This window comes from Streptomyces griseus (genome assembly GCF_900460065.1).
Classification (GTDB): Bacteria; Actinomycetota; Actinomycetes; order Streptomycetales; family Streptomycetaceae; genus Streptomyces; species Streptomyces griseus.
The window spans coordinates 285,869-401,211 of record NZ_UAVD01000025.1; the positions used below are offsets into that span (position 1 = coordinate 285,869).

Here is a 115,343-nt window from a genome sequence, read left to right on the forward strand (position 1 = left end):
GAGCCGGTGTACTTGTTCTGCACGCCGATCTTCGGGCTGCCGGGCACGTCACGGTAGATGAAGAACCGCTGGAGGTCGTCCTCCGCACAGGTGGCCGTCATCAGGACCGCCCGCTCGGTGGCCGCGTTCGGCGCGGCGATGGTCGCGCACCCTCCGTTGCCCCAGTTCCACAGGGTCGCCTCGATGACCCCGTCGGTCTCCGTCACGTTGCACAGGCGCCAGTGGTCCAGATGGGCGCTGAAGATCGTCGAGGGCCGCAGGCGGACCCCGTCGCTCGCCAGGACGGGTGCGCCCCAGGACAGGGGCTTTCCGGGCACGGCGATCTTGTACACCTGGGTCTGGCAGTCGAGAGCGGCCCGCGCACCGCCGGCGGTGGCCCGGGGCGGCTCGGCGGGCGCGCCGCTCACGAGGGCCGGGGGCGCTCCGGCAGCCGTGCCGCCGGTGGGGGCCGCGGGCCGGGCGGGGCGGCCCTGCTCCTGCTTCGCCGTCGCCGCCACCGCACCCGCCGGGCGCTCGGCCTCCGCGGCGGGCGAGCCGCAGTCGAGGAGGCTCTGCGCCTTGGCCATGATGCTGCCCGCGGGCACCGTGTCCTGGCAGCGCACGGCGCCTTCCTCCAGGGTGGTGTAGGTGGTGAAGCTGCCGTTTCCGGGCCCCTCGGCCCACTTCAGCGCCCAGCTTCCGTCGCTCTGCCGGGAGCGGTTGCAGTTGAGGCTTCCGTAGGTGCCGGTGACCTTCTTGGTGCCCTTGTAGACGCCGTAGTAGCCGGGCTGCTCGAAGCTCCACGCGACCGTGTTCGACTCGCTGCTGGTGGAGGAGTACGTGACCTTCAGGTTCAGACCGAGCTTCGCACTGGCCGCTTCGAGGGTCGCGACGGCGAAGCTCGCGTCCAGGCCGCCGGAGAGGTCGACGGAGACCGTGACGACCGTCTCGGTGCTGGTGACGACGGTGTGGTTGCCGGTGGTGCCCTCGGTGACGTACCAGCCCTTGAAGTGGGTGATCGTCGGGGACACTTCGGTGTTCTTGATGTACGGGTGGCGAGTGCCGAGGTCGGCCACGGTACAGGCGCCGCCGAGCTGGGGTGCCGCGGCGGCGGCAGCGGGCGAGGCGGTGGCGGCGGGCGCGGCGGCGGCAGCGGGCGAGGCGGTGGCGGCGGGCGCGGCGGCGAAGCCCATGGCGGTGACCGCCACGGCGACCGCGGGGGCGGTCACCGCCATGAAGGATCTACCGGTACGGCTCCTGGATTTCCTGGGACGCATGGCTGTCTGTTTCCCCCTGGTCGATTCCGTCCGGCCCGGACCGGACCGGACAGAGGTGAATGTAGCGGCCATGGAGGGTGCCGGAGTGAGGCCCGAACGAGCCAGGAATTCACGGGGAGGGGCTTATTCCTCCCCCGTCGCAGCCGTTTGCCGAGGGGCGGACAGAGCCGCGGCGACCACCGGACGGGGCCGGGCGCGGCCGGCCGTCCGGGCCGGGCCCAGGCTCCGGTTGCAGGCGCCCGGCCACAGGAGATTCATTCCGCTTCCGACTCACGGCTGGCCGGTGGGAGTTGCTTCAGATCCTGGTCCAGTTCCGCCGGGAGGCCGGCGTTGTCCTCGCACTTCAGCTTCTCGGCAACGGCCAAGGACGCGGCATGCACGACACGGAGGTTGTCCATCGCGTTCGCCAGGGCGTCCCCTCGGTCGTGGGCCTTACTCAGTCCTCCGTAGATCCGCGCAGGCCGGTTCTTCGATCCATCGAGCCTCTCGCTGACGCATTCGAAGTAGATCCCCGCCGAGCGGACGTTGGCCACCGCCTCCTTCCCCAGGGAGAAGCGCCGTTGCCCTTCGGGACTCCCCGGGTAATTGACGTCCTGCGGTGCGTATATACGGAATCGCAAGGTGGTCTCGTCGACGCTGCGGCTTCCCTTTGCAGCCATATCGCAGAGTTCGCCGCCCTGGGACCAATTACGGCCGGAGGCATACTCCTTCTCGATCTTCCCGATCAGCCGACCCACGTCGCCGTCCGATCGCCGCTTGAAGGATGTCGCGCCCGTCACGGCCTCCACCGTCTTCTCCAGGCCCCCCGCGAACAGCCCGTCACACACCTCCGCCGCCTTCACATAGGGCGACTGAGGCTCCGGGTCCGATCCGCATGCCGTAGCGCAGACGGCCACGACCAGACCAGCGATCAGCGTCTTTCCGTTCCGGTTCACACCCATACCTTTCACGGCAGCCCGGGGGCAGCCTCAGCCCGTCTCCGGGTTCACACCCTGCTGGTTCTCCCGGTCGTTGCCGACCCCGTAACCCAGGAGCATCGCTTGCTTCAGGTCTTCTCGGAGCTTCGTGTCCTCCGCGGTCGCATGAAGCGCGAGGAAATTCTCCATCGGAGCCTCCGCCATGGATTCGCCGGAGCGGTAGATCCTGTCCCACTCCTCGTCGGTGAGCTGCTCCGCCTTCTCCTTGCTCTTGTCGACGGAGTTGTCCGAGACATCCCCGACGACCTGGCCGACGACCTGTTCCGCGAGACCGCCGGCCGTGTCGGTCGCCAGCGGGATCAGCACCGCGGCCGCACCCACCGCCGCCGTCGCCGGCAGGAACGCGACGCCGGCCGCGATTCCCACCCCCGCACCGAACTCCACCCAGCCCGCGCGCTCGGCCACCGCCTTCTCGTAGTCCTCGTGCGTCTTCATGTTCTCCGCCTGGACCTGGTCGGCCCTGGACTGGTCGAGCATGCCCTGCATCTCGGCGCCGACCCGAACGGTCGTGCGTGCGGCGTCCGCGTCAATGGTCCCGTCAGGGCTGACCTGCGTTTCCAGAACGCTTCTGGTGTACGCCTGCTCCGCCGTCGACAGGGTGGCGTAGGCATCCGGATGCTGACCGAGCGCGCTGAGGAACTGGCGCACGGTCGACCGCCCCTCCTCCCCGTCGGCTCCGAAGGGAATGTGCCCTGCGATGTTCTTGTCGGGGGCGAAGACGCTGTTGCTGTCGCCCTTGTCCAGGGCCCAGTTGATGTCGTCGATGTATCCCGCACCCATGACGCCCATGCTGTCCGCCAGGCCCTCCTGGTGCTTGAGCAGCCCCGCGTCCGCGCCGTACTTCTCCATGACCTGCTGCATGACCGCCGCGTTGTCGGCGTCCCGTTTCACGCTCGCGTCCGGGTCGCCCGCCGGGTAGCCGAGAGTCGCCGCCTCCAGGGCGTGGCCCAGCGCGTCCGGCATGTGCTGGAGGGTGGGCTTCAGTTTGTCCGGGTCGGTGGAGTTGGAGTCCGGGAACGACTCCCACTTCTCGTTGCCGAAGAAGTCGAGGTAGTTGTCGATCGCCGCGTCGTCCTTCTTCCCGAGGTCGGCCGTGGCACCGTGGTTGACCGTGCCGTCCTCGTTGTAGGCCGTCGGCTCGTCGGTGAAGAACTTCTTCGCCGCGTCCGGGCTGTTCCCCAGCGCCTCCAGCATGGCCGTGGTCGGGTCGTAGCCGGCCCCGTTCTTCCCCGAGGGGTTGTACGGGTTCTCCAGGAAGCCGTTCACCTGCTTGTTGCCGGCGAACCGGTAGGGATCCTGCTGGTGCAGCTGCGCCACGTGTTCGGCGATCGGGTTGAGGAACTTCGCGTCGTAGTTGCCGTACCGCATGATGCCGCCGAGCAGCTGGTAGCCGTACGGTCCGCCGCTGTTGTCGTACTTGGACAGCGGGATCTGCTGGGTCCCCAGCTTGCGTAGCTCCGGCCCCCACTCCGCCGAGAACGCCTGGTCGTGGGAGGCGGTGGCCAGGTTCAGGCCGAGATTGCGCTGGAGTTCCTGCACGTCCGCCAGGCGGGTCTTGTCGACCTTGGCGTAGTCGTGCGTGTCCGTGGACAACTGGCCGAAGAAGGCGAGGGACTTCTCCGGGCCCAGCTTCTCGTAGAAGGCCTTCGCGAACTCCGGCGACTTTCCGTTGTCGCGCAGCAGTTCGTTCAGCGACTGGAGTTCGGTGTGGGTGAGGTCGCGGCCCTTGGCGGCCAGCGCGGCGGCCCGGTCGGCCTCCTCCTGGTCGAACTTCGTGTACTTCGGGGCGCTGAAGTCCTTGCGGTCGGTGACGTTGGCCTCAAGGGAGTTCTTGAAGGTCACATCGGTGTCGTTGCAGTTGTCGACGATGAGGTCGATCCTCTTCTGCCACGACGCGATGTTCTCCCTCTCCTGCTGGAGGTACCTGCCGAAGTCGGGATCGTGGCGCGCGGTGTTGTCCTCGGATATCGGGGAACGCGCCGTCACCTTTCCCCTGCCGTCCACCCGGATGCCGGCCGCGGGCCCTTCGTGGTCCCGGATGTTGACCAGGTCGTCCTTGGCCTTCTTGAAGGCCGTGTAGCCCTCTTCCAGCAGCGTCTTGACGCCCTTGGCCTCGGCGGCGGCGTCCGTGAACTCCTTGGCGGTCTTGCCGATGAACTCCCTGGTGACCCCGGCGTTGAGGCCCTCCCAGCTCGCCTTGTTCGCCTTCGCCTTCATCCCGTCGGAGGCCTGGGTGGCGAGCCTGTCGAGATTGGCCGCCATTTCCGACCAGTCGTCGGCCGCGGCCTTCAGCTTTCCCAACGGGGCTTCGACGATGTCCTCGTAATTCAGCATTGTGCGTGCTCCCCCGAGCCCTACTTCATGTATTCCGAAAGCACGGAGACCGATGTCAGGTCCCCGCCGATCTTCACGTCGTCCTTGGCGTGCTGGGCCTTCGTGTAGTCCAGGTGGTTCGAGATGTGCGCACAGGAATCCAGCAGCGTCTTGAGATGGGTCTGCCAGAAGTCGTGCACCTTGAGCACCGCCGAACCGCTCGCGAAGTTCCCGTTGGTGAGCGCGATCGCCGCCTCGAAGGTGGCGGGACGGGCGTGGTCACCGTCCTTCGAGAGCTTCGTCCTGAGCTCGTAGGCGTCATTTCCGATAGCGCCCAGATCATCCCGGTTCACCACCAGATCCGAACCACCACCGCCCCCCGCGGCCGGAGCACTGTTGAGCTGCGTGGCGCCTCGCTCCGCCGCAGCTGTGCGCAGTTCGGCCCATTCCTTCTCGAACGTCACGAATTCCCCAAGTCCGCTTGCGTAGACCGCTTCACAGGAAGAATGCGGCCACCGGCCCGCTCACCGTATCGGGTTCGCTTTCACCCGGGGTGGGCAAAGGGTGAAGACCCTTTCACTTGGGCGTCGCCACCGCCGCCTGCGGCCTGATCGGCAGACGGTTCACCGGGCGGCCCGTCGCCGAGCGGACCGCCGAGGCGACCGCGGCCGGGGCCGTGACGACCGGGACGGCCGAGGCCGGCTTCGCGCCGAAGGGGGCCACCACGTCGCGTTCCTCGACCAGCTTCACGATGCGGATGTCCGGGGCGTCCAGGGACGTCGGGAGCGCGTAGCCGGTGAGGTCCGGGTGGCGGATGAGGCCTCTCGCGGTGCGGAGGTTCTCCATGAGGGCCGCGCCGATGCCCTGGGTGATGCCCGCCTCGATGCGGATCGCCAGCTGGGCGGGGTTGAGGACGCGGCCCACGTCCTGGGCGACCGCCATCTCGACCACGCGGATCGAGCCGAGCTCGATGTCGACGTCCACCACCGCCCGTACCGCGCAGAACGCGAGGCCGACGAACGCGTCGCCCTGGCCGGACTCGTCCAGCGGTTCCGTGGGGTGGGGGCGGCACTGGGCGGTGGCCCACAGCTCCTTGCCGTCCAGCTCCTCGGTGACCGTCGTGGACAGCACCCCGTCGTACGAGGTGATCTTGCCGTCGGCGATCTGGAGCAGCTCCGTCGACATCCCGAACTTGTGGGCCAGCGGCTGGAGGAGCTGGGTGCGGACCATCTTGGCCGCGCGCTCCACCGCCCCGCCCGACACCCAGGTGTGGCGGCCGTGCGTCGCCGGACCGGCCGGGGGCTGGTCGGTGTCGACGGCGGCCACGTGGACCTCTTCGATGCCCAGGGTCTCCTGGACGATCTGGCGGGCCAGCGTGGTGAAGCCCTGGCCCGTCTCCACGGCCGCGCAGATCACCGTGGCGACGCCGTCGTGGACCCGGACCGTGGCCGTGGAGACCTCGTCCGCGCCCTCGGCCCCCAGCATGTGGACCATGCCCACGCCGTAGCCCACGCCCCGGCGCACCGCCCCGGGCTCCCCCGCGCCCTCAGGGCCGCCCGGCAGCAGCCAGTCGTCCTCCGGGGCGTCCTTGGGGAGCGCGGGGAGGGGGAAGTCCCGTACGGCCCGCAGCAGTTCGGCCACGGGGGCCGGGCAGGTCACCGTCTGGCCCGTGGGCAGGATGTCGCCCGTGGAGAGGGTGTTGCGCAGGCGCAGCTCGGCCGGGTCGATGCCCAGCTTCGCGGCCAGCTTGTCCATCTGGCCCTCGTACGCCGCGCAGACCTGCATGGCGCCCTCGCCGCGCACATGGCCCGACGGCGGGTTGTTCGTCCGGACCGCCCAGCCCTCGATGAAGGCGTGCGGGACGACGTAGGGACCGCAGGCGAAGGCCACCGCGGCGGCCAGGGACTCCGAGGAGGCGTCGGCGTACGCGCCCGCGTCCAGCAGGATCTGGGCCTCCACCTTGACCAGCCGGCCCTCCGCGTCCGCGTGGTGGCGGTAGCGCAGGAGCGTGGGGTGGCGGTGGGTGTGGCCGAGGAAGGACTCCTCGCGGCTCGCCGCCAGCTTCACCGGGCAGCCGGTGCGCAGCGCCAGCAGGCCCAGCGGGATCTGGAAGCCCGGGTCCTCCCGGTCGCCGGTCGCCCCCGGCACCCCGGTCACGACGACCTTGACCCGGTCCGGTTCCAGGCCGAAGCAGGCGGCGATCAGGTCGCGGTCGGTGTGCGGGTCGGTGGAGGCGGTGTAGATCTCCACGCCGCCGTCCGGGCGGGGCACGGCGAGCCCGGCCTCCGCGCCGATCGGGGCCGGGTCCTGGCGGCCGATGCGGTACAGGCCCTCGACGACGACCTCGCCGGCCGCCTCCGCGTCCCCGTAGCGCAGCGGGATGTGGCGGATCAGGTTGCCGTCGGGGTGCAGCGGCTCCGCCTCGAACGCCTTCTCCGGGTCCGTGACCGGCTCCAGCACCTCGTACCGTACGGCGATGGCGGCGGCGGCCAGCCGGGCCGTGTCCGGGTGGTCGGCGGCGACGGCGGCGATCGGCTCGCCGTGGTGGCGGACCAGGTCGGAGGCGAACACCGGGCGGTCCACCACGTGGCGGCCGTAGTTGCTCTCCCCCGGCACGTCCTCGTGGGTGACGACCGCGCGCACCCCGGGCATCTCCTCGGCCCCCGAGGTGTCGATGGACAGGATCCGCGCGTGCGGGTGCGGGGAGCGCAGCACGGCCGCCCACAGCAGGCCCTCGGCCCAGAGGTCCGCGGCGTACGGGAAGGTCCCCTCGGTCTTCGCGCGGGAGTCGGCGGCGGGGAGCGACGCCCCCAGGCCCATCCGGGGCAGCTCCTGGTCCGGTCCGCCTCCGGGTCCGCCGCTCAGCGCGTCGATCCTGGGCAGGCTGGTGCTGGTCGCGTTGGCCGCGGTGGCCGCGTCGCCGCTCACGCCGCCTCCTTGTCGATCACGTGGTCCTGCTGGTGTCGCGTGTGCCGCTGCTCTGCGGCGGTGCCGCGGGCGTGCCTCACAGCGCCCCTCCCTCGTGCGGGTGGGGTCCCTGCTGCACACCGCCGGCGCCCGGCTCTGCCTGGTGCGGGATGCGGGCCTCTTCCGGGGCCGCCGTGGCCTCGGCGTTCGCCTCGCGGGCGGCGACGACGTCCGCCACCGCGTCGAGCACGCCCCGGTAGCCGGAGCAGCGGCAGAGGTTGCCGCAGAGCGCCGCGCGGGTCTCCAGCTCGGTGGGGGCGTGGTTGCCCTCCAGCAGGTCGTGGACGGTCATCGCCATGCCGGGGATGCAGAAGCCGCACTGGACGGCTCCGCAGGCGGACAGGGCGCGCTGGACGTCGGACGGTTCGCCGTCCACGGCGAGGCCCTCGACCGTACGCACCTCGCTGCCGGCCGCCGTCGCCGCGGGGACCAGGCAGGAGGCGACCAGCCGGCCGTCGACCTGGACGTTGCAGGCGCCGCACTCGCCCTGGGAGCAGCCGTCCTTGGCCCCGGCCAGGCCGAGGCGCTCGCGGAGCACGTAGAGCAGGGACTCGCCGATCCAGGCGTCGCTGACCGGGCGGTCCACACCGTTCACGTGGAGCAGGTAGGACGTGGCCGGGTGCTCGCTCGGCGCGTCGGGGAGGGCAGGGGCGGGAGGGGCCGCGAGGTCGGCTTCCGGGCCGCTTTCCGGCTCGGTCTCCTCAGTCGCGTCGGGGGCCGCTTCCGGGGCTCCGTCTGGGACCGTGCCCGGCGCCGCTTCCGGGTCCGTGCCCGGCGCCGCGTCCGCCTCGGGAGCGGGCGTCGGCTCGGCGTCCTCGGCGGGGGCCCCGACGGCGACGGGCTCGGCGTCCGCCGCTCGGGCCGCCTCTTCCGCCGGTTCGCCGTGCACCGGTCCGTCCTGCGCTGGTTCGTTCCGTACCGGCTCGTTCTGTGCCGGTTCGTCGTGCGCCGGCCCCGCTTCCGGGGTCTGCTCCGCCGCGGGTACGGGGTCGGCCGCCGGCTCCGGCTGCGGTGTGGCCCAGGGAGCGGGGGCGCCGCCGGGGAGCGTCGCCGGGCGGGAACTCTCCGCGTACCACTGCGGCGTGTGCGCGGAGGCCGGGAACTCGCCCGATTCGTCCGGGAGATCCCCGTCCGCGACCGGAATCGTCCACTGACCGGTGTGGCCGGTGTGGCCGGCGAGGTCCTCCTGACCGGTGTGGTCGGCACGGCCCGTCCGCTCGGAGTGGTCCGCCTGACCGGGGTGGCCCGTCTGCTCGGGGTGGCCGGGGTGCCAGGCCTCCGGGTTCACCCCCGGGTCCGGGGCCGCCTCCGTGGGGCCGAGGGCCTCGGTGAAGTTCCACTGGGCCGTGGCGTGCGACGTGTCCTGGTACGGGCCCTGGTAGCCGCCCTGCCCGTCCTGCTGGTTCGGGTCCGGCCAGTGGACCGCGCCGGACTCCCGGGCGGCGGCGGCCTCCTGGGCGCGCTGCTCGGCCTGGGCCTGCTGGGTCTGCGTCTGGAGCACCCAGCTGCCCGTCGCCGCCGGGTCCAGACCGGCCGCCGGGGTCAGCGGCAGGATCATCGGGGGGACGTACCCGTGGCCGGGAGCGGCCAGCGGAATGTTCGCCAGGTCCTCCGGCGGGAGGTGGACGAACGCGGTGGCGTCGGCCGCCGCGGCGTCGGCGTCGAACCCGTCGCCCTGCGGCGTCGGCTCCCAACCGCCGTAACGGGGGTCAGGGCCCTCGGAGTGGCCCCGCCGTCCCTGCTGGTCGGGGAATTCCTCATTGCTCACGACAGTGCCCTCCCCAGCGCGCGTCGGGCGAGCGCGGCGACGGTGCGCCGCAGGTGCAGGACGGCCGGGGACAGCGGCGGGGCCTCTGTGCCGTCGGCCGGTGGTGCGTGGTCGGGGATGCAGGCCGCGGCGACGTACTCGCCGAAGGCGGCCAGCGCGTCCGGGGCCAGGCCCCGCTCGCCGTCCCAGTCGATCAGCGAGGCGATCCAGCGCTCGGCCTCCAGCGGGCGCAGCGGCATCGGGGCGATCGCACCGACCGCGCAGCGCACCCCGCGCCGGGCCGGGTCGAGCACGATGGCGACCGAGGCGGTGGCGCGGCCGGGGCCGGTGCGGCCGGTGGCCTTCAGGAACACCTGGGGGGCGTGCAGCAGCGGTACGCGGACGAAGCCGATCAGCTCCGCGGGCTCCAGCAGTTCACGGCCGGCCAGCAGGTGGGAGACGGGGATCTCGCGGCGGGCGCCGCCGGGGCCCGCGATGACCACCTCGGCCTCCAGCGCGGCCAGCACCGGCAGGGCGTCGCCGGTGGGCGCGGAGGTGACGATGTTGCCGCCGAGCGTACCGGCGTTGCGGATCTGCGGCGGCCCCGCGGCGCGGGCCGAGGCGGCGAGGGCGGGGATCAGCGCGGCGAAGTCCGGGCGCCCCATGCGGGCGTGGGTGAGGCCGGCGCCCAGGAGCGCGTGCCCGTCCTGGTAGTGCCAGCCGCGCAGCTCGCTGATCCGGCCGAGGCCGACCAGTCCCGAGGGGCGCAGGAGCCCCTTGTTGACGGCCGCCATCAGGTCCGTGCCCCCCGCGACCGGAACGGCTGCGGGCATGGCGCCGAGTGCCGCCACGGCCTCGTCCAACGAGGCCGGCAGCGTCACCGACTGCATCGCCTGCGGTGCGTGCGTGGTCAACCCAGCTGCCCCTTCCCGGTCTCCCGGCTGTCCCGCCTGTTCCGCCGTACGGTACGTGTTCACAGCCCGGACGTGGCAACTCTGGCACATCTTCCGAGCGGACCGTCGCGAGGGTCCGCGAAGGGTGGATCCGTCCCTGACCTGCGAGATGGCCGGGTTTCGCACTTCTTCGGCGGGGAGGGTGAATTGCCACTCTTCAGCGAGGCTTGTACGACTTCTTGCGATTCGTGTCCTCGCTCCGGCGAGGGCCGCCGGGTCCTGCGGCGCGCGCCGTCGGGCTGTTGGGCCCGGACGCGCGCCGGCCGCGGCGGTCCCGGAGGACGGCCGCGGCCGGGCGGTGCGGTGCGGGGTCACACCACGGGCGGCGCGCCCTCGCGCGGGAAGCCGAGGACGCCGGGACGCTGCTGCCGGGGGTAGGGGCCGCCCGGCGGGCGGTAGTCCACGCCGAGGGCGTCCAGCCGGGCGTAGTGGGGCGTCATCCGGGCCTCGAACGCGGCGAAGTCCCGGTCGTCCGGGGCGGGCAGGGCGGACCAGGCGACCTCGGCGAAGGCGGCGAGTCGCGGGAAGACCTGGTAGTCGACGCGGGCCCGGTTCTGCATGACCTCGGTCCAGACGTTGGCCTGGGTGCCCAGGATGTGCCGGGCCGCCCGCTCGCTCAGGCCCGGCGGGACGGGCTCGAAGCGGTAGACGTCCTCCAGGGTCCGGACGTACCCGATGGGCATCGGCTCGTCGGGGCCGCCGTCCTGACGGTGGTCCAGGTAGACCTGCTGCTCGGGGCACATGACGACGTCGTGCCCGGCCTCGGCCGCCGCGACGCCTCCCGCGTAGCCGCGCCAGGAGGAGACCGCGGCTCCCTCGGCGAGGCCCCCTTCGAGGATCTCGTCCCAGCCGATGAGGCGGCGGCCCCGCTCGGTGAGCCAGGCGTCGAAGTGCCGGATGAACCAGGACTGGAGCCCGTCCTCGTCGCCGACGCCGAGTTCGGCGATCCGGGCCTGGGCGAGCGGGGACTCCTTCCACTGGTCCTTGGGGCACTCGTCGCCGCCCATGTGGACGAAGGGCGAGGTCTCGGCGGGGAAGAGTTCGAGCACCTCCTCCAGGACGCCTTCGAAGAAGCGCAGGGTGTCCTCGGTGGGGGCGAGTACGTTCGGGCTGACGCCCCAGTTGTCCCAGACGGAGAGGGTGGTGGTGTCGACGACGTCGGTGTTGCCCAGCTCGGGGTAGGCGGTGATGGTCGCCTGCGAGTGGCCGGGGATGTCGATCTCGGGGACCACCCGGATGTGCCGCTCGGCGGCGTAGGCGACGATCTCGCGGATGTCGTCCTGGGTGTAGAAACCGCCGTAGGGGGTCTCGTCCCAGAGCTCGGAGGCCCGGTGGCCGTACTTGGTGCGCGAGCGCCAGGAGCCGACCTCGGTCAGGCGCGGGTAGCGCTTGATCTCGATGCGCCAGCCCTGGTCGTCGGTGAGGTGGAAGTGGAAGACGTTCAGCTTGTGCGCGGCCAGCAGGTCCAGGTAGCGCAGGACGTCTTCCTTGGGCAGGAAGTGCCGCGAGACGTCGAGCATCATGCCGCGCCAGCCGAAGCGGGGCTCGTCCTCGACGACGACCGGCGGGACCTCCCAGGTGCGGCCCGGGGCGAGGGGAGCGCGCCGGAAGGCGTCCGGGCCGAGGAGCTGCCGGAGCGTCTGCGCGCCCCGGAAGACGCCGGCCGCGGTGCCGCCGGTGATGCGCACGGCGGTCGCCCCGACCTCCAGGCGGTACGCCTCCGGGGCGAGCGACTCGTCCAGGGCCAGCACGATGCCCTGCCCGTTCGAGCCGGTTCCCGAGCCGTCGCCCGCGCCCGTGCCGGTGCCGTCGCCCGCGGGCAGGGGCAGTCCGGTGGCCGGGCCGAGCGTGGAGCGCAGCCAGCGGGCGACGCCCTCGGTTCCCGGGCCCGCCGTCAGCGGGGTGGCGTAGCCGAGCGGGTAGGGCCCGGCGGCGGCGGCCGTCAGGGTGCGCGGGGCCGGGATCAGACCGAGGGCCGCGGGGTCCACGGCGCCCGGGGAGACGGAGTTCGCGGGTGTCATGACGTCAGTCCTTTACCGCTCCGCCCAGTCCGGAGACGAGGCGTCGCTGTACGAGTACGAAGAAGACCAGTACGGGGATGGTCATCACCGTCGAGGCTGCCATGATCCCTCCCCAGTCGTTCTCGTCCGGTTTGAAGAAGACCAGCAGCGCCATGGGCAGCGTCGACTGGGAGGTGTCGCTGATGATGAACGACTTCGCGAACAGGAAGTCGTTCCAGGTGGTGATGAAGGAGAAGACGCTGGTCGCCACGAGCCCCGGGAAGACCAGCGGGAAGAGGATCTGCCACAGGAAGCGGGTGCGGCTGGCCCCGTCGATGTAGGCGGCCTCCTCCAGCGCCTCGGGGACGGCCTTGACGAAGCCGCGCAGCATCCAGATGGCGAACGGCAGGGAGAAGGCGAGGTGCGGCAGGATCAGCGAGCCGAGCGTGTTGAGCTGGCCGAAGTCCCGCATCAGGAAGAACAGCGGGATCGTCAGCGCCTCCACCGGCACCATCTGGGCGACCAGGAACATGATCAGCAGCGTGGTGCGGAACTTGAAGCGGAAGCGGGTCACGGCGGTGGCGGCGAGGAACGCGACCAGCGCCGAGAGCACGACGACGGTGCCCGCCACCAGCAGGCTGTTGAGGAAGTAGCGGCCGAAGTCCTGCTGTTCGAAGACCCGGCGGAACGAGTCGAGCGAGGGCGACAGCGTCCAGGGGCGGGCGTCGGTGGACTGGATCTCCCCGGCCGGTTTGAAGGCGGAGAGCACCATCCAGTAGAGGGGGAAGGCGACCGCGACGGCGATCAGCAGGGCGGCGGCCTCCGCGGCCAGCCTGCCGGGCCGTTTGACGCGCAGGAGCCTGGCGATGCCGCCGCCGCGCGTCGCGCCGCTCGCGGGACTGCCGGTGGTCGCGCTCACAGTTCCTCCCCCTGGCGCCGCATCAGGCGCAGATAGACCAGCGTGACGGCCAGCAGGATCACCAGCATCACGACGCCGATCGCGGATCCGAGGCTGTACTGCGAGGACGCGAACGCCTTCTGGTACGCGTACACGTTGAGCACCAGGTTCTGGCCGGCGATGCCGCCGCCGTTGGTCATGACGTAGATCTGGGTGAAGACCTTGAAGTCCCAGATGATCGACTGGATGGTGACGACGATCAGGATGGGCTTGAGCATCGGCGCCATGATGGTGCGCCAGATCCGCCACTGGGACGCGCCGTCCAGCGAGGCGGCCTCCAGCACCTCGGTCGGGATGGCCCGGATGCCCGCGTACACGGTGACCATCACGAACGGGAACGAGCACCACAGGACGGCGAAGAGGACCACGGCGAAGGCGCTGTAGCGCCCGTACATCCAGGAGAAGTCGCCGAGCCCCAGCATCTTGTTGACCGGTCCGAAGTCGGGGTCGAAGAGGAAGACCCAGACGGTGGAGCCGGTGATCGCGGGGGTGGCCCAGGCGCCGAGCGCGGCCATCATCAGCGCGAGCCGGGGCACGGCGCGGACGCGGGTGAGCAGGACGGCCAGCGCGCAGCCGACGATCAGGGTGGACACCACGCAGGCCGCGGCGAAGACCACGGTGGCGAGGAGGACCTGCCAGAACTGGCTGTCGTTGAAGAGGGTGGTGTAGTTGCCGAAGCCCTGGAAGGTGGTGGGTTCGCCGCCGCTGACCTGGGCCTGGGTGTACTCCAGGAACGAGATCAGACCGAGTTGGTAGATCGGGTAGACCAGCAGTCCGGCGAGCAGGACGAGCGCCGGCAGGAGGTAGAGCCACGGGGTCCAGCCGGAGCGGTTGGCGGGCGAGCCGGACCGGCCGCGCCGGGGCGGGCGGGCGGCCGGGGTGCGACCGCCCTTCCCGGCCGCGGGCGGCACCTTGAGCGAGGTGGTGGGCGTGGTCATCGTCAGCCCGCGTCGGTGAAGGCGGTGTCCATCTTCTTCGCCGCGTCGTCCGACGCCTGCTTGACGTCCTTACGGCCGGAGACGATCTCCTGGAACATCGTCGGCAGGACCAGCGAGGCGTCGATCTGGCCCCAGGCGGGCGAGGCGGGGACGAACTTGGCGCCCGCGCCCAGGGTCTGGACGAACGGGGCGACGAAGGGCTCCTTCTTCGCCGCGTTGTCCAGGACGTCGGTGTAGGTGGGCAGGAAGCCCATCGCGTCGAACATCTCGGCCTGGGCCTTCTTGCCGCTGAGCGACTTCATCAGGTCGACGGCGAGGGTGCGGTGCGAGCTGCTCTTGAGGACGCCGAGGTTGTTGCCTCCGGCGAAGGCGGGGGCGATGGAGTTCTTGGCGACGCCGGGCAGCGGGACGACGGCGTACTTGCCCTTGACCGCGCCCGCCTCGACGGCCGCGTGGCTGAAGTCGCCGCCGATGGCCATGGCGGCCTTGCCGGAGGCGAAGGCGGTCACGGTGGCGTTGCCGCCCATGGAGGCGCACTTGGCGGCCGGGCAGTTGTCGTCGCCGAAGAGGGAGGTGTAGGCCTCGATGCCCTTGCGGGACTTCTCGCTGTTGATGCCCGACCTGTACGTCCCGCCGGTCTCGCCGGCGAGTTCGCCGCCGTTGGCCCAGATGAAGGGCATCGCGCCGTAGGTGTACGCGCCGCCGACCGCGAGGCCGTAGAGGTCGGGCTTGGCCTTGCGGATCTTCTTGGCGGTGGAGATCAGCTCGGCCTGCGACTTGGGGGCCTCGATGCCGAGTTCCTCGAAGACGTCGGTGCGGTAGTAGAGGGCCCGGACGCCGACGAAGAAGGGCGCGCCGTAGACCTTGTCGCCGACGGTGACGGACTGCTTGGCGATCGGGTCGGTGTCCTTGGCCTCGTCCCAGGCGCCGAACTCCTCGGTGATGTCCGCGAGTCCGCCGTCCTTGACGTATCCGGCGGTGTCGGAGTTGCCGTACTCGATGAGGTCCGGGGCGCTCTTGGGGTCGTTGAACGCGGCCTTGATCCGCTGTGCGCGGGTGTCGACCGGTATGTACTCGACCTCGACCTCGGTGCCCTTGTGGGCCTTCTCGAACGCGGCGACGGCCGTGTCGACGACCTTCTCCTTGGGCTTGTTGCCGACCTCCTGGAAGAGCCAGACACGGAGCGTGCCGCTCTTGTCGTCACCCTTCGCACTGGTGTCGGAGGTCTGCGGCGCACAGGCGGTGGCGGTGAGGCCGGCCAGCACAAGCGCCGCAGCCGGGGCGGCAATTCGGGCAGAAAGCTTCATCCGGAACCCCTACCGGTCATTCGTTGCATCATGTGCAACGTGCGTTTCGTTCTGCACAACTGGCAGGAGAGTAGATCCGCGTTCCGAAGACGACAAGTGGTCTCGACCACTCTGTGACCAGCGAATGCAGCCCGTGCAACGCGACGGAATCGTGACTCAGGGTGACCGGGCAAGCGGAAGGCCCCCGGGACACGCGGTGACGCGTGTCCCGGGGGCCTGACGGCAGGTGCGGTCCGGACCTACTTCTTGTCCTTGCCGCCCTTGCCCTTGTCCTTGTCGCCGCCGGCGCCCATGGACTCGTAGATCTCCTTGCACATGGGGCAGACCGGGTACTTCTTGGGATCGCGCCCCGGCACCCAGACCTTCCCGCACAGCGCGACCACGGGAGTGCCCTCCAGGGCACTCGCCATGATCTTGTCCTTCTGGACGTAATGGGCGTAGCGCTCGTGGTCGCCGTCACCCCTCGACACCTGCGGCGTCGGCTCGACGAGGGTCCCCGTACCTGCCCCGCGATCGGGCTCAAGAGTGCTCATAACCGCCAAGGGTACTGAAAGAGGCGGCCTCCGGTTGAGTGAAGGGCCACCCCCGGTCGAGCGGAGGTTCGTCCCGCAGGTGAACGAAGGGCCGCACCTCGGCCGAGAGACGGTTCGTCGCTCAGTTGAGCGAAGGGTCGTCCGGATACGTGGCGATCATCGCGAGCTCGCTGCGCTGGCGGCGGAGCACCGCGCGCCAGAGCCGCTCGGGGCACGGGGAGGAGACGTCGCCGGGCTCCGACTCGACCACGTACCACGCGCCCTCGTTCAGCTCGCCCTCCAGCTGGCCGGGGCCCCAGCCCGCGTACCCGGCGAAGATCCGCAGCGAGCCGAGGGCGGGGCCGAGCAGCTCGGGCGGGGTCTCCAGATCGACCAGGCCGATCGCCCCGTGCACCCGCCGCCAGCCGAGCGGGCCCTCGTCGCCGGGGATCACCGCCACCCCGAGCGCGGAGTCGAGCGAGACCGGGCCGCCCTGGAAGACGACGTCCGGCTCACCGGTCAGGCCGGCCCAGGACGCGAGGATGTCGCCGACGCCCACCGGGGTCGGGCGATTGAGGATCACACCGAGGGAGCCCTCCTCGTCGTGGTCGAGGAGCAGCACCACCGCCCGGTCGAAATTCGGGTCCGTGAGGGCGGGCGCGGCCACGAGCAGCCGCCCTGTGAGCGAGGACACCTCCGTCATGGCAGGAATGATCCCGCATCTTCACCCTCCACGGGGGTCGAGTGACAGTGATGCCGCCCTCAGGAGAGCGAGCGCAGCTCAGGGCGCACGGAGGCACGGGGAGCGCACCGGCGGGCGGCGTCGCGGTGGTCCATCCGGACGGTAACCCTCCGCAAGATCGGGTGCGCGGAGGGTGTTGTGGCGGATTCATGACGTTCGTACACCCCCCTTCGTCTTACTGAACGGGGGTAGGAGGCCATTACCCTTTTCGTTGGCCCCCTGCCCGACCACTCCGGAACGCGAGATACATGACCGGCACAGACGATGTCCTGCTTGTCCACGGCGGAACCCCGCTGGAGGGCGAGATCCGCGTCCGAGGCGCCAAGAACCTGGTGCCGAAGGCCATGGTCGCCGCGCTGCTCGGCAGCGGGCCCAGCCGCCTCCGCAACGTTCCCGACATCCGTGACGTACGGGTGGTCCGGGGGCTCCTCCAGCTCCACGGCGTCACCGTCCGCCCCGGCGACGAGCCGGGCGAACTGATCCTCGACCCCTCGCACGTCGAGTCGGCCAACGTCGCCGACATCGATGCCCACGCGGGTTCGTCGCGCATCCCGATCCTGTTCTGCGGCCCGCTGCTGCACCGCCTCGGCCACGCCTTCATCCCGGGCCTGGGCGGCTGCGACATCGGCGGCCGGCCGATCGACTTCCACTTCGAGGTGCTGCGCCAGTTCGGCGCGACCATCGAGAAGCGGGCGGACGGCCAGTACCTGGAGGCCCCGCAGCGGCTGCGCGGCACCAAGATCCGGCTGCCGTACCCCTCGGTGGGCTCCACCGAGCAGGTGCTGCTCACCGCCGTCCTGGCCGAGGGCGTCACCGAGCTGTCCAACGCGGCCGTCGAGCCGGAGATCGAGGACCTCATCTGCGTTCTGCAGAAGATGGGCGCGATCATCTCCATGGACACCGACCGGACCATCCGGATCACCGGTGTCGACAAGCTCGACGGCTACACGCACCGCGCGCTCCCGGACCGGCTGGAAGCGGCTTCCTGGGCGTCGGCGGCGCTGGCGACCGAGGGCAACATCTATGTGCGCGGCGCCCAGCAGCGCTCGATGATGACCTTCCTGAACACCTACCGCAAGGTCGGCGGCGCCTTCGAGATCGACGACGAGGGCATCCGCTTCTGGCACCCGGGCGGCGCGCTCAACGCCATCGCCCTGGAGACGGACGTGCACCCCGGCTTCCAGACGGACTGGCAGCAGCCCCTGGTGGTCGCGCTGACGCAGGCGGCCGGCCTGTCGATCGTCCACGAGACGGTGTACGAGTCGCGGCTCGGCTTCACCTCCGCGCTCAACCAGATGGGCGCGCACATCCAGCTGTACCGCGAGTGCCTCGGCGGCTCGGACTGCCGCTTCGGCCAGCGCAACTTCCTGCACTCGGCGGTCGTCTCCGGACCGACCAGGCTCCAGGGCGCCGACCTGGTCATCCCGGACCTCCGGGGCGGCTTCTCCTACCTGATCGCGGCCCTGGCGGCGCAGGGCACCTCCCGGGTGCACGGCATCGACCTGATCAACCGCGGCTACGAGAACTTCATGGAGAAGCTGGAGAAGCTCGGCGCCAAGGTCGAGCTGCCGGGCGGTTCGCTCGTCTGACCGTCCCGTGCGCCGTGAAGGCCGCACAGTGCTGCCGCACACAGCACTGCGCACCCGCGCAGTTCCCGCGTGAGCGCCCCGCCGCCCCGGCTCCGTACTCGGAGCCGGGGCGGCGGGCTGTCGGGCCTCAGAAGGGCCCCTGAAGGCCGTACGAGCGGGCATGGCGGGCATAGCGGCCCGGGGTGGTGCCCGCGATCCGCCTGAAGTGGCGGGTGAGGTGGGACTGGTCGTGGAAGCCGACGGCGGCGGCCGCCTCGCCGGGCGGCATCCCGTCGAGCAGCAGCCGGCGGGCCCGGTCGACGCGGCGGGACGTCACGTACTGGTGCGGCGCGATGGCGTACGCCGCGCTGAAGGCCCGTACGAGATGGGTGGGGTGCGCGTGGAGCAGCCGGGCGGCCTCGGCCAGGGTGACGCCCTCGCACAGCCGCTCGTCGAGGAGCTCGCGCAGATCCGGTGCGACGCCCCGGGGACCTCCCGGCGGGCCCGCCGGGAGGTCCCCGGGGCGCAGGTGCGCCCGCAGCCGCTCGCCGATGAACGCCAGGCGGCTCTCCGCCTCGAACGCGTCGCCCGGGTCCGCGAGGGCGGTGTGCAGCCGCCCGACGCGGGTGCGCAGCAGCGGGTCGGCGAGGTCGGGGGTGTCCACGGCGGGTCCGACGAGGGCCGCGTCGAGGTGCGTCATGTCCAGGTAGAGCACCCGCTTGCGGAAGCCGCCGGTGGTCGCGGGCGAGCCGTTGTGCGGGACGCCGGGCGGCAGCAGGCTCACCGTGCCGTCCGGGGTGCCCCGCTCGTGGCGGTCCAGGTCGTAGCGGACGGCGCCGTCATCGACGATCAGGAGCGTCCAGGCGTCGTGGACGTGCATGGGGTAGGCGTGCTCGGTGAACCGGGCGTGGAAGACCTCCACGACGCCGGCGACGGCCGGTCGCCAGGCCGCGACGTCCTGGATCCCCTGCCGTGCCGCCACGCCAAGAACGTACAAGACCGCGTCCGGGTCCACCGGCCAGTCTCGAACCATGAGAAACACGCAGGAGACCGAGAGCGGGGCGCCGGTCCCCGGGACCGCCCCCGTCCGCTTCGACACGAAGGTCGCGGTGCTGCTCCGGGACGACCTGGCGACCTGGCAGCGGCTGAACGTGACCGCCTTCCTGGTCAGCGGGCTGGGGACGGCGGCGCCCGAGGTGATCGGCGAGCCCTACGAGGACGCCGACGCCACGGCGTACCTGCCGATGCTGCGGCAGCCCGTACTGGTCTTCGAGGGGGCGGGGGAGACGGTGGCCGCCGCGCACGCCAGGGCGCTGTCCCGGTCGCTGACGACGGCCGTGTTCACCACCGACCTCTTCGGCACGGGCAACGACCGGGACAACCGGGCGGCCGTACGGGCGGTGGGGCGGGACGCGCTGGATCTGGTGGGTCTCGCCGTGTACGGGCCGCGCAACGCCGTGGACAAGGTCCTCAAGGGGGCGCGGATGCACCCCTGAGCCCTCCCGTGCCCGCGACTGCCCCGGGCATGGTGCGGGGGCTCCTGCGGGGCGCATGTGCCCCTGGCATGCGCGAGGGCGGCCACTCCTGGTCGGGAGTGGCCGCCCTCTGTTGCGCCGTTGGGGGTTACTTGCCCTTGGCGGCTTCCTTGAGCTTCGAGCCCGCGGAGACCTTCACGCTGTAGCCGGCCGGGATGTTGATCGGGTCGCCGGTCTGCGGGTTACGAGCGGTGCGAGCGGCACGGTGGGTGCGCTCGAAGGTCAGGAAGCCGGGGATGGTGACCTTCTCGTCGCCCTTGGCGACGATCTCACCGACGGTCTCGGCGAGCGCGGCCAGCACGGCGTCGGCGTCCTTGCGAGTCACCTCGGCGCGGTCGGCCAGGGCGGCCACCAGCTCACTGCGGTTCATGTTGTTACTCCCGTGTTCTTCTTGCCTGTGAGGCGTGAGATCGAAGCCGATGCTGCCAGGGCCCTCTGACAGTCCCCGGACCCGGGTCTGATGTCAGACCCTCTCGCCCGATTACGCATCCTGCCCCCACCAGCGGCGGGAAAGCGAATCCGGAACCCTTCGGGGTCAATGAAAAGCGCCACGGTCTGCTCGTGGTGACGCTCCGTCGACTTGGCCGAGCGGTCCGCAGCGGATGCCGGGGCCCCGCGGGGCCCGCTGCCCGCCCACCCTAAAGGGGCGTTTGGGGCGCCGCGACCCGCGACGCGCCGTACGGCACGGGCGGGTGCGGCCCGGGGTGTCCCGCGCGTACCCCGTGAGGAGCCCCCGAAACAGTGGGGTCAGACGGATGCGGAGGGGGCCGTTCCGGTGCCCGCGGCGCCCTTCGCGGCGGCCCGGACGGCTCCGGCGACCGCGCCCGCCACCTTGTCGTTGAAGACGGAGGGAATGATGTAGTTCGCGTTGACCTCGTCCTCGGCGACCACGTCGGCCAGCGCGCCGGCCGCCGCGAGCATCATCTCCGTGTTGACGGTGCGGGACTGGGCGTCCAGCAGACCGCGGAAGACACCCGGGAAGACCAGCACGTTGTTGATCTGGTTGGGGAAGTCCGAGCGGCCGGTGGCGACGACCGCGGCCGTCTGACGGGCGACCGCGGGGTCGACCTCGGGGTCCGGGTTCGCGAGCGCGAACACGATCGCGCCGTCCGCCATCGCGGCGACGTCGTCGCCGTTCAGCACGTTCGGGGCGGAGACGCCGATGAAGACGTCGGCGCCGACGACGGCCTCCTTGAGGGTGCCGGTGACGCCCTCCGGGTTGGTGTTGTCGGCGATCCAGCGCAGCGGGGAGTCGGGGTCGGCGCCGACCAGGTCCTCGCGTCCGGCGTGCACCACACCGTGGATGTCGGCGACGACGGCGTGCTTGACGCCGGCGGCGATGAGCAGCTTGAGGATGGCCGTACCGGCCGCTCCCGCACCGGACATGACGACCCGTACGTCCCCGACGTTCTTGCCCACCACGCGCAGGGCGTTGGTGAGGGCGGCCAGCACGACGATCGCGGTGCCGTGCTGGTCGTCGTGGAAGACGGGGATGTCGAGGGCCTCGCGCAGCCGGGCCTCGATCTCGAAGCAGCGCGGCGCGGAGATGTCCTCCAGGTTGATGCCGGCGAAGCCGGGGGCGATGGCCTTGACGATGGCGACGATCTCGTCGGTGTCCTGGGTGTCCAGGCAGATCGGCCAGGCGTCGATGCCGGCGAAGCGCTTGAAGAGGGCCGCCTTGCCCTCCATGACGGGCAGCGAGGCCATCGGGCCGATGTTGCCGAGGCCGAGCACCGCGGAACCGTCCGTCACAACTGCGACGGAGTTGCGCTTGATGGTGAGGCGGCGCGCGTCCTCGGGGTTCTCGGCGATGGCCATGCAGACCCGGGCGACGCCGGGGGTGTAGACCATCGACAGGTCGTCACGGTTGCGGATGGGGTGCTTGGACGCCATCTCGATCTTGCCGCCGAGGTGCATGAGGAACGTACGGTCGGAGACCTTCCCCAGCGTGACGCCCTCGATGCCGCGCAGACCTTCGACGATCTCGTCCGCGTGCGAGGTGGAGGTCGCGGCGATGGTGACGTCGATCCGCAGCTTCTCGTGGCCCGAGGCGGTGACGTCGAGGCCGGTGACCGAGCCCCCGGAGGACTCCACGGCCGTGGTGAGCTGGGAGACCGCGGTGCCGCTCGCGGGCACCTCCAGCCTGACCGTCATCGAGTACGAGACGCTGGGCGCCGTTGCCATGGCCGAGTCCTTCGCTTTCCTTAGCTTCATTGCCGCACATCCGGAACCCGCGTTCCGGACACGCTTCCCGATCGTCGCACCTACCGGTGAGTAGCCGGTAATGACTGCCGTCTTTCGGAAAGTGGTTTCCACCATACGAGAAACTACCCGTTCGGCGGAACCCCCAACAGGTCCCGAACCGGCGGGGCGGTGCGGGGAACGGGACAGGGTCCGTGGCGAACGGAGGAGCGCGGAGCCCGTGAAACAAGAACAGACCCGCGCCACCAACAGGTGACGCGGGTCTGTCCTTCTCGTGTCAGGTGGCACCGACCCGCCATGCTCGCCTCGCGGCAAGTGGTCGCTCGAAGCGACGAAGGTTGGGCCCGGGGGCTTGGATCGGGCCGGTGCCACTACCAAGGTAACAAAGACCCCCGAGAAGTGATTCCCGTGCGCCGGGTTGACTCTTCGAGCCCCTTCGGCGTCAGTCCCTCAGCAGGTCCGGCACCCCGTCCTCGTCCGGCATGTCCCGCTCCCCCGAGACCACCGTGAGCTGCTGCGTCGCCCGGGTCAGCGCCACGTACAGCACCCGCAGACCGGCCGGGGACTCGTCCGCGATCTCCGCGGGCGAGACGACCACCGTGGCGTCGTACTCCAGCCCCTTGGCCTCCAGGCTGCCCAGCGCCACCGCCCGCTCCCCCAGCTCGGCGAGCCACTCACGCGCCTGGGCGCGCCGGTTCATCGCGACGACCACGCCGACCGTGCCGTCCACCTCCGCGAGCAGCCTGGCGGCCTCCTCACGGACCGTGGCGGCCAGGCCCCCGCCGCGCACCGGCTCGAAGCGCGGCACCACGCCGGTCGAGCGGACCGCCGCCGGGGACTCCATGCCGGGCATCGCCAGCGCCAGCACCTTGGCGGCCAGCTCCGCGATCTCCGCCGGGTTGCGGTAGTTGACGGTGAGGGTGAAGCGGCGGCGCGGCCGGGAGCCGAGCGCCTCGTCCCGGGCCGCGGCGGCCTCGTCCGGGTCGGACCAGGAGGACTGGGCCGGGTCGCCGACGATCGTCCAGGTGGCGTGCCGGCCCCGGCGGCCGACCATGCGCCACTGCATCGGGGTGAGGTCCTGCGCCTCGTCGACGATGACGTGGGCGTACTCGGTGCGCTCGGCCGCGAGCCGCTCGGCCCGCTCCCACTGGGTCTCCTCGCGCTGCGGCATCAGCTCCTCCAGACCGGTGAGCTGGTCCAGCGGGTCCGCCTCGCGCTTGCGCCTGGGCCGGTTCGGGGTGCCCAGGAGCGCCTGGAGCTCGTCCAGGAGCGCCACGTCGTGGACGGAGAGCGGACCGCCGCCGTCCGCGTCCAGCCGCTTCAGGGAGCGGGCCAGGCGGCGCGTCTCGCCCTGGTTGAGAATGCGCCGCGACCAGCGGGCCAGCCTGCGCTCGTCGGCCATCGCGGCCAGCACGCGGCGCGGTGTCAGCTCCGGCCACCAGGCGTCGAGGAACTCCAGGAACGGGGTCTCGGTGGAGACGTCCTCGTCGAACGAGGAGCGCAGCTCCGCGACCAGCTGGGGGTCGGTGTACCGGCCGCGTCCGGAGGACTTGCTCCACAGGGCGTCCAGCAGCAGTTTGCGGGCGCGCGGGCGCAGCAGGTTGACCGGGGCGGTGCCGCCCAGCGCGTTGTGGCGGACGCGCTGGAGTTCGTCGGCCTCCAGCTCGACCCGGGCCCCGAAGGCGACGACGCGCAGCCGGGTCGGGGGCGTCGCGGCACTCCCCTGCCCGGGCTCCTCGCCGAAGGCGAGCTGGCCGGCCTCCTCCCGCGGGGCCGTGGGCCGCCCCTGCTCCAGCGCGCCCCGGGCGGCCTTGCGCAGCACGTGGAGCATCCGGGAGGAGCCCTTGATCCGGGCCACGGCGGGCTCGTCGTAGGCGGTGGCTCCCTCCGGGCCCGCCGCGTCGTCGGAGAGCGAGCCGATCGCGCGGATCGCGACCTGGCCCTCCTCGCCGAGGGAGGGCAGCACCCCTTCCGTGTACGCGACCAGGAGCGGGGTGGGCGAGACGATCAGGATGCCGCCCGCGTACCGCCGCCGGTCCTGGTAGAGGAGGTAGGCCGCCCGGTGCAGGGCGACGGCGGTCTTGCCGGTGCCGGGGCCGCCGGTGACCTCGGTGACGGAGGCGGCGGGGGCCCGGATGACCAGGTCCTGTTCGGCCTGGATGGAGGAGACGATGTCCCGCATGGTGTGGCTGCGGGCCTGGCCGAGCGCCGCCATCAGCGCGCCGTCCCCGATCACCGGCAGCTTCTCGCCGTCCAGGAACGCCGTCAGCTCCGGGCGCATCAGGTCGTCCTCGACCCCGAGGACCTTGCGGCCCTTGGAGCGGATGACCCGGCGGCGTACGACGCGGCCCGGTTCCTTCGGGGTGGAGCGGTAGAACGGGGCGGCGGCCGGGGCCCGCCAGTCGATCACCAGCGGGGCGTAGTCGGAGTCCAGGACCCCGATCCGGCCGATGTGGAGCGTCTCCGCGATGTCGGCGGTGGCGTCCTCCCGCACGGTGTCGTCGGCCGGCTCCACGGAGGTGTACGCGCCGTCCGGGCCGCGCTCCCCGTCCTTGCCGAGCAGCAGGTCGATCCTCCCGAAGAGGAAGTCCTCGAACTCGCTGTTCAGCCGGTTGAGGTGGATCCCCGCCCGGAACACCTGGGCGTCCCGCTCCGCGAGCGCGCCGGGGGTCCCGACCTGGCCGCGCTTGACGGCGTCGTCCATAAGAAATTCCGCCTCGTGGATCTTCTCTTCGAGGCGGTGATAAACACGGTCGAGATGCTCCTGCTCGACACCGATTTCCCGGTCCCGCAGCGATTCGACAGCGGCATCCTGCGCGGCCACCGAGGCCCCCTTCTTAACAGCACTGGGCAGCCGTCAACCCTATAGCGAAGGGGCCCCGAGCGCACCTGTCGACCAGGGCCTGTCGTCGAGGACGGCCGTCGCCCGGCTCACTCGGCGCCGGGCGGAGTCTCTGTCCCCGGGCCGCGCCCGTCGGCCGCCGCCAGGGTCCTGCGCCGGTGCCGGGCGACCCGTTCGCGGTTGCCGCAGACCTCTCCGGAGCACCAACGGCGCCGGCCGCCGCGCGAGGTGTCCAGGTAGAGGCGGTGGCAGTCCTCCCCCTGGCAGCGGCGCAGGGCGGCCCGGGCGGCGGGGTCGGTGAGCAGGTCCACGGCGTCCCGGGCGACGACGGCGAGGAGCCCCGCGCAGTCGGGTGCCGTGCTCAGGGCCCGCACCAGGGCGCCGTCGGCGCCGCGCACCGCGCGGGGGCCGGGAGGCGCCCCGGAGGCAAGCGCGTTGACCCGCTCCAGCGCGCCCTCGGCCCCCGGACCGCCGAGCTGGGCCGCCATCAGACGCCCCACGGCGGAGCGCAGTTCGTGGAAGCGGACCACCCAGGTGGCGTCCAGTGCCGCCAGCGCGGTGCCCGGCGGGACGAGCCCGGCGTCGGTCAGCCACCGGGCCAGACGCGCGGGCCCGTCGAGCTGTTCGCCGCCCCCGGGCACCCCGCCCGCGGGCTCCGTGGCCACCAGATCGAGGCAGACCCGGCCCGTGTCGAACCGCCATGCCCGCGCACCCCTGCCCGCTGCCATGCTCCTGTCACCACCTTGGGTCACCGGTCGAACGGCCACCCCCCAGAGTGCCCCCGTCCGGGCCCGGCCGGAACCCCCGCCGCCGCCCCGGCGCCGGGCCCCGCACCCGGTACCGTGGCGGCCGGGGATCACGAGGGGGAGATGCGCATGGACCACCGCGACAGCACCGTGCCCGGCCCGGGCGGCCTGCGGCTGCGCCGGTGGCGCGAGGCCGATCTGCCGGCGCTGCTGGAGGCCTACGAGGACCCGGCGATGCGGCGGTGGCTGGCCACCCAGGTCTCGGGAGCGGACGGGGCGGCCGACTGGCTGGCGGCGCAGCGCAGGGGGTGGGCGACGGGCACCCGCTTCGCCTTCGCCGTGACCGACGGCGGGCGGGACGACGCGTCACTCGGCAACGTCGTGCTGAAGCGCCCGGACGGGGACAACGGCCGTGCGGAGGTGGGCTACTGGACGACGGCCGCGGCGCGCGGCCGGGGCGTGGCGTCCCGGGCGCTGACGGCGCTGACCGACTGGGCGTTCTCGGAGTTCGCCGAAGAGGGCCTGACCAGGCTGGAGTTGCTGCACCAGGTGGACAACGGGGCCTCGTGCCGGGTGGCGGAGAAGTGCGGATACCCGTTGGCGCGGGTGATCCCGGCGCTGCCGCCGGACTACCCGCTGGACGGCCATGTGCACGCGCGCGAGGCTCCGTCGGCGGGGCTCAGCCGGCCGGCGGGTCGTCGTGGAGAAGCCGCTGGTACAGGTGGTGGTCGCGCCAGCGGGCGTTGATGTGCAGATAGCCGGGTGCGGTGCCGATCCGCTCGAACCCGGCCTTGGCGAGCACCCGCCCGGACGGGTCGTTGTCGGTGACGGTCGCGGCCTCGACGCGGTGCAGGCCCAGCCGGTCGCGGGCCGCCTCGCACACGGCGCGGACCGCCGCGGTGGCCAGTCCGCGTCCGGCGCGGCCCTCGTCGACCCAGTAGCCGAGGCGGCCGTTGCGGAACGGGCCCCGCTCGATGCCGGAGAGCGTGAAGGCGCCGATCACCCGGTCGTCGGCGTCGGCGAGCACCCAGGGCATGGCCCGTCCGGCGTCCCGCTCGGCCAGCAGGGCGGTGAGCCGGGCGGACTGGCCCTCGACGGTGTAGAAGGTGTCGGGGCGTACGGGTTCCCAGCGGCGCATGTACGCGCGGTTGCGGGTGAGGGCGGCGGCGAAGGAGGGCGCGTCGGCGCGTTCGGCGGGACGGAAGGCCACGTCCGGGGCGAGCAGCTGGGTGCGGTCGGTCATCCGGTCACGCTAACCGGGGCGGCCCGGCTGCCCGGCAGGGGGCCTCAGCGGTCGTACTTCGTGTCCGCCGACGGGTCGAGCGCCAGCCGGTAGCCGCGCTTGACGACCGTCTGGATCAGCCGGGGCACGCCCAGCGCCGAGCGCAGCCGGGCCATCGCGGTCTCCACGGCGTGCTCGTCGGTGCCGCTGCCCGGCAGGACCCGCAGCAGGTCGGCGCGGGCCACCACCCAGCCGGGGCGGCGGGCCAGGGCGTGCAGCAGGGCCATGCCCGCGGGCGGCACCGCGCGCAGCTCGTCGTCGACGAGGACGGCGTGGCCCCGGATCTCGACCCGGTGGCCGGCGACGGGCAGGATGCGGGCGGCGAGCGGCAGCCGGGCGCACATCAGCTGGATGAGGGGGCCGAGCCGGAAGCGTTCCGGCTGGAGGGTGTCGATGCCCCGGGCCTGGAGCGGGAGGGCGGTGACCGGTCCGACGCAGGCGACCAGGACGTCGTCGCGCAGGGCCCCGAGGATCTCCGGGAGCAGTCCGCGGGTCTCCGCGCGGCCCAGGAACGAGGCGGCCGCGGGGGCGCTGGTGAAGGTGATCGCGTCCAGGCCCCGGGCGGCGGTGACGTCGAGCATCCGGTCGAGCGGGGCGATGTCCCGCGGGGGCATCCACCGGTAGACGGGGACGACCACGACGTCGGCGCCCGCCGCCGTCAGGGACTCGACGAAGCCGGGCAGCGGTTCGCCGTGCAGCTGGAGGGCGATCCGGCGGCCGGCGACGCCCTGGGCGAGGAGCCGGTCGAGGACCTCGGCCATCGACTCGGACCCGGGCGACCAGGTTTCGGTCAGTCCGGCAGCCCGGACGGCGCCCTTGACCTTGGGTCCCCGGGCGAGGAGTTCGACCCCGCCCAGCGTCTTCAACAGGGCGTCGCCGACGCCCCAGCCGTCGGCCGCCTCGATCCAGCCGCGGAAGCCGATCGCGGTGGTGGCGACCGCCACGTCGGGGGCGTGGCCGATCAGCTCCCTGGTCGCGGCCAGGAGTTCGCTGTCGTCGGCGAGCTGCACGATCCGCAGGGCGGGCGCGTGCAGGACGGCGGCCCCGCGGCGTTCGAGGAGGGTGGCGAGCTCCTCGGCGCGCCGGGCGGCGGTCACCCCGACGGTGAAGCCCGCGAGGGGGCCGTGCGTTGTGTCGTCGTCCTGCATGGCGTGTCCCGGCTCCCGTTTCCCGCTGGTACGCGTTTTCCCGCTGAACGCGAGGTGCGAAGGCCCGAGACTGTCAACGACGCGTGACGGGCTCGGTTCCCCCGTATTTCCCCGCCGTTACGTCGTACGACGTCCAGAGGTCGCCCCGCCCGCCCCTTCGGCACTCCCTCAGACCTCCGCGTAGCCGAGCCGGCCCCGTGCGGTCACGGGCGCGGGGCGGCGAAGGTATACCGCCCAGGTGAGGGTGGAGCACACCGCGTAGAAGGCGAGGAAGGACCAGAAGGCCGCGGTTCCGTTGCCGGAGGCCTGGAAGGACTGGCGGAAGGCGAGGTTGACGGCCAGGCCGCCGAGCGCGCCGACCGCCCCGATGAGGCCCATGGCGGCGCCGGAGAGCCGCCGACCGTGGGCGGCGGCCGCCTCCGCGTCGAGCCCCCCGGCGAGCGCCTTGGCGTGGAAGATGCCGGGGATCATCTTGTACGTCGATCCGTTGCCGAGGCCCGTCAGGACGAACAGGGCGGTGAAGCCGGTGAGGAAGAGGGGCAGCGAGGCGCTCCCCGAGGCCTGGATGACGACGCCGGTGGCGGCGGCCATCGCGGCGAAGGTGGCCAGGGTGATGCGCGCGCCGCCGTACCGGTCGGCGAGCCGGCCTCCGACGGGCCGGATCAGGGAGCCCAGCAGCGGTCCGGCGAAGGTGAGCGAGGCGGCCTGGAGCGGGGTCCGGCCGAACTGCGTCTGGAGCACCAGGCCGAAGGCGAAGCTGTAGCCGATGAACGAGCCGAAGGTGCCGATGTAGAGGACCGCCATGATCCAGGTGTGCGGGTCGCGGACGGCCTCCAGCGCGGCCCCGGTGTCGTTCTTCACGGGCCGGAGGTTGTCCATGTACAGGGCGGCGCAGACTCCGGCCAGGACGATCAGCGGGATGTAGACGCCGAGGACGATGCGGGGGTGCGAGGCTCCGAGCGTGCCGATGACGAGCAGGCCGACGAGCTGGACGACGGGGACGCCGATGTTGCCGCCGCCCGCGTTGAGGCCGAGCGCCCAGCCCTTCTCGCGCAGCGGGAAGAAGGCGTTGATGTTGGTCATCGACGAGGCGAAGTTGCCGCCGCCGATCCCGGTGAGGGCCGCGACCGCGACGAAGCCGGCGTACGGGGTGCCGGGCTCCATCACCCAGAACGCGGCGGCGGTCGGGACGAGCAGGCTCACCGCGCTGAAGACCGTCCAGTTGCGGCCGCCGAACCGGGCGACGGCGAAGGTGTACGGCACCCGCACCAGCGCGCCGACCAGGGTGGCGGTCGAGATGAGGAAGAACTTCCCGGCCGGGTCGATGCCGTACTCGGGTCCCATGAACAGGACCATCACCGACCAGAGGGTCCAGACGGAGAATCCGATGTGCTCGGAGAGCACGGAGAACCACAGGTTGCGGCGGGCGACGCGTTCGCCCCTCTCCCGCCAGAACGTCTCGTCCTCCGGCTCCCAGGTCTCGATCCAACGGCCTGCCATCACGCGCCTCCACAGGGGTCGGGGTGGTGTCCCCGTCGCTCCGGGGTGTGGCCCCGACGCTAGGGAGCCCGCGTTTCGGCGTGGTGCCGTGAGGTGACCGATGGGCAACCTTGCTCTCACCGGGCCCGTCCCGGCCCGGTGAGATGCGGGGTGCGCTACCGCCTGCCGTCCGGCCAGAGCCGCGGCCGTCGCTTGGCGGCGAGGTCCTCGGCCCAGCCGAAGGCGAGGACGCAGAGCGCGATGAGGGCCCAGGTGATCAGCAGGACGGGCACCCAGCTCTCCAGCAGCCAGGGCACGTTCTCGCTGAGGGCGTCGACGGACCAGAGCCGGTCGTAGAGGGTGGCGGCCGTCAGGATGCAGACGTTGTGCCAGAGGTAGACGGTCACCGCCCGCGCGTTGAGCAGGGTGATGGGCCGGTCGAAGGCGCGCAGCCGCTTCGGCCACGCGGTCCAGGTGGGGCTGACGTGCAGCAGGAGCAGGACGCAGCCGAAGGACCACAGGGCCTGGGCGAGCGGGATGGAGTCCAGGTCGAAGCCGCTGCGGAAGCCCTCGTGGCTCGCCCACCACAGCCCGGCGCCCGCGAAGACGGGGGCGATCGACGGGACGACGTAGGCGGGCAGCCGTTTGAGGACGCCCTCCTGGTGGGCCATGCCGAGGACCCAGCAGGCGCCGAAGGTGGAGAAGTCGGTGATCGCGGAGTCGAGGCGGTCGGTGGTGGAGAACAGCTCCAGGCGCATGACGACGGCGAGGGCGAGCGGCGCGAGCAGCGTCGGCCAGGGCAGTCTGCGCAGGCCGCGCAGGATCAGCGGGGAGAACAGGACGAACCAGAGGTAGGCGCGGATGTACCAGAGCGGCCCGGCCAGTTCCTCGGGCCAGCTCGCGCCGAGGAATCCGTCGATGCCCGCCACGTCGTACGCGTACGGCGGATCGCTGAGCGGCAGCACCCAGTAGAGGAGGTGCTGCCACCACCAGCCGGGGTGGCCCTCGGCGTCCGGGCCCCAGCCCTGGGCGACCATGCCGGTGACGCCGATCGCCCCGAGCAGCCACAGCGGCGGCAGGAGCCGGCGGACGCGGCCCCGGATCACCTGGACGGCGGGCCGCTTCAGCGAGCGGGCCATCAACGTCCCGGCCAGGGCGAACATCACGCCCATCGACGGGAAGACGATGGGCAGCCAGGCCCAGCCGGTCAGGTGGTAGAGGACGACGCGGAAGAGGGCGAGGGCCCGCAGCAGGTCGAAGTACCGGTCGCGGGAGGGCTTCTCGGGTGCGGGCGGCGGGGCCGCGGGACCCGGCGGGAGGGTCGTCGGCAGGGGCGGGGCGGTCATACGGAGGGCCTCCGTTCCACGGCTCCGGCGGTGGCCCCCGGGCTCTGCGGGCGCTGGGGCGAGCCGCCGGGAGCCTCCACCGCGCCGGTGCGGCGCAGCTTCTGCCAGCGCAGCCGGCCGCCGGTGAGCGCGGTGATCCAGGACTGGAGCAGCACGACGTACATGAGCTGGCGGTAGAGGATCTGCTGGAGCGGCAGCGAGATCAGGTGCGTCATGCGCTCCTTGTCCAGCCGGAACGCGTACGCGGCGCAGACCGCCTGGACGACCAGGACGCCGAACCAGGCGGCGACGGTCTTGCCCGTCGGGCCGAAGACCAGCCCGTACAGCAGGAACACGTCGATCAGCGGGGCGAGGAGCGGGGCGAGCACCATGAAGAGGGAGACGAACGGCAGCCCGACCCGGCCGAAGCGGCCCGAGGGGCCCCGTTCGATCACCGCGCGGCGGTGCTTCCAGATGGCCTGCATGGTGCCGTAGCTCCACCGGTAGCGCTGCGACCACAACTGCTGCACGGACTCCGGGGCCTCGGTCCAGGCGCGGGCGTTCTCCGCGTAGACGACGCGCCAGCCGTCGCGGTGCAGGGCCATGGTGACGTCGGTGTCCTCGGCGAGGGTGTCGTCGCTCATCCCGCCGACCCGGTCCAGGGCCTGGCGGCGGAACGCGCCGACGGCTCCGGGGATGGTGGGCATGCAGCCGAGCACGTCGTACATCCGGCGGTCCAGGTTGAAGCCCATCACGTACTCGATGTGCTGCCAGGCGCCGATGAGGGAGTCGCGGTTGCCGACCTTGGCGTTGCCCGCGACGGCTCCGACCCGGGGGTCGCCGAAGGGCTGGACCAGCTCGCGGACCGTGGACGGTTCGAAGACGGTGTCGCCGTCCATCATCACGACGATGTCGTACCGGGCGTGCCTGATGCCGTTGTCGAGGGCGGCGGGCTTGCCCGCGTTCCGCTGGCGCACGACCCGTACGCGGGGCAGCCGCATGGCCTCGACGAGGTCGGCGGTGCCGTCGGTGGAGCCGTCGTCGATGACGATGATCTCGATGGGGTGGTCACTGGCGGCCAGGGAGCGCACGGTCGCCTCGATGCACTCCCGTTCGTTGTACGCCGGGACCAGGACGGAGACCGGGCGGGTGACGGGCGGCCCCCAGCTGAAGCTCCTGCGGCGGACCTTGCGGGCGTGCAGGAAGGAGAGCAGCAGCATCAGCCCGAAGCGGGCGAGGACCAGGACGCCGATGACGGCGAGGCCGACGACCAGGACGCCGGTGATCCGCTCGGACACGGCGACGGCGCCGACGAACGCCTTGCCCTTCCACAGCGCGAACCCGGTGACCGGGGTGTGGGCGCTGGGGGCGTCGAGCGCGGTGGTGAGGCGGGTGAAGGCGTAGCCCCGCTCCTTGAGGTCGGGGAGCAGGGTGTCGAGCGCGGCGACGGTCTGCGAGCGGTCACCGCCGGAGTCGTGCATCAGGATGATCGCGCCCTTGCCGTCCTTCGGCGTGGCCCGCTCGACGATGGCGCGGACCCCGGGGCGCTTCCAGTCCTCGCTGTCGGTGTCGTTGACGACCGTGAGGTAGCCGCGGCTGCCGATGTACTCCGTGACCGGCCAGGACTTGTTGTCCATGGCGTACGAGAAGGAGGAGTACGGCGGTCGGAAGAGAGAGGTGCGGATGCCGGCCGCGCCCGCCAGGGCCAGCTGGTTCTGCGACAGCTCCCAGTCGATGCGCTCGGTGGACTGGTAGGAGAGGTCGGGGTGGTTGAAGGTGTGCAGCCCGATCTCGTGCCCCTCGGCGACCATCCGCTCGACCAGGTCGGGGTGGCGGGCGGCCATGTTGCCGGTGACGAAGAAGACGCCGTGCGCGTCGTACTCCTTCAGCTTGTCGAGCACCTTCGGCGTCCACACCGGGTCCGGCCCGTCGTCGAAGGTCAGCACGATCCGGCCGTCGGGTATGCGCAGGGTCTTCGCGTCACCGGAGCGGGCGTCGATGACGGGCCCGCCGGAGCGGACGTCCTTCGGCACCCGGGTGTGGAAGTCGGCGTCGCGGACCCGGTGGTCGGCGAGGATCTCGTTGTGCACGTATCCGCGCAGCATCAGCATCGCGAGCAGGGCGACGAGGAACGTCGTCGGCAGGAGGTAGCGCATGGGCAGCCGGAACCGGCTCCGGCCGCGTGACGCCTTCCTCGATCTGCCGTTCCTGCCCCGCGTGGCGGGGGAGTTCATCTACGGGGCGCTCTCTTCTTGCACCGGCTGGTCGGGAGTCTCGGCCGGAGGGGTCGTCGGGTGGGACGGCTCCGGCCCGGGGGACGGCGGTGTGGGGTCAACCGGTCGGGTGGTCGAGGTGGTGGGTTCCGGTTCGGCGGAGCCGCCCGTGCCGCCCGTGCCACCGGACCCGCCCGCCCCGGCGGAACGGGACGGGTCGGGCGCGATGGAGGCGGAGGGGTCCCCGGCCGATCCGGCGGGCACCCGCACGGTGGTGGCCGAGGGGGTCGCGTCGCCGGGTGTGCTGGACTCCTCGGCCGCCGCGGGGCCGGAGGCGCTGGGCCCCGGCTCAGGGGTCCCGCCGGACGGAACGCCGGCGGTGTCGTCGGGTGCGGGGGCCTCCTCGGCCTGCTCCGCCTTCGCCTTCCCCTCGGTCCCGGACAGGGGGAGCCAGGGGGCGCTGGAGTTCCCGCCGAGGACGGCGAGGACCAGGGTCACGGCGTAGGCGACGCAGACCGTGGCCAGGACCCAGCCGAGGCGTCGGAAGGTCTTGCCGCGGCGGCCGCTCTCGTCGACGAAGACGGGGCCGTCCGCGCCGTCCGGCGGGGCGGGTTCGCCGGCCAGTTCGGCGAGCTGACGGCCCAGCCCGTCGAGCTGGATCGTCGCGTCGTTGGGCTCATGCGTGTGCCCGGGTCTCTGACCTTCGCGCCAATTGTCCACCAGTACAGCCCCATCCCCCACTCAGAAGCAGGCGCTGGAATTTGACTGGTTCTTTACTGTTGGACCGGGCCCCCACCCGTCCATGAACCCGGCCTTCCTGCACCCGGACGATGAATGTAGCGCACGACGTTGACGCCCAAGTGCCCCTGAACGGAGTTGATCAGGAACGGTTGCGCATCAGTGACCGATCGCTCGCGGGGAGCCAGGATCCGGCCGGCGGAACCATCCACCCTTCGGCAAGAGCCAACTGGTCAGTAGCGTTGCGCAGGGCGTCCACGCCAGGATGGTTCAGACCCTTGCGCCAGACCAGCGCCAGCGGCGAAAGCGGAATCGGGTCGACGAGCGGACGCAGCACCGTGCCGGGCATGGCCGGGAAGTCGACGACGGCGAGCACGGGGTGGCCTCCCTTCGACATGACCCGCTGAAATTCGGCCACGCCCACGGCCAGCGGTACGGACGGGGCCATGGTGATGCCCCATTCGGCGAACAGCTGTGCGGCGAGGTCCGTCCACTCCCGGGTCCGCTCGTTGCCGGCCCCCGCGTAGACGGTCTCCCCGGCCAGCTCGGCCAGGGCGACCTCCTGCCGGTCCGCGAGGGGATGGGCGAGGGGCAGCATCAGGGCCATCGGCTCGTACCGCACCGGGTGCACGGAGAGTCCCGCGCGCACCGCGGGGGCAAGACCGGCGACCCGGCCGAAGGAGGCGTCGAGCCGGCCGGCCAGGATCTCGCCGGCGGCCCAGGTCAGACCGGACTCGAAGCGGGCCATCAGCTCGCACTCCGGCAGCAGTTCGCGGGCGCGCGCCAGCACCCGGGCGGCGGTCGCCCCGTCGCTGTTCAGGTCGACGAGCAGCGGCCGGGCGGGCGCACCGCTGAACGCCCCGGCCAGTTCGGCGTGCGCGTCGAGCACCCGGCGGGCGTGCGGCAGCAGGCGTTCGCCGTCCGGGGTGAGCGCGACCTGCCGGGTCGTGCGGACGAACAGCTCGGCGCGGAGCTCGCGCTCCAGCCGCCGGACGTCCCGGCTCAGCGCCTGCTGTGCGACGAAGAGGCGGGCGGCGGCCCGGGTGAAGTGCAGTTCGTCGGCGACGGCGAGGAAGGCGCGCAGGAGACGGGGGTCGATGTCGGCGGGAGGCACAGCGCGAATCTACAGCGCGGGACGCCATTCACAACACGGGTGCGTGAATCGGTGCGGAGTAGGTGTTGGACCCGGGCGGCGGGGCGCGGTCAGCCTGGTCGTATGCCGATATCCCCCGCCGCCCACCAGGAGTCCGCTCCCCGCCCCGGGTCCGCTCCCCCTCCCGCTTCCTCTCCCCACCAGGGCTCCGTCCTGCCCGATTCCGCCTCCCCGCACCGCCGGGCCGTAGGGTCCCGGCCCGTCCCCGCCGCCCGCCCGGACCGGGCCGCCGCACCGCCGGCCACTCCCCTGCTCGCCGTCGCCGGCGGCCAGTTGGTCGCCGCCCCACGCTCCGCGCCGGCGAGCGCCGGGCGCCGGCGGTCGCGGCCGTCGTCGAATCCGTACCTCCGGCTGCTGGCGACGCCCGGGGCGCGGGCGTTCACGGCGGGCAACCTGATCGCCCGGCTGCCGATGGGGATGTTCAGCGTCAGCGCGGTCATCATGATCGCCGGGTCCCGGGGCTCGTACGCCCTCGCCGGGGCCGTCACCGCGACCGGGCTGGCCGCGACGGCGGTCGTCGCGCCCTTCACCGCCCGGCTGGTGGACCGCTACGGACAGGCGCGGATCGCCGTGCCGGCCACCGCGCTCGCCGTGCTGGGGTCGCTGGCCCTGGTGCTCTGCGTGCACTACGACGCCCCGGCCTGGACGCTGTTCGCCGCGTACGCCGCGACGGCGACGACCCCGAACACCGGCGGGATGTCGCGGGCCCGCTGGGCGCATCTGCACCGGGGCGACCCGGCGGCCCTGCACACCGCGAACTCCTTCGAACAGGCCGCCGACGAGCTGTGCTTCATGCTGGGCCCGGTGCTGGCCGCGACCCTCTGCGGGGCCCTGTTCCCGGAGGCGGGCACCCTGGTGGGGGCGGTGCTCCTGATGACCGGTGTCCTGATCTTCGCGGCCCAGCGTGCCACGGAGCCGCCCGTCACCCCGCGTACGGAGGCCGCGGCCTCGCCCCTGCGCACACCGGGGGTGCCCGCGCTGCTGGCGGTCTTCCTCGCCACGGGGGCGGTGTTCGGGGCGCTGGAGGTGGTCTCCATCGCGCACGCCGGGGGCGCGATCCTGGCGCTCCAGGCCGCCGGTTCGTGCGCGGCGGGCCTGGTGTACGGCTCGCTGCGGCCCGCCCGGAACGTCCGCCGCAGGCTGCTGCTGTGCCTGGCCGGGATGACGGCGCTGATGTCCCTGCCGCTGCTGGCCGCCGCCGGCTCGGCCGCCCTGCCGGTCCTGGCGTTCTGTCTGCTCCTCGCGGGGGCGGCGACCGCGCCGACGATGGTCACGGGCATGACGCTGGTCCAGCGGTCCACGCGCCCGGAGCAGTTGAACGAGGGCATGACGCTCGCGGTGACCGCGCTGCTGGGCGGGATCGCGGCGGGGGCGGCGGCCGGCGGCTGGCTGGTGGAGCACGCGGGCACGGCCACCGGCTACGCGGCCCCGATGTCCGCGGCGGCCCTCGCCCTGGTCATCGCGGGAGCGGGGACGTGGACGGGGTCGAGGAAGGGGACGGCGCCGCGTGCGGGGGCGGCGGCGAGCCGAGCGAGCCGAGCGGGATGACGAGGGGGCTGTGCGAGACGGGGTCCTCGATGATCCGGCAGGGCAGTGCGAAGACGTCCTCGACCAGCTCCTCGGTGATCAGGCCGGCGGGCGGCCCCTCCGCGACGACGGCCCCGTCCTTCATCGCGATGACGTGGGTGCCGTAGCGGGCGGCCTGGTTCAGGTCGTGCAGGACGGCGACGAGCGTGCGGCCCTCCCGGTTGAGCCGCTGGAACAGCTCCAGCAGCTCGATCTGGTGGGCGATGTCGAGGAAGGTCGTCGGTTCGTCGAGCAGCAGCAGCGGGGTCTCCTGGGCCAGCACCATCGCCACCCAGACCCGCTGGCGCTGCCCGCCGGACAGCTCGTCGACCGGCCGGGCCGAGAGTGCGGTGACGCTGGTCTCCTCCATCGCCCGGAGCACCGCCTCCTCGTCCTCCCTCGACCACTGCTTGATCAGCTTCTGGTGCGGGTGGCGGCCACGCGCGATCAGGTCGGCGACGGTGATGCCGTCGGGGGCGAGCGAGGTCTGCGGCAGCAGCCCCAGCCGGCGGGCCACCTCCTTGGACTTGTACGAGGTGATCGCCCGGCCGTCCAGGACCACCTGACCGGTGCTGGGGCGCAGCAGCTTCGACAGGCCGCGCAGGAGCGTCGACTTGCCGCAGGCGTTCGGGCCGACGATCACGGTGAAGGAGCCGTCCGGTATCTCCACGGAGAGGTTCCGCGAGATGGTGCGGCGGTCGTAGCCGATGGTGATGTCGTCGGCCCGCAGGCGGGCGTCGGGCTTGGTCATGGCGGGGAGGTCCTTCTGCGGGGTTCCGAAGGGGGTGGTCATGTGCGGCGGGCTTCCCTGACGAGCAGCCAGACCAGGTACAGGCCGCCGATCGACACGGTCACGATCCCGACCGGCAGCTGGACGGGGGCGAACAGCCGCTGACCCGCCAGATCGGCGAGTGCCAGCAGGAACCCGCCGAGCACCGCCGAGGGCAGCAGGGCCACCGAGGCGGAGCGGGTGATCCGGCGGGCGATCTGCGGGGCGGCCAGGGCGATGAAGGCGATCGGCCCGGCCGCGGCGGTGACCAGGGCGATCAGCGCGACGCCGAGCACCACGAGGACGAGCCGCACCGTCTCCGTACGGGTGCCGAGCGCGGCGGCCGCGTCGTCGCCGAGCTCCAGCCGGCGCAGGGCCGGACCGCAGGCCAGGGCGGGCGGGATCAGCAGGGCGAGGAGGGCGAGGACGGGCCAGAGCTGGTCGTAGCCCAGGCTGTTGAGGGAGCCCGCGCCCCAGACCGCGGAGAGCATCGCGTCCTCGATGTCCGCCCGGAGCACCAGCCAGGTGTTGAACGCCCCGAGCATGGCGGAGATCGCGATGCCGACGATGATCAGCCGGAACCCCTGGGCGGCGCCCCGGCGGTAGGCGAGCACGAAGACGACGAACGCGGTGAGGATGCCGCCCGCGAGCGATCCGGCGGCCACCTGGTAGTAGCCGCCGCCGGTCAGCAGCATCACGACGAGCGCCCCGGTGTACGAGCCGGAGGAGAAGCCGATGATGTCGGGCGAGCCCAGCGGATTGCGGGTGACCGACTGGAAGATCGCCCCGGAGACCGCGAGGGCGGCGCCGAGCAGCACCGCGAGCAGGGCCCGGGGCAGCCGCCATTCGACGACGACCGTACGGGTACCCGCCGGGCCTTCCCCGTACAGCGCCCGTACGACGTCGGGGAGCGGGATCTCGTACGTCCCGTGGGCCAGCGTGACCACCACGACGGCGAGGGTGAGCAGCAGGAACACCGCGCAGCTGACGGCCGTACGCACGTCCAGGCGCAGCGACCAGCGGGGGCCGCGGGTGACCAGGGTGGGCCGCCCGAAGTCGACGGTCGCGGGGTGCGGGCGCACGGGTGCGGGGGTCGGGCTCACAGGCCGCTCACCTTCTTGCGGCGGACGAGCAGGATCAGGACGGGCGCGCCGATGAAGGCGGTGACGATGCCCGCCTGGAGTTCCTGCGGGGACAGCACGACCCGGCCGATGACGTCGGCGACGATCAGCAGCAGGGGCGAGCAGACGGCGGTGTACGGGATGATCCAGCGCTGGTCGGGGCCGATGAACCAGCGGGCCACGTGCGGGACCATCAGCCCGACGAACCCGATCGGCCCGGCGGCGGCGGTGGCGGCCCCGGCGAGCAGGGTCACGGAGACGATCACCAGCAGCCGGGTGCGGACGATGTCCGCGCCGAGGGACCGCGCGAGGTCGTCGCCGAGCGCGACCGCGTTGAGCGGGCGGGCCACGAGCAGGGCGCACAGCAGCCCCGCCCCGATGAAGGGGAGGACGGTGAACAGGATGTGCCAGTCCCGCCCGGCGAGCGAACCCGCCGACCAGCCCGCCAGCTTCACGAAGGCGTCCGGGTTCAGCAGGGTGATCGCCGAGGAGATCCCGGCGAGGACCGCGCCGATGGCGACGCCGACCAGGGTCAGCCGGATCGGGGTGCCGCCGCCCTGTCCGGCCGAGCCGATGACGTACACGAGGGCGGTGACGACCATCGCCCCGGCGAACGAGAGCCACAGGTAGGCGGTGATGGAGGAGAGGCCGAGGAAGCCGACCCCGACCGTCACGGCGAACCCGGCGCCGGCGTTGACCCCGAGGATCCCGGGGTCGGCCAGCGGGTTGCGGGTCAGCGCCTGGATGAGCGCGCCGGAGACCCCGAGGGCCGCTCCGGCGGTGAGCGCCAGGAGTGCGCGCGGCACCCGCAGTTCGCGCACGATGAAGGCGTGCTCGGAGCCGTCGGGCGCGGTCAGCGCACCCCAGACGTCGGGCAGGGGCACGGATCTGGCGCCGACGGTCAGGCTCGCGGCGAGGACCAGGACGAGGACGGCGAGCGCGAGGAGCAGCCCGAGGGCCCGCCCGGCGTTGGTGCGGACGAGCCCGGGGCGCGCCTCGCGCCCGGCGGCCCCGGCCCGTACGGCGACCGGGGCGGCGGCGGTGGTCGTCATAGCCCGAGCCGCTCCAGCCCCGCCTCGTAGAGGTCCCGGCGCAGTTCCTCGTCCTCGGTGCGGTCCCACAGCCCGTTCAGCTCGGCCAGGTCCGCGGCGTCGATCGCCCGGTACTTCTCCAGCCACTCCTCCTGCTGGTGGCGCCAGTAGCCGATGACCTTGTACCAGGCGGCGGGGTGCTTCAGCTCGTGGCGCAGATAGCGGCGGGCCCCGCGCAGTTCGCCGGACTCGCCGGCCACCCAGACGTAGGTGCCGGGCGTGAGGTCGAGGCCGCGCAGGATCTCGGTGACGGCGCTGGGTGCGACGCCGTTGCCCCGGCCGGCCACCCAGCGCACGTCCAGGCGGGCGGGGCTGGTGAGTTCGATGCGGTGGGAGGCGTCGGCGATCTCGACGACGGCGACGGCGTGGGTGGCCGGGTCGAGCTGTTCCAGGAGGCGGCCGAGGGCGGGCAGGCCGGTGGCGTCGGTGACGAAGACCTGCCGGGCGGCGTCGCCCGGGGCCTCGTACAGGGAGCGCGGCGGGCCGAAGAGGATCCGGTCGCCGGGGGCGGCAGCCGCCGCCCAGCTTCCGGCGCGGCCGTGTCCGTGGAGCACGAAGTCGATGTCGACCTCGGCGGCCTCCGGGTCGAAGCGGCGCAGGGTGTAGGGCTGGATGTGCGGGTACTGCCCGTCGGGGTAGTGCCAGTCGCCGTCCTCGCCGACCTCGGGCAGGACCGGTTCGCCGCCCTCGGGCGGGAAGTGGACCCGGACGTACTCGTCGCCGATCCGGGTGGAGGGGTAGGCGCGGAGGCTCTCGCTGTGGAGGGTCAGGCGGACCATGCCGGGCGAGAGGGGGACCGTGCGGGTGACCTCGGCGACCACGGGGGCGGCGGCGGTCATGAGCGGGCCTTCGCGTCGATCTGCGCGAGGACGCCGTCCAGCGCGTCCAGGCTTTCGGTGCCCCATGCGAAGGAGGAGACGACGGAGGCCGGGATGTTGCGGAAGACCATGCCGTTCTTCACGGCGGGGAGGTTCTTCCACACGGTGTTGCCGGCGAGCGTCTCGTCGACGAAGTCCTTCGCCCCGTAGGCGTAGAGGAGGATGTCGGCGTTGTCGAGCTTGCCGATCTGCTCCAGCGAGAGCCACTCGCTGACGGCGCCCTCCTGCCCCTTGTGCTCGCCCTCGGTGAAGGGGCGGAACTTCGCGCCCACCGCGTCCCAGACCGGCACGTAGAAGTGTCCGGCGGGGTAGGTGCCCCAGGTCGTCTTGTCCTGGCCGTAGGCGAAGACCGCGATCCTGTTCTCCGCCAGGACGTCCGCGTACTTCTTCTTCAGCTCGTCGGCCCGCTTCTCGAAGACGGCGGCCTGCTTCTCGATCTCGGCGGACTTGCCGATGGCGGCCCCGATCATCAGGGTCCGCTCCTTCCACGCGCCGACGCCCGCCGCGTCGAGCTGGACGACGGGGGCGATGCCCTGGAGCCGCTTGAGTTCGCCCTTACGCAGGAAGCGCGTCTCGGCGAAGATCAGGTCGGGGTTCTGCTGGGCGACGGCCTCGATGTTGAGCTCGTAGTACATCCCGATGGTGGGGGTGCCCTTGAGGGCGTCGTGGTAGCGCTTGGGCCGCAGGTCGGGGTCGTCGCTGTCGAAGCCCTCGACGACGCCGACGGGCTTCACGCCCAGGTCGACGAGGGTCGCGGGCGAGTAGAAGTCGACGGAGACGATCCGCTTCGGCTCGGCGGGCACCTCGACCTCGCCCGCGATGTCGGTGACCGTGCGGGTGGCGGACCCCTTGCCCGCTGCCGCCTCCTTGGCTCCGTCGCCGCTCGCGGAGCAGGAGCTGGCGCCCAGTACGGCGACGAGGCTCGCGGCGGCCACGGCGAGCAGACGCCTCCGGGACGGCTGGGCGGCGGCGGAGGTACGGGGGCGTGTCATCGGACTCCTTCAGGAACCCCTGTCCGGCGGCCGGGAGATGGCCGGAACAGACTGGTTAGGGCAGGCTTACCTAAGGAAGTTACCTCAGTTCGCATGAGGGTATGGCGACACGCTGTTCCGGTTTCACGACACGCGCCGCTTCACAGACCCGACTCGGCCACCCCGTTCACCGACCGGAAGTACGCGGCGGGCGTATGGCCGGTGACCTGCCGGAAGAGATCGATGAAGGTACTGGGGTTGGCATAGCCGAGCCGCCGCGAGACGGCCACGACCGGCTTGCCCGCGGCAATGTCGATCAACGCCGAGCGGACACGGACGAGAATGCGCCACTGCGTCAGGCTCACCCCGGTGTCCCGCTGGAACCAGCGCATCAGCGTCCGGCCGCTCAGCCCGATCATCCGCGCCCACTCCTCCGTCGTCCGGTCGTCGGCCGGATCCGCGATGATCCGCTCCGCGATCGTGAGCAGCTCCGGTGTCTTCGGCAGCGGAATATCGAGCGAGACGGTCCGGACCGGCCGGATCAGGTCCACCCCGACCCGCTGGAGCCGCAGCCGCGCCTCGGTGGACATCTCCTCGTTCTGGTTGTGCAGCAGGAGCTCCCGCAGCAGCCGGATCATCGGGATGCCCACCACCCCGGCCCAGTCGACGGCCACCAGCTCCGGACTGAGGAACGTGGCGTACGTGACCGCGCCCGCGCTCGCCCGGACCCGGTGCGGGGTGCCGGCCGGCAGCCAGATGCCGAGGCTCGGCGGCACCATCCACAGATGACCGGCGGCCTCCACGGTGACATTGCCCGTGGTGGACCAGAGCAGCTCGTGCTCCCGGTGCGCGGTCGTCGCCCACTCCATCGGCTCGGGCGTGGGAAAGGTCCCCGTGGTCAGCAGCCACCGCTCCTCGACCTTGGGCTCGTCCGTCTCCACGGAGGCGGTCCACTCGTCCCGCTCCAGGGTCGGGGCGCCCCAGAGCCGCACGGCCGAGCCCTCGGCGGTCATCGAAACACCTGTCGTCTTACCGTCATGACGTGTCACGATACCTGCTTGTGGTCAGCGGGGGTCCGTTCCTAGCGTGAGGCGGTGACCGCTCCCGACCGCACCCCGCGCCCCGGCGCCCCCGATCCCCCCTCCCCCGCCGCCCTGGTGCGCCTGGCCACCACCGGCTCGGGACGGGGGGCCCGACTCGCCGCGGCCGGGGCCGGTTTCGCCGGCCACCAGGTGGCGGAGGCCCTCGTCCCGGTCCTGCTCGGCCTGGTCATCGACCGGGCGATCGGCCGGGGAGACCCGGGGGCGCTGCTGGGCCTGCTCGGCGCGCTGGCCGCCCTGTTCGCGGCCCTGATCCTCTGCTGGCGCACCGGCTCCCGGCTCACCACCGGCGTGTACGCCCACGGGGAGCACGAGCTGCGCCTGCTGGCGACGGGCCGGGCGCTGCACCCCCGGGGCATGGCCGCCCGACGGCCGCCCGGCGAGGTGCTCACCATCGCCACCTCCGACGCCTCCGGGGTCGCCGGGGTCGCCTGGCTGATCGCCGAACAGGGCGCGGCGCTCGCCGGGCTGCTCACCGCGGCCGTCTCCCTGCTGCTGATCTCCTGGCAACTGGCCGCCGCCGTCCTCGCGGCGACCGCCGTACAACTCGTCGTGCTCCACCTGCTGAGCGGCCCGCTGGACCGGCGCGTGTACGCCGAACAGCGCGAGGCCGCCCGGGCCGGAGCCCTCGCCACGGACTTCACGGCCGGGATCCGGGTCCTCAAGGGCTTCGGCGCGGAGGGCACGGCCGCGCGGCGCTACCGGCGGGCGAGCCGGGACTCGATGGCGGCGGCCCTGCGCCGGGTGCGTTCGCTGGCCGGGCTGACCGCCCTGAACTCGGCCGTCTCCGGCGTCTTCCTCGCCGGAATCGCGCTGCTGGCCGCCTGGCACGCGCTCGAAGGACACCTGAGCGTCGGCGAGTTCGTCGCGGCGATCGGGCTCGCGCAGGTCGTCTCGGGCCCGATGGGGACGCTCGGCTTCTTCGCCGCGTCCCTCGCCGCCAAGCGGGGCTCGGCCCGCCGGCTGGCGGAGCTGCTGGCCGAGCCCCACCGGGTGGCGCACCGGCCGGAACCGGAAGCGCGCCGGCCCTCCTGCGCACAGCCCCTGTTCTCCCTCCGCCACGGGTCGGTGACGATCACCGCCCGGCCGGGCGAGCTGACCGGCGTCCGGGCCGCCGGAAGGACCGCCGAGGAACTGGCGGCGCTCGCCGCCTGCCGCACGGCGCCCGAACCGGGAAGCTATGTGCTGGCGGGGAGGGACGCCGCCGCGCTCTCCCCCCACGAGGCGCGCCGGACGGTCTACGCGCCCCCGCACGACGCGTCCGTCTTCACCGGCACCGTCGCGGAGAACCTGGCGGCGGACGGGGTGAGCGCCGAGGCCACCGCCGCGTCCGGCCTCGACGACGTCCTCACCCACCTCCCCGGGGGGCTCGCCTCCCAGGTCGGCGAGCAGGGCCGCCTCCTCTCCGGCGGACAGCGCCAACGACTGCTCCTGGCACGGGCGTTGCACCAGCCGCAACCGGTGCTGGTGCTGCACGAGCCGACCACGTCGGTGGACAGCGTCACCGAGGACCGCATCGCGCGGGCCCTGCGCGCGAGCGGCCGGACCATCGTCCTGATCACCACCGGCCCGACCCTGCTCAACGCCTGCCACCGGGTCCACGACCTGACCGCCCCACCGCCGGAACCCACCGCCACGGCCCAGGCCCCGGACCCCACCACGCCGCCCGGAACCACCAGTCCCCCGGACACCACCGTGCCGGGGCGCCCCGCGACACGGGCGCCCGGACCCGCCACGCCGACGAGAGCCGCCCGATGACCCGTACGCCGCCGAAGCCCCCCGCGAACCACGGCGCGGGCGGCCCCGCCACGCTCCCCGTCGCCTCCCCCCGGGACACCGCCCGCGCGACGCTGCGGCTGCTCGCCCGCCACCGCCTCCGGCTGGCCGGCACGGTCCTGGTGCTGCTCGCCGCGACGGCCTCCGCCCTCGCCGTACCCGCCCTGCTGGGCACGATGGTCGACGCCGTCGCCCGGGGCCGCCCCTGGTCGGACCTGCTGCGGCCCGCCGCTGCCATCGTCGCCGCCACCGCTGCGGGGGTCGCGCTCGGCTGGTGGGGACAGCTGCTGCTGGCCCGGACCGCGCAGGACACCCTGGCCGGCCTCCGCGAGGACGTCTTCGCCACGGCGGTCGCCCAGCCGTCCTCCGTACTGGAGCAGGCGGGCAGCGGCGACCTGGTCTCCCGGGTCGCGGGCGACGCCGAGGCCGTCAACACGGTGATCGGGAAGATCCTCCCCGCCACCGTGTCGGCCCTGTTCACCATCGCCCTGACGCTCATCGGCATCGGCGTCATCGACGTACGGTTCGCGCTCGCGGTCCTGGCCGCGACCCCGGTCCAGTACCTCGCGCTGCGCCGGTTCCTCGCCCGCTCCGGACCCGTCTACCGGGCGGCCCGGCAGGCCGAGGCGGCGCGCGGCCAGCGCATCGTCGAGAGCCTGACCGGCGCGGACACCGTGGCCGCCCTGCGCGCCCAGGACCACCACACGGCCGCGGTCGCCGCCTCCTCCGAGCACGCCATCGGCTTCGAACTGCGGGCCGTGCGGCTGCGCACCACGTTCTACGGGCTCCTCAACCTCGCGGAGTTCATCGGCCTCGCCGCCGTCCTGGCCGCCGGCTACCACCTGGTCGGCGCGGGCACGGCGACCCTGGGCGCGGCCACCGCGGCCGCGCTCTACTTCCACCGGCTGTTCGACCCCATCGGCGTCCTGCTCTCCAACGTCGACGAACTCCAGAACGCGGGCGCCGGACTGGCCCGGCTGGTGGGCGTCCTCTCGCTGCCGGCGCCCCCGCCCGGCGGGAGCCCGCCCGCGCCGCGGGCGCCGACCGCGCCCGGCCGGATCGTCCTGGACCGCGTCTCGTACGGCTACGCCGTCGGCCGCAGGGCGCTCGACACGGTCTCCCTCACCGTGGAACCGGGCGAGACCGTCGCGGTCGTGGGGGCGAGCGGGGCGGGCAAGACCACCCTCGCCAAGATCCTCGCCGGGGTCCTGCCCCCCGACTCCGGCCGGGTCCTGCTGGACGGCGCCCCGCTGACCGCTCTCCCGGCGGACGTCCTGCGCCGCCGGGTCGTCCTGGTCAGCCAGGAGGTCCATGTCTTCGACGGGACGGTCGCGGAGGACCTCCGCCTCTTCGCCCCCGGCGCGACCGACGCCGGGATCCGCGCGAGCGCCGACCGCCTGGGCGCGACACCATGGCTCGACGCGCTCCCCGAGGGCCTCGGCACCCGGGTCGGCGCGGGCGGCCACGCCCTTCCCGCCGCCCGCGCCCAGCACCTCGCCCTGCTCCGGCTCGCCCTCGTGGACCCGGGCGTCGCCCTGCTGGACGAGGCGACGGCGGAGGCCGGGACGAGCGACGCGGACCTGCTGGAGAACGCCGCGACGGCCGCCCTCACAGGCCGTACGGGGGTGGTCATCGCCCACCGCCTGAGCCAGGCCGCCCGCGCCGACCGGATCGTGGTCATGGACGCCGGGCGGATCGTCGAATCCGGTACGCACACGGAGCTGGCGACGGCCCACGGCCCGTACGCCCGGCTCTGGGCGGCGTGGAACCACGCGCGCTGAGGGCTGTCCCGGGGCACCCCTCGGGGATCACCGGGCACCGGACACACGGAAAAAGCCTCCGCCCCGCGAGTGAACTCGCGGGGCGGAGGCTTACATGGGGTGGTGGAGATGGCGGGAATCGAACCCGCGTCCAACGGTGCGGAACCAGGGCTTCTCCGAGTGCAGTTCGCTACGCTTTTCTCGGCCCCGGAGGTCACGCGAACAAGCCTCCGACAGGCCCAGCCACTGTTTGATTTCCTTCTCGGCCCCGTGGCCGGGCCGAGAAGTTTAGATCCCTAGTTGATGCCAGGATCCGGGTCGGGATCACCCCCGGGCTGACACTCCGCAGAGTCTTCGCTAGCTGCTAATTAGGCAGCGAGGGCGAAGGCGGAGGAATCGCGCTTGGAATTGGCGATTATTGTTTGCGACATATGGTTTACGAGATCATTGCCGCTTCCTCGACTCGCTTCCCCTGCTTCGACATCCGCTGTCGAAACCGATCATCCCCATGTTGATTTTTCAAAACGCGCACCTTCGCTGAGGTGCACGGCCCATCGTACGTGACCAACGCCGGGCGATGCCAGCGTATTCCCCGTGCGGGGGTCCTCAGGCGCTGCGCTGCCGCCGGCGGGCCGCCGCGATGGCGCGGTTCGTCTCCCGCGTGTCCTGCTTCTCGCGGAGCGTCTGCCGCTTGTCGTACTCCTTCTTGCCCTTCGCGAGCGCGATCTCGACCTTGACCCGGCCGTCCTTGAAGTACAGCGCGAGCGGCACGATCGTGTGGCCCGTCTCCTGCGACTTCGACTCCAGCTTGTCGATCTCGGCCCGGTGCAGCAGCAGCTTCCGCTTCCGCTTGGCCGCGTGGTTGGTCCAGGTGCCCTGGACGTACTCGGGTACGTGGATGTTGTGGAGCCATGCCTCGTGGTCGTCGATCTGGACGAAGCCGTCGACCAGGGAGGCCCGCCCCATGCGCAGGGACTTGACCTCCGTGCCCATGAGCACGAGGCCGCACTCGTAGGTGTCGAGGATCGTGTAGTCGTGCCGCGCCTTCTTGTTCTGCGCGATCATCTTGCGCCCGGTGTCTTTTTCCTTGGCCATAGTGCGGTCATTTTCGCACTACGACCCACCCCCGAGGCCACTCAATACCGTCTCGGCCCGCTGCTGGGCCCTCTCGCCGGCCACGACGTCGGGCGTGATGCCCCTGCCGTCCACGCTCCGGCCGGCCGGCGTGCGGTAGTGGCCGACGGTCAGCTCGGCCACCGAACCCCCCGGAAGCTCGCTGGGCATCTGCACGGAGCCCTTGCCGAAGGTGGGCGAACCCACGGTGACCGCGCGGCCCCGGTCCTGGAGCGCACCGGTCAGCAGCTCGGCGGCGCTCATCGTGCCGCCGTCGACCAGGACGACGACCGGCCGGTCCGTGTCGCCGCCCGGATCCGCGTACAGGGCCTGCTGCTCCCCGCGCACGTCGTACGTGGCGACCAGGCCGCCGTCCAGGAAGGCGGAGGCGGCGACGACGGCCTCGGTGACGAGTCCGCCGGAGTTGGCGCGCAGGTCGAGGAGTATCCCGGCCCCGTCGGGAGCGTCACGGACCGCCTCCCGGACATCGGCCCCGGCCCCCTTGGTGAAGGCGGCGACCTTGACCAGGACCGCCGGCGACGGCCCGGCCTCCAGCCGCCGCACGGTGACCGCCTCCGTGGTCAGCCGGGCCCGCCGGAGGGTCTCGGTCCAGCCGCGGCCGTCCCGGACCAGGCCGAGCTCCACCCGGCTGCCCTCGGCCGCCCCCGTACCGTCGCCGCGCAGCAGCGCCACGACCTCCGCGACGGGACGCTTGCCGACCGCGCGGCCGTCCAGGGTGCGCAGCCGGTCCCCGGCGCGGATACCGGCCCGGTCGGCGGGACCGCCGGCCTGCACCCGGGACACGGTGACGTCGCCGCGGCCGGTGCGCCGGGCGGAGAGCCCGACGCCGGTGTAGGAGCCGTCCAGCGCCTGCTCGAACTCCTCGTACTCCCGCTCGTCGTAGACCGCGCCCCAGCGGTCGCCGCTGCGGCTGACGACCTCCTCGGCGGCGTCCTTCGCGGACTTCCCGTCCGCCTCGGCCTCGGCCGCCGCGTCCTCGATCTCCTGCCGGTCGACCGGGGCCACGGTGGAGGAGACGGCACGCGTCTGCGGCCCGGCCCCGGAATCGGACTCCCGCGGCAGCGAACCGGTCGCGGCCCCGGTGGCGAGCGCACACCCGAAGGCCAATGTCAGGACCGCCCCGCGGCAGAGGCCGCGGGGCCGGAAGCGGTGCGAACAACCCGACATGACGCCGAGTCTAGGACAAGCCCCCTGGGGCGCACGGACACTTGCCCGTGCGCCCCAGGGGGCACATGTCACACCTTCAGGTACTTGCGCAGCGCGAACAGAGCGGCGACGGCGGGCATCAGCAGACCGATCGCGAGCACCAGCGGGAGCTTGGTGAGGACCGCGTCCCAGCCGATGAAGTTGATCACGAGCAGCTTGTCCTGGAGCGCCAGACCGGCGTCGATCAGGAAGTAACGGCCGCCGAGCAGCATGGCGCAGGCCAGCACGCCGCCGATCAGGCCGGCGACGGCCGCCTCCATGATGAAGGGGGCCTGGATGTAGAAGCCGGAGGCTCCCACCAGGCGCATGATGCCCGTCTCCCGTCGCCGGCTGAACGCGGAGACGCGCACGGTGTTGACGATCAGGATCAGCGCGATGACCAGCATGAGGATCATCACGTAGACCGCGACGAGGTTCATCCCGTTCATCAGCTCGAAGAGTTGGTCCAGGATGGAGCGCTGGTCCTGGACGGACTGCACCCCGTCCCGCCCCGCGAAGGCCGTGGCGACGACCTTGTACTTCTGGGGGTCGTCCAGTTTCACGCGGAACGACTCCTGCATCTGGTCGGGCGTGATGTTGCCCGCCATCGGGGAGTCGCCGAACTGCTCCTGGTAGTGCTTGTACGCCTCGTCGACCGTCTCGAAGTGGACCGTGTCGACGGCGTCCATCTTCTCCAGATCAGTCTTGATCAGGTCCTTCTGCTCCTTGGTGACAGCCCCCTTGGCGCACTTGGGCGTCTCCTTGGCGTCGTTCTTGTTGCAGAGGAAGATCGAGACGTTGACCTTGTCGTACCAGAAGTCCTTCATCGTGCTGACCTGTTCGCGCATCAGCAGCGCGCCACCGAACAGGGCGAGCGAGAGGGCGACGGAGACCACGACGGCGAAGGTCATCGTGAGGTTGCGGCGGAGACCGACGCCGATCTCCGACAGGACGAACTGGGCGCGCATGGCGTCCTTTCAGTACTCGATGCTCGAAATGCTCGAGGGGCCGGAGCCCCTCGTTCAGTGCTGGTAGCCGTAGACGCCGCGTGCCTGGTCGCGTACGAGACGGCCCTGCTCGAGCTCGATGACGCGCTTGCGCATCTGGTCGACGATGTTCTGGTCGTGGGTCGCCATGATCACGGTGGTGCCGGTCCGGTTGATCCGGTCCAGCAGCTTCATGATGCCCACCGAGGTCTGCGGGTCGAGGTTGCCGGTCGGCTCGTCGGCGATCAGCAGCATGGGGCGGTTCACGAAGGCGCGCGCGATGGCCACGCGCTGCTGCTCACCACCGGAGAGCTCGCCGGGCATCCGCTCCTCCTTGCCGCCGAGGCCGACGAGGTCGAGGACCTGGGGCACGGCCTTGCGGATCTCACCGCGGGGCTTTCCGATGACCTCCTGCGCGAAGGCCACGTTCTCCGCGACCGTCTTGTTGGGCAGCAGGCGGAAGTCCTGGAAGACCGTCCCCAGCTGGCGGCGCATCTGCGGCACCTTCCAGTTGGACAGCCGCGCGAGATCCTTGCCGAGCACATGGACCATGCCCGTGCTGGCGCGCTCCTCGCGCAGGATCAGTCGCATGAAGGTCGACTTGCCGGAGCCGGAGGACCCCACCAGGAAGACGAACTCACCCTTCTCGATGTCCAACGAGACATCGCGCAGAGCCGGTCGGGTCTGCTTCGGGTAGGTCTTGGAGACGTTGTCGAATCGGATCACGGATGCACCACGGTCGGCCGGGAGTAGGTGAGCGTGACCATACGCGAACCGGGCTCGCACGTGCAGGCAGCGTCCGCCAATGTGCGTTTTGTGACGGATCGCCCCCTGGAACGAAACGGGTCGTGCCGGACCTTGTCCGGCGGGCCGCGCCGAAATCGCCGCGAGCTGGCACAGTGGTGGGGGGAACGGTTGCGTTTCCGTGAGCGTTGTGCGGAGAGAAAGCCGCAAGCGGCTCCGCCGCGCGGGAGGAGGAAAGCGCATGACCTACGACCGACTGGTGTGCGCGAACTGCGCGTCCCCCGTCAGTGAGGGCCGCTGCCGCGTCTGCCGTGCCGTGCGGCAGCAGATGCTGGAGGAGCAGGGCCAGGGCCCGCTGGCCGGGATGAGCCCGGCCATGCTGATCGCCCTGATGGTGGTGCTGCTGACCGCGCTCGCGCTGCTGGCGCACCAAGCGGCCTGATCCGGCCCGCGGCGCCCTCCGGGGCCGCCCCGCACAGCCCCTTCGGGACCGACAGACGTTTGCGTACGGCCGCCTGAGCGGTTCGGGCGCGCGGAAGGGCCCGGGAGGCGTCGTACGCCCTCCCGGGCCCTTCTTCATGCTGTGCCGTGCCGCGCCGGGGGGCCGATGTGCGCCCGCTCCGCGTCGGTACGGTCCCCCGCGGGCCCGGGGGCCCGCCGCGGACCTAGGCGACCGTGCGACCGCCGCCGACCAGGCGGGGCAGGATACGGAAGCCGATGCCGCCCGCGATCATCGTCGCGGCGCCGATGACCAGGAAGGTCGTCTCGGCCGCACCGGTCTCGGCGAGCTCTTCCTTGCCCTTGCTCTGCTCGACCGGCTTGTTGCCGACGCTGTCGGTGTCCGTGTTGTCGGTGCACTCGGCGCCGTCGAGGTCCACGGTGCAGCCGGCGTCGTCGCCACCGGTGGTGGAACCGCCGCCGGTGGTGCCGCCCTGGTCGCCGCCGGTGGAGCCCGTGGAGCCGGTGGAGCCGGTGGAGCCGGTGGAGCCGGTGGAGCCGGTGGAGCCCGTGGAGCCCGTGGAGCCCGTGGTACCCGAGGTCCCGTTGGTACCCGAGGTCCCGTTGGTGCCCGAGGTGCTGGTCTCGCCGGTGGTCTCACCCGTGGTGGTCTCACCGGTCGTCGAGGTCTCGCCGGTGGTGGACGTCTCGCCGGTGGTGGACGTCTCGCCGGTGGTCTCGCCGGTCGTCGAGGTCTCACCGGTCGTAGAGGTCTCACCCGTGGTGGACGTCTCACCCGTGGTCTCGCCCGTGGTGGTCTCACCGGTCGTCTCGCCGGTGGTCGTCTCACCCGTGGTCTCGCCGGTGGTCGTCTCACCGGTCGTCTCGCCCGTGGTGGTCTCACCCGCCGCGCCGCCCGAGTCGACCCCACCCGGGTCGCCATCGCCCAGGGGACCCGTCTGGACCTCGACCTCGGCGACGCCGGTGTCGACGCCGATGCCGATCGCCTGCGCCGCACCGGCCGCGGTCAGCGAGGCACCCGCGGCGATGACCGCACCAGCGGCGATCCGCGCGACGCGAATACGCGTCTTCTTCGTCATGTGTTGCTACCCCCAGTAGCCGATCTCGTCAGTGGAGCAGCCATATGCGGGTCGCGGCCGGCCCTGCGGGGAATCGCCTCGGCAAGGCCACGTCGTGTCGTGGTCACCCCGCCAGCCCCCCGGTTCACACCCGTCCCAGACATACGCATGCTGCTCTAGCACCCTGGCCAGAGTTAAGGATTACGTCAAGGCCGTTCCGTTGCGCTAGGCACCGTTATGGGGGTTCTTGACGGCTATTCAGAAGCCGGACTGTGACGCATCGGGCACAGGTCCTCCGCAACGGCGGAAGGCCCGGACAGTCGCCTGTCCGGGCCCGTCATCCGTACCGCCGAGGCTACTTCTCGCTCTGCTTGCGCCAGCGGATGCCGGCCTCGACGAAGCCGTCGATCTCGCCGTTGAAGACCGCTTCGGGGTTGCCCATCTCGAACTCCGTACGCAGGTCCTTGACCATCTGGTACGGGTGCAGGACGTACGAACGCATCTGGTTGCCCCAGGAGTTGCCGCCGTCGCCCTTGAGCGCGTTCATCTTCGCCTGCTCCTCCTGGCGGCGGCGCTCGAGGAGCTTCGCCTGGAGGACGTTCATCGCGGACGCCTTGTTCTGGATCTGCGAGCGCTCGTTCTGGCAGGAGACGACGATGCCGGTGGGCAGGTGGGTCAGACGGACCGCGGAGTCCGTGGTGTTGACGCCCTGTCCGCCGGGGCCCGAGGAGCGGTACACGTCCACGCGCAGCTCGGACTCGTCGATCTCGATGTGGTCGGTCTGCTCGACGACCGGGAGCACCTCGACGCCGGCGAAGGACGTCTGGCGGCGGCCCTGGTTGTCGAAGGGCGAGATGCGGACCAGGCGGTGCGTGCCCTGCTCGACGGAGAGGGTGCCGTAGGCGTACGGGACCTGGACGGCGAAGGTGGTCGACTTGATGCCGGCCTCTTCCGCGTACGCGGTCTCGTAGACCTCGGTCTTGTAGTTGTGCTGCTCGGCCCAGCGGAGGTACATGCGCTGGAGCTTCTCCGCGAAGTCCGCGGCGTCGACGCCACCGGCCTCGGCCCGGATGGTCACCAGGGCCTCGCGCGCGTCGTACTCGCCGGAGAGGAGCGTGCGGACCTCCATCTCGTCCAGCGCCTTGCGCACCGACTCCAGCTCGGCCTCGGCCTCCGCCTGGGCGTCGGCGTCGCCCTCGTCGGCGGCGAGCTCGAAGAGGACTTCGAGGTCGTCGATGCGACCGCGCAGGGTCTCGGCCTTGCGGACCTCGGCCTGGAGGTGGGAAAGCTTGCTGGTGATCTTCTGGGCCGCCTCCGGGTCGTCCCACAGGGACGGCGCCGCAGCCTGCTCCTCGAGCGCGGCGATGTCCGCCCTCAGCGCATCCAGGTCCAGGACGGCCTCGATCGACCCCATGGTGGAGGAGAGGGACTTCAGCTCTTCGGAAATATCGACGACTGCCACGGGTCCAGCGTAACGGCTGGGCGGATGAAGCTTGCCCTCGCCCGGAAACCGGATGCCGGTCGCGGACCGGGACGAGGGTTCCCCCAGGCTCCGCGAAGCGGGCGTCCGCCGCCTCCTACGGGGTCGCCGGCGCCGAGTTCTCGCTGTCCTGGGGCGCCGGGCCGTCGTCGCCGCCGCCGGTGGCCAGCAGGCCGCCGACCACGACGGCCGCGCAGAGGGCGAGCGCGGCGACACCGAGGGTGATGCGGCGCTTGCGGACGGCCGCCGCCTTGTTGCGGGCGGAGCCGGGCCGGGGCCTGCCCGGGGCGCGGGGGGCGCGGGCCGTCCCGAGGGGTCCGCCCGCCAGCTCGTCCGGGGCGGGGACGCGCATGCTCGTGTGGGTGTCCCGGTTGGAGTCGGGAGCGGAGCCCGGCACCAGCGGGACCGCGCCGCGGCGGCGGGGCTCCTCGGCGGCCGGGGTGTACTGCTGCTCGTCGTAGGCGGCGGGCTGGTCGCTCTCCTCCGGGCCCGGCTCGTCCACTTCCAGCGGGGGTATCCCCGCCAGCAGGGGCAGCAGGTCGCGCAGCCGTGCGGCGAGCTCCGAGGCGCGCAGCCGGGAGGCGGGGGCCTTGGCCAGGCACTGGACGAGGAGCTGCCAGAGTTCCTCGGGGATGCCGGGGAGCGGGACCACGGTCTCGGTGACGTGCCGGCGCAGGACCGCGCCGGGGTGGCCGCCGCCGAAGGGCGTGAATCCGGCGAGCAGCTCGTAGAGCACGGTCGCCAGGGCGTAGATGTCGACGGCGGCGCGCGGCGGGAGCCCTTCGACGATCTCGGGGGCCAGGTAGTCCGGCGTACCGATGATCTTCGTGGCCTTGGTGCGGCGCGGGGTGTCGATCAGTTTGGCGACGCCGAAGTCGGTGAGCAGGGCCGGGTGCGCGCCGCCGGGGCCGAGCGGGCCCTCCATGTCGAGCAGGATGTTCTCCGGCTTGACGTCCCGGTGGACCACGTGGGCCTTGTGCGCGGCGGCGAGCCCGTCGGCGACGTCCGCGATGATCGCGACGGCGGCCTCGGGTGCGAGCCGGCGTTCGCGGTCGAGGCGGGTGCGCAGGTCGGTGCCGCGCACGAGGGTCATGACCAGGGCGAGGTCGTTGCCGTCCACGACGAGGTCCCGGACGGCGACCACGTGCGGGTGGACGAGTCCGAGCAGGGCTGTGCGCTCCTGTACGAAGCGGCCCACGAGCTCCTGGTCGGACGCGAGGTCCTCACGGAGCAGCTTGATGGCGACCGGGCCCTCGGGCCCTTCGCCGAGCCATACCGTGCCGGCGCTGCCGCGCCCCAGGATCTGGTGGGCCGTGTACCGGCTGCCGATATTCCGTGCCAAGACTGCTCCCTCAGCGGCTGGCGGTGGACCCCCGGTCGACAAAGTTACGCGGCGTTCGGGGTGTCACGCGCCCAGGATGGCACCGACCTTCACTTCTCCGGGCGGAATGGGCCCGCAGAAGTCGACAAAGGGACCGTGTTGCCGGCCCGGGGGCTCTCCTGCTCCCGGGCCCGTCCGGCGGGTCAGGCCCCGCCCGAGCTGCCGGTGCTCTCGCCGACCTTGGAGATCCAGTCGGTGACCGTGCCGATGGCGTCGCCGATCGCTTCCCAGTAGCCCTTGCCCTGGGCGACCCAGTCCTGGAGCGGGGTCAGCTCCCAGATGAGCCAGCCGGCGACGATCAGGAGGATCAGCGTGAACAGACAGCCCTTGAGGCAGCCGAGTCCGGGGATGCGCATCGGGTTGGCGCTGCGCTGCCTCGGCGGTCGCGGCTCGCGCGGCGGGCGCGGGGCCGGCTGCTGGGGCTGCTGCGGCTGCGGGGGCGCGTACTGCTGGCGCTGCGGCTGCTGCGGCTGCTGCGGCTGCTGGTAGCGCTGAGGCTGCTGGGGCTGCGGTGGGTACTGCTGGTGCTGCGGAGACGGCTGGCGGCGCTGGGGCGGCTGCTGCTGGTGCGGCGGCTGCTGGCGCTGGGGGCGGCGGCGCAGCGGGTCCTGGCTCGGGTCGAGGTACTGGACCTGGGTCTGCTCGTTGCGGTCGCGGGCCGCCTGGAGCTGTGACTGCCAGGGGTGCGGCCCGTCCGGCTGCGGCGGCCCGTCGGGGCGCTGCGGGACGGGCGGCAGGACGGCGGTCGGGTCGGCGTGGCCGCCGCCGGGGCCCTGGCCGCCCGGGCCGCCGGTCTGCTGGAAGACGCTGGTGGGGGCGGCGGGATCGTAGGAGGGCGCGTTGCTCGGCAGCACCTGCGTGGGGTCGGCCGCGCCCGGGGTGTCCGGGACCGCGGTGGGCGCCGGGTCGGGGGCGAGCAGGGCGCCCACCCCGTCGGCGGCGGCGATCTGGGCGGAGTTCGCGTGGACGCCGATGCCCGCGGCGACCGTACGCAGGCCGCGGGCCAGGTTCTCGGCGCTGGGCCGCCGGTCCGGGTCCTTGCTCAGGCAGCGCTCTATGACCGTCCACAGCGGGGCCGGGACGTTGGAGGGGCGGCGGGGCTCCTCGCTGAGGTGCCGGTGCAGGACTTCGAGGGCGGTGCCCCCGGCGAACGGCGGGCGGCCGGTGACCAGCTCGTACAGCAGGATGCCCGCGCCGTAGATGTCGACGGCGGAGGTCTGCGGGCGGCCCTCGGCGGACTCCGGCGCCACGTAGGCGGGGGTGCCGACGAACTCGTGGGTCCGGGTCAGGCCCGGGGAGTCGGCCAGGCGCGCGATGCCGAAGTCGGTGAGCATCGGGTGCATCTGGCCGTCGCGCTCGTCGACCAGCACGTTGGCCGGCTTGAGGTCGCGGTGGACGACGCCGTCGGCGTGGCTGGCGGCGAGCGCGTCGGCGATCTGCGCGGTCAGCAGGGACGCGGCGACCGGGGTGAGCGGGCCGTTCTCGCGGAGGTAGCGGTGCAGGTCGGGGCCGTCGATCAGGTCCATCACCAGGGCGAGGAGATCGCCCTCGACGACGAGGTCCCGGGTCCGCACGATGTTGGGGTGCGTGAGCCGCAGCAGGACGGAGCGCTCCCGCAGGAACCGCATCACGACATCGGCGTCGTTGGCCAGCTCCTCCTTGAGGACCTTGATGGCCACGGTCTCGCCCGGCTGACCCGCGACGGCTGCCTCGGCGCCCGCGGTCTCCCGCTGGCGGGCTCGCCAGACGGTGCCCGTGGCGCCGCGTCCGAGCGGCTCCTCGAGCAGGTACTTGCTGCCTACCGGCCGCACGTCATGCGCTCCCTGCTGATCGTGGTGCTTGCGGTCCCCCGGGGGTCTTGTCCGCTCCCCGGGCCCGTCCGAATGTTCCGGCCCACTGTAGTGCCGCCGAACGGGGCACCGGGGGCTCACGTTTCGGGGGAAGACGCGCGGACCGGGCGGAAGGTTGCCGCACGGCTGATCAGGGGCCGGTCGGACGTTCGGCCGGGGGAGCGGAATTCCGTCCGGCAGCCGCCCGCCGCCCGGCGGGCAATCGCCGTGAAACCCGTCCGAGCGGCGGGATCCGGACGCAAGCAGGCACTTTTGCGCCCACAGCCGACCATTCAAGATCATTTAAAGGTGACCGCCGGGCGTGTTGTCAGCGGCAGGTGCGAGGATGCCTCCAGCACGGATCTGCGAGGTCGGAGTCTCGGGGTACGTGACGACCTGTACGGACGACGTGTCCGTGCCGGGTGGGGGGAATCACAGGGCGTTTCCCCTGCCGGGCACCCCCGCGCAGAAGGGACCGCTGACGGCGATGCAGATCCGGCTGACCGTCCTCGCGCCGCGCAGCGGCCAGACCCCGGCGCGCACCTGCGACGTGCTCGTCACCGCACCCGCCGGAACGGCGCTGGCCGCCGTCGCCTCCCAGCTGGCCTCCGCCGTGGCGGGACCCGAGAGCTCCCAGGGCGGCGGCGCGATCGTGTTCTTCGCCGGTCGGGAGCGGCTCGACGGGCACCGCGTGGCGCTGGGCGAACCGCCGCTGGTGGACGGCGCGGTCCTCTCGCTCCAGGTCCCCGGCGACGACGAGGCGACGGACGATCCCGTCCCGGCCCGGCTCCACGTGGTGGCGGGCCCCGACGCGGGCGGCGTGCACCTGCTGCACGGCGGTCAGATCCGGATCGGCCGCTCCGCCGACGCGGACGTCCCGCTCGACGATCCGGACGTCTCCCGGCTGCACTGCGCGGTGACGGTCTCCGACGACGGCCGGGTCTCGGTCGTCGATCTCGGGTCGACGAACGGCACCTCGCTGGACGGCGTCGAGGTGCGTGAGCGGCCGGTCCGCCTCGCCCCCGGCGCGCTGCTGCGGCTCGGCGAGTCCGCCCTCCGCCTCACGACGGGCTCCCGCCCGGCGACGCTCCCCACCGCGCCGGACGGCGAGGGGCACCTGCGGGTGGCCCGCGCGGAGACGGCGGCGTCCGGCCAGGTCACCGGCGGGTCCCTCCCGGCGCAGACCCCCGGCCCCGGCGGCCGGGGTCACGGCGCACCGGCCTCCCCGCTCCCGGCCTCCGGAGCCGCCCCGGCGTCCGCCGGGCCCCGGGGCGGCCCCGGAGCCCCGGGTTCCGCCCTCGACGAGGCCTCCTGGCCCGAGGACGCCGAGGACGGGTCCGGCGCGTATCCGGGACAGGGCGCCCCTGCCCACGGCGAGGAGTTCACCGGCGCCCCGGCGCCCCGGCGCGGCATAGGGGCGTGGGCGAGGCGGCTCAAGGGCGGCGCGAGGGGCGAGCAGGCGGCGGGCCCGGAGACCGGCGCCGGGCGGCGGGGCGAGGCGTACGACGCCTCCAGCACCCCGGCCGGACCCGACGGCCCGACACCTCCCGGATCATCGGCGTACCGGTCGTCGGCGGCCGGATCCGGCGCGTACGGCCCCGGGGCGGGGTCCCCCGACGAGCCGGGCGGCTCCCCGGACCCGTCCGGTGGCCCGTCGGGGGCCGGGCACCTCGCCTCGCCCGCCTCTCCCGGCTCCCCCTTCTCCGCGCTGCCCAGCGCCCCCGAGGGGACCTGGCCGGATCCGGCGGCGGTGCTGCTGACCGCGCTGGGCCCCGGGCCCCGGCTCTGGGAGCGCCACCCCGAGCACCCGGAGGCGCTGGTGGTGCGGCTCGGCACGACCGACCGGGCCGAGGTGCCCGCCGTGCCGGTGACCGTGGGGCTGCGGGAGGCCGGTTCGCTGGGGCTCGCCGGTCCGCGCGCCCGGCTGGCGGGTCTGGTCCGCGCGACGGTGGCGCAGCTCGCCGCGCTGCACTCCCCGTTCGACCTGGAGATCGTCCTGGTCTCCACGGACCGCGCCCGCCCGCTGGAGGAGCGGCGGCGGGAGTGGTCCTGGCTGGGGTGGCTGCCGCATCTGCGCCCGACGCACGGACAGGACTGCCGGCTGCTCCTCGCCTACGAGCGCGAGCAGGCGGAGGCCCGTACGGCCGAGCTGGTCCGCCGCCTCGACGAGGGCCCGCTGGGTCCCGGCTGGCCGCATCTGGACCGGGCGACGGTGGCCGAGGCCGCCCGCGCCCACACGGGTCCGCACACGGTGGTCGTCCTGGACGGCGACCCCGGTACGGCGTTCCTGCGCGAGACCACCGCGCGGCTGGCCGGGGCGGGCGCTGCGGCCGGGATCCATCTGATCTGCCTGGCCGAGACCCCGGCCGCCTCCCCCACCTCCCCGGTGGCGGCGACGTACGAGGCCGCCTGCCGGGCCTCCATCGCCTTCCGGGAGTGCGGGGCGGTCGCGATGCTCAGCGGAGACGTGGCCACGGCGCTGCGGCTGTTGCGGACGGCGGGCGGCCGGGCGGCGGGGCACGGGACGGTGGCCGCGGTGGACGCGGTGTCGGCGGCCTGGGCCGAGCGGTTCGCGCGGGCCCTGGCGCCCCTGCGCGAGGAGGGCTCGGCCGCGCTGGCGGGCCGCCCCACGACCGCGGCGCTGCCGCCGTCCGCCCGGCTGCTGGACGAGCTGGGCCTGGCCCGGGCGACGCCGGCCTCGCTGATGGCCCGCTGGGCGTCCACGGCGGAGGCCCAGCCCGGTGCCTCGGCGCCCCGGACCGCGGCGGCCCCGGCGCCCCGCCAGGAGCTGGACAGCCCGAACTCCGGGCGCACCCTCAGCGCGGGCCCGCGCGTCGGCCCGCAGCGCACCGCCGCCTCCTCCCACCGCGACTCCGGCCGTACGCCCTATCCGGCCGCGGGCGCCCCCGATCCGGACCGCACCCCCTACCCGCCGCTGGACGCCCGCGACTCCGGGCGCACCCCGTACCGGACCCACCGCTCCGACCCGGACCGGACGCCCTATCCCCCGCTGGACGCCCCCGGCTCCGGGCGCACCCCGTATCCGGGCTCCCAGCGTGTCGGGCCGGGGCAGGCGTCCGGGGCCGGATCCGGGGAGCGGGCCGACACCACGGCCTCCGGCGGCGGGGCCGCGCCCCCGGCCGGCGCCGCCCACTCCGGCCGCCCGGTCCTCGTGCTCGGGGCGGGCCCCCGGGGGCCCCTCAGCGTCGATCTCGCCGACGAGGGGCCGCATCTGCTGATCGAGGGGCCGCCGGGCAGCGGCCGGACCGAGCTGCTCCGGGCCGTCGCCGCCTCGCTGGCCTCCGCCGCCCGGCCCGACCGGCTCGGCATCCTGCTCGTCGACGGCGCGGGAGGCGAGCAGGGGGAGCGCTGCGAAGGACTGCTTCCCTGTACGGAGCTGCCGCACGTCTTCACCCACCTCGTGGCGTGCGACCCGGTCCGGATGCGGGAGTTCGCACAGGCCCTGGGCGGCGAGCTGAAGCGGCGCGCCGAGCTGCTCGGCGATCTCGACTTCGCCGCCTGGCACGAGCGGCACGCCCGGCAGGAGGGCCCGCCGCGCATCGTGGGCCAGCGTCCGCCGAGCGGCGCCGAGCGGCGGGGCGATCTGGACTCCCCGGCCAGCGGCACCCTGCGGTTGCGGCCCGCCGCCCGGTCGGGGGACCCGGGCCCGTCGCCGCTGCCCCGCCTGGTCGTCCTCGCCGACGACTTCGACGCGCTGGTCGCCCCGTCGCTCGGCAGTCCCGGCCGGCCGGCCGCCGGTTCGGTGGTGCGGGCGCTGGAGGCGGTGGCCCGGGACGGCGGGCGGCTCGGGGTGCACCTGGTCGCCACCTCCGCGCGCCCGGACCGCACCGAGGACACGGAGCTGGCCCGTGGGGCCCGGCTGCGCATCGTGCTGGACGCCCCGGTGCTGCCGCCGTCGCCGGACGAGCCGGCTCCCGGCCGGGGCCGGCTGGGGCATCCGGACGGCCGGGTGACGCCGTTCCAGGGGGGCCGGGTCACCGGCCGTATCCCGCGTACGGCGACACTGCGGCCCACCGTCGTCCCGCTGGAGTGGGAGCGGATGGGCGATCCGCCGACCCGGCGACCGGTGCGGGAGTTGGGCAACGGGCCGACCGACCTGGCCCTGCTCGCCAGTGCGCTGGAGCGCGCGGCCCGCTCGGTGAACGCCGAGCGGCTGCCGGCACTGGTGCCGTTCCCGGCCTGACGCGACCCCCGGCGCGACCACCCGCACGCTCGCTGGGGCGGCCACCCGCTCGGTCGCTCGCACGGCCTCCGCGCGGTCGCTCGCACAGCCGTCCCCGCCGCCCGGCCCGGCCGTGTTTCGTCGCGCTCCTCCCCCTGCCCCGGCAGGCTTCCGACATGCCCTGACATGACGTCACGAGGCGATCACGATCGGCCTGTTGGGACCTGCGGCGGTATTGCGGGGCCCGTTCGCCCGGCGTAGGACTGTGCGCACGGACGACGTAGTCCGGGCATGCGGACATGGCCGGACGCGTACAGAAGAGACGGGGCAGGAATGCGCACAACCTTCTCGATACGCAGGGCCGCGGTCGTGTTCACGGCGGTCGGCGCTCTGGCGCTCACCGCCTGCGGAGGCGACGGTGACGGCAAGAAAGAAACGGACGACGGCTCCGCCAAGGGCACGGACAGCGCGTCCACGGTGGAGCTGCCGAAGCTGGACGGGGAAACTGTCTCCGTCGCCGCGGTCTGGACCGGACCCGAGCAGGAGAACTTCACCAAGGTGCTGGACGAGTTCGAGAAGCGTACGGGCGCGAGCGTGACCTTCGTCCCGGCGCAGGACCCCATCATCAACTTCCTGGGTACCAAGATCGCGGGCAAGCAGCCGCCGGACGTGGCGATGATCCCGCAGGTCGGCGCGATCCAGCAGGCCGCCGCGAAGAAGTGGGCCAAGCCGGTCGGAGCCGAGGCGAAGGCCCAGCTCGACAAGAACTACGCGAAGGTCTGGCAGGACCTCGGCGCGGTGGACGGCACCCAGTACGGCGTGTACTTCAAGGCCGCCAACAAGTCCCTGATCTGGTACAACGCCGCCGCGTTCGACAACGCGGGAGCGAGCGAGCCGAAGACCTGGAAGGACTTCCTGACGACCGCGGAGACCGTTTCCGCCTCCGGCGTCACGCCGGTCTCGGTGGGCGGCGCGGACGGCTGGACCCTGACGGACTGGTTCGAGAACGTCTACCTCTCCCAGGCGGGGCCGGAGAAGTACGACCAGCTGGCCAAGCACGAGATCCCGTGGACCGACCCGTCCGTCACGGACGCGCTGACCACGCTGGCCGGGCTGTGGGGGAAGCCGGAGCTGATCGCGGGCGGCGCGGACGGGGCGCTCCAGACGGAGTTCCCGGCCTCGGTGACCCAGACGTTCACCGGGGGCGACCAGCCCAAGGGCGCGATGGTCTTCGAGGGCGACTTCGTCTCCATCAACATCGCGCAGACCGAGGCGAAGATCGGCACGGACGCCAAGGTGTTCCCGTTCCCGGCGGTCGGCGCGGACTCCCCGGTGGTGACCGGCGGCGACGCGGCGGTGGCGCTGAAGGACACCAAGGGCGCGCAGGCGCTGCTGACCTGGCTGGCGTCCTCCGACGCGGCGGAGATCTGGGCGAAGGCGGGCGGGTTCATCTCCCCGAACAAGGGCCTGGACCTGAAGGCGTACCCGAACGACGTGCAGCGCACGATGGCCCAGGCGCTGATCGACGCCGGTGACGACGTCCGGTTCGACATGTCCGACCAGGCCCCGCAGTCGTTCGGCGGGACGCCCGGTAAGGGCGAGTGGAAGATCCTCCAGGACTTCCTGAAGAACCCGAAGGACATCGCGGGGACCCAGAAACAGCTGGAGTCCGAAGCGGCCAAGGCGTACAAGAGCTGACGCCGTGACGACAGCGACCGCGGGGGGCGCCGGTGCGGCGCCCCCCGCCGACGACACGCATCCCCGTCCGTCCCCTCCCCCGGACCCGAAGCGGTCCCGCCGGAGCGTGACCGGCACCCGCAGGGTCATCGCGGCGGCGTTCCTGCTGCCCGCGCTGGTGCTGCTCGGCGCGCTGGTCGTCTATCCGATCGGGTACTCGGTCTACCGGTCGTTCTTCGACCAGGCCGGAACGGGCTTCGCCGGGATCGACAACTACAAGGCGCTGTTCACCGACGCCACCATCGTCACGGCGGTGAAGAACAACGCGATCTGGGTGGTCCTCGCGCCGACGGTCGCCACCGCGCTCGGGCTGATCTTCGCGGTGCTGACCGAACGGATCCGCTGGGGCACCGCGTTCAAGCTGATCGTCTTCATGCCGATGGCGATCTCGATGCTGGCGGCCGGCATCATCTTCCGGCTGGTGTACGACCAGGCCCCCGAGCGGGGTGTGGCCAACGCGGTGGCGGTGGGCGTGCACGACACGTTCAACCAGTCGTCCGTCTTCCCGAAGGCGCGCCCCCTGCCGGTGCACCCGCTGGAGAAGGGTGCGGGCGGAACGTTCGTGTCCAAGGAGCCGATCCGGGCGGGCCAGCCGCTGCGGGTGCCGCTGGTGGGCGTGGCTCCGGCGAGGATGCCGGACGACGCGAAGCCCGCCGAGGGCGCGCCGGCGGCCTCCGGGGAGGCGATCTCCGGCACGGCCTGGCTCGACTTCACCCGGGGCGGCGGCGGGAAGCCGAATGTCGTCGACCCGAAGGAGCTGGGCCTGAAGGGCCTGGAGGTCGAGGCGGTGAAGGACGGGAAGGTCGTCGCCACGGCCACGGCCGGAGCGGACGGCGTCTTCACCCTGCCGGCCTCGGCGGACGGCGCCCAACTACGGCTGCCCGCGGACAACTTCCGCGAGCCGTACAACGGCGTCGACTGGCTCGGCCCGTCCCTCGTGACGCCCGGGATCATCGGCAGTTACGTGTGGATGTGGGCCGGGTTCGCGATGGTGCTGATCGCGGCGGGCCTGGCCGGTCTGCCGCGTGAGCTGCTGGAGGCGGCCCGGGTGGACGGCGCCAACGAGTGGCAGGTGTTCCGCCGGATCACGGTGCCGATGCTCGCGCCGGTGCTGGCGGTGGTCCTGGTGACGCTGATGATCAACGTGCTGAAGGTCTTCGACCTGGTGTTCATCATCGCGCCGGGCTCCTCGCAGGACGACGCGAACGTGCTGGCGCTCCAGCTGTACAGATCGTCGTTCGGCACGGACGCGGACCTGGGGATCGGAAGCGCGATCGCGGTGCTCCTGCTGCTGCTGGTGATCCCGGTGATGCTGTTCAACATCCGGCGGATCCGGAAGGAGGGGCGCCGATGAGCAGCGCACCGGAAGTGAACACCGCGCGTATCGGCCGGCAGAAGGCGGTCTCCCGGCAGGCCGGAGCCCCCGAAGCGCCCAGGGCCCGGCAGTCCCTCGGCGCCCGGATCGCCGCCCGCGCCGGCGGTGGGGTGATGCGGGTCTTCCTGGTCCTGGTCGCCCTGTTCTGGCTGATGCCCACGATCGGCCTGCTGCTGTCCTCGCTGCGCGGGCCCCAGGACATCGCGGCGACCGGCTGGTGGAAGGTCTTCACCGCCCCGTCGGAGCTGACCTTCGACAACTACCAGCGGCTGCTGGACAATTCGACGATCACCGGCTCGCTCGTCAGCACGATCATGATCACCGTGCCCTCCACGGTGCTGGTGGTGGTGATCGGCTCGCTGGCCGGGTACGCCTTCGCCTGGATGGAGTTCCCCGGCCGCGACTGGTGGTTCCTGCTGGTCGTCGGTCTGCTGGTGGTGCCGGTTCAGGTCGCGCTGATCCCGGTCTCCGAACTGTTCGGCACCATCGGGATCTTCGAGACGACGCTGGGAGTGGTGCTGTTCCACACGGCGTTCGGCCTGCCGTTCGCGATCTTCCTGCTGCGGAACTTCTTCGCGGAGATCCCCCGTGAGCTCCTGGAGGCCGCCCGGCTCGACGGGGCGGGCGAGATCCGGCTGTTCACCCGGGTCGTGATGCCGCTGGGCGGTCCGGCGATCGCCTCGCTCGGGATCTTCCAGTTCCTGTGGGTGTGGAACGACATGCTGGTCGCGCTGATCTTCGCGGACTCGGAGTCGCCGCCGATCACCGTGGCGCTCCAGCAGCAGGTACGCCAGTTCGGCAACAACATCGACGTGCTGGCGCCCGGCGCGTTCGTGTCGATGGTGATCCCGCTGGCGGTGTTCTTCGCCTTCCAGCGGCAGTTCGTCTCCGGAGTGATGGCGGGCGCCGTCAAGTAGCGCCCGCCACAAGGCCGTACGTCCTCGAAGGCGCACGGCTGTACGTCAACCCGAAGCGGCCCGGTTCCCCGGAACCGGGCCGCTTCGCCGTCTCCGTCCCCCGATTGCCGCGTCCGGCGTAACCCTGTCATTCCATCCGACGTTTGCGGTCTGCCTGGTTCCCGCGAACGATCGACCCATGGATGTGTAGTGCCCCGGTTCTCCGTCATCGTGCCCGCATTCCGGGTCCAGGCGTATCTGCACGCGTGTCTGGATTCCGTGCTGGCCCAGTCCTTCAAGGACTACGAGATCGTCGTGGTCGACGACTGCTCCCCCGACGCCTGTGGGCCGATCGCCGACGAGTACGCCCGCCGGGACCCGCGCGTCACCGCCCTGCACCTCCCCCGCAACACCGGCCTGGGGCCGGCCCGCAACGCCGGGATGGGCCGGGCCGCCGGCGACTACCTGATCTTCCTCGACGGTGACGACACCCTGCTGCCGGACGCGCTCCAGATCATCGCCGACCGGATCGACGCGACCGGCGGACCCGACGTCCTGATGTACGACTACGCCCGCACGTACTGGACGGGCCGCAGTGTGCGCAACGTCCTGGCCGCCCATCTCGACGAGGCCGGGCCCGCCCTCTTCCGGCTCACCGACCGCCCCGAGCTGCTGCAGCTCCTCATGGTCGTCTGGAACAAGGCGTACCGTCGCGCGTTCATCGAGGCCGAGGGGTTCACCTTCCCGCCCGGCTACTACGAGGACACCCCCTGGACCTACCCGGTGCTGATGTCGGCCGGGTCGATCGCGGTGCTGGACGCCGTCTGCGTCTCCTACCGGCAGCGGCGGCGCGGCAACATCCTCTCCACCACCAGCGAGAAGCACTTCGACGTCTTCGACCAGTACGACCGGGTGTTCGCGTTCATCGACGCGCGCCCCGAACTCGCCCTGTGGCGGCCGGTGATGTTCCGCCGGATGCTCGACCACTTCTCGGCGCTGTTCGCCTCCCGGGACCGGCTGCCGGTCCACAGCCGCGCCGCGTTCTTCCGCCGGGCTGCCGCGTCCTGCCGCCGCTACCGCACCCCCGGCGCCCCGGTTCCCCGTCGCACGCTGCTGCGGCACGGCCTGCTGCGGCTCGGCGCGCGGCGCACCTATCAGGCGCTGTCGGAGGCCCGGCGGATGGGCGGCCGGCTGCGGCGGGGGGAGGCGGCCGTGCGCCGGGCACTGCGGGGCGCGGCTCTGCGCGCGCACTACCGGATCCAGTTGCGGCTGCCGCTGCGCTCCCGGGACGCGGTGTTCGCCGCCCGGGGCGGCGGCGGGTACACGGGCAGCCCGGCGGCGATCGAGGCGAAGGTGCGCGAGCTGGTCCCGGGGGTGCGGACGGCCTGGATCTGCCGGCCCCCGGACGCCCACACCGTGCCGACCGGGACCCGGCGCCTCGCTCCCGGCACCTTCGCCCACTGGACGGCGCTGGCCCGCTCCGCGTATCTGGTGCACGACTCCGCCTTCGACCGGGGGCTGGTCAAGCGCCGGGGCCAGGTCCTGCTCCAGACGCACGAGGGCACGCCGCTGCGGACCGTGGGCACCGATCTGCTGGACCGGCCCGCCGCCGCCCGGGGCACCGACTTCGAGCAGCTGCTGCGCTCGGTGGACACCTGGGACTTCTCCCTCTCGGCGAACCCGCACTCCACCCTCGTACGGGAGCGCGCCTATCCGTCCGCGTACACGACGCTCGAATACGGGTCCCCGCGGAACGACGTGTACCACCGCACCGGTCCCGCCGAGAGGGCGCGGCTGCGCGAGACGCTGGGGGTCCCGGAGGGCAGCACGGCCCTGCTGTACGCCCCGGCGCACCGCGACTACCGGCGTGTCCAGCGGCCCGCCCTGGACCTGGAGCGGCTGGTCCGGGTCCTGGGCCCGCAGTTCGTGGTCCTGGCCAGGGCGCCGCTCCCCGGGGGCCCCGGGGGACGCCACCGGGCGCCGCACCCCCGGATCATCGACGTCCACGGCCACCGGTCCGTGGAGACGCTGGCGCTCGCCTCGGACGCGCTGATCACGGACTACGCGTCACTGATGTTCGACTACGTCAACCTGGACCGGCCGGTGGTGCTGCACCTGGACGACGTCGAGGCGTACGAGGCGGCCCGGGGCACGTACTTCGACATCACGACGTTCCCGCCCGGCATCGTGGCGCGGGGCCAGGAGGAGTTGTTCGACATCTTCGCCACGGACCACTGGCGGGGCTCCCGCTCGGCGCAGCTGCGGGCCGCGTTCCGGGCCCGGTTCTGTCCGTACGACGACGGGTACGCCGCCGAGCGGGTGGTGCGGCGCGTCTTCCTCGGGGAGACCGGCGGGCTGCCGCTGCCGGTGCCGTCCGCCGCGCGCCGGACGCCCGCGGCCCTTCCGGTGCAGGACGGGGCCGGGGCGGGCGTCACGGGCTGATCCGGGCCCCGCTCGACCGTGCTCCGCGGGTGCGCGGGGCGCGCCCGGCCTTCCCGGAGCGCTCGCCCCGGGCCCGGGGCGTCCTCAGCGTTCCAGGAACGCGAACAGCTCCTCCCAGCGGCGCAGGGTCTCCGATGCGGAGAACCGCTGGACGCCGGACCGGGCCCGGGCGCCCATCGCGTCGCGCAGCCGGGGGTTGCCGGTGAGCCGCAGCAGCCGGTCGGCGAGGGCGGCGATGTCGCCGGGCGGGGCGAGCAGCCCGTCCTCGCCGTCGCGGACGATCTCCCGTACGCCGGGCGCGCAGTCGAAGGCGGCGCAGGGCACACCGCTCGCCATCGCCTCCAGCAGGGCCAGCGGGAAGCCCTCGCCCCGGGAGGACTGGACGAAGACGGAGGCCTCGGCGAGGGCCCGTTCCACGTCGTCGCTGCGGCCCATCCACTCCACGGAGCCGTCGAGGCCGAGCCCGGTGCACTGCTCCTTCAGCGCGGCCTCGTCCTCGCCGGCCCCGTGGACGCGCAGCCGCCAGTCGGGGCGCTGCGGGGCGACCAGGGCCCAGGTGTCCAGGAGCAGGTCGATGCCCTTCTGGTCGCTGAGCCGGCCGATGCTGGCGACGGTCCTCGCGGTGCGGGGCGAGGGCACCTCGGGGAGCCGGGCGAGAGCGTTGGGCAGGAAGCCGACGTTGTTCATGCCGTCCCCGGCCCACTGGTCGGCGTCCTCCTCGGTGAGGACGAGCCAGTGGTCGAGGTCCTTGTAGTGGTTCTTGATCCAGCGGTAGCGGTGGCTCGCGCGGGAGTAGCCGTAGGACTCGTGGCTCATCCCGATGACCCGCAGCCCGCTGGTGTCGGCCTCGCCGACCCATTCCATCGCCCAGACCTGGGTGACGATGACGACCGCGCCGGGCCGGGCGGTCGCGAAGATCTCCGAGAGCCGGGCGACCGCCCGCTTCTTGGCGGCGGCCCGGGCCGCCTCCTTGCGCCGGGTGGGGATCCGGAAGCGGTCGCGGATGCCGTGGGGCGTCCAGGGGGTCGGGGGGTGGGCGGGGTAGAGGGCGGTGACCGGGTGGGCCGGTTCCACGGGTAGCGCCATCTTGAGGTCGGAGGCGTGGATGCCGATGGTGTGGACGCGGTGGCCCTGGCCGGCGAGGAGGCGGGCGGTCTGGTGCATCCAGCCGGTGACGCCGCCGAGTTCGTCGGTGCTGTTGGACACGATGAAGACGTCGCGGCTCATCGGCCGGCCTCCAGGTCGTGGTCGATGATGTGGCGGGCGGCCCGGGAGGATCCGGGGGCGAAGACGGCGGCGACGGTCCTGCGGGCGGCGTCGCCCCGGTCGTAGGGCCCGAACCGCCGGTTGAACTCCCGGCGTCGATCGGCGTACCGGGTGTCGGTCCTCTTCAGCTCCGCGAGCGTCTCGAAGAGTTCCTCCTGCGTCGCGGTCACCGGCCCGGGGGCGTGGTCCCGCAGGTCGAAGTAGCTGCCGCGCTCGGCCGCGTACGCCTCCAGGTCGGGGGCGAACAGCACGACGGGGCGGTCGAGGAGGGCGAAGTCGAACATGATGGAGGAGTAGTCGGTGACCAGCACGTCGCTGAGGGCGAGGAGTTCTTGGACGTCGTGGTGGCGCGAGACGTCGACGACGGTCCCGGGCGGACAGATCGGCAGCCGGGCGGACTCCAGGTAGTGGGCCCGAACGAGCAGGGTGTGGGTGTCGCCGAACCGCTCCGCGAACTCCCGCACGTCCAGCAGGAGCCGGGTACGGCGCTGTTTGCCGGGGCCGCCCCGGAAGGTGGGGGCGTACAGCACGGTCTTCCGGTGGTCGTCCAGCCCGAGCGCGGCGGCGAGCGGCGGGCGCGGCAGCCGCCCCCGGGTCTCGGCCCTTTCGCGCTCCGCGACCAGGGCGTCGTTGCGCGGGTAGCCGGTGCGCAGGAGCCGTTCCTCGGGCAGCCGGTAGGCGCGGGCGAGGGTGTCCACGTCGTGCTCGGAGCGGACGAGGAAGTGGTCGAAGCGGTCCACGGCCTGCTGGAGGCGTTCGCGCTGGGGGGTGCTCTGGAGCCGTACGCGCCGCTCGTCGAAGCCCATCCGCTTGTACGCGGAGCCGTGCCAGGTCTGGAGGTACGTGGTGTGCCGGGGCTTGCGCAGCTGTTGCGGGAAGCCCTGGTTGTCGACCCAGTACTCGGCACGGGCCAGCGCCCACAGATAGCGCCAGGACCAGCGGCGTACGAGGCGGGCGTCGTCCGGGAAACCCGCCGGGGAGGGGTCGTAGGACCAGGTGGCCCGCAGTTTCAGGCCCTGGCGGCGGATCTCCTCGTACAGGGCGCGCGGGCTGTCGCCGTAGCAGGTGCCCATGTGGCTCTCGAAGACGACGGAACCCCGGCGCACGGGCAGGCGGGTGAGCCAGGTGTTGTAGGCGGGGACCTTGAACCCGCGGGAGGCGTAGCGGTCCAGGCGCCTGCGCAGCGACCGGACGAGGAGTTTCGCCTTGCGGGCGGGCCGGAAGCGGGTGGCGTAGTGGACCAGGCGGTGGGTGGTGCGGGCCGGGGCGCGGCGGGCGGTCAGCCGGAGCGCGAAGTGGTCCTTGAGCGTGATGTAGGGCTCCCAGGTGTCCCCGGCGAGCCGCCCCAGCCGGGGCCGCGCGGCGAAGCGGGGCGCTCCCGCCACCTGGTCCTGCGGGGCGAACAGGTCGCTGACGGACCTGGCCCCGTCCGCCTCCACGATCAACCGCGCGTCCCACGCCGTGTCTCGGACGCCGACGGGGCGCAGGCGGCGCGCGACGTCGGCCCGAGCGCGCCAGGTGATCCCGGTCCCGTCGTGCCGGACCGCCTCGGCCGGGAACGCGACGGCGCGCGCCCCGCCCCGGGCCCGGAACTCCAGGGTGGCGGTGAGGGGGGTGCCGGGGCCGGGGCCGCTGTGCCCGGGCAGCACGAGGCGGCCCTCCAGCAGCAGGCGGCCCCGGTCGGCGCCCGCACAGCGGGTGAGCCGGTTCATCAGCCGCATCTCGCCGAACCGGCGGTGCTGGTGGCCGAGTTCGGTGATGTCGGCGACGGGCCCGGCCGCATCGCCGCCCCAGCCGACCCGCCCGTCCGCGTCCGTCGTCAGCGGCGCGCAGACGGTGGCGGGCCTGCTCAGGGCGTACGCCGCGGCGAGGACCCCTTCGGCGTCGCCCCGGGCCAGCAGGCGCACGGCGACCCGTTCCAGCGGCGGCAGGCCGGGCAGGCCGTCGGGGAACGAACCGGTCAGCGCGCGGGCGGCGGTCGCGGCGGCCCGGTCGCGGCGGGCGGCCGGCAGGTGGGGGAAGGACCGGGCCAGCGGCACCAGTTGGTCGCGGGCGAACGCCTGCTCCCGCTCCTCGCGCAGTTCGGACAGCCCGCGGGCGAGGAGGGTGTTGGCGACCCGGCGGTGGGCCTCGACCAGGGCGGCGAGGTCGCGGGCCCGGTCGGGGGCGGCCCGGCCGGTCACGATCAGCCGGCGGACCAGGGCGATCCGGCCGACCGCCGCGGCGGCGAGCGGGCCGAAGAGGATCTCGCCGTGCGTCAGGTCCTCCTCGTAGCGCAGACCGTGCCGCCTGGCGGCCTCGCGGCGCAGACAGAATCCGGTCACCAGGGCGTCCCTGACGACGAGTTCGGGGGCGTCGGTGAAGCGGGCGAGGGTGCGGGAGCGGGCGTACAGCTCCCCCTGCCAGGACGGCTCCCGCTCCTTGCCGCCGTCGTCGGCGATCCGGCTCCAGCGGCCGGCGATGAGGTCGGCGCGGCTGGTCTCGCCCGCCTGCCAGAGGTTGCGGCAGGCGTGGAGCTGGAGGCGTTCGCCGGTGGCGAGGACCAGGACGTACCGGCCGGCCGCCGCGTCCAGGCCCGCGTTGCGCAGGGCTCCGGTCGTGCGGACGGCCGGGTCGGCGTGGAGGAGGTGGACCCGCCCGGGGGCCCGGTCGGCGAGAGCCCGGGCGGCGGTCCGGACGGCCGGGCCGGCGGTGGAGGCGAGGACCACCACGGCCTCGGCCCCGCGCAGCGACTGGCCGAGCACCGACTCCACGGAGGCGCGCAGGGCGTCGGCGCCGCCGGGGCCCTCGCCGTCCCCGCCCCCGGTAATGACACAGCTGAAGTCGCTCATGCGCGCTCCCCCTTGAGCATCCGGTCGACGACCCCGGCGGCGGCGGTCCCGTCGTCGAGGTCGCAGAACGCCTCGCGGAAGCGTTCGTACGCCTCCCGGTGCCCGGCGGTGGCGGCTTCCGGGTCGCGCAGGGCGGCCACGACCCCGGCGGAGTCGGGGATCAGGGGGCCGGGGGCGCGCTGCTCGAAGTCGAAGCAGAAGCCGCGCAGGGTGTCGCGGTAGTGGGCCAGGTCGTGGGTGTGGAAGACCATCGGGCGGCCGGTCTGCGCGAAGTCGAACATGACCGAGGAGTAGTCGGTGACCAGGACGTCGCTGATCAACAGCAGTTCGGCGATGTCCGGGTGGCGGGAGACGTCCCGGACGAAGGGGGTGTCGGGGACGCTGCCGCCGACGAGGTAGTGGCGGCGGACCAGCAGGACGTGGTCGTCGCCGAGGCTCGCCCGGGCCTGCTCCAGGTCGAGTCGGAGGTCGAACCCGTGGCGCCCGCCCCTCCGCGGGCGGTCCTCGCGCCAGGTGGGGGCGTACAGGATCACGCGCCGGCCCTCGGGGAGCGCGAGCCGTTCGCGGACGGTGGCGGCGACGGTGTCCCGGTCGGGGGCGTACAGCAGGTCGTTGCGCGGGTAGCCGCACTCCAGGACCTCGCCCGCGTAGCCGAAGGCGCGGCGCATCACGGGGGTGGAGAAGGTGTTCGGGGAGACGAGCACGCTCCACTGGGCGGACCGGCGTTCCATGGACGCCATGTACGCGGCGTCGGCGTGCGGGGCGCCCGCGAGGTCGCGGCCGATGCGCTTGAGCGGGGTGCCGTGCCAGGTCTGGACGACGGTCTGGCCCTCGGCCCGCTCGAACCACTCGGGCAGGTGGGTGTTGGTGACGATCCAGCGGCTGCGGGCGAGCGCCTCGTACCAGTCGGCGCTGTGCAGGGCGACGGGACGGACGCCCTCGGGCACGGCCGCCTGCTGATCGCGCACCACCCACAGGTGCTCGACGTCCTGGCCCCTGGCGACGAGTTCGCGGTGGACGGCGCGGGGCGAGTCGGAGTACTGGCGGCCGTCGAAGCTGGAGTAGAGGACGGCCGGGCGCGGCTCGCCGGCCGGGGCGGCGCGCAGTCCGGCGTACCGCTCGCGCTGGACGCGCTGCCCGTACGCGCCCCGCTCGCCGGCGGGGAGGGCCGAGGACGACTCCAGGACGAGCCGGTCGTGGTGGCGCCGCTGGAGGGTGAAGTCCCGCCCGTTGACGGCCTGTTCGGCGGGAAGGTCGGGGTGCAGGGAAGTGCGGGCGCGGAGCGGTCGGTACGCCTGCGGGTCCCGCTCCCCCGGCTCGCGCAGGAAGAGGTACCACCGCCCCTCGGCGAGCGGCAGCGCCCCGCCGGGCCCCTCGACGGCCGCGGGCGTGAGCACGGCCCGGAAGCCGTCGCCGTCCCCCCGCTCCAGACCGAGGACCGCCTCCTCCCGGTGGCCGCCGTGCCGCAGGACGAGCTCGTGGGAGTCCGCCGCGGGCGCGGGGAAGACCCCTTCGAGGATCAGCTCGCCCGGCTCTCCCCAGGTGAAGGCGGTGACGACGGGCTGGACGGCCCGGTCGGTGAGCACCAGGTCGCCCGAGGGGTTGGGGGCCGCGTACAGCTCACGGCCGCCGGGCAGTGCGTAGCGTCCGTCCTGGGCCCCGGGCCCGGCCGCCACGGTCAGCGGCGCTCCTTCTCCGACGAGTTGGACGCCCCAGATGTCGTCCTCCCCCCGGAAGGCGCTGAGCGGGATGTCGGCCGCCCGGGAGCCGAGCGACCCGCGCAGGGCGAACTCCCGGGTCTCCTTGGTGCGCCACTCGGTGAGGCGGAGGGCGACCGGCCCGGCGTCGCCGAGGATCCTCACCTCCAGGCGCACGGCGTCCTCGACCGCCGACTGCCCGGTCAGGACGGCCGCGACCCGTTCGGCGCGCAGCTCCAGCTTGTTGCCGGACAGGACGGGGACGACACGGGTCCGCTCGTCGGTGTAGGTCACGGCGGGCGGGGCCGGGGTGCCGACGAGCCGCATCGGGCCCCGGCGCGGCCGGCCCGCGCCGACGACGACGGCCTCCAGCTTCCACGTCGTACGCCCGCCGCTCGCCTTCGCGGCGAGCCGGCGCGGGTCGACGACGGCCGTGAACCCGGCGCGGTCGTAGCGGTGCAGGGAGCGGCCGGAGCGGGCGGTGGCCTCGTCGCCCGGTACCGGGCGGGTCCGCAGGGGGATCAGCCGCTTCCCGGAGCGGAGCCAGCCGAGCCGGACCGGACCGCCCGGGGCGTTGCGCACGTAGGCGTGGCCGGTCAGGTGCAGCAGCCCGTCCCGCCAGACGGCCTCGGTGAGATGGGCGTGGACGGGCAGGTCGGCGGAGGTCAGCGCGGTCGTGGCGGGCGGCAGGGGGTCGCGGACGGCGGGGTGGTGGGCGCGGGGGCGGAGCAGTCCGGTGACGTGGAAGGTGTCCCGGTCCTTCTTCTCATCGGCGAGGAGGGCGAGGAGTTCGGGCAGCCTGCGTTCGCGGATGAGCTGCCACTTGACCCGCAGGTGCAGCGGCAGTGAGGTCAGGACGTCGGGGTCGACGGTGGCGGCGAACCCGCCCGCGTGCTCCAGGAAGGCTTCGTGGAACTCCGCGTCGCCGTCCCCGAGCGCCTCGATGAACAGCCACAGGTCGCCGGAGAGCGCGTGGGCGTCGTAGCGGCGCTTGGCCTCGGCGGCGGGCCCGGTCGTCTCCGCCCGGTCGGCGAGGAAGCGGCTGACGGTGGTGACGGCGGTGACCCGGTCGCGGATGCCCCGGGGCACGGCCCGCCGGGTGGTGATCGAGCCGTCGCGGTCGCGCCAGTGGTAGACGGGCTCCTCGATCACGTCGACGGAGCGGGCCAGGAAGTGGGCGGGCAGGACGACGGCGATGTCCTCGTACAGCACCCCGGTGGGGAAGGCGAAGGCGTGCTCGTCCCAGAACGTCCGCCGGAAGACCTTGTTGCAGGCGATGCGGTCGCCCAGCAGGATCCAGTCCCGGGTGACATGGGTGGCCGGCCGGGCCTTCTCCATCGGCCTGCGGAACATCGGGGACTGCTCCAGCTCCCCGTCGCTCCGCAGCCGGAGCACGTTCCCGGTGGCGAAGTCCGAGCCCGAGGCGTCGAGTTCGGCGAGCATCCGGGCGTACGCACCGGGCGGCACGACGTCGTCGCTGTCGACGAACGTCAGGAACTCCGCGCCGGGGTGGGCCTCGCGGATCCCGGCGTTGCGGGCCGCGCCGAGCCCGGCGTTCTCCTGCCGGATCAGCCGGAAGCGGGGGTCGCGGTCCGCGAACTCCTGTGCCAGCGAGGGTCCGTCGTCCGTGGAGCCGTCGTCGACGAGGACGACCTCCAGGTCCGGCATGGTCTGCTCGGCGAGCGAGGTCAGGCAGGCACCGAGGTACTCCTCGACGTTGTAGAGGGGGACGACGACGGTGAGACGGAGTGCCATCGCGGCGCACGATCCTTCCGGGCGGTCGACGTCAGGGGCGCTGAACGTCTGGGGAGTTGGGCTGCTGGGCCCGTCGGGGGCCACGGGGTACAACCCGCGCCGGTGGGACGGGTCACCCGAGGGGGCCCGTTCGAGTGACGCGACGGGTGGAGTCACTCGTCCGGGGAGGTCGGTAGCGCGTTCGAGCCCCGTACCGGATGGGCACGGGGCTCGGTGCTCGGCGCTGCCGCGAGGGCTCGCGTCAGGGCTTCACGGCGATCCGGCCCTCGTCCATCCGCAGCAGCAGGAGCCGCTCGCCGGTCTTGTCGAGGAATTCGTCGACCGCCTGCCGCGATCCCTGCCAGTAGCCGTAGTCGTCGATGAGGAGGACTCCGCCGGGGACCAACCGGTCGTAGAGGTGCTCCAGTTCGTGCTTGGTGGAGGCGTACCAGTCGGTGTCCAGGCGCAGGATGGAGATCTGCTCGGGGGCCTGCTCGGGGACGGTGTCCTCGACCCGTCCCCGCACGTAGTGGACGCGCTCCTTCGGGTACGGCACGCCGTCGAAGCCCGCCCGGACGTCCTCCAGCGAGGCGACCGCCCAGATCGGCCGGTCCTTGCCCTGGGCGTCCAGCAGTTCCTGGGCGGGCCGCCCGTCGCGCCGCAGGTCCTCGGCGGTGGGCGGGGTCATGCCCTCGTAGGTGTCGAAGAGGTACAGGTCGCGCTCGGTCTCGCCGACCGAGAGCAGGGTCCGGGCGCAGGCCTGCATGGAACCGCCGCGCCAGACACCGCATTCGACGATGTCACCGGGGATGTCGTGCCGGACGATGTGGCGGGTGGCGAGGATGAAGGCGTTGAGCCGCTCCGGCGAGGTCATCGAGTACGGCTTGACCGCGCGGATGATGTCCTTCGCCTCGTCGTCGTAGTCCGCCGGGAACCCGGGCGCGGGCTTCTTCGCCTGGGGCTTCGGAGCCGCCGCGGAGGCGGGTGCGGCGGCCGGATCCGGTGCGGGGGCGGTCCGGGCGGCGGGCACCGTGACGCGCCTGAGCTGGTATCCGGTGAGCTGCTGAAGGACGCCGTTGACGGCGTTGCGCCAAGCCATGCCCCGGGACAGTACGCGCGGTTTGCGCCGCATGTCATCTTTCGTCAACCTGCCATTGATCGGGGCGGGTCCTGTTCGAGCGAGGGCTCCCGCGCGGGCACGGCCGCCGGGCGTCCGCACGCCTCACGGCCGTCCAGCGGCCGGGGCAGCGGTACGCCGTCCACGCCGCCCACCCGGTTCGCCCACCACACCGCCAGCTCCCGTACGGCGAACATGGTCAGGCGCGGGTAGCGGGCCGGCTTGCGGAAGACGCCGACGGAGTCGCCCCAGTAGGCGGCAGTCCTGTCGATGGCCCGGTAGTCGTGCCAGATGCCCTTGCGCGGCGGGAAGTCGGTGTAGGCCTCGCGCAGTTCGAGGCGGGAGTGGGCGGCGAGCGCGCGGAACCCGTCGGGGTAGTAGCGCCAGCAGTCCTGCGCGTCGTGGACGTGGCCGCGCGAGGGGGCGGTGATGAACGCGTGTCCGCCCGGCTTCAGGATCCGGGCGATCTCCAGCATCGACGCCCAGAAGAACGGGATGTGCTCGAACGCCTGCCCCGAGAGCACGACATCGGCGCTGTTGGAGCGGGCGGGGATGCGGTACGGCTTCTTCATCACCGCGTCGACGTTGGGGCCGTCCTGGACGTCGACCCCGAAGTAGTCGACGGGGTGGCCGGCGAGGAGCGCCCGGTGGGTACGGGTCTGCTTGCCGGAGACGCGGGAGCCGAGGTCGACGACGCGGTAGACGCCGCTCCCGCCGGATCCGTCGCGGGACGCGGGCCCTTCGACGGGCAGGTACTCCTTGACGCAGAGTTCCATCTGCTCGTAGGCGGACCGGTGCATGGACGTCTCCCAACATGGCGGGGTGAGCGAGCTGTTGGGCACAACGACCGCGTGGCGCGGAGGAGTCGGCCCGGACGGGCCGCCTTGCGCCGTTCGGGTGGCGGGGCCCCGGACCGCGCGGGGCGGGGCCGGGGTCACAGGGCCGGGGAGAAGAACCGCCGCACGACGCGTTCCGCCGCGCGCCCGTCGTCGTACGGGCAGAACCGCTCCCGGAACGCGGCGCGCAGCGCGGTCGCCTCCGGTGACCGCCACTCCCCCGTCCGGAACACGTCGGCCAGCTCGGCCGGGGTGGTGGTGACCGGGCCGGGGGTGTCGCCGGGCCGTCCGGAGAGCAGGTCGAAGTACGTCCCGCGGGTGGCCCGGTAGGCGGCCCAGTCGGGGGCGTGGACGACGATCGGGCGGTCCAGGCAGGCGTAGTCGAAGATCAGGGAGGAGTAGTCGGCGATCAACGCGTCGGCGGCCAGGCACAGTTCCTCGACCCGGGGGTGCCCGGTGACGTCGACGACCCGCCCCGCGCCCGTATCACCGACTCTGGCGGACCGCCCGTAGAAGTAGTGCGCGCGGACCAGCACCACGTACCGGTCCCCCAGTTCGCGCGCCAGTCGCTCCACGTCGAGATCGGGTACGAAGCGGTCGCGGTAGTCGCGGTGGGTCGGGGCGTAGAGCAGGGCGGTCCGGCCGTCGGCGATGCCCAGTTCGGCGCGGATCCTCGCGATGTCCCCGGCGGTGGCGGTGGCGTGGACGTCGTTGCGGGGGTAGCCGACGTCGAGCCGTTCGTATCCGCCCGGATAGACGCGGTCCCAGACCTCGGTGCTGTGCGGGTTGGCGGAGAGGCTGAAGTCCCACTGGCCGACATGGGCGAGGAGCTTGCCGAAGTCGGTCTTCCCGGCGAGGGCGGGGTAGGCGCGCTGGTCCAGCCCCATGGTCTTGAGCGGGGTCCCGTGGTGGGTCTGGAGATAGCGCTGCCCCGGCCGTTTGGTGAAGCCGCCCGGGAAGCTGGAGTTGTTGACCAGGTAGGTGGCGGTGGCCATGGCCCGCCAGTAGGGGCGCGAGCCCTCGATGACGTACGGCACGCCCGGCTCCATCCGGTCGCGGTGCCGGGAGGAGACCACCCACACGCCCCTGACGTGCGGGACCAGTTCGCGCGCCTTGGCGTGGATCGCGGCGGGGTTGCAGGCGACGCCCCGGTTCCAGTACGCCCCGTAGACGGCGAGGTCCGGGTCGAGCGGGCGGTGCAGGTCGGTGCGGTAGGCGGCCCGCATGGCCTGGCGACGCACGAACCGCTTCACGGTAGCTCGGGTGGGCATGGCAGCCGAGCGTAATCGCGGGCCGGGACGCCCGAGGGGCCGCGTTCACCCGTTCGGGTAAGCGCCGGTGACCCCGGGACCCGCCCCCTGTTGACCAGGACATGAAGCCACCCCTGCCGCCGCTCCTCAGCGTCGTCGTCCCCGTCCACAACGTCGAGGCCTACGTGGCGGACTGCCTGCGGTCGGTGGCGGACCAGACCCTCGAAGCGATCGAGGTCGTCGTCGTCGACGACGGGTCGACGGACGGCAGCGCCCGGATCGCGGCGGAGTTCGCCGCCCGGGACAGCCGCTTCCGGCTGGTGCGGCAGCGCAACGCCGGTCTGAGTGCCGCCCGCAACGCCGGTGTCCGGCACACCACCCCCACCGTCCCCTACCTGGCGTTCGCCGACAGCGACGACATCGTCGTGCACGACGCGTACGAGCGGATGACGGCCTCGCTGGAGTCGACCGGCTCCGATCTGGTGACGGGCAATGTGTGGCGGCTGACGGAGCGGGGACGGCAGCAGGCGTGGCAGTACCGCTGGCTGACGGCCTCCCGGCCCCGCACCCACATCACCCGGGACCCGCGCCTGCTGGCGGACCGGGTGGCGTGGAACAAGGTGTTCCGCCGCTCCTTCTGGGACGGACACGCCTTCTCCTTCCCGGAGGGGAAGCTGTACGAGGACACCCCGGTGATGATCCCGGCGCACCATCTCGCCCGGTCCGTCGACGTCCTGCACGAGCACGTCTACTACTGGCGGGTGCGGGAGGGCTCGATCACCCGACGGCGTACGGACGTCACGGGCGTACGGGACCGGATCGCCGCGTGCGAGCAGGTCAGCGCGTTCCTGGGCGGCCGGGACGCGGACCAGCGGCGGGCGTACGACACGTCCTGCCTGCGCGACGACTTCGGGTACTTCCTCGACGGCCTGCCGATGGGCGGCGAGGCGTACCGGTCGGCGTTCCTGGAGGGCGCGGGGGCCTTCGTCGACCGGGCGGGACCCAGCGCACTGGAGGGGTTGCCGGTGGAGCTGCGCGTCAAGTGGCAGCTGGTGCGGGAGCGGCGCCCGGAGGAACTGCTGGCGGTCCTCGCCTTCGAACGGGCGAACGGGGCGGGCACGTTCGCGATCGAGGGACCTCCGGGGCGGCGGCGGGCGGTCTACCCCGGGGTGCGCGGCGCGAGCGCCCGGCTCACGCGCACGGACGTCCCCGCCGTGGCGCGGTTGCTGGAGGCGCGCTGGGGCGCGGACGGGAAGCTGCGGCTGCGCGGGTACGCGTATCTGCGCAACCTCCCGGCGGCATCGGCCCGGCAGCGGCTGACGGTGGGAATGGTCCGGGCGGAGCGGGGCCGGCGGGTGCGACCGGTACCGGTGCGTTCCGTGTCCGCGCCCGAGGCGACGGTGCACTCCGGTCAGGAGCTGCACGGCTACGACCACGCGGGCTTCGAGATGGTGCTCGACCCGGGCCGGCTGCCCGCGACGGCCGACGGCGGCGGCTGGCTGGTCGGCCTGGTCCTCGCCGCGCCCGGGACGGTGCGCCGGGTGGCGGTGCGCGCCCCGGACGCGGGCGCGGAGCAGCCGCTCGTCCACGACCTGGGCGACGGGCGGCGGGCGGTGCTCGACTACCGGGGCGGCCGGCTCCGGCTGACCGTGTCGCGCCCGCGGGCACGGGCCGAGGGACACCGGACCGCCGGAACGGAGGGGGCCCCGCTGGAACTCACGGGCCGGTACTTCGGCGGGAGCGGGAGCAGGCCGACGGCGCTGGTGCTGACGCGCGAGGGGGCACAGGAGGACGAGGGGGCCGAGGAGCACACCTGCCCGTTGGAGTACGGGGAGATGGGCGGGGGTGGGGGGCCGGGCGGTCCCGGAGGACCGGGCGAGGGCGGAGGACCGGGCGGGACCGGAGGGCCGGGCGGTCCCGGGGGGCCGGGCGGTCCCGGGGGGCGCGGCTTCACGGTGCGGGTGCCGCTCGCCGACCTCGCCGGCGCACCGCCCGCCCCGCACCGGGCCCCGCGCGAGGTCGAGGCGCCGGGCGGGGCGCGCTGGCAGGTCCGGCTGCTCCTCCCCGACGGCGCCCGCGTCCCGCTGCCCGCCGCGCCGGACCTGCCGCCGCCCGCGTGCGCGAACCCGGCGGGCGACCTGGTGCTGGACCTGGCGGGGCCTCCGTACGCGGACCGGGTGGAGTACACGCCGGAGGGGTCCCTCCACGTCTCGGGGACGTGCGGTCGGCCCGCTCCCGGGGCGGCGAGCGCACCCGGAGCGGGCCGACTCGTCCTCCACCACGAGACGCTGCACGAGACGGTCCCGGTCGCGGGGACCTTCGCGGAGCCCGCCACCGGAGACACCGCGAGGGCGGACACGGGCACGGGCAGCGGCTCGGGCGCCGACAGCGGCACCGGTAGCAGCGGCACAGCGCCCCTCCCGGGCCGCTTCTCCGCGCTGATCAGCCTGCCGCTCCCGGAAGGCCGCTGGGAGGTCCGCCTGGACGGCCGGCCCGTACGCGTCCTCGGCTCCGCCGCCGCGCGGCTCCCCGGTGGCGGAGCCGAGAGCGCCCCGCGTCCGGAGCGGCGGCACGGCGACCGGCTGTCCGTCGTCGCGGGGCCGGACGGGCAGACGGACGCCGCCGGGCGGAGCGCGTACGGCAGGCGCCTCCTGCGCGCCGCGCACTACGGCGACGGGCGCACCACCCTCCCGCTCCACGACACCGTCCTGTACGCGGGCGGCGACTCCCCGCGCGCCGTCCACGCCGAACTCGTGCGCCGGGGCACGGCGACCGAGCACCTGTGGGTCACCGGTACCACCCCCGGCCGCACCACCCACGTCCCGCCCGGCGCGCATGCCGTCCCCGTGCACAGCGCCGCCTGGTACGAGGCGCTGTCCCGCGCCCGCCGGATCGTCACGGACGAGCAGTTGCCCGAGTGGTTCGAGCGGCGGCCGGGGCAGAGCGTCGTCCAGACCTGGCACGGCACCCCGCTCGGCCGGTTCGGCGGCTGCCTGGCGGACACCCTCTACGCCGACCACCAGTACCTCGCCACCCTGCCGCGGCGGTCGGCCCAGTGGTCGGTGCTGGTCTCCCCGAGCCGCTTCGCCACCCCGTGGCTGCGCCGGTCGCTGGGGTACGAGGGCGAGGTGCTGGAGGCCGGGTCGCCCGCCAACGACGTGCTGTTCCCGCCGGACCGGGAGAAGACCGCCGAGGAGGTCCGGCGCGGCCTGGGCATCCCGGAGGACCACCGCGTCGTGCTGTACGCCCCGACGTACCGCGACCACCTGGCCCACCCGCCGGCGGCGTCCGGCGACCGTGCGGCCCCGGGCCCGTACCGCTGGGATCCGGCGCTCGACCCGGGCGCCCTGGCCCGGGCGCTCGGCCCCGGGCACACGGTGCTGGTGCGCCGCCACCCCCGGGTCACCGGAGGCGTTCCGGCCGGGCCGGGCGTGCTCGATGTCTCGCACCACGCGGGGGCCGCGCGGCTGCTCCTGATCGCCGACGTCCTGGTGACGGACTACGCGGGGCTGACGTTCGACTTCGCGCTGACGGGCCGCCCGATGCTGTTCCACACGTACGACCTGGAGCACTACCGCGACACCGTGCGCGGCTTCTGCCTGGACTTCGAGACCCGGGCGCCGGGGCCGCTGCTGGTCACGACGGACGAGGTGGCCCAGGCGCTGCGCGACACCGGGGCGCTGGCCGCCCGGCACGCCGACGCCTACGAGAGCTTCCGCCGCGACTACTGCGATCTGGACGACGGCGGCGCGGCGGCCCGGGTCGCGGACCGGCTGCTGGCGGACGCCCCCTGAGGCCGTCGGAAATCCGGGGCCCGGAATCCCTCGGACGGGTGGCGGCGGGGAGAGCGGGCCCGCCGCACGGAACCCATGAGGTGTGCCCCTCTTCTCCGCTGCCTCCGCCCCGCCCTCCGACCTCCCGCCGGCCACGACCGGTGGCGACGGCCCCGACGGGACGACCCGGCCGCCCCTGTGGCTGCCGTCGCCCTACCTCGTGCTGGGCGGACTGGTGTGGGCGGTGCTGTCCGCGGTGGCCTGGCGGGCTCCGCTGTGCTGCGAGGCCGGGCTCCAGGCGGCGGTCGTCGAACGGCTGCGGGTGAATCTGCTGCACCCGGCGTTCCCGATGACCGACCTGCCCGCCGTGGCGAGCGCGCACTACTCCCCGTACGCGCTGCTCCAGGGCCTGACCGCGCGCGCCACCGGGCTCTCGGGCCCGTCCGTCGTCGCGGTGGCCGCGTCGGTGAACCTGCTGCTTTTGCTCACCGGGATCGGCCGGCTGACCCGGCTGCTGACCCCGAACCGCTGGGTCCCCGTTCTCGTGCTGGTGCCCCTGGCCCTGATCCACTGGGCGGACCCGGCCCGCTGGAGCGCGCCGAGCACGTTCGCGGTGGCGGTCACGTTCCACCTGTGGGCGTGGACCGGGCACGCGGCAGCCCGGGCCGCCGACCCCGGTGACCCGAGGCCCGGCCGGACGCCCCGGTGGGCCGAGGCGGTCGGGATCGGCGTCCTGCTCGGGCTCGTCCTGCTGGTCCACCCGCCGACCGCCGTCGGCGCGGCGATCGGGTGCCTCGCCCTGATCGCGGTCCGGACCCGGACCCGGATCCGGCCGACCCTGTGGCGGTGGGCGTTCGGCGTCGTGTGCGCGGTGACCGTGGCGGCGCTGTGGCCGTACTACAACGGGCTGACCGCCCCGCGCACCCCGCCCGAGGGCCGGACCACGGGCCCGCCCGCGACCGAGGGGGTGCGCGCGGCCGGGGAGCCGTACGCCTGGGCGACCGCGTACGTGCCGCCGGGCGAGGTGGTCCTGACGGACAGCCGCCCCGCGATGTACGCGCTGGCCGGCCACGGGGCGTACGTGCTGGCCGACGCGCTGCCGGACGCGGGGCTCGCGCGCACGGAGCGGCGGGAGAGGAGCCGGGCGGTGGCCGCCTACCTGGACACCGCGACCCCGCAGGCCCGGCGGGACGGGATCACCGCCCGCTACGGGGTGCGGTGGCTGCTGCTGACCCGCTTCCAGCGGCTGCCCGAGAACGCGACGGTGCTGGCGTTCAGCCCGGCCACGGGCGAGGTGCTGGCGCGGGTGTCGACGGACTGAACGCCGCGGACGCGCCGTCGCGTCCGGACGGGCCGAGGCTTCGGATACGCCGGAGGGTTCGGGCGGGCCGGTGGGCTCCGGCAGCCCGGAGCCGGACGGTGTCAGACGTGCTTGAGGGCGGCGACCGCCGAGGCTGCCAGATCGTCCAGGTACCCCTTCGGCAGTTCGCCGCGGACCACGACGAGCCGCCAGTACAACGGCCCGACGATCAGATCGAGCGCCCGGTCGGGATCGCTGCCCTCGGGCAGCTCGCCCCGGGCGACGGCCTCGCGCACGACCACGGCGGCGACGCCCTGCTGCTGGTCCAGGAGCGCGGCCTTGATCGCTTCGGAGATCTCCGGATTGCGGGCCGCCTCGACCAGCAGATCCGGGATGACCTGCGAGGCGACCGGGTGGCGCAGGGCGTACGCGGCCAGTTCCAGGACGGCCCGCACGTCCCCGTGGAGCGAGCCGGTGGCCGGGGCGGGCATGCCCTGGGCGGCGACGGCCGCGACCAGGTCGAGGACGAGCGCCAGCTTGGACTTCCAGCGCCGGTAGACGGCGGTCTTGCCGACGCCCGCGCGCCGGGCGATGCCCTCGATGGACATCCGGGCGAACCCCACCGCGGCGAGCTCCTCGAAGACCGCGGCACGGATGGCGTCGGTCACGTCCTCACGCAGGACGGCGGCGCCCGCGGGTGCGCGGCGGCGGGTTCCCCGTTCGGTGGTCATGGCCCGCAGCATAGTCGGCCGCGACGAAACGGTTGCGTTGCGACGTGGAAGCGTCCTACTCTCGGCGTTACGACGATACGGTCCCGTCCCCACGAGGGCGTCCCCACGGGACCGTATCGTTCCGTCGCCGTGCAACCCACCGCCCCACCGCCAGGGCGTTCCGGCGTTGTCCCCCCTCCCGCTTCCAGCGAAAGCGATCGTTCGTGGTGAGCCAGACAGCAGCCCCACCGTCCCCGGTGGGCGCCCCCGCCCAGGACGTCCCCACCTACGCACCCGGTGAGCTGGCCGCCCTGGCCGCCCGGCACGGCCTGACCGTCAGCGGTGCCCGGCCCTCGCTGCCCGCCTACGTCCGGCAGCTGTGGGGGCGGCGGCACTTCATCGCCGCGTTCGCGACGGCCAAGCTGACCGCCCAGTACAGCCAGGCGAAGCTCGGCCAGATCTGGCAGATCATGACGCCGCTGCTGAACGCGACGGTCTACTACTTCATCTTCGGCGTCCTCATGAACACCAAGCACGGGGTGGAGGACTTCGTCCCGTTCCTGGTCACCGGGGTCTTCATCTGGACGTTCACCGCCAGCTCGATCACCGCGGGCACACGGGCGATCAGCGGCAACATCGGCCTGGTGCGGGCGCTCCACTTCCCGCGCGCCTCGCTGCCGGTGGCCCTGGCCCTCCAGCAGTTGCAGCAACTGCTGTTCTCGCTCGGCGCGCTGACCCTGATCCTGCTGGCGTTCGGCCAGTACCCCCGCCCGTCCTGGCTGCTGGCCGTACCTGCACTCGCGCTCCAGGCGGTGTTCAACACCGGGGTGTCGATGGCCGTGGCCCGGCTGACGGCGAAGACCCCGGACATCGCGCAGCTGACGCCGTTCGTGCTGCGGACCTGGATGTACTCCTCCGGCGTGATGTGGAGCCTGGACCACCTGCTCAAGGGCGAGCGGGTGCCGCACGCGGTGATGGTGGCGCTGGAGTACAACCCGGCGGCCCTTTTCATCAACCTCATGCGGTACGCGCTCATCGACAGCTACACCTGGGCGCAGCTGCCCCCGCACGCCTGGGCGGTCGCGGCGGGCTGGGCGCTGGTGTGCGGCGTGGCCGGATTCGTGTACTTCTGGAAGGCCGAGGAGACCTACGGACGTGGCTGAGCTGAAGGATTCCCCCGGGGACGACCGTGTGCCGACGGTCGTCGTCGACGATGTCCACATCACGTACACCGTCAACGGCGCCCGCACGGGCAGGGGCAGCGCCACCTCGGCGCTCAGCCGGCTCACCACCCGCCGCCGTACCCCCGGCGCACGCCAGGTGCACGCCGTGAAGGGCGTCAGCTTCGCCGCCTACACGGGCGAGGCGATCGGCCTGATCGGCTCCAACGGATCGGGCAAGTCCACGCTGCTCAAGGCCGTCGCGGGCCTGCTCCCGCCGACCCGGGGCAGGGTCCACACGCAGGGCCAGCCGTCGCTGCTCGGCGTGAACGCGGCGTTGATGGGCGACCTGACCGGCGAGCGCAACGTGGTGCTGGGCGGGCTGGCGATGGGCATGACCCGTGAACAGATCCGCGAACGCTACGACGGGATCGTCGCCTTCTCGGGCATCAACGAGAAGGGCGACTTCATCACGCTGCCGATGCGCACGTACTCCTCGGGCATGGGCGCGAGGCTCCGCTTCTCCATCGCGGCGGCCAAGAGCCACGACGTCCTGCTGATCGACGAGGCGCTGTCCACGGGCGACGCCACGTTCCAGCGCCGCAGCAAGGACCGCATCAAGGAACTGCGCGCCGAGGCGGGCACGGTCTTCCTGGTCAGCCACAGCAACAAGTCGATCACCGAGACCTGTGACCGGGCCCTGTGGCTGGAGGCGGGCACGCTGAGGATGGACGGCCCGGCGAAGGAAGTGGTGGCGGAGTACGAGAAGTTCACGAAGCGCAAGTAGCGCTCTCAGCCCCTCCAGCCGCGCCCAGCCCGTCCAGCCGCACCCAGCCCGTCCGGCGCTTGAGGACATCCTTTCCAGCCCGTCCGGCGCTTGAGATCGGAACCCCACGCCGAGGGGGCCGGCGCCACCAACGGCACCGGCCCCCACAGACGTACCGCCTACGCGTGCGTGCGCAACAGCGTCCGCATCGTCCGCATGGCCACCGACAGATTCGCCAGGTCGAACGCGTCCGACCCCTGGATCTCCTCCAGCGTCGATCGCGACCGGGCGAGAATCGCCGCGTTCTTCGACTCCCACGCCCGGAACCGCTCCTCCGGCGTGGACGACCCGTTCCCCACACTCAGCACGTCCGAGGTGAGCGCCGCGTGCGCCGCGTACAGGTCCTCGCGGATGGAGGCGCGGGCCATGGACTGCCAGCGGTCGGCCCGTGGCAGCTCGATGATCCGGTCCATCAGCTGGGTGATCCGCAGCCGGTCCGCGAGGTCGTAGTAGACCTCGGCGACCTCCAGCGGGTCCTTGCCCGTACGGTCGGCGATGGCCACGATGTCCAGCGCCGGGAAGGCGGAGGAGAACCCGGCCACCCGGACCGCCAGCTCGTCCGGCACGCCCGCCGCCGTCAGCTCGTCCAGGATCGAGTGGTACCAGTCCAGGTCCGCGCCCCTGACCAGCTTGGGCAGCTCGTCCCAGACCCGCGCGACGCCGTCCCGGAAGCTCTGGATCGTCTCCGCGATGGCGACGGGCTGCGGCCGGTTGCCCAGCAGCCACCGCGAACCGCGCTCGACCAGCCGCCGCGAGTGCAGCCGGATCCGGGTCTGGACCTCGGCGGCGACCTTGTTGTCGAGGGCCTCGACCGCGTCCCACACCTCCGACAGGCCGAAGATCTCCCGGGCCGTGAACTGGGCCCGCACGATCTCCTCGATCGACGCCCCGGTCTCCTCCCGCAGCCGGTGCAGGAAGGTCGAACCTGCGGTGTTCACCGTGTCGTTGACCAGGACCGTCGTGATGATCTCGCGCCGCAGCGCGTGCCCGTCGACCGCCTCGGGGAACCGCTCGCGCAGCTCGCTCGGGAAGTAGGCGTGCACCAGCTTCTGCAGGTGCGGGTCGTCCGGCAGGACGGTGGAGATCAGCTCGTCCGCCGTCGTGATCTTGGTGTAGGCGATCAGCACGGCCAGCTCGGGCTGGCTCAGCCCCTTCTCGTTGCTGAGCAGCTCCCGGATGTGCCGGTCGGCCGGCAGGAACTCCAGCGCCCGGTCCAGCGCGCCGTCGCGCTCCAGCCGGCGCATGAAGCGCTGCTGGGCGTGGAGCAGGGACGGGGCCTGGGCGGAGGCGTTGGAGAGCGCGACGTTCTGCGCGTAGTTGTTGCGCAGGACGAGCGCGCCGACCTCGTCGGTCATGTCGGCGAGCAGCTTGTTGCGCTGCTTGACGGTCATGTCGCCGTCCCGGACCAGACCGTTGAGCAGGATCTTGATGTTGACCTCGTGGTCGGAGGTGTCCACCCCGGCGCTGTTGTCGATCGCGTCGGTGTTGATCCGGCCCCCGCTGCGGGCGAACTCGATCCGGCCGAGCTGGGTGGCCCCGAGGTTGCCGCCCTCGCCGACGACCTTGGCCCGCAGGTCCTCGCCGTTGACGCGGATCGCGTCGTTGGCCTTGTCGCCGACGTCGGCGTTGGACTCGGAGACGGCCTTGATGTACGTGCCGATGCCGCCGTTCCACACCAGGTCGACGGGGGCCTTGAGGATGGTCTGCATCAGGTCGGCGGGCGTCATCTTGCTCACCGAGGGGTCGATGCCGAGCGCCTCGCGGACGTGCGAGTTGAGCGGAATCGACTTGGCGCTGCGCGGGTGGACCCCGCCGCCCGCGGAGAGCAGACCCGTGTCGTAGTCGGCCCAGGAGCTGCGCGGCAGGTCGAACAGCCGGCGCCGCTCGGCGTACGAGGTGGCCGCGTCCGGGTTCGGGTCGATGAAGATGTGCCGGTGGTCGAAGGCGGCGACGAGGCGGATGTGCTCGGAGAGCAGCATCCCGTTGCCGAACACGTCACCGGACATGTCGCCGACGCCGACGACGGTGAAGTCCTCGGTCTGGGTGTCGTGGCCCAGCTCCCGGAAGTGCCGCTTGACGGACTCCCAGGCGCCCCGGGCGGTGATGCCCATGCCCTTGTGGTCGTAGCCCGCCGAGCCGCCGGAGGCGAACGCGTCGCCGAGCCAGAAGCCGTACGCGACGGCGACCTCGTTGGCGATGTCGGAGAAGCTCGCGGTGCCCTTGTCGGCGGCGACGACGAGGTACGTGTCGTCCTCGTCGTGGCGGACGACGTCGGCGGGCGGCACGACCTCGCCGGCCACCATGTTGTCGGTGATGTCGAGCAGCGCGGAGATGAACGTGCGGTACGCCGCGATGCCCTCGGCGAACCAGGCGTCGCGGTCCACCGACGGGTCCGGGAGCTGCTTGGCGACGAAGCCGCCCTTGGCGCCGACGGGCACGATGACGGTGTTCTTCACCATCTGCGCCTTGACCAGTCCGAGGATCTCCGTACGGAAGTCCTCGCGCCGGTCCGACCAGCGCAGCCCACCGCGGGCGACCTTGCCGAAGCGCAGGTGGACGCCCTCCACACGCGGCGAGTAGACCCAGATCTCGAACGCCGGCCGGGGCGCGGGCAGGTCCGGGATGGCCTGCGGGTCGAACTTCATCGACACGTAGGAGTGCGGCGTGCCGTCCTCCGTGTGCTGGAAGAAGTTGGTGCGCAGGGTGGCCTTGATGACGGTGAGGAAGGACCGCAGGATCCGGTCCTCGTCGAGCGAGGCGACCTGGTCCAGGGCCCCGTCCAGCTCCTCCAGGAGCCCGTCGGTCAGCTCCGTGCCGGCGCTCTGGCGGCCGGGCGACATGCGGGCCTCGAACAGCGAGACGAGCAGCCGGGTGGTGTGGACGTTGTTGCGGAGCGTGGACTCCATGTAGTCCTGGCTGAAGGTCGAACCGGCCTGCCGCAGGTACTTCGCGTAGGCGCGCAGCACCATGGCCTGCCGCCAGCTCAGCCCGGCGCCGAGGACCAGGGAGTTGAAGCCGTCGTTCTCCGCCTCGCCGTTCCAGACGGCGGCGAAGGCCTCCTGGAAGCGGGCGCGGGCGTCGTCGGCGAGGTAGCCGCCGTTGCCGTTGGCCAGCGGCATCCGCAGCCCGAAGTCGTAGATCCAGGCGTGGGTGCGGTCCGCGCAGCGCAGCTCGTAGGGCCGCTCGTCGACGACCTCGACGCCGAGTTGCTGGAGGGCCGGGAGGACGGCGGAGAGGGAGACCTGCTCGCCGGTCCGGTAGATCTTGAAGCGGCGCTCGCCGGGGCCCGCGCCGACCGGCTCGTACAGGCTGAGGGCGAAGTCCTTCTCCCCCTGCTTGAGGGTCTCCAGGTGGACCAGGTCGGCGACGGCGGCGCGCGGCGAGTGGTCGGCCTTGTAGCCCTCGGGGAACGAGTGGCCGTACTGGCGCTGGAGTTCCGCGCCGCGCTCCTCGCCCAGCTCGGCGGTGAGCGCCTCCTGGAAGCCGTCGGCCCAGGAGCGGGCGGCCTCGACGAGGCGGGCCTCGATGCGGTCGGCGTCGGCGTCCGTGAGGTGCGGCAGCTCGGTGCCGGCGGGGACGCGGATGACGAAGTGCAGGCGGGAGAGGATCGACTCGGTGTTCCAGGCGGTGAAGTCGACGCTGTTGCCGCCGAGCTCCTCCTTCAGGATGTCGATCAGCCGCAGGCGTACGCCGGTGGTGTACCGGTCGCGCGGCAGGTAGACGATCGCGGAGTAGTAGCGCCCGTACTCGTCCTGGCGCAGGTAGAGCCGCAGCCGGCGGCGCTCCTGGAGGTAGAGGACGGAGGTCACGATGGCGCGGAGCTGGTCGACGGGGGTCTGGAACAGCTCGTCGCGGGGGTAGGTCTCCAGGATCTGGAGCAGGTCGCGCCCGTCGTGGCTGTTGTACGAGAACCCGGCGCCCTCGACGACCTCGGCGACCTTGCGGCGGATGACGGGCACCCGGCGCACGGACTCGGTGTAGGCGGCGGAGGAGAACAGGCCGAGGAAGCGCCGCTCGCCGACGACGTTGCCCTTGGCGTCGAACTTCTTCACACCGACGTAGTCGAGGTAGCTGGGGCGGTGCACGGTGGCCCGGCTGTTGGCCTTCGTCAGGACGAGGAGCTTGTGCTCACGGGCCTTGGCGCGGGCGTCGGCGGGCAGCCGGTCGAAGGACGGGCTGACGGGGTGGGCCTCGTCCTCGCTGTGGTGCGGGTCGGAGCGCAGGATGCCGAGCCCGGTGCCGGGCACCGCGGCCAGCGCGTCGCTGTCCTTCAGCTCGTACTCGCGGTAGCCGAGGAAGGTGAAGTGGTCGGCGGCCAGCCAGCGCAGCAGCTCGCGGGCCTCCTCGACCTCCTCGTCGGCGAGGTCGTCCAGCGGTTCGCCGGGCAGGTCGTCGGCGATCCGGAGGGCGGCTTCGCGCATCTTCCCCCAGTCCTCGACGGTCTCCCGCACGTCGGACAGGACGCGCAGCAGGTCGGCGGTGATCTGCTGGAGGTCGGCGCGGTCGGTCTCGCGGTCGATCTCGACGTGGATCCAGGACTCGACGAGCGCGTCGTGGGGCAGCTCGGCCGCGGCTGCCTTGGACTTCTTCCCGCTCTGCGGGGCCTTCGGCAGGCCGGGGCCGCCGGAGAGGACCTCGATGAGCTTACCGGTGACATCGCGGCGGACCGTGACCTGGGGGTGGATCACGACGTGGATGCCGCGCCCCTGCCGGGACAGCTCGTTGGTGACGGAGTCCACCAGGAAGGGCATGTCGTCGGTGACGACCTCGACGACGGAGTGGCTGCAGGTCCAGCCGTTCTCCTCGACCGTCGGGGTGTGCACGCGGACGTTCGCGGTGCCCTGCGGACGGTTCTCGGCCAGCCGGTAGTGCGAGGCCGCGGCGCCGAAGACGTCGACCGGGTCACGGCCGCTGAGGTCCTCCGGAGCCGTGTGCAGGTAGTAGCGCTGGAGGTAGGCGAGCACCGTGTCCTGGCCGGGACGGGCGCTCCCGTCGGCCCCGGCAGCGGAAGTCCGCGCCCGGGGGGCACCGCCCGGGCCACCGACACCACCGCCCGGACCGTTCTCAGCTACCTTGGCGGCCCCTGCGAGCAGCTCGGCCTTGGCTTCGTCCAGCTTGGTCTGCATGTCCTCTGGCTCCTGTCGCGCGCCATTGCGTGACGTAGGTGAGAAAAGCGGCGTACCGCCACGACGCGGGGTTTCCGGTCTGGGTCGACGCTATGCCGCTTCGAGAGATACCCGGGACCATATTGGCCATTTTCGGCAGCCGGTCCGGAGTCGGGAGATCGCGGATCGCCCGGGTGCTGTGGCACTCCGGGCGGCGGCCGGGGGCTTCGCTGCCCCCGAGGCGTATCGCGCTGATCACGGCACCAGGCTATCGCCCTCGCACCCCGTTGCGTCATGAGCTGCTTGTGTACAAAAGAACACCCCGAACTTTGACACTCCGGACAGTGCGCCGCGCCGCCTTGGCCAACTCCCGGAACCGGGGCAGTCTGTCCGTACCGCACGGATCGATCCAGGCCCCGGGCACGCCCTCGGGGCCACCGGCCCCGAGGAGCCCGCCATGCCGCAGAAGATCCTCATCGTCACCGGCGACGCCGCCGAGTCGCTCGAAGTCCTCTACCCGTACCAACGGCTGCTGGAGGAGGGGTACGAGGTCGACATCGCGGCCCCCGAGCGCAAGACGCTGCGTTTCGTGGTGCACGACTTCGAGCCCGGCTTCGACACGTACACGGAGAAGCCCGGCTACACCTGGCCCGCCGACCTGTCCTTCTCCGAGGTGGACCCCGGGGCCTACATCGCCCTGGTGATCCCCGGCGGCCGCGCCCCGGAGTACCTCCGGAACAACGCCGAACTGCGCAAGATCGTCGGCGCCTTCTTCGCCGCGGACCGCCCGGTCGCCCAGATCTGCCACGGCCCCCTGATCACCGCCGCCACCGGCAGCCTCAGCGGCCGCAACGTCACGGCCTACCCGGCCCTGGAACCGGACATGCAGGGCGCGGGCGCGACCTTCCAGGACACGGAGGCGGTCGTGGACGGCACCGTGGTCTCCTCCCGGGCCTGGCCGGACCACCCGGCCTGGATGCGAGAGTTCCTGAAGGTGCTCCGTTCGAGCCCGTCGGACGCCTGAGGACGTCCTTCCGCTCAGCCGCACCCCGGCGCTCAGGGGCCCGCTCCCGACCCGTCCGGCGCTTGAGGGCCTGGGAGGGCCGGGAGCCGGACGGGGCCGAGGGCAAGGAGGACCGGGTGAGCCGGAGAGGGCCGGGGAGGGCCGGGCAACGCCCCGAGACGCGGCACCGCCGCTCCGCCCCCGAGGAACCCCTACGCGGCGAACGTCTCCGCCAACGCCACCGCCTCCCCCAGGCTGTCCACCACCGGCACCCCCGCGCCCTCCAGGCTGCTCCGACTGTGCGAGCCCCCGGTGTACAGCACGGCCCGGGCCCCCACATGGGCCGCCGCCACCGCGTCGTCCAGCGCGTCCCCGATGACCACCGAGTGCTCCGGCGCGATGCCGCCCACGGCGGCCAGCGCCTCGAAGTGCCGCTCCATGTGGAGCGCCTTGCTCCCGCCGGACGGCCCCGTCCGCCCCTCGACGCGGACGAACCGCGGCTCGATTCCGTACCCCCGCACCACCGGCACCAGCTGATCGTGCCCGTACATGCTCAGCAGCGACTGACTCCGCCCGGCCCGCTGCCAGCCGTGCAGCAGCTCCTCCACCCCGGCGGTGAGCCCACAGCCCACCCGCTGCTCCGCGTAGTACCGGTGGAAGACGCCGTCCATCCGCTCCCACTCGGCCTCGGTGGGCAGCCGGCCCAGGAACCGCTCGTAGAACCGGGGTATGGGAATCGTGTACATCTCCCGGTACTGCTCCAGCGTGATCGGCGCCAGCTCGATCTCGGCGAACGCGGCGTTCGTCGCCCGGATGACGGCCTGCGTGTCGTCCAGCAGCGTGCCGTTCCAGTCCCAGACCAGATGCGTGCGTGTCGTCCCCGTCGTCATACGGAGAAAATACCCGCCGGGTACGACAACGCCCCTCAGCCGATGAGCTGCCCGATCTCCTGCACGCCGAACCAGAGCAGCTCGTGGTCCTCGGCCCCGTCCACCGTGAACTGCGCGTCGTCGTCGCCGAGGTCCGCGGCCCCCAGCGCCGCCGCCGCGGCGGCCACGTCCTTCTCCGCGTCGTCGGCGTCCACGTGCACCGCCGCCGCCTTGGCCAGCGGCAGCGCGGCGGCGATCCGCACCTCGCCGAGCGACGCCGCGCTCAGCCCGTGGTCGGGGTCGGCGACGGCGGCCCCGTCCGGTACGTCGACGGCCACCACGACCCGGCGGCGCGCCTCGTCCGGCTTCCCGGCGATCATCCGGAGCGAGGCGGCGGCGGCCCGGTTGAGCGCCGCGTACTCCAGCTCCTCGATGTCGTCGGAGACGTACCACTCGCGCAGCCCCGGGGTCACCGCGTAGGCGGTCAGCGGTCCGGGGCCGACCTCGCCCGCACCGTGCGCCGCTGCGAGACCGGAGAGGGTCAGGGGGACGTACACGCGCATGGCAGGTCGCTTTCGTAGAGGGAAACGCCCTCAGGATACGTGGGAACGTCCCCTTTCGGGTTCGGCAACCGGGGCCGTCCGTCCACGGGCGACGCCCCGTCACCCCCGCTGTCGCCCTTGCCCCGCAAGGGCCCAACCACGGTCAGGTGAATCCACCCGCACCCGCTCCGCGCCCGAAGGCCCCTTGCGTCGCTGACGACCGCCCCCGTAGAAGATCCCCAACAGAAGTTACCGTCCGGTAGAAACCGGGCCCGGTCAACGGGGGCGACGATCATGAACACGGACAGGACGAGGCCCGCCGGCCGACGCGACCAGAGTGGTCCCCGGTCGGTCCCTCCGCAGCGGTCCCGCAGGCCGCAGCCGCACCGGCCGCAGCGGCCCCACCAGTGGTTCGCCGAGCGGCTGCTCGCCGTCCTCAGCGGCCAGCGGCCGGTGCACTGGATGCTCGGCCACACCGTCGGCGAGGCCTACGACCAGCTCGCCGAACTGGCACCGGCCACCCCGCTGGGGGCCACCCGGGGCAGCCGCCCCGTCCTACGCCACTGCCGCGGGGCCCAGCCCGCCACCGGCGTGGTCGAGGCGTTCGCCAGCATCGCCGCGGGCGACCGGGTGCGGGCGATGGCCTTCCGCCTGGAACAGGGCCCCGACCGGCGCTGGCGCTGCGCCGCGGTGGAACTGGGCGGCGAACGCCTCACGGCCGGCCGCTCCGGCCCGCGGTGACCCGGCGAACGCGGCAGGGGCCGGACACCTCGCGGTGTCCGGCCCCTGCCGGCGTACGAACCCTGCCGCTACTTCTTGCGACGGCGACCGCCGCCGCCCTTCTGCGCCTTGCGGCGCTCCGCGCGCGTCATGCCGTCGGCGGAACCGGACCGCGTGTCACCGGTGGCCTCGTCGTTGGCGAAGTCACCCTCGACGACACCGCCCTCGCCGTCCACCGTGGGGGCGGAGAAGTGGAGCCGGTCCGGCCGCTGCGGGGCCTCCAGGCCCTTGGCGCGGATCTGCGGGGCAGCGGTGGCGCCCTCCTTCTCCAGGGAGGGACGCTCGGCGCCGTCCTGCACCGGAACCTCCTCGACCTGCTGCTCGACCTGGACCTCCAGGTTGAACAGGTAGCCGACGGACTCCTCCTTGATGCCCTCCATCATGGCGTTGAACATGTCGAAGCCCTCGCGCTGGTACTCGACCAGCGGGTCCTTCTGGGCCATGGCCCGCAGGCCGATGCCCTCCTGGAGGTAGTCCATCTCGTAGAGGTGCTCGCGCCACTTGCGGTCGAGCACCGAGAGGACCACGCGTCGCTCCAGCTCACGCATGATGTCGGAGCCGAGGGTGTTCTCGCGCTCCTCGTACTGCTCGTGGATGTCGTTCTTGACGGACTCGGCGATGAACTCGGCGGTGACGCCCGCCAGGTCCCCGGCCGCCTCCTCCAGCTCGTCGACGGTGACCTTCACCGGGTAGAGCTGCTTGAAGGCGCCCCACAGCCGGTCGAGGTCCCACTCCTCGGCGAAGCCCTCGGCGGTCTCCTGCCGGATGTAGTCGTCGATCGTGTCGTCCATGAAGTGCCGGATCTGCTCCTGGAGGTCCTCGCCCTCCAGGACGCGGCGGCGCTCGCCGTAGATGACCTCGCGCTGCCGGTTGAGCACCTCGTCGTACTTCAGGACGTTCTTACGCGTCTCGAAGTTCTGCTGCTCGACCTGCGACTGGGCGGAGGCGATGGCACGGGTGACCATCTTGTTCTCGATCGGGACGTCGTCCGGGACGTTCGCCATCGACATGACGCGCTCGACCATCTGGGCCTTGAACAGGCGCATCAGGTCATCGCCGAGCGACAGGTAGAAACGGGACTCGCCCGGGTCTCCCTGACGGCCGGAACGACCACGCAGCTGGTTGTCGATACGGCGCGACTCGTGGCGCTCGGTGCCGAGCACGTAGAGCCCCCCGAGGTCCTTGACCTCTTCGAACTCCGCCTTCACGGCCTGCTCGGCCGTCTCCAGCGCGGCGGGCAGCGCGGCCGCCCACTCCTCGACGTTCTCCACCGGGTCGAGGCCGCGCTGGCGCAGCTCCGCCTCGGCGAGGTCGTCCGGGTTGCCGCCGAGCTTGATGTCGGTGCCTCGTCCGGCCATGTTCGTCGCGACGGTGACAGCGCCCTTGCGGCCCGCCTGGGCGACGATCGTCGCCTCCCGGTCGTGCTGCTTGGCGTTGAGCACCTCGTGCTGGACACCGCGCTTGGAGAGCTGCTGCGAGAGGTACTCGGACTTCTCGACCGAGGTGGTGCCGACCAGGATCGGCTGGCCCTTCTCGTGCTTCTCGGCGATGTCGTCGACGACCGCGGCGAACTTCGCGACCTCGGTGCGGTAGATCAGGTCCGACTGGTCGGCGCGGACCATCGGCCGGTTCGTCGGGATCGGCACCACGCCGAGCTTGTAGATCTGGTGGAACTCGGCGGCCTCGGTCATCGCCGTACCGGTCATGCCGGAGAGCTTGTCGTAGAGGCGGAAGAAGTTCTGCAGGGTGATCGTGGCGAGGGTCTGGTTCTCGTCCTTGATGTCCACCCCTTCCTTCGCCTCGATCGCCTGGTGCATGCCCTCGTTGTAGCGGCGGCCGGCGAGGATACGGCCGGTGTGCTCGTCGACGATCATGACTTCGCCGTCGATGACGACGTAGTCCTTGTCCTTCTTGAACAGTTCCTTCGCCTTGATGGCGTTGTTCAGATAACCGACGAGCGGGGTGTTCACCGACTCGTAGAGGTTGTCGATGCCGAGCCAGTCCTCGACCTTGGCGACGCCGGCCTCGTGGATGGCCACGGTCCGCTTCTTCTCGTCGACCTCGTAGTCGCCGGTCTCCTCGATGCCCTTGAGCTGGTTGCCCGCCTCGCCCTTGGTGAGGCGCGTGACCAGCTTGGCGAAGTCGCCGTACCACTTGGTGGCCTGGTCGGCCGGGCCGGAGATGATCAGCGGCGTACGGGCCTCGTCGACGAGGATCGAGTCGACCTCGTCGACCACGGCGAAGTTGTGGCCGCGCTGGACGAGCTCGTCCTTGGACCACGCCATGTTGTCGCGGAGGTAGTCGAAGCCGAACTCGTTGTTCGTGCCGTACGTGATGTCGCAGCCGTACTGCTCGCGGCGCTGGGCCGGCGTCATGTTGGCGACGATGCAGCCGACGCTCAGGCCGAGGAACTTGTGGACCCGGCCCATCAGCTCGGAGTCGCGCTCGGCGAGATAGTCGTTGACCGTGATCAGGTGCACGCCCTTGCCGGAGAGCGCGTTCAGATACGCGGGCAGGGTACCGACGAGGGTCTTGCCCTCACCGGTCTTCATCTCGGCCACATAGCCGAGGTGCAGGGCGGCTCCGCCCATCATCTGTACGTCGTAGTGGCGCTGTCCGAGGACGCGCTTCGCGGCCTCACGGACCGTGGCGAACGCTTCGGGAAGCAGGTCGTCCAGGCTCTCGCCGTCCGCGTACCGTTCCTTGTACTCGTCGGTGAGCGCCCGCAGCTCGGCGTCGGAGAGGTTGACGAAGTCCTCTTCGATGGAGCTGACCTGGTCCGCGATGCGGTGCAGTTTGCGCAGGATCTTGCCTTCGCCTGCACGCATGAGCTTGTTGAAGACGGACACTGAGGCTGGTCTCCTTGCCGGTCGGGCCTGGCACTGGGTCGTTTGATGGACTCTGGCGCGGGCACGGCAGGTGGGCCCCACCGCAACGGCCATCGTAAGCGAGGACACCACCGCGTCGGGAGGGCTGCCGTCGCGTGGACCTCGCCGCACCCTCTCAGGACAACGGTCCAAACGCGCGGAAGGTGCCGGGAAGCCCCAAAAGTGCTCGCGCCAAAGGTTCCGGCTCACCAGAATCGGCCCATGGAGCCGATCACCCTCAGCACCGAACGACTGCTCCTGCGGCCCTTCGGCCCGCAGGACACCCTCCCGGTGCACGCCGCCTGCCAGGACCCGGACATCCAGCGCTGGACGGTGATCCCCTCCCCGTACCGCCTCACCGACGCGGAGCTGTTCACCACGACGCTCGTCCCGGCGGGCTGGCGGGACGACTCCGCCTACGGCTTCGCCCTGGTCCTGCGGGAGACCGGGACGCTCGTCGGTGCGCTCGGCATCGACCGCCGCAGCCTGCCGGGGACGTACGAGGTCGGCTACTGGTCCGCCGCGGAGCACCGCGGCCGGGGATACGTCACCGAGGCGGTGCTCCGCGCCGCCCACTGGGCCTTCACCTCCCTCGGCGCGGACCGGCTGGAGTGGCGGGCCGAGATCGGCAACGCGGCCTCGCGGGCCGTCGTCCTGCGGGCGGGATTCCGGCTGGAGGGCGACCAGCGGTCCGGGCTGCTCAACAAAGGGGTGCGGCGCGACGCCTGGACGGCGGCCCTGCTCCCGTCCGACCTGGGGCTCGCGGGCTCCCACCCCTACGTCCCCGAACCGCGCGCACCCCGGCCCGGCACGGCCCCTGAGCCCCGACGGTGACCGCGCGGTCCGCGGCCGGCGCCCGGACCGGAGTGTCAGTGGCGCCGTCTAGGGTTCGACGTATGACGCCTGTGCCCGCTCCCGCAGTCGAACTCTCCGCCGACCAGGCCCGCCGCATGGCGCTGCGCGCCCAGGGCTTCCTGGGGGCGCCGGACCGCCGGGCGGGAGTGCCGGGAGTGCTGCGGCACCTCGGCGCGGTCCAGCTGGACACGATCTCGGTGCTGGCCCGCTCGCACGAGCTGATCCCCTACGCCCGGCTGGGCCCGGTGAGCCGCCGGACGGTGGAGGAGGCCTACTGGTCGGGCGGCCGGACCTTCGAGTACTGGTCGCACGCGGCGTGCATCCTGCCCGTCGAGGAGTGGCCGCATTTCGCGTTCCGCCGCCGCGCCTACCGCTCCCGACCGCACTGGGGCCACGATCTGCCCGACGGCGCGTACGACACCGTGATCAAGCAGCTGCGCGACGAGGGCCCGCTGACGGCGACCGAGCTGGGCGGCGCGAAGAACGGCGGCGAGTGGTGGGACTGGTCGGCGTCCAAGGTCGCCGTCGAGCGGGCCCTGATGTACGGCGAGGTGGTGTGCACCGAGCGGCGCGGCTGGAAGCGCGTCTACGACCTCGCCGAGCGGGCCATTCCGGATGCGTTGCTCCATGACGACCTGAGCGACGCCGAGTGCCGGCGGCGACTGGTCGCGCTCGCGGGCAAGTCCCTGGGCGTCGGCACCCGTAGCGACATCGCGGACTACCACCGGCTGAGGGGCGAGGAGTTCGACGCGGTGGTGGCCGAGTCGGGGCTGGTCCCGGTCGTGGTGGAGGGCTGGGCGAAGCCGGCCTGGGCGGACCCGGAGGCCCTGGCCAAGGAGGTCCGCGGACGCCACCGTACGACCCTGTTGTCGCCGTTCGACTCCCTGGTCTGGGAGCGGGCGCGCACGGAGCGGATCTTCGGCTTCACGCACCGGCTGGAGGCCTATGTGCCCAAGCAGAAGCGGATCCACGGCTACTTCGCGATGCCGCTGCTGGCGGGCGGGAAGCTCCAGGGCCGCGTCGACCCGGCACGCGAGGGCACCACGCTCGTCGCCAAGCAGGCGTCGCTGGCCGGCCCCAAGGCGGTGGCCCCGATGGCCGAGGCGCTGGTGGAAGCGGCGGCCTGGGTGGGCTGCACCGACATCCGGGTGGACCGGGTGGACGCCCCGGAGCTGCGCGAGCCGCTCAGGGCGGAGATCGGCCACGCGCTCCAGCGCGCCTACCGCTGACCCGCCCCGCCGGCCGGTCCGGGACGGTGCGTTACCGGATCTCCAGGATCTTCTCGCGCATGGCGTAGACCACGGCCTCCATCCGGGAGTGCAGCTGCAGCTTCTCCAGAATGTTGCGGACGTGGTTCTTCACCGTGTTCTCGGAGATGAACAACTCCTTGGCGATATCCCGGTTGTTCATGCCGGTCGCCACGAGTTTCAGCACTTCCAGCTCGCGTTCGGTGAGCCGGGGCGCCGGAACGAGCCGGCGCTCGTCGGTGCGCTGGATCATCGACTTGAACTCGGTGAGCAGCTTGGAGGCCATGGAGGGGCTGATCTGGGACTGCCCGTCGGCGACCGCGCGAATGGCCGTGGCGACCTCGTCGGTGGAGATCTCCTTGAGGAGATAGCCGGTCGCGCCCGCCTTGATCGCCTCGTAGAGGTCGGCCTCCTCGTCGCTGATCGTCAACATGATGATCTTCGCGCTGGGGGCCACCTCCTTGATGGCCGTGCAGGCCTCGATACCGCCGCGCTTGGGCATCCGGACATCCATCAGAACGATGTCGGGCAGCAGGTCGGCGGCCTTGTCGACCGCCTCGGAGCCGTCCCCGGCCTCGCCGATGACCTGGATGTCCTCCTCCTGGGCGAGGACGATCTCCAGGCCCCTGCGGAAGAGCGCGTGGTCATCGACCACGAGGACCCTGATGGGCTCCTTGCGTGAAGCGCCGTCCGCCCCGCTCCCGGTGTACGCACCGGTGTCGTCGTCGGAGTCATTCGCATCGCGCACCGGCCCGAAGGTGTCCGCCATCGTTCCTCCCCCTGAAGGCCACGGCCTGAAGTGTCGGTCGTTCGCCAACGGCACTTCACAGAACACCGATTGGCTCGGGCGGCCATGATTCCATGCCCGGCCACCCGCACGGTGGCCCTGCGCCGATGCGAGAGTGCCCCCGGTGGCGCGAAAACGCCCCGGGGGCACTGCGGCGTTGTGGCCTCAGCCGCCGAGCGCACCGCCCGCGCCGCCTGCTTCGTCCGCGGCGAGCGGGTCGGTCCTCAGGTGGATGACGCCGTAGTCGTAGGCATGCCGCCGGTAGACGACACTGGGCTCCTTCGTCTCGGAGTCGACGAACAAGTAGAAGTCGTGACCGACCAGTTCCATCTCGTAGAGCGCCTGGTCGAGCGACATCGGTGCGGCGGTGTGGGTCTTCTCGCGCATCACGAGCGGCCCTTCGCCCTGCACTTCGAGCGAGCCGATCTTCGTGGTGGGGACGGGCTCCGACGGCTGGTCGCCGACCAGTTCACCGTCCTCGTCGAACGAAGCGACACCGGGGACCACGTCCCCGACCTCGGCAGCCGACAGACGCCCGTTGCCACGGCGGCTGTAGCGCTTGTCGTGCTGCTTGCGCAGCCGGGCCTCCAGCTTTCCGGTGGCCAGGTCGAGCGCTGCGTAAGGGTCGCCCGCCGCCGCTTCCGCCCGGATGACCGGTCCCCGGGAGCGGAGCGTGATCTCCACCCGGTCGGAACGGTCGGCCTGACGGGGATTCGGCTCCTTGGACACCTCGACGTCGAGGCTGATCACCTTGCCGTCGAACTTCTGGATCTTGTCCAGCTTCAGCTTCTCGGCCACGTGCTTGCGGAACCGCTCGGGCACCTCGGTCTTGCGGCCCTTGACGACGATGTCCACGCAGAACTCCGTTCCCGGATCGCCCCGCTCGGCGGCGGGGCATCTCCCTTTTGCACCAGGCCCCGGAGATCACCAGGGCCTCGGACTCGGTGGCTTTCGCCTCCTCCTCCCCCGTCGGAAGGGTTGCAACCCCACCGACTTGCGTGCTTCTCCTACCGGTGAGTTACCTGCCCGAAACCTGGTGGTGCATTCATCGAGATTCGGTATTAACCGTCCCTCACCACCGAACATAGCCCGCGCACCACTGTTTCGGCACCCGCTACTGGCACGTACCTCCGTTCAGGGGGTATTGCCCCCTCATTACCTGCAACGATGCGAGTTCTCCGTCAGTTCCGGTTTATTTCGAAGGCGGAGGGAGAAGCCGCGACGACCGCCGCCCGGCACGCTCCGTGCCCGGAGGACTCCCGACCGCCGCCGCGCGCCTCGCCGACCGCCCGTGCGGCCTCCGCCAGCGTCGATCCCGTCGTCAACAGATCGTCGACCAGGATCACCCGACCGAGCCGGAGGTGTCCCTGCCCGGGGGCACCGCGCCGCAGGAGCCGCCCTCCCGCAGCCGTGAGCTCCAGGGCGCCGGCCAGATTCGCCCGTCGCTGCCGCGCCCCGAGACCGGCCTGGTCGGCGACCGCGCGCCGCTGCCGCAGCAGCGGGAGCGCCTCCGCCGGCAGCCCCTCGCGGCGCAGGTCCCGGGCAGCCGCCGCGGCGATCCTGCGCACCGGGTCGTGGCCGCGCGCCGCCGTCGAGGAGCGCGCGGAGGGCACCGGGACCAGCAGCAGGGGCCCCGCCCCGCCCGGCCACCCCGCACAGGCCCGCACAGACCCCGCCAGGGCCCGCCCGAGGACCCCGGCCAGCCCCAGTGCCCCTCGCTCCTTGTGGGCCAGCAGAACCGCGCGTACGGCGTTCTCGTACGGCGCGGCCGCGTACACCGGTGGGAGCCCCGGGGGCCGGGGCGAGGGCCGCACCGGGCGGGCCTGCGCACCGTGCAACGCGGCCCGGCAGGCCGCGCACAGCTCGGTGCGCGGCCTGCCGCAGCCGGCGCAGGCCACCGGCAGGAGCAGACCGGCCCCCTCCTGCCACGCCTTCCGCATGGCCCCACTGTGCCGGGGCCGCCGGAGCCGGACCACCCCTGTGGACAACCCCGGGCCTCCGGCGGGCCGGGCCCGCTGCCGGATCAGCCGGGGTAGACCAACGACGTGCCCTGCTTGAGAACCGTCTGCCAGTTGTCTCCCGGCGACAGCTTCACGATGCCGTCGCCGACGGTCTCCGCCATCAGCGGAAGCAGTTCGTCGTCCGCCGCGGCGACCGACTGGACCTGGTTCACCCCGGGCAGCGACCCCGAGGCCGACGTCGAGCCGTCCGCCTGCACGTAACGCACCTGCTGGACGCCGCCCTCCTCCTTGCCGACGACCACCAGCCGGCTGCGCCCGGACCACGAGATGGCCGTCACGTCCGTGAGCTGCGGTGCGGCCTGGCGCAGGTCCTCGACCGAGATCTCGGGCGACACGGAGGAGCCCCGGCGCTCGACCCTGCCGATGTTCAGCGTCGTGCGGCCGTCCTTGGTCAGCAGCAGAGCGATCCGCACCCCGTCCGCGGACATCCGCAGCTCCTCGATGCGGGCGCCGTCGAGACCCGGCACCCGGACCTCCTGCGCCTCGCCCACACCCCCGGTCAGCCGCAGCAGCCTCGGACCGGCCGGATCACGGTCGGCGACCCACAGATCGCCGCGGCCGTCCCAGCTCGGCGACGACAGCCGGTCGGCTGCCTTCTTCGCCTCGCTGCTGACAAGCGGGTCGGCCAGTTCACTCGCCTCCGCCTCCAGGGACGACACGTAGAGGTGCTCCCCGTGGGAGGAGATCGCGGCGGCCCGGCGTTCGTCCCGGGCCACCCCCACGGCGCCCATCGGGACGACGCCCGCCCCGAGCGGGCCGGTCACGGGCTCGGGCGTTCCGGTGCCGTCGGTGGCGCCGGGGATCCGCTCCACCTGGCCCTTGTCGTTGATGAAGTACTGGCTGTCGGCCTCGTCGGAGCCGTTGTCGGCGGAGAACTCCGGCGCGTCGTCGGCGTCCAGTGCGCAGAGCTGGGCGCCCTTGCCGCCCTCCAACTCCACCCGCTCGACCCGTGCCGAGGTCAGGTCCCCGAGCGTGAACAGCACCTGCGCGGCCATCATCCGGCAGGCGCCGGGGCTCGCCTTGTCGGCCTTGTGGTTGAGCGGCACCTTCAGGACGTTCTGATCGTCCGACGGCAGCGCGATGACGCCCTTGCGCAGCGCGGTCCCGGTCGGGAACCGGGAGTCGACCACGGGCCGCAGCCAGTTCGTCGGGCCGGCGAGCAGCGTCCTGACGGTCTGCGTGGCGGTGTCCATGCGCGTGACCGGATCCACGCGGTTGCGTACGTAGACGGGGTCCGCGACGAGCGTCGACCGGCCGTTCGTACGCCCGGTGGCGAAGTAGTACTTGTTCACGGAGCGGTAGAGGCGCTTGAAGTCGGACTGGCCGAGGACCAGGCCGTCCGGCACGGTGTCGATGCGCCACTCCTGCTTCCCGTCCGGCCCCTTCTCCTGGACCAGGTTCAGGGTCTGGGCGTAGTCGGTGGGCGCGAGGGGGCGGTAGGAGCTCTGGGCGTCGACCGCCGCCACCTTCTCGCCGGTCAGGGTGTAGGTCGTCGCCTTGTCCCGGGTGGCCCGGTCGGCCTCGTCGTGGAGGAGGGGGCCGCTGCGGTTGGGGGCCTGGGCGAGCACCGTGATGCCCCCGCCCGGCTGCCAGGTGCGCCGGGCGTCGGCGCTCAGGTACTTCCGGGTGGTCGCGAACGCGGGATCATCACTGGTCATCGACTCCAGGAAGCCGTCGACGATCTCGCTGGGCACCGCGCCCTCCCGGGGCGCCACCGCGTACACCTGCACCTGGGAGTCCCCGGGCTGCGAGGCGTCGACCGCCTTGACGTCCCCGGTCACCGGCATCGAGCCGCACCCGGCCAGCACGACGACGCCGCAGCCCAGCAGCGCGAGCATCCGCACCGCCCGTCCTCGGCCGCCCGGACGGCGGTCAGTACCCACGAGTGGAGTCCTCCTGGTCGGAATCGAGTACGCCGTTGCCCGGACGGCCGGCGGGGCGCTCCGGGGCCGGGCGCGCCACGACACGCGCCCCGTTGCCGGGCAGCGCGGCGGGGTGCACCGACGAGGGGGCGCCGCTGCGGGCGGCGGGGCCGCGACCGGGCACGGGCAGCGGCGAACGCTCGCCGCCCCCCGCCTGGGGCGGCACGGACATCAGCCGGTGGTCGTCCGACGCACCCGCTGCGGCCTCGCCGCGTTCCCGGTTGCCCCGGTTGCGCCGCGAGTCCTCGGGCTCCAGCGGTATCGGCGAACCACGCAGCGGCTCGTCCGCCGTACGCGGCAGGGTCAGCCTGAACTGGGAGCCGCCGCCCGGCTCGCCCCAGGCCTGCAGCCAGCCGCCGTGCAGCCGGGCGTCCTCGACGGCGATCGACAGGCCGAGACCCGTACCGCCGGTCGTCCGGGCCCGCGCCGGATCCGCACGCCAGAACCGGTTGAAGACCCGGGTCGCCTCGCCGGGCTTGAGCCCGACCCCGTAGTCCCGGACGGCCACGGCGACCGCGCCCTGCGCCACGCCCATCCGCACCACGACGTCCCGGCCCTCACCGTGCTCGACGGCGTTGACCACGAGGTTGCGCAGGACGCGTTCGACACGGCGGGCGTCGGCCTCGGCTATCACCGGCTGTTCGTCGCCGACGACCAGGATCCGGGTGCCCTTGCGCTCGGCGAGCGGCTCGGCGCCGCCGATCACCCGGTGCACCACGGTCCGCAGGTCTATCGGCTCGGCCTCCAGGGCCGCGGCGCCCGCGTCGAACCGGCTGATCTCCAAAAGGTCGGCGAGCAGCGACTCGAACCGGTCGAGCTGGTCGCCGAGCAGCTCGGCGGAGCGCGCGGTGACGGGGTCGAAGTCGGCACGCGCCTCGTGGATGACGTCGGCGGCCATCCGGACGGTCGTGAGGGGCGTGCGCAGCTCGTGCGACACGTCGGAGACGAAGCGCCGCTGCATCCGGGAGAGCTCCTCCAGCTGCTGGATCTTCAGCTGGAGGTTCTGGGCCATCTTGTTGAAGGCCTCGCCGAGCCGGGCGATGTCGTCCTCGCCGGTGACCTTCATCCGCTCCTGGAGCTTGCCGGCGGAGAGCCGCTCGGCGATGCCGGCGGCCATCCGCACCGGTGTGACGACCTGCCGCACCACGAACCAGGCGATGGCTCCGAGCAGCACGACGACGAACAGCCCGGCGGTCGCCAGGGTCGTCTTGACCAGCGTCAGGGACTCCTCCTCCTGCGTGAGCGGGAAGAGGTAGTAGAGCTCGTAGGGCTGCTGGTCGATGTCGTAGAGCCGCTTGCCGACCACGAGCCCGGGTTGCGACTCCTTGCCGTACGAGTACCGGATCAGGGAGTACGTCTGGAACGCGCCCTGCCCCGCGCTCACGTTCTGCCGCAGGCGATCGGGCACGCTGGACGCCTCGACGCTGCCGGAACCGCGCGCGGCGCGGCTGCTCGCCCCCTCGGTCACCGAGTCGACACTGAGCGCCACCACGTTGAAGGCGTTCTTGCCGCCGCTGGCGAGCTGGTCGACGAGCTCGGTGCGCCAGGAGGTGCTGCCGGTCATCCCGTCGGTGCGCTCGCTCCCCTGCCCGTCGGAGGCGAGGGGGACGTTGGCCTTCTCCTGGGCCGCGGCGAAACCGCCGGCGGCCTGGGTCTGGGCAGCCGTCCCCTTCGCCTCCAGGAGGCCGTTGCGCACCTGCCCGATGACGACGAAGCCGAGCAGCAGCACGACGACGATCGACATCAGCAGGGTGCCCGCGACCACGCGGAGCTGAAGATTGCGCCGCCACAACCGGACGGCGGGCAGCAACGGGCGGCGCACCCACCGCATCAGCAACCGCGGTACGGGCCCGCCGGGCGTCCGGTCCTCGAACAGCCGGCCGCCCCGCAGGAATCGGCTCATACGTGACGCCTTCCGTCCCGGGCCGACAGCCCGCTCCGTACGGACTCCCGGCTCACCGGGCCCCGGAGCAGCGCTGCCTCGGGGCATCTCAGCTCGGTCCGGCCTTGTAGCCGACGCCTCGGACCGTCACGACGATCTCCGGCCGTTCCGGGTCCTTCTCGACCTTGGAACGCAGACGCTGGACATGCACATTCACCAGGCGGGTGTCGGCCGCGTGGCGGTAGCCCCACACCTGTTCCAGCAGGACCTCACGGGTGAAGACCTGCCACGGCTTGCGGGCGAGCGCGACCAGCAGGTCGAACTCCAGCGGGGTCAGCGCGATGGACTGGCCCTCCCGCTTCACGGAGTGGCCGGCCACGTCGATGACCAGGTCACCGATGGTCAGCTGCTCCGGCGCGGGCTCCTCGGACCGCCGCAGACGTGCCCTGATCCGGGCGACCAACTCCTTAGGCTTGAACGGCTTGACGATGTAGTCGTCGGCCCCTGATTCCAGGCCCACCACCACATCGACGGTGTCGCTCTTGGCAGTGAGCATGACGATCGGCACACCGGACTCGGCCCTGATCAGCCTGCACACCTCGATGCCGTCCCTTCCGGGCAGCATGAGGTCGAGCAGCACCAGGTCCGGCTTGGCCTCACGAAATGCGGCCAGTGCCTTGTCGCCGTCCGCTACGAACGACGGCTCGAAACCTTCTCCACGCAGCACAATCCCGAGCATCTCGGCCAGTGCGGTGTCGTCGTCGACGACAAGGACGCGTCCCTTCATAATCGACATCATCCCATTAGCTAATCGTTACCTGCGATGACCTGGCACACAGCTCCGCGAGTCCGGCCCCCGTGACCGGTGAAACAGCGCCCTCCTCGGTGACGATCGCCGTGATCAGTTCCGGCGGCGTGACGTCGAAGGCCGGGTTGTACGCCGGGGCCCCGAGGGGTGCGACGGCCCTCCCGCCTCCGCCACCGGCAGCTACACCCTGCCACGATGTGAGCTCCGTCACTTCTCGACCGGAACGCTGCTCGACGATGATCGATGTGCCGTCCGCGGTCTCCAGATCCACGGTCGTCGTCGGCGCCACCACGATGAAGGGCACGTGGTGATACTTGGCGAGCACGGCCAGCGGATAGCTCCCCACCTTGTTCGCCACCGAACCGTCTGCGGCGATGCGGTCGGCGCCTATGAGCACCGCGTCGACCTCCCCGGCCGCGAACAGGGACCCGGCGGCATTGTCCGTGAGCAGGCTGTACGCGAGACCGTTGCGCGCGGCCTCGTACGCGGTGAGCCGGGCCCCCTGGAGGAGCGGCCTGGTCTCGTCCACCCACAGCCGGTGCAACCGGCCCCCGCGGTGCACCCGCAACGCCACGGCGAACGCCGTGCCCTCGCCCCCGGAGACCAGCGCCCCGGTGTTGCAGTGGGTCAGCAGCTGATACCCCCGGCCCGGCATCAGCTCCTCCAGCAGCGCCTCGCCGTACTCCGCCATACGCCCGCTGGCCTGGGCATCCTCCCGATGCAGCTCCCGTGCCGCGGCCAGCGCCACCGCCGCGGCCGCCTCGTCGCCGGCCCCCTTGCCCACGGCTTCCCGGTGGGCGGCGGCCACCCGCCGCACCCCGTAGCCGAGGTTCACCGCGGTGGGCCGCGCCCGCTCCAGCAGACCGGCCGCCTCCGCGACGTCGTAGCCGCGCGCCGCCGCGAGCGCCACCCCGTATCCCCCGGCGATCCCGAGCAGCGGGGCCCCGCGCACCGCCAGGGTCTGGATCGCCCGCACCAGCGCGGGCACATCGGTGCACACCAGCTCGACCTCCTCGGCGGGCAGCCTCGTCTGGTCGAGGAGCACCAGCACGGGCCCCTCCGGGGGCTCGTCCCAGCGGAGTACGGAAAGCGCGGGAGGCTCGAAGCCCACCGTCGATTGCGCGTCCTGATCAGCCATCCGTCCAGTCTGCCCGGTGAGCCGCCCGTACCTGAAGGCTCCGGGGAGACAGAGCGGCTGGTCCGCCCCGAAGCCGCGCGTGGCACGATGGCTGCCAACCTGCCGCCCCGATGAGCGGTCAGGACGGTGAAGGAGCGAGAATGAACGACTCTCCGGGCTGGGCGTCGCCCGGATCTGCCCCCTCCGACGGCAAGGAGACGGCGGTTCCCCGCCCCTCCGAACCCCAGGACGGAAGCGGCCCGACGGGTCAGTGGTCCCCCGAGCAGCCGCCCCCCGGGCAGTGGTCCCCACCGAGCAACCCCGGCAGCGGCCCCGGAACACGGCCTCCCGCCCCCGGCTGGGGCGGTGGCCCGCAGCGGCAGGGCTGGGCAGGACCGCCGCCGGCCGCGAAGCCCGGCGTCATCCCGCTGCGCCCCCTGAGCCTCGGCGAGATCCTCGACGGCTCCGTCTCCGCCCTGCGCGCCCACTGGCGTACCGCCCTCGGCTTCAGCCTCGCGGTCTCGGTGGTCACCCAGATCGGCATCATCCTCATGCAGCGCTACCTGCTGCCCGAACCGACCTCCGTGGACCCGAACGCCACCGGTACCGAGGCCCTCCGCCAGGCCACCGACTCCGCCCGGTCGACCCTGGTCTCCCTGGCCCCGGCCTCCCTCCTCACGATGATCGCCACGCTTTTCACCGCGTCGATCATCACCGTGGTCATCAGCCGCTCGGTACTGGGCCGTCCCACCACACTCTCCGACACCTGGGCGGAGGCCCGCCCCCGGGTCCTCCCGCTGCTCGGGCTGACCTTGCTGGTGGCCCTGATCATGGCCGCGATCATGACCGTGGGCGTCGGCCCCGGCCTGCTCCTGGGCTCCGAGGCGGGGGCGGCACTCGCCTTCCTCGGCTTCGCAGCCGCCTGCGTCGTCATGCTCTGGCTGAACGTCAGCTTCGCTCTCGCCGCCCCCGCCCTGATGCTGGAACGACAGAGCATCCTCGCCGCGCTGCGCAGGTCGGCGAAGCTGGTCCGCGGCGCCTGGTGGCGCACCTTCGGGGTCCTCGCCCTGACCTGGCTGCTGACCTTCCTGCTCACGTTCCTCGTCTCCATCCCGTTCGGCGTCATCGCGGTGATCGCCGACGGAACCGACGTCAGCGAGTTCTTCAACAGCACCGCCCCTTCCTTCGGGTGGCCGTTCCTGATCGTCACCGGCATCGGCGAAGTGATCGTCTCGACACTGATCTACCCGTTCGTCGCGGGGGTGATGGCCCTCCTCTACGTGGACCAGCGCATCCGCCGCGAAGCCCTGGACCTCGACCTCGCACGGGCCGCGGGCCTCCCCGGCTACGGCGCCGACACCCCCGGGAGCTGATGCGGTGTCGGGGGCGGGGGGCATCACCACAGCACGGCGGGACACTGCGGCGGGCGACATACCCGTGGACACTCCGCGTCTCCCGGCACGGGAGGCGGCGGAGAGCGAGCTGTCCAAGCCGATGTACCACGAGAACGACCCGAACTTCCTCCAGCGCGCCCTGAACCGGTTCTGGGACTGGGTCGCCGGGGTGTTCGACGCCGCCGCGGGCGCGGCACCCGGCGGCCCGGCCGGGCTCCTCGTCCTGGTCGTCCTCGTCATCGGGCTTGCCGCCGCCCTCTGGTGGCGGTTGGGTACTCCGCAACGCTCCCGGAGCAAGGAGGCCCTCTTCGACAGCGACGGCCCCCGCAGCGCGGCCCAGCACCGCGCCGCCGCCGAGGCACACGCCACGGCTCTGCGCTGGAGCGAGGCCGTCCAGGAACGCATGCGGGCCGTCGTCCGGTCCCTGGAGGAACGTGCCCTGCTCGACCCGCGCCCCGGCCGCACGGCGGACGAAGCCGCAGCCGAAGCCGGCCGTGCCCTGCCCGAGCACGCGGTCCGACTGCGCGCCGCCGCCAGGAGCTTCGACGACGTGACGTACGGGGGCCGCACGGCGGACCAGCCCGCATACCTGTCCCTGCGCGCCCTCGACCTCGAACTCGACGAGGCAAAGCCGCTGCTGCCCGGAACCTCCCGAGGAGCGGCCGGATGACCGCGGCGACCACCACCTCCCCCACCTCGACGGCGCCCACCCCCGGCCAGGTCTGGACCCGAGCCCGGGGCCTCCTGGCGGCCGTCCTCATCCTCGTCGTCGCCGGCATCACGTTCGCCGTCGTACGGTCCGGAACGAACCACGGGCAGCTCGACCCCCGCTCGGCAGACCCCAAGGGAAGCCGTGCCGTCGCCGAACTCCTCAAGGCGCGCGGCGTCTCCGTCACCGTCGCCACGACTCTCGACGAGGTGACCGCGGCGGTCGGACCCGACACCACACTCCTCGTCGCCGGCCCCAACGTCCTGACCCGGTCCCAGCAGCTCCGGCTGGACGCGGCGGCCTCCGCCTCCGCGGGACGCACCCTGCTGATCGCCCCGGGGCCGGGAGCCGCGACTCGACTCGCCCCGGGCGTCCGCCCGGAGCCGCACCACCCCGTCAGCGCTCTCGCCCCGTCCTGCGAACTCCCCGCCGCCCGGCTGGCCGGCACAGCGGACATGGGCGGCACCCGCTACACGGCACAGGCCCCCGACGCCGTCACCTGCTACCCCGCCGGGGGCCTCCCCAGCCTGGTCGTCCTCCCGACCGGAGAGGGCGGCGACACCGTCGTCCTCGGCTCCCCGAACCTCCTCCACAACGAGCGTCTCGACAAGCAGGGCAACGCCTCGCTGGCCCTGCAACTCCTCGGCTCCCGCCCTCATCTCGTCTGGTACCTCCCCTCTCTCACAGACCCGTCCGCCGGCACCGAGGGCGACTCCCCCGGCGGCGGAAACGAAGACGCGTCAGAAGACCCCTCGGAGGACGGGGCGAGGGACGAGGCGTCCGACGAGAGCAGCTTCCTCGACCTCGTCCCCTCCGGCTGGCTGTGGGGAACGCTCCAGCTCGGCCTTGCCGCACTCCTCGCCGCCGTCTGGCGCGCCCGCCGTCTCGGCCCCCTGGTGGCGGAGCGGCTGCCGGTGGCCGTCCGCGCATCCGAATCGGCCGAGGGCCGCGCACTCCTCTACCGCAAGGCCAACGCCCGCGACCGCGCCGCCGAAGCCCTCCGAGCCGCCACCCGCACCCGCGTCGCCCCCCTCGCCGGGGTATCCGCCCGTGACGCTCACACCCCTGACGTCCTCCTCTCCGCCGTGGCCGCACGCCTCACCGCCCAGGATCACGACCTCGGCACCCTGCTTTTCGGTACGGCTCCCTCGACCGACGCCGCCCTGGTCCTCCTCGCCGATCAACTCGACGCCCTCGAAAGAGAGGTACGCACTTCATGAGCGCCCCGACCCCCGAGCCGGCCGAGCCCACGGTGCCCGCAGCGGCCCCCGTGAGGCCCGCGGTACCGGAGCCGTCCGACAGCGCCCGCGCCTCCTTGGAGGCTCTGCGCTCCGAGATCGCCAAGGCCGTCGTCGGCCAGGACGCCGCCGTCACCGGACTCGTCGTCGCGCTGCTCTGCCGGGGGCACGTACTCCTCGAGGGCGTACCCGGCGTGGCCAAGACGCTGCTGGTCCGCGCACTTGCCGCGTCGCTCGAACTCGACACGAAGCGGGTCCAGTTCACCCCTGACCTGATGCCCAGTGATGTCACGGGTTCACTGGTCTACGACGCGCGCACCGCTGAGTTCTCCTTCCAGCCCGGTCCCGTCTTCACCAACCTGCTGATCGCCGACGAGATCAACCGCACCCCTCCCAAGACCCAGTCCTCCCTCCTCGAAGCGATGGAGGAACGGCAGGTCTCCGTGGACGGGACGCCGCGGGCCCTGCCCGAGCCCTTCCTCGTGGCCGCGACCCAGAACCCCGTCGAGTACGAGGGCACCTATCCCCTCCCCGAGGCCCAACTGGACCGTTTCCTGCTCAAGCTGACGGTTCCGCTCCCTTCACGGCAGGACGAGATAGACGTCCTCACCCGTCACGCCGACGGCTTCGACCCACGCGACCTGAAGGCGGCGGGCGTACGCCCCGTCGCCGGGTCCGCCGATCTGGAAGCGGCACGCGAAGCCGTCGCGAAGACGACCGTCTCCCCCGAGATCGCCGGCTATGTCGTGGATATCTGCCGTGCCACCCGTGATTCCCCCTCGCTCTCTCTCGGCGTCTCCCCCCGAGGCGCCACCGCACTGCTGTCGACCGCCCGCGCCTGGGCTTGGCTGACCGGCCGTGACTATGTCATCCCGGACGATGTGAAGGCCTTGGCGCTGCCCACGCTCCGTCATCGCATCCACCTGCGGCCCGAGGCGGAAATGGAAGGAGTCACCCCCGACTCCGTCATCGCCTCAGTGCTCGCCCACGTGCCCGTACCCCGATGAGGCGGTGACCACCATGGCCCTCACCGGACGAACCGCGCTGCTGGCCGCCCTGGGATCACTCCCCGTAGGCATCCTCGCGCCCAGCTGGACGGGGATGCTTGCGGTCAACGCACCGCTCTCACTGGCAATTCTGTGCGACTACGCCCTGGCAGCGCCAGTGCGCACGCTCCGGTTCACCCGATCCGGCGACACATCAGTTCGACTCGGTGACGCGGCCGAAGTGCAACTGACCGTGACGAACACCTCGCGTCGGCGGCTGCGCGCGCAGCTGCGGGACGCCTGGCCCCCCAGCAGCTGGACCTCGGGTTCCGAGCGACAGGCTTCCCGTCACACACTGGCGATTCCCGCCGGCGAACGACGGCGTCTGGTCACCGTTCTGCGCCCGACCCGTCGCGGCGACCGGAAGGCCGACCGCATCACGATCCGCTCCTACGGGCCGCTGGGTCTCGCCGCACGCCAGGGGCAGCACCTGGCGCCGTGGACCGTGCGGGTCCTGCCGCCGTTCACCAGCCGGAAGCATCTGCCCTCCCGGCTCGCCCGGCTCCGGGAACTCGACGGCCGAACCAGCGTTCTGACGCGTGGTGAAGGGACGGAGTTCGACAGTCTGCGAGCCTACGTGCCCGGGGACGACACCCGCTCCATCGACTGGCGGGCCACCGCACGCCAGTCCGCGGTGGCGGTCCGGACATGGCGCCCCGAGCGTGATCGGCACATCCTGATCGTCCTCGACACCGGCCGCACGTCTGCGGGCCGGGTGGGTGACGTCCCCCGCCTGGACGCTTCGATGGACGCCACCCTCCTTCTCACGGCGCTCGCCACCCGGGCGGGCGACCGCGTGAGCCTCCTCGCCTACGACCGCCAGGTCCGGGCCCGGGTCCAGGGGCGGACGGCCACGGGCAATGTACTGGCCACGGTCGTCAACACCCTGGCCACGCTGGAACCCGAGCTCATCGAGACGGACGCCCGCGGCCTGAGCAACGCCGCCCTCGCCGACGCCCCTCGGGGTTCGCTGATCGTCCTCCTCACGACGTTGGAGGCCGCGCCCATCGAGGAGGGGCTCCTCCCGGTGCTGCCTCAGCTCACCCAGCGCCACACCGTTCTGCTGGCGGCGGTCTCGGACCCGCGGATCTCGGAGATGGCCCACGCCCGGGGGACCGTGGACTCGGTGTACGACGCGGCAGCCGCCGCCCAGGCCCAGGCCGACCGCGGCCGCACGGCCGACAGACTCCGCCGCCACGGCGTTGTCGTCGTGGACGCCACCCCGGAGAGTCTCGCTCCCACGCTCGCCGATACCTACTTGGCCTTGAAGGCCGCAGGCCGTCTCTGAAGGCTTTCGAGAGGGGCACGGACGGGGCTGGGTCGGCCGGCTGACTCCCTCTGCCCCTCTCCTGCCCTGCCCCTCTCCTGGCCGGCTCCTGCCCCTCCCTGCCTTGTCCCGGAACGCAGAAAAGCCCCGCACCATACGGTGCGGGGCTTTCCCGGAAAAATTGTTCGGCGGCGTCCTACTCTCCCACAGGGTCCCCCCTGCAGTACCATCGGCGCTGAAAGGCTTAGCTTCCGGGTTCGGAATGTAACCGGGCGTTTCCCTAACGCAATGACCACCGAAACACTATGAAATTAACCAACACCGGACAACAACACGGCCGTTCGTTATTTCAGAACCAACACAGTGGACGCGAGCAACTGAGGACAAGCCCTCGGCCTATTAGTACCAGTCAGCTCCACCCGTTACCGGGCTTCCACATCTGGCCTATCAACCCAGTCGTCTACTGGGAGCCTTAACCCTTCAAGAGGGTGGGAATACTCATCTCGAAGCAGGCTTCCCGCTTAGATGCTTTCAGCGGTTATCCTTTCCGAACGTAGCCAACCAGCCATGCCCTTGGCAGGACAACTGGCACACCAGAGGTTCGTCCGTCCCGGTCCTCTCGTACTAGGGACAGCCCTTCTCAATATTCCTACGCGCACAGCGGATAGGGACCGAACTGTCTCACGACGTTCTAAACCCAGCTCGCGTACCGCTTTAATGGGCGAACAGCCCAACCCTTGGGACCGACTCCAGCCCCAGGATGCGACGAGCCGACATCGAGGTGCCAAACCATCCCGTCGATATGGACTCTTGGGGAAGATCAGCCTGTTATCCCCGGGGTACCTTTTATCCGTTGAGCGACAGCGCTTCCACAAGCCACTGCCGGATCACTAGTCCCGACTTTCGTCCCTGCTCGACCCGTCGGTCTCACAGTCAAGCTCCCTTGTGCACTTACACTCAACACCTGATTGCCAACCAGGCTGAGGGAACCTTTGGGCGCCTCCGTTACTCTTTAGGAGGCAACCGCCCCAGTTAAACTACCCATCAGACACTGTCCCTGATCCGGATCACGGACCCAGGTTAGACATCCAGCACGACCAGAGTGGTATTTCAACGACGACTCCACAACCACTGGCGTGGCCGCTTCAAAGTCTCCCACCTATCCTACACAAGCCGAACCGAACACCAATATCAAACTATAGTAAAGGTCCCGGGGTCTTTCCGTCCTGCTGCGCGAAACGAGCATCTTTACTCGTAGTGCAATTTCACCGGGCCTATGGTTGAGACAGTCGAGAAGTCGTTACGCCATTCGTGCAGGTCGGAACTTACCCGACAAGGAATTTCGCTACCTTAGGATGGTTATAGTTACCACCGCCGTTTACTGGCGCTTAAGTTCTCAGCTTCGCCGACCCGAAAGTCAGCTAACCGGTCCCCTTAACGTTCCAGCACCGGGCAGGCGTCAGTCCGTATACATCGCCTTACGGCTTCGCACGGACCTGTGTTTTTAGTAAACAGTCGCTTCTCGCTGGTCTCTGCGGCCACCCCCAGCTCAAGCAGCAAGTGCTATCACCAGTGATGGCCCCCCTTCTCCCGAAGTTACGGGGGCATTTTGCCGAGTTCCTTAACCATAGTTCACCCGAACGCCTCGGTATTCTCTACCTGACCACCTGAGTCGGTTTAGGGTACGGGCCGCCATGAAACTCGCTAGAGGCTTTTCTCGACAGCATAGGATCATCCACTTCACCACAATCGGCTCGGCATCAGGTCTCAGACTTATATGCACGACGGATTTGCCTACCGTGCGTCCTACACCCTTACCCCGGGACAACCACCGCCCGGGCTGGACTACCTTCCTGCGTCACCCCATCGCTTACCTACTACAAGTCTGGTTCATCGGCTCCACCACTACCCTCAACTCCGAAGAGATCGGGCCGGCTTCACGGACTTAGCATCGCCTGATTCAGTACTGGGCGTTTCAAAGCGGGTACCGGAATATCAACCGGTTGTCCATCGACTACGCCTGTCGGCCTCGCCTTAGGTCCCGACTTACCCTGGGCAGATCAGCTTGACCCAGGAACCCTTAGTCAATCGGCGCACACGTTTCTCACGTGTGTATCGCTACTCATGCCTGCATTCTCACTCGTGAACCGTCCACAACTCGCTTCCGCGGCTGCTTCACCCGGCACACGACGCTCCCCTACCCATCCGTACTCCCGTTGGGGATACATGTACGAATGACACGACTTCGGCGGTACGCTTGAGCCCCGCTACATTGTCGGCGCGGAATCACTTGACCAGTGAGCTATTACGCACTCTTTCAAGGGTGGCTGCTTCTAAGCCAACCTCCTGGTTGTCTCTGCGACTCCACATCCTTTCCCACTTAGCGTACGCTTAGGGGCCTTAGTCGATGCTCTGGGCTGTTTCCCTCTCGACCATGGAGCTTATCCCCCACAGTCTCACTGCCGTGCTCTCACTTACCGGCATTCGGAGTTTGGCTAAGGTCAGTAACCCGGTAGGGCCCATCGCCTATCCAGTGCTCTACCTCCGGCAAGAAACACACGA

The 115,343-nt window shown here is 72.3% G+C and carries 82 protein-coding genes, 2 rRNA genes and 1 other RNA gene (2 of these 85 running past the window's edge); 25 read left to right on the forward strand and 60 right to left on the reverse strand.

Going from position 1 to position 115,343, the window contains the following annotated elements:
• The 13 genes from DTB53_RS13520 to DTB53_RS13580 all read right to left on the reverse strand — a co-directional run.
• Positions 1 to 1,214, reverse strand: partial view of a hypothetical protein gene (locus DTB53_RS13520; RefSeq protein ID WP_161243076.1) — the 5' portion only. Its footprint begins 100 nt before the window's first position; the window shows 1,214 of its 1,314 coding nt (coding positions 1-1,214); it begins with the start codon at positions 1,212 to 1,214; its stop codon lies off the left edge, out of view.
• A 296-nt stretch (positions 1,215 to 1,510) separates the two neighbouring features.
• Positions 1,511 to 2,191 (reverse strand): hypothetical protein, encoded by a 681-nt coding sequence (locus DTB53_RS36685; RefSeq protein WP_141727060.1) that lies wholly within the window; start codon positions 2,189 to 2,191, stop codon positions 1,511 to 1,513.
• Positions 2,192 to 2,224: 33 nt separating this feature from the next.
• Complete coding sequence (locus tag DTB53_RS13530; protein ID WP_012380720.1) at positions 2,225 to 4,567, reverse strand: hypothetical protein; 2,343 nt, start codon at positions 4,565 to 4,567, stop codon at positions 2,225 to 2,227.
• A 20-nt stretch (positions 4,568 to 4,587) separates the two neighbouring features.
• A complete protein-coding gene (locus DTB53_RS13535; protein WP_003968825.1) occupies positions 4,588 to 5,010 on the reverse strand; it encodes a hypothetical protein in 423 nt (140 codons plus the stop codon).
• 112 nt (positions 5,011 to 5,122) lie between these two features.
• On the reverse strand, positions 5,123 to 7,474 hold the full coding sequence (locus tag DTB53_RS13540) for a xanthine dehydrogenase family protein molybdopterin-binding subunit (RefSeq protein ID WP_042497075.1): 2,352 nt from the start codon (positions 7,472 to 7,474) through the stop codon (positions 5,123 to 5,125).
• 76 nt (positions 7,475 to 7,550) lie between these two features.
• Entirely contained in the window at positions 7,551 to 9,281 is a 1,731-nt protein-coding gene (locus DTB53_RS13545; RefSeq protein ID WP_012380718.1) for a 2Fe-2S iron-sulfur cluster-binding protein, read from the reverse strand.
• Entirely contained in the window at positions 9,278 to 10,174 is an 897-nt protein-coding gene (locus DTB53_RS13550; RefSeq protein WP_030701609.1) for an FAD binding domain-containing protein, read from the reverse strand. Before DTB53_RS13550 ends, DTB53_RS13545 begins: the two co-directional genes overlap by 4 nt.
• A gap of 350 nt (positions 10,175 to 10,524) precedes the next feature.
• Complete coding sequence (locus DTB53_RS13555) at positions 10,525 to 12,234, reverse strand: beta-N-acetylhexosaminidase (protein WP_012380716.1); 1,710 nt, start codon at positions 12,232 to 12,234, stop codon at positions 10,525 to 10,527.
• A 4-nt stretch (positions 12,235 to 12,238) separates the two neighbouring features.
• Positions 12,239 to 13,132: a carbohydrate ABC transporter permease gene (locus DTB53_RS13560; RefSeq protein ID WP_003968820.1), complete on the reverse strand. Its 894-nt coding sequence runs from the start codon at positions 13,130 to 13,132 to the stop codon at positions 12,239 to 12,241.
• The gene (locus DTB53_RS13565; RefSeq protein WP_003968818.1) at positions 13,129 to 14,109 is read right to left on the reverse strand and encodes a carbohydrate ABC transporter permease; all 981 of its coding nucleotides are present in this window, start codon (positions 14,107 to 14,109) and stop codon (positions 13,129 to 13,131) included. The genes DTB53_RS13560 and DTB53_RS13565 overlap by 4 nt, the downstream gene beginning before the upstream one ends.
• Positions 14,110 to 14,111: 2 nt before the next feature.
• Complete coding sequence (locus DTB53_RS13570) at positions 14,112 to 15,416, reverse strand: extracellular solute-binding protein (RefSeq protein ID WP_003968817.1); 1,305 nt, start codon at positions 15,414 to 15,416, stop codon at positions 14,112 to 14,114.
• Positions 15,417 to 15,655: 239 nt separating this feature from the next.
• The gene (locus tag DTB53_RS13575) at positions 15,656 to 15,949 is read right to left on the reverse strand and encodes a DUF3039 domain-containing protein (RefSeq protein ID WP_003968816.1); all 294 of its coding nucleotides are present in this window, start codon (positions 15,947 to 15,949) and stop codon (positions 15,656 to 15,658) included.
• Positions 15,950 to 16,070: 121 nt separating this feature from the next.
• Complete coding sequence (locus tag DTB53_RS13580; RefSeq protein ID WP_012380714.1) at positions 16,071 to 16,631, reverse strand: YqgE/AlgH family protein; 561 nt, start codon at positions 16,629 to 16,631, stop codon at positions 16,071 to 16,073.
• A gap of 287 nt (positions 16,632 to 16,918) precedes the next feature.
• On the opposite strand from DTB53_RS13580, the gene murA reads away from it, so the two are divergent.
• Positions 16,919 to 18,259: a UDP-N-acetylglucosamine 1-carboxyvinyltransferase gene (murA, locus tag DTB53_RS13585; RefSeq protein WP_003968814.1), complete on the forward strand. Its 1,341-nt coding sequence runs from the start codon at positions 16,919 to 16,921 to the stop codon at positions 18,257 to 18,259.
• A 127-nt stretch (positions 18,260 to 18,386) separates the two neighbouring features.
• Here murA and DTB53_RS13590 read toward each other — a convergent pair whose 3' ends face one another.
• Entirely contained in the window at positions 18,387 to 19,271 is an 885-nt protein-coding gene (locus DTB53_RS13590) for a helix-turn-helix transcriptional regulator (RefSeq protein WP_012380713.1), read from the reverse strand.
• Between DTB53_RS13590 and DTB53_RS13595 the strand changes: the two genes are divergently transcribed.
• Complete coding sequence (locus tag DTB53_RS13595; RefSeq protein ID WP_042497065.1) at positions 19,270 to 19,734, forward strand: DUF2000 domain-containing protein; 465 nt, start codon at positions 19,270 to 19,272, stop codon at positions 19,732 to 19,734. The two genes, DTB53_RS13590 and DTB53_RS13595, sit on opposite strands and share 2 nt — an antisense overlap.
• A 127-nt stretch (positions 19,735 to 19,861) precedes the next feature.
• Here DTB53_RS13595 and DTB53_RS13600 read toward each other — a convergent pair whose 3' ends face one another.
• The 4 genes from DTB53_RS13600 to DTB53_RS13615 form a co-directional block, all read right to left on the reverse strand.
• Positions 19,862 to 20,143 (reverse strand): HU family DNA-binding protein, encoded by a 282-nt coding sequence (locus DTB53_RS13600; RefSeq protein ID WP_003968811.1) that lies wholly within the window; start codon positions 20,141 to 20,143, stop codon positions 19,862 to 19,864.
• A gap of 377 nt (positions 20,144 to 20,520) precedes the next feature.
• Positions 20,521 to 21,957, reverse strand: coding sequence for an NAD-dependent malic enzyme (locus tag DTB53_RS13605; protein ID WP_012380711.1), 1,437 nt, complete (start codon positions 21,955 to 21,957; stop codon positions 20,521 to 20,523).
• 460 nt (positions 21,958 to 22,417) lie between these two features.
• Positions 22,418 to 24,799: a HelD family protein gene (locus DTB53_RS13610; RefSeq protein WP_012380710.1), complete on the reverse strand. Its 2,382-nt coding sequence runs from the start codon at positions 24,797 to 24,799 to the stop codon at positions 22,418 to 22,420.
• Positions 24,800 to 24,906: 107 nt separating this feature from the next.
• Positions 24,907 to 25,545 (reverse strand): CGNR zinc finger domain-containing protein, encoded by a 639-nt coding sequence (locus DTB53_RS13615; protein ID WP_012380709.1) that lies wholly within the window; start codon positions 25,543 to 25,545, stop codon positions 24,907 to 24,909.
• A 147-nt stretch (positions 25,546 to 25,692) separates the two neighbouring features.
• Between DTB53_RS13615 and DTB53_RS13620 the strand changes: the two genes are divergently transcribed.
• Entirely contained in the window at positions 25,693 to 26,310 is a 618-nt protein-coding gene (locus DTB53_RS13620) for a GNAT family N-acetyltransferase (RefSeq protein WP_078562798.1), read from the forward strand.
• On the opposite strand, the gene DTB53_RS13625 is transcribed toward DTB53_RS13620, so the two are convergent.
• From DTB53_RS13625 to DTB53_RS13655, 7 genes are all read right to left on the reverse strand, one after another.
• Positions 26,243 to 26,806 carry a GNAT family N-acetyltransferase gene (locus DTB53_RS13625; protein WP_012380707.1) on the reverse strand — a complete coding sequence of 188 codons (564 nt, stop codon included), beginning with the start codon at positions 26,804 to 26,806 and terminating at the stop codon, positions 26,243 to 26,245. The genes DTB53_RS13620 and DTB53_RS13625 overlap by 68 nt on opposite strands.
• A 44-nt stretch (positions 26,807 to 26,850) precedes the next feature.
• A complete protein-coding gene (locus tag DTB53_RS13630; protein ID WP_012380706.1) occupies positions 26,851 to 27,993 on the reverse strand; it encodes a uroporphyrinogen-III synthase in 1,143 nt (380 codons plus the stop codon).
• 168 nt (positions 27,994 to 28,161) lie between these two features.
• A complete protein-coding gene (locus DTB53_RS13635) occupies positions 28,162 to 29,493 on the reverse strand; it encodes a nitrate/nitrite transporter (RefSeq protein WP_012380705.1) in 1,332 nt (443 codons plus the stop codon).
• 155 nt (positions 29,494 to 29,648) lie between these two features.
• On the reverse strand, positions 29,649 to 30,818 hold the full coding sequence (locus DTB53_RS13640; protein ID WP_012380704.1) for an acyltransferase family protein: 1,170 nt from the start codon (positions 30,816 to 30,818) through the stop codon (positions 29,649 to 29,651).
• Positions 30,815 to 33,031, reverse strand: a complete 2,217-nt coding sequence (locus DTB53_RS13645; protein WP_012380703.1) for a bifunctional polysaccharide deacetylase/glycosyltransferase family 2 protein — start codon at positions 33,029 to 33,031, stop codon at positions 30,815 to 30,817. Before DTB53_RS13645 ends, DTB53_RS13640 begins: the two co-directional genes overlap by 4 nt.
• Entirely contained in the window at positions 33,032 to 33,730 is a 699-nt protein-coding gene (locus DTB53_RS13650; protein WP_003968801.1) for a hypothetical protein, read from the reverse strand.
• A 160-nt stretch (positions 33,731 to 33,890) separates the two neighbouring features.
• The gene (locus tag DTB53_RS13655; RefSeq protein ID WP_012380701.1) at positions 33,891 to 34,862 is read right to left on the reverse strand and encodes a LysR family transcriptional regulator; all 972 of its coding nucleotides are present in this window, start codon (positions 34,860 to 34,862) and stop codon (positions 33,891 to 33,893) included.
• Between the two features lie 102 nt (positions 34,863 to 34,964).
• Between DTB53_RS13655 and DTB53_RS13660 the strand changes: the two genes are divergently transcribed.
• On the forward strand, positions 34,965 to 36,449 hold the full coding sequence (locus DTB53_RS13660) for an MFS transporter (protein ID WP_236586250.1): 1,485 nt from the start codon (positions 34,965 to 34,967) through the stop codon (positions 36,447 to 36,449).
• On the opposite strand, the gene DTB53_RS13665 is transcribed toward DTB53_RS13660, so the two are convergent.
• The 6 genes from DTB53_RS13665 to DTB53_RS13690 form a co-directional block, all read right to left on the reverse strand.
• Positions 36,358 to 37,260, reverse strand: coding sequence for an ABC transporter ATP-binding protein (locus DTB53_RS13665; protein ID WP_012380699.1), 903 nt, complete (start codon positions 37,258 to 37,260; stop codon positions 36,358 to 36,360). The genes DTB53_RS13660 and DTB53_RS13665 overlap by 92 nt on opposite strands.
• On the reverse strand, positions 37,257 to 38,339 hold the full coding sequence (locus DTB53_RS13670) for a FecCD family ABC transporter permease (protein ID WP_012380698.1): 1,083 nt from the start codon (positions 38,337 to 38,339) through the stop codon (positions 37,257 to 37,259). The genes DTB53_RS13665 and DTB53_RS13670 overlap by 4 nt, the downstream gene beginning before the upstream one ends.
• Positions 38,336 to 39,409: an iron chelate uptake ABC transporter family permease subunit gene (locus DTB53_RS13675; protein ID WP_003968796.1), complete on the reverse strand. Its 1,074-nt coding sequence runs from the start codon at positions 39,407 to 39,409 to the stop codon at positions 38,336 to 38,338. Before DTB53_RS13675 ends, DTB53_RS13670 begins: the two co-directional genes overlap by 4 nt.
• Positions 39,406 to 40,287 (reverse strand): siderophore-interacting protein, encoded by an 882-nt coding sequence (locus DTB53_RS13680; RefSeq protein WP_012380697.1) that lies wholly within the window; start codon positions 40,285 to 40,287, stop codon positions 39,406 to 39,408. Before DTB53_RS13680 ends, DTB53_RS13675 begins: the two co-directional genes overlap by 4 nt.
• Positions 40,284 to 41,318 (reverse strand): ABC transporter substrate-binding protein, encoded by a 1,035-nt coding sequence (locus DTB53_RS13685; RefSeq protein WP_012380696.1) that lies wholly within the window; start codon positions 41,316 to 41,318, stop codon positions 40,284 to 40,286. The genes DTB53_RS13680 and DTB53_RS13685 overlap by 4 nt, the downstream gene beginning before the upstream one ends.
• 140 nt (positions 41,319 to 41,458) lie before the next feature.
• Positions 41,459 to 42,310: a helix-turn-helix domain-containing protein gene (locus tag DTB53_RS13690; RefSeq protein ID WP_012380695.1), complete on the reverse strand. Its 852-nt coding sequence runs from the start codon at positions 42,308 to 42,310 to the stop codon at positions 41,459 to 41,461.
• Between the two features lie 81 nt (positions 42,311 to 42,391).
• Here DTB53_RS13690 and DTB53_RS13695 point away from each other — a divergent pair, with 81 nt between their 5' ends.
• Together DTB53_RS13695 and DTB53_RS13700 are read left to right on the forward strand one after the other, a co-directional pair.
• Positions 42,392 to 44,155 (forward strand): ABC transporter transmembrane domain-containing protein, encoded by a 1,764-nt coding sequence (locus DTB53_RS13695; protein ID WP_042497050.1) that lies wholly within the window; start codon positions 42,392 to 42,394, stop codon positions 44,153 to 44,155.
• Complete coding sequence (locus DTB53_RS13700) at positions 44,152 to 45,954, forward strand: ABC transporter ATP-binding protein (RefSeq protein WP_012380693.1); 1,803 nt, start codon at positions 44,152 to 44,154, stop codon at positions 45,952 to 45,954. Before DTB53_RS13695 ends, DTB53_RS13700 begins: the two co-directional genes overlap by 4 nt.
• 100 nt (positions 45,955 to 46,054) lie before the next feature.
• Here DTB53_RS13700 and ssrA read toward each other — a convergent pair.
• The 5 genes from ssrA to ftsE all read right to left on the reverse strand — a co-directional run bounded on the left by ssrA (position 46,055) and on the right by ftsE (position 49,964).
• Positions 46,055 to 46,441, reverse strand: a transfer-messenger RNA (tmRNA) gene (gene ssrA, locus DTB53_RS13705).
• A gap of 98 nt (positions 46,442 to 46,539) precedes the next feature.
• The gene (gene smpB / locus DTB53_RS13710) at positions 46,540 to 47,028 is read right to left on the reverse strand and encodes an SsrA-binding protein SmpB (protein WP_003968790.1); all 489 of its coding nucleotides are present in this window, start codon (positions 47,026 to 47,028) and stop codon (positions 46,540 to 46,542) included.
• A gap of 18 nt (positions 47,029 to 47,046) precedes the next feature.
• Positions 47,047 to 48,234: a S41 family peptidase gene (locus DTB53_RS13715; protein WP_012380692.1), complete on the reverse strand. Its 1,188-nt coding sequence runs from the start codon at positions 48,232 to 48,234 to the stop codon at positions 47,047 to 47,049.
• Positions 48,235 to 48,302: 68 nt separating this feature from the next.
• Complete coding sequence (ftsX, locus tag DTB53_RS13720) at positions 48,303 to 49,220, reverse strand: permease-like cell division protein FtsX (RefSeq protein ID WP_003968788.1); 918 nt, start codon at positions 49,218 to 49,220, stop codon at positions 48,303 to 48,305.
• A 54-nt stretch (positions 49,221 to 49,274) separates the two neighbouring features.
• Positions 49,275 to 49,964 (reverse strand): cell division ATP-binding protein FtsE, encoded by a 690-nt coding sequence (gene ftsE / locus DTB53_RS13725; protein WP_003968787.1) that lies wholly within the window; start codon positions 49,962 to 49,964, stop codon positions 49,275 to 49,277.
• Between the two features lie 259 nt (positions 49,965 to 50,223).
• On the opposite strand from ftsE, the gene DTB53_RS13730 reads away from it, so the two are divergent.
• Positions 50,224 to 50,424 carry a hypothetical protein gene (locus DTB53_RS13730; RefSeq protein WP_003968786.1) on the forward strand — a complete coding sequence of 67 codons (201 nt, stop codon included), beginning with the start codon at positions 50,224 to 50,226 and terminating at the stop codon, positions 50,422 to 50,424.
• 223 nt (positions 50,425 to 50,647) lie between these two features.
• Here the strand turns inward: DTB53_RS13730 and DTB53_RS13735 are convergent, their stop codons facing one another.
• From DTB53_RS13735 to DTB53_RS13750, 4 genes are all read right to left on the reverse strand, one after another.
• A complete protein-coding gene (locus tag DTB53_RS13735; RefSeq protein ID WP_012380691.1) occupies positions 50,648 to 51,520 on the reverse strand; it encodes an LPXTG cell wall anchor domain-containing protein in 873 nt (290 codons plus the stop codon).
• Positions 51,521 to 51,854: 334 nt separating this feature from the next.
• A complete protein-coding gene (gene prfB / locus DTB53_RS13740) occupies positions 51,855 to 52,961 on the reverse strand; it encodes a peptide chain release factor 2 (protein ID WP_003968784.1) in 1,107 nt (368 codons plus the stop codon).
• Between the two features lie 115 nt (positions 52,962 to 53,076).
• Positions 53,077 to 54,321, reverse strand: coding sequence for a serine/threonine-protein kinase (locus DTB53_RS13745; RefSeq protein ID WP_003968783.1), 1,245 nt, complete (start codon positions 54,319 to 54,321; stop codon positions 53,077 to 53,079).
• 182 nt (positions 54,322 to 54,503) lie between these two features.
• Positions 54,504 to 56,171, reverse strand: coding sequence for a serine/threonine-protein kinase (locus DTB53_RS13750; protein WP_012380690.1), 1,668 nt, complete (start codon positions 56,169 to 56,171; stop codon positions 54,504 to 54,506).
• A 505-nt stretch (positions 56,172 to 56,676) separates the two neighbouring features.
• Between DTB53_RS13750 and DTB53_RS13755 the strand changes: the two genes are divergently transcribed.
• From DTB53_RS13755 to DTB53_RS13775, 5 genes are all read left to right on the forward strand, one after another.
• Positions 56,677 to 60,393, forward strand: coding sequence for an FHA domain-containing protein (locus DTB53_RS13755; protein ID WP_012380689.1), 3,717 nt, complete (start codon positions 56,677 to 56,679; stop codon positions 60,391 to 60,393).
• A 312-nt stretch (positions 60,394 to 60,705) separates the two neighbouring features.
• On the forward strand, positions 60,706 to 62,070 hold the full coding sequence (locus tag DTB53_RS13760) for an ABC transporter substrate-binding protein (RefSeq protein WP_042497043.1): 1,365 nt from the start codon (positions 60,706 to 60,708) through the stop codon (positions 62,068 to 62,070).
• Between the two features lie 106 nt (positions 62,071 to 62,176).
• Positions 62,177 to 63,463 (forward strand): carbohydrate ABC transporter permease, encoded by a 1,287-nt coding sequence (locus DTB53_RS13765; RefSeq protein ID WP_012380687.1) that lies wholly within the window; start codon positions 62,177 to 62,179, stop codon positions 63,461 to 63,463.
• Positions 63,460 to 64,401, forward strand: coding sequence for a carbohydrate ABC transporter permease (locus DTB53_RS13770; protein ID WP_012380686.1), 942 nt, complete (start codon positions 63,460 to 63,462; stop codon positions 64,399 to 64,401). The genes DTB53_RS13765 and DTB53_RS13770 overlap by 4 nt, the downstream gene beginning before the upstream one ends.
• A gap of 189 nt (positions 64,402 to 64,590) precedes the next feature.
• Positions 64,591 to 66,822, forward strand: a complete 2,232-nt coding sequence (locus tag DTB53_RS13775) for a bifunctional glycosyltransferase/CDP-glycerol:glycerophosphate glycerophosphotransferase (RefSeq protein ID WP_012380685.1) — start codon at positions 64,591 to 64,593, stop codon at positions 66,820 to 66,822.
• An 84-nt stretch (positions 66,823 to 66,906) separates the two neighbouring features.
• On the opposite strand, the gene DTB53_RS13780 is transcribed toward DTB53_RS13775, so the two are convergent.
• The 6 genes from DTB53_RS13780 to DTB53_RS13805 all read right to left on the reverse strand — a co-directional run bounded on the left by DTB53_RS13780 (position 66,907) and on the right by DTB53_RS13805 (position 77,574).
• Positions 66,907 to 68,049: a glycosyltransferase gene (locus tag DTB53_RS13780; RefSeq protein ID WP_012380684.1), complete on the reverse strand. Its 1,143-nt coding sequence runs from the start codon at positions 68,047 to 68,049 to the stop codon at positions 66,907 to 66,909.
• Complete coding sequence (locus DTB53_RS13785) at positions 68,046 to 70,919, reverse strand: bifunctional glycosyltransferase/CDP-glycerol:glycerophosphate glycerophosphotransferase (protein WP_012380683.1); 2,874 nt, start codon at positions 70,917 to 70,919, stop codon at positions 68,046 to 68,048. Before DTB53_RS13785 ends, DTB53_RS13780 begins: the two co-directional genes overlap by 4 nt.
• Positions 70,916 to 74,371: a bifunctional glycosyltransferase/CDP-glycerol:glycerophosphate glycerophosphotransferase gene (locus tag DTB53_RS13790; RefSeq protein ID WP_012380682.1), complete on the reverse strand. Its 3,456-nt coding sequence runs from the start codon at positions 74,369 to 74,371 to the stop codon at positions 70,916 to 70,918. Before DTB53_RS13790 ends, DTB53_RS13785 begins: the two co-directional genes overlap by 4 nt.
• A 241-nt stretch (positions 74,372 to 74,612) precedes the next feature.
• Positions 74,613 to 75,482, reverse strand: a complete 870-nt coding sequence (locus tag DTB53_RS13795) for a TylF/MycF/NovP-related O-methyltransferase (protein WP_012380681.1) — start codon at positions 75,480 to 75,482, stop codon at positions 74,613 to 74,615.
• Positions 75,483 to 75,493: 11 nt separating this feature from the next.
• Entirely contained in the window at positions 75,494 to 76,267 is a 774-nt protein-coding gene (locus DTB53_RS13800; RefSeq protein WP_003968772.1) for a methyltransferase domain-containing protein, read from the reverse strand.
• 134 nt (positions 76,268 to 76,401) lie between these two features.
• Positions 76,402 to 77,574: a CDP-glycerol glycerophosphotransferase family protein gene (locus DTB53_RS13805; protein WP_012380680.1), complete on the reverse strand. Its 1,173-nt coding sequence runs from the start codon at positions 77,572 to 77,574 to the stop codon at positions 76,402 to 76,404.
• 101 nt (positions 77,575 to 77,675) lie between these two features.
• Here DTB53_RS13805 and DTB53_RS13810 point away from each other — a divergent pair, with 101 nt between their 5' ends.
• Together DTB53_RS13810 and DTB53_RS13815 are read left to right on the forward strand one after the other, a co-directional pair.
• A complete protein-coding gene (locus tag DTB53_RS13810) occupies positions 77,676 to 81,347 on the forward strand; it encodes a bifunctional glycosyltransferase/CDP-glycerol:glycerophosphate glycerophosphotransferase (protein WP_012380679.1) in 3,672 nt (1,223 codons plus the stop codon).
• An 82-nt stretch (positions 81,348 to 81,429) separates the two neighbouring features.
• Positions 81,430 to 82,647: a hypothetical protein gene (locus tag DTB53_RS13815; protein WP_012380678.1), complete on the forward strand. Its 1,218-nt coding sequence runs from the start codon at positions 81,430 to 81,432 to the stop codon at positions 82,645 to 82,647.
• A 101-nt stretch (positions 82,648 to 82,748) separates the two neighbouring features.
• Here the strand turns inward: DTB53_RS13815 and DTB53_RS13820 are convergent, their stop codons facing one another.
• Positions 82,749 to 83,369, reverse strand: a complete 621-nt coding sequence (locus DTB53_RS13820; RefSeq protein ID WP_012380677.1) for a TetR/AcrR family transcriptional regulator — start codon at positions 83,367 to 83,369, stop codon at positions 82,749 to 82,751.
• Between the two features lie 224 nt (positions 83,370 to 83,593).
• On the opposite strand from DTB53_RS13820, the gene DTB53_RS13825 reads away from it, so the two are divergent.
• Both DTB53_RS13825 and DTB53_RS13830 read left to right on the forward strand, forming a co-directional pair.
• Positions 83,594 to 84,499, forward strand: a complete 906-nt coding sequence (locus DTB53_RS13825; protein ID WP_042497038.1) for an ABC transporter permease — start codon at positions 83,594 to 83,596, stop codon at positions 84,497 to 84,499.
• Positions 84,492 to 85,283, forward strand: a complete 792-nt coding sequence (locus DTB53_RS13830) for an ABC transporter ATP-binding protein (protein ID WP_012380675.1) — start codon at positions 84,492 to 84,494, stop codon at positions 85,281 to 85,283. Before DTB53_RS13825 ends, DTB53_RS13830 begins: the two co-directional genes overlap by 8 nt.
• 158 nt (positions 85,284 to 85,441) lie before the next feature.
• Here the strand turns inward: DTB53_RS13830 and DTB53_RS13835 are convergent, their stop codons facing one another.
• Positions 85,442 to 90,448 carry an NAD-glutamate dehydrogenase gene (locus tag DTB53_RS13835; protein WP_042497035.1) on the reverse strand — a complete coding sequence of 1,669 codons (5,007 nt, stop codon included), beginning with the start codon at positions 90,446 to 90,448 and terminating at the stop codon, positions 85,442 to 85,444.
• Positions 90,449 to 90,884: 436 nt separating this feature from the next.
• Between DTB53_RS13835 and DTB53_RS13840 the strand changes: the two genes are divergently transcribed.
• Positions 90,885 to 91,451, forward strand: a complete 567-nt coding sequence (locus DTB53_RS13840; RefSeq protein WP_012380673.1) for a DJ-1/PfpI family protein — start codon at positions 90,885 to 90,887, stop codon at positions 91,449 to 91,451.
• Positions 91,452 to 91,642: 191 nt separating this feature from the next.
• Here the strand turns inward: DTB53_RS13840 and DTB53_RS13845 are convergent, their stop codons facing one another.
• Together DTB53_RS13845 and DTB53_RS13850 are read right to left on the reverse strand one after the other, a co-directional pair.
• A complete protein-coding gene (locus tag DTB53_RS13845; RefSeq protein ID WP_003968761.1) occupies positions 91,643 to 92,320 on the reverse strand; it encodes an HAD family hydrolase in 678 nt (225 codons plus the stop codon).
• 35 nt (positions 92,321 to 92,355) lie between these two features.
• Positions 92,356 to 92,862: a DUF6912 family protein gene (locus DTB53_RS13850; RefSeq protein ID WP_012380672.1), complete on the reverse strand. Its 507-nt coding sequence runs from the start codon at positions 92,860 to 92,862 to the stop codon at positions 92,356 to 92,358.
• Between the two features lie 273 nt (positions 92,863 to 93,135).
• Here DTB53_RS13850 and DTB53_RS13855 point away from each other — a divergent pair, with 273 nt between their 5' ends.
• A complete protein-coding gene (locus tag DTB53_RS13855) occupies positions 93,136 to 93,582 on the forward strand; it encodes an Rv3235 family protein (RefSeq protein WP_003968758.1) in 447 nt (148 codons plus the stop codon).
• 68 nt (positions 93,583 to 93,650) lie between these two features.
• On the opposite strand, the gene secA is transcribed toward DTB53_RS13855, so the two are convergent.
• Complete coding sequence (gene secA, locus DTB53_RS13860) at positions 93,651 to 96,470, reverse strand: preprotein translocase subunit SecA (RefSeq protein ID WP_003968757.1); 2,820 nt, start codon at positions 96,468 to 96,470, stop codon at positions 93,651 to 93,653.
• A gap of 240 nt (positions 96,471 to 96,710) precedes the next feature.
• Between secA and DTB53_RS13865 the strand changes: the two genes are divergently transcribed.
• Complete coding sequence (locus tag DTB53_RS13865) at positions 96,711 to 97,322, forward strand: GNAT family N-acetyltransferase (RefSeq protein WP_003968756.1); 612 nt, start codon at positions 96,711 to 96,713, stop codon at positions 97,320 to 97,322.
• Between the two features lie 62 nt (positions 97,323 to 97,384).
• Positions 97,385 to 98,572, forward strand: coding sequence for a winged helix-turn-helix domain-containing protein (locus tag DTB53_RS13870; protein WP_012380670.1), 1,188 nt, complete (start codon positions 97,385 to 97,387; stop codon positions 98,570 to 98,572).
• Between the two features lie 31 nt (positions 98,573 to 98,603).
• Here DTB53_RS13870 and DTB53_RS13875 read toward each other — a convergent pair whose 3' ends face one another.
• From DTB53_RS13875 to mtnA, 7 genes are all read right to left on the reverse strand, one after another.
• On the reverse strand, positions 98,604 to 99,359 hold the full coding sequence (locus tag DTB53_RS13875; protein WP_003968753.1) for a response regulator: 756 nt from the start codon (positions 99,357 to 99,359) through the stop codon (positions 98,604 to 98,606).
• A gap of 183 nt (positions 99,360 to 99,542) precedes the next feature.
• Complete coding sequence (gene hpf, locus DTB53_RS13880) at positions 99,543 to 100,232, reverse strand: ribosome hibernation-promoting factor, HPF/YfiA family (protein ID WP_003968752.1); 690 nt, start codon at positions 100,230 to 100,232, stop codon at positions 99,543 to 99,545.
• Positions 100,233 to 100,558: 326 nt separating this feature from the next.
• On the reverse strand, positions 100,559 to 101,317 hold the full coding sequence (locus DTB53_RS13885) for a ComF family protein (protein WP_042497030.1): 759 nt from the start codon (positions 101,315 to 101,317) through the stop codon (positions 100,559 to 100,561).
• 83 nt (positions 101,318 to 101,400) lie between these two features.
• Complete coding sequence (locus DTB53_RS13890) at positions 101,401 to 103,242, reverse strand: LpqB family beta-propeller domain-containing protein (RefSeq protein WP_012380668.1); 1,842 nt, start codon at positions 103,240 to 103,242, stop codon at positions 101,401 to 101,403.
• Between the two features lie 28 nt (positions 103,243 to 103,270).
• Entirely contained in the window at positions 103,271 to 105,310 is a 2,040-nt protein-coding gene (mtrB, locus tag DTB53_RS13895) for an MtrAB system histidine kinase MtrB (RefSeq protein ID WP_012380667.1), read from the reverse strand.
• Between the two features lies 1 nt (position 105,311).
• Positions 105,312 to 106,001, reverse strand: a complete 690-nt coding sequence (mtrA, locus tag DTB53_RS13900; protein ID WP_007448372.1) for a two-component system response regulator MtrA — start codon at positions 105,999 to 106,001, stop codon at positions 105,312 to 105,314.
• A 4-nt stretch (positions 106,002 to 106,005) separates the two neighbouring features.
• The gene (mtnA, locus tag DTB53_RS13905) at positions 106,006 to 107,148 is read right to left on the reverse strand and encodes an S-methyl-5-thioribose-1-phosphate isomerase (RefSeq protein ID WP_012380666.1); all 1,143 of its coding nucleotides are present in this window, start codon (positions 107,146 to 107,148) and stop codon (positions 106,006 to 106,008) included.
• Between the two features lie 140 nt (positions 107,149 to 107,288).
• Between mtnA and DTB53_RS13910 the strand changes: the two genes are divergently transcribed.
• Genes DTB53_RS13910 through DTB53_RS13930 form a run of 5 tightly spaced genes read left to right on the forward strand, consistent with a single transcriptional unit; the run spans position 107,289 to position 112,802 of the window.
• Entirely contained in the window at positions 107,289 to 108,500 is a 1,212-nt protein-coding gene (locus tag DTB53_RS13910; protein ID WP_003968746.1) for a DUF7847 domain-containing protein, read from the forward strand.
• A 4-nt stretch (positions 108,501 to 108,504) separates the two neighbouring features.
• The gene (locus DTB53_RS13915; RefSeq protein WP_012380665.1) at positions 108,505 to 109,191 is read left to right on the forward strand and encodes a DUF4129 domain-containing protein; all 687 of its coding nucleotides are present in this window, start codon (positions 108,505 to 108,507) and stop codon (positions 109,189 to 109,191) included.
• Positions 109,188 to 110,450 carry a DUF4350 domain-containing protein gene (locus DTB53_RS13920; protein ID WP_003968744.1) on the forward strand — a complete coding sequence of 421 codons (1,263 nt, stop codon included), beginning with the start codon at positions 109,188 to 109,190 and terminating at the stop codon, positions 110,448 to 110,450. Before DTB53_RS13915 ends, DTB53_RS13920 begins: the two co-directional genes overlap by 4 nt.
• The gene (locus tag DTB53_RS13925) at positions 110,447 to 111,475 is read left to right on the forward strand and encodes an AAA family ATPase (protein ID WP_012380664.1); all 1,029 of its coding nucleotides are present in this window, start codon (positions 110,447 to 110,449) and stop codon (positions 111,473 to 111,475) included. The genes DTB53_RS13920 and DTB53_RS13925 overlap by 4 nt, the downstream gene beginning before the upstream one ends.
• A 13-nt stretch (positions 111,476 to 111,488) precedes the next feature.
• Positions 111,489 to 112,802: a DUF58 domain-containing protein gene (locus DTB53_RS13930; RefSeq protein ID WP_042497025.1), complete on the forward strand. Its 1,314-nt coding sequence runs from the start codon at positions 111,489 to 111,491 to the stop codon at positions 112,800 to 112,802.
• 162 nt (positions 112,803 to 112,964) lie between these two features.
• On the opposite strand, the gene rrf is transcribed toward DTB53_RS13930, so the two are convergent.
• Both rrf and DTB53_RS13940 read right to left on the reverse strand, forming a co-directional pair.
• Positions 112,965 to 113,081, reverse strand: a 5S ribosomal RNA gene (gene rrf, locus DTB53_RS13935).
• 79 nt (positions 113,082 to 113,160) lie between these two features.
• Positions 113,161 to 115,343 (reverse strand): 23S ribosomal RNA (locus tag DTB53_RS13940) (it continues 943 nt past the right edge of the window).

Bases quoted from the DNA above. Each gene is read 5' to 3' on its own strand.
- DTB53_RS13530 (WP_012380720.1), bottom strand. From the start codon at position 4,567: ATGCTGAATTACGAGGACATCGTCGAAGCCCCGTTGGGAAAGCTGAAG.
- DTB53_RS13555 (WP_012380716.1), bottom strand. From the start codon at position 12,234: ATGACACCCGCGAACTCCGTCTCCCCGGGCGCCGTGGACCCCGCGGCC.
- DTB53_RS13565 (WP_003968818.1), bottom strand. From the start codon at position 14,109: ATGACCACGCCCACCACCTCGCTCAAGGTGCCGCCCGCGGCCGGGAAG.
- DTB53_RS13570 (WP_003968817.1), bottom strand. From the start codon at position 15,416: ATGAAGCTTTCTGCCCGAATTGCCGCCCCGGCTGCGGCGCTTGTGCTG.
- DTB53_RS13575 (WP_003968816.1), bottom strand. From the start codon at position 15,949: ATGAGCACTCTTGAGCCCGATCGCGGGGCAGGTACGGGGACCCTCGTC.
- DTB53_RS13580 (WP_012380714.1), bottom strand. From the start codon at position 16,631: ATGACGGAGGTGTCCTCGCTCACAGGGCGGCTGCTCGTGGCCGCGCCC.
- murA (WP_003968814.1), top strand. From the start codon at position 16,919: ATGACCGGCACAGACGATGTCCTGCTTGTCCACGGCGGAACCCCGCTG.
- DTB53_RS13595 (WP_042497065.1), top strand. From the start codon at position 19,270: ATGAGAAACACGCAGGAGACCGAGAGCGGGGCGCCGGTCCCCGGGACC.
- DTB53_RS13590 (WP_012380713.1), bottom strand. From the start codon at position 19,271: ATGGTTCGAGACTGGCCGGTGGACCCGGACGCGGTCTTGTACGTTCTT.
- DTB53_RS13600 (WP_003968811.1), bottom strand. From the start codon at position 20,143: ATGAACCGCAGTGAGCTGGTGGCCGCCCTGGCCGACCGCGCCGAGGTG.
- DTB53_RS13605 (WP_012380711.1), bottom strand. From the start codon at position 21,957: ATGGCAACGGCGCCCAGCGTCTCGTACTCGATGACGGTCAGGCTGGAG.
- DTB53_RS13615 (WP_012380709.1), bottom strand. From the start codon at position 25,545: ATGGCAGCGGGCAGGGGTGCGCGGGCATGGCGGTTCGACACGGGCCGG.
- DTB53_RS13620 (WP_078562798.1), top strand. From the start codon at position 25,693: ATGGACCACCGCGACAGCACCGTGCCCGGCCCGGGCGGCCTGCGGCTG.
- DTB53_RS13625 (WP_012380707.1), bottom strand. From the start codon at position 26,806: ATGACCGACCGCACCCAGCTGCTCGCCCCGGACGTGGCCTTCCGTCCC.
- DTB53_RS13630 (WP_012380706.1), bottom strand. From the start codon at position 27,993: ATGCAGGACGACGACACAACGCACGGCCCCCTCGCGGGCTTCACCGTC.
- DTB53_RS13635 (WP_012380705.1), bottom strand. From the start codon at position 29,493: ATGGCAGGCCGTTGGATCGAGACCTGGGAGCCGGAGGACGAGACGTTC.
- DTB53_RS13640 (WP_012380704.1), bottom strand. From the start codon at position 30,818: ATGACCGCCCCGCCCCTGCCGACGACCCTCCCGCCGGGTCCCGCGGCC.
- DTB53_RS13645 (WP_012380703.1), bottom strand. From the start codon at position 33,031: ATGAACTCCCCCGCCACGCGGGGCAGGAACGGCAGATCGAGGAAGGCG.
- DTB53_RS13660 (WP_236586250.1), top strand. From the start codon at position 34,965: ATGCCGATATCCCCCGCCGCCCACCAGGAGTCCGCTCCCCGCCCCGGG.
- DTB53_RS13665 (WP_012380699.1), bottom strand. From the start codon at position 37,260: ATGACCACCCCCTTCGGAACCCCGCAGAAGGACCTCCCCGCCATGACC.
- DTB53_RS13675 (WP_003968796.1), bottom strand. From the start codon at position 39,409: ATGACGACCACCGCCGCCGCCCCGGTCGCCGTACGGGCCGGGGCCGCC.
- DTB53_RS13680 (WP_012380697.1), bottom strand. From the start codon at position 40,287: ATGACCGCCGCCGCCCCCGTGGTCGCCGAGGTCACCCGCACGGTCCCC.
- DTB53_RS13685 (WP_012380696.1), bottom strand. From the start codon at position 41,318: ATGACACGCCCCCGTACCTCCGCCGCCGCCCAGCCGTCCCGGAGGCGT.
- DTB53_RS13690 (WP_012380695.1), bottom strand. From the start codon at position 42,310: ATGACCGCCGAGGGCTCGGCCGTGCGGCTCTGGGGCGCCCCGACCCTG.
- DTB53_RS13700 (WP_012380693.1), top strand. From the start codon at position 44,152: ATGACCCGTACGCCGCCGAAGCCCCCCGCGAACCACGGCGCGGGCGGC.
- smpB (WP_003968790.1), bottom strand. From the start codon at position 47,028: ATGGCCAAGGAAAAAGACACCGGGCGCAAGATGATCGCGCAGAACAAG.
- DTB53_RS13715 (WP_012380692.1), bottom strand. From the start codon at position 48,234: ATGTCGGGTTGTTCGCACCGCTTCCGGCCCCGCGGCCTCTGCCGCGGG.
- ftsX (WP_003968788.1), bottom strand. From the start codon at position 49,220: ATGCGCGCCCAGTTCGTCCTGTCGGAGATCGGCGTCGGTCTCCGCCGC.
- DTB53_RS13730 (WP_003968786.1), top strand. From the start codon at position 50,224: ATGACCTACGACCGACTGGTGTGCGCGAACTGCGCGTCCCCCGTCAGT.
- DTB53_RS13735 (WP_012380691.1), bottom strand. From the start codon at position 51,520: ATGACGAAGAAGACGCGTATTCGCGTCGCGCGGATCGCCGCTGGTGCG.
- DTB53_RS13755 (WP_012380689.1), top strand. From the start codon at position 56,677: ATGCAGATCCGGCTGACCGTCCTCGCGCCGCGCAGCGGCCAGACCCCG.
- DTB53_RS13760 (WP_042497043.1), top strand. From the start codon at position 60,706: ATGCGCACAACCTTCTCGATACGCAGGGCCGCGGTCGTGTTCACGGCG.
- DTB53_RS13770 (WP_012380686.1), top strand. From the start codon at position 63,460: ATGAGCAGCGCACCGGAAGTGAACACCGCGCGTATCGGCCGGCAGAAG.
- DTB53_RS13780 (WP_012380684.1), bottom strand. From the start codon at position 68,049: ATGAGCCGCGACGTCTTCATCGTGTCCAACAGCACCGACGAACTCGGC.
- DTB53_RS13785 (WP_012380683.1), bottom strand. From the start codon at position 70,919: ATGAGCGACTTCAGCTGTGTCATTACCGGGGGCGGGGACGGCGAGGGC.
- DTB53_RS13790 (WP_012380682.1), bottom strand. From the start codon at position 74,371: ATGGCACTCCGTCTCACCGTCGTCGTCCCCCTCTACAACGTCGAGGAG.
- DTB53_RS13795 (WP_012380681.1), bottom strand. From the start codon at position 75,482: ATGCGGCGCAAACCGCGCGTACTGTCCCGGGGCATGGCTTGGCGCAAC.
- DTB53_RS13800 (WP_003968772.1), bottom strand. From the start codon at position 76,267: ATGCACCGGTCCGCCTACGAGCAGATGGAACTCTGCGTCAAGGAGTAC.
- DTB53_RS13805 (WP_012380680.1), bottom strand. From the start codon at position 77,574: ATGCCCACCCGAGCTACCGTGAAGCGGTTCGTGCGTCGCCAGGCCATG.
- DTB53_RS13810 (WP_012380679.1), top strand. From the start codon at position 77,676: ATGAAGCCACCCCTGCCGCCGCTCCTCAGCGTCGTCGTCCCCGTCCAC.
- DTB53_RS13820 (WP_012380677.1), bottom strand. From the start codon at position 83,369: ATGCTGCGGGCCATGACCACCGAACGGGGAACCCGCCGCCGCGCACCC.
- DTB53_RS13835 (WP_042497035.1), bottom strand. From the start codon at position 90,448: ATGCAGACCAAGCTGGACGAAGCCAAGGCCGAGCTGCTCGCAGGGGCC.
- DTB53_RS13840 (WP_012380673.1), top strand. From the start codon at position 90,885: ATGCCGCAGAAGATCCTCATCGTCACCGGCGACGCCGCCGAGTCGCTC.
- DTB53_RS13845 (WP_003968761.1), bottom strand. From the start codon at position 92,320: ATGACGACGGGGACGACACGCACGCATCTGGTCTGGGACTGGAACGGC.
- DTB53_RS13850 (WP_012380672.1), bottom strand. From the start codon at position 92,862: ATGCGCGTGTACGTCCCCCTGACCCTCTCCGGTCTCGCAGCGGCGCAC.
- DTB53_RS13855 (WP_003968758.1), top strand. From the start codon at position 93,136: ATGAACACGGACAGGACGAGGCCCGCCGGCCGACGCGACCAGAGTGGT.
- DTB53_RS13865 (WP_003968756.1), top strand. From the start codon at position 96,711: ATGGAGCCGATCACCCTCAGCACCGAACGACTGCTCCTGCGGCCCTTC.
- DTB53_RS13870 (WP_012380670.1), top strand. From the start codon at position 97,385: ATGACGCCTGTGCCCGCTCCCGCAGTCGAACTCTCCGCCGACCAGGCC.
- DTB53_RS13875 (WP_003968753.1), bottom strand. From the start codon at position 99,359: ATGGCGGACACCTTCGGGCCGGTGCGCGATGCGAATGACTCCGACGAC.
- DTB53_RS13885 (WP_042497030.1), bottom strand. From the start codon at position 101,317: ATGCGGAAGGCGTGGCAGGAGGGGGCCGGTCTGCTCCTGCCGGTGGCC.
- mtrB (WP_012380667.1), bottom strand. From the start codon at position 105,310: ATGCCCCGAGGCAGCGCTGCTCCGGGGCCCGGTGAGCCGGGAGTCCGT.
- mtrA (WP_007448372.1), bottom strand. From the start codon at position 106,001: ATGATGTCGATTATGAAGGGACGCGTCCTTGTCGTCGACGACGACACC.
- mtnA (WP_012380666.1), bottom strand. From the start codon at position 107,148: ATGGCTGATCAGGACGCGCAATCGACGGTGGGCTTCGAGCCTCCCGCG.
- DTB53_RS13910 (WP_003968746.1), top strand. From the start codon at position 107,289: ATGAACGACTCTCCGGGCTGGGCGTCGCCCGGATCTGCCCCCTCCGAC.
- DTB53_RS13920 (WP_003968744.1), top strand. From the start codon at position 109,188: ATGACCGCGGCGACCACCACCTCCCCCACCTCGACGGCGCCCACCCCC.
- DTB53_RS13925 (WP_012380664.1), top strand. From the start codon at position 110,447: ATGAGCGCCCCGACCCCCGAGCCGGCCGAGCCCACGGTGCCCGCAGCG.
- DTB53_RS13930 (WP_042497025.1), top strand. From the start codon at position 111,489: ATGGCCCTCACCGGACGAACCGCGCTGCTGGCCGCCCTGGGATCACTC.